Source organism: Parapusillimonas granuli (assembly GCF_013416525.1).
GTDB lineage: Bacteria > Pseudomonadota > Gammaproteobacteria > Burkholderiales > Burkholderiaceae_B > Parapusillimonas > Parapusillimonas granuli.
Genome location: NZ_JACCEM010000010.1, coordinates 110,709 through 204,507, shown reverse-complemented (window position 1 = coordinate 204,507; position 93,799 = coordinate 110,709). Strand labels below are relative to the sequence as shown.

The 93,799-nt window shown below is 60.5% G+C and carries 94 protein-coding genes and 3 pseudogenes (1 of these 97 running past the window's edge); 51 read left to right on the top strand and 46 right to left on the bottom strand.

All coding sequences use genetic code 11. From position 1 onward, the window contains the following. Positions 1–86: 86 nt before the first annotated feature. The 4 genes from H0A72_RS22530 to H0A72_RS18480 all read right to left on the bottom strand — a co-directional run bounded on the left by H0A72_RS22530 (position 87) and on the right by H0A72_RS18480 (position 3,665). The gene (locus H0A72_RS22530; RefSeq protein ID WP_425502560.1) at positions 87–473 is read right to left on the bottom strand and encodes an Arm DNA-binding domain-containing protein; all 387 of its coding nucleotides are present in this window, start codon (positions 471–473) and stop codon (positions 87–89) included. 519 nt (positions 474–992) lie between these two features. Beyond that, positions 993–1,754: a GIY-YIG nuclease family protein gene (locus tag H0A72_RS18490; RefSeq protein WP_180157962.1), complete on the bottom strand. Its 762-nt coding sequence runs from the start codon at positions 1,752–1,754 to the stop codon at positions 993–995. A 52-nt stretch (positions 1,755–1,806) separates the two neighbouring features. Then, the gene (locus tag H0A72_RS18485) at positions 1,807–2,457 is read right to left on the bottom strand and encodes an Eco29kI family restriction endonuclease (RefSeq protein WP_180157960.1); all 651 of its coding nucleotides are present in this window, start codon (positions 2,455–2,457) and stop codon (positions 1,807–1,809) included. Then, positions 2,454–3,665, bottom strand: coding sequence for a DNA cytosine methyltransferase (locus H0A72_RS18480; protein WP_180157958.1), 1,212 nt, complete (start codon positions 3,663–3,665; stop codon positions 2,454–2,456). Before H0A72_RS18480 ends, H0A72_RS18485 begins: the two co-directional genes overlap by 4 nt. Positions 3,666–3,842: 177 nt before the next feature. Here H0A72_RS18480 and H0A72_RS18475 point away from each other — a divergent pair. The 3 genes and pseudogenes from H0A72_RS18475 to H0A72_RS18465 all read left to right on the top strand — a co-directional run. Next, positions 3,843–3,983, top strand: a pseudogene (locus H0A72_RS18475) (S26 family signal peptidase); the annotation flags it as partial. Next, positions 3,980–4,276, top strand: a complete 297-nt coding sequence (locus H0A72_RS18470) for a hypothetical protein (protein WP_218953395.1) — start codon at positions 3,980–3,982, stop codon at positions 4,274–4,276. The pseudogene H0A72_RS18475 and the gene H0A72_RS18470, both read left to right, overlap by 4 nt. Continuing rightward, positions 4,273–4,505 (top strand): annotated as a pseudogene (locus H0A72_RS18465) (DUF2274 domain-containing protein). The gene H0A72_RS18470 and the pseudogene H0A72_RS18465 overlap by 4 nt, the downstream one beginning before the upstream one ends. A 273-nt stretch (positions 4,506–4,778) precedes the next feature. Here H0A72_RS18465 and H0A72_RS18460 read toward each other — a convergent pair. Both H0A72_RS18460 and H0A72_RS18455 read right to left on the bottom strand, forming a co-directional pair. After that, complete coding sequence (locus H0A72_RS18460; protein WP_180157956.1) at positions 4,779–6,809, bottom strand: DEAD/DEAH box helicase; 2,031 nt, start codon at positions 6,807–6,809, stop codon at positions 4,779–4,781. A gap of 508 nt (positions 6,810–7,317) precedes the next feature. Beyond that, positions 7,318–7,728 carry a hypothetical protein gene (locus H0A72_RS18455; RefSeq protein WP_180157954.1) on the bottom strand — a complete coding sequence of 137 codons (411 nt, stop codon included), beginning with the start codon at positions 7,726–7,728 and terminating at the stop codon, positions 7,318–7,320. A 532-nt stretch (positions 7,729–8,260) separates the two neighbouring features. Here H0A72_RS18455 and H0A72_RS18450 point away from each other — a divergent pair. Together H0A72_RS18450 and H0A72_RS18445 are read left to right on the top strand one after the other, a co-directional pair. Then, on the top strand, positions 8,261–9,085 hold the full coding sequence (locus H0A72_RS18450; RefSeq protein ID WP_180157988.1) for a DUF932 domain-containing protein: 825 nt from the start codon (positions 8,261–8,263) through the stop codon (positions 9,083–9,085). Positions 9,086–9,166: 81 nt separating this feature from the next. Further along, positions 9,167–11,194 (top strand): ParB/RepB/Spo0J family partition protein, encoded by a 2,028-nt coding sequence (locus tag H0A72_RS18445; protein WP_180157952.1) that lies wholly within the window; start codon positions 9,167–9,169, stop codon positions 11,192–11,194. Positions 11,195–11,765: 571 nt separating this feature from the next. On the opposite strand, the gene H0A72_RS22025 is transcribed toward H0A72_RS18445, so the two are convergent. Beyond that, positions 11,766–11,915: a hypothetical protein gene (locus tag H0A72_RS22025; protein WP_184157628.1), complete on the bottom strand. Its 150-nt coding sequence runs from the start codon at positions 11,913–11,915 to the stop codon at positions 11,766–11,768. On the opposite strand from H0A72_RS22025, the gene H0A72_RS18440 reads away from it, so the two are divergent. Together H0A72_RS18440 and H0A72_RS18435 are read left to right on the top strand one after the other, a co-directional pair. Then, a complete protein-coding gene (locus tag H0A72_RS18440; RefSeq protein ID WP_218953387.1) occupies positions 11,914–12,441 on the top strand; it encodes a JAB domain-containing protein in 528 nt (175 codons plus the stop codon). The genes H0A72_RS22025 and H0A72_RS18440 overlap by 2 nt on opposite strands. A gap of 639 nt (positions 12,442–13,080) precedes the next feature. Beyond that, positions 13,081–13,395 (top strand): DUF736 domain-containing protein, encoded by a 315-nt coding sequence (locus tag H0A72_RS18435; RefSeq protein WP_180157950.1) that lies wholly within the window; start codon positions 13,081–13,083, stop codon positions 13,393–13,395. A gap of 102 nt (positions 13,396–13,497) precedes the next feature. Here the strand turns inward: H0A72_RS18435 and H0A72_RS18430 are convergent, their stop codons facing one another. The 3 genes from H0A72_RS18430 to H0A72_RS18420 are packed head-to-tail and all read right to left on the bottom strand — an operon-like array spanning position 13,498 to position 15,229. Then, positions 13,498–14,334, bottom strand: coding sequence for a macro domain-containing protein (locus H0A72_RS18430; RefSeq protein ID WP_180157948.1), 837 nt, complete (start codon positions 14,332–14,334; stop codon positions 13,498–13,500). A gap of 32 nt (positions 14,335–14,366) precedes the next feature. Next, a complete protein-coding gene (locus H0A72_RS18425; protein ID WP_180157946.1) occupies positions 14,367–14,930 on the bottom strand; it encodes a TIR domain-containing protein in 564 nt (187 codons plus the stop codon). An 8-nt stretch (positions 14,931–14,938) separates the two neighbouring features. Further along, positions 14,939–15,229: a helix-turn-helix domain-containing protein gene (locus H0A72_RS18420; RefSeq protein WP_180157944.1), complete on the bottom strand. Its 291-nt coding sequence runs from the start codon at positions 15,227–15,229 to the stop codon at positions 14,939–14,941. A 315-nt stretch (positions 15,230–15,544) separates the two neighbouring features. Between H0A72_RS18420 and H0A72_RS18415 the strand changes: the two genes are divergently transcribed. The 4 genes from H0A72_RS18415 to H0A72_RS18400 all read left to right on the top strand — a co-directional run bounded on the left by H0A72_RS18415 (position 15,545) and on the right by H0A72_RS18400 (position 18,291). Continuing rightward, positions 15,545–15,895, top strand: coding sequence for a DUF2958 domain-containing protein (locus H0A72_RS18415; RefSeq protein WP_180157942.1), 351 nt, complete (start codon positions 15,545–15,547; stop codon positions 15,893–15,895). A gap of 358 nt (positions 15,896–16,253) precedes the next feature. Then, a complete protein-coding gene (locus H0A72_RS18410) occupies positions 16,254–17,048 on the top strand; it encodes a DUF7011 domain-containing protein (protein ID WP_180157940.1) in 795 nt (264 codons plus the stop codon). A gap of 83 nt (positions 17,049–17,131) precedes the next feature. Further along, positions 17,132–17,416, top strand: a complete 285-nt coding sequence (locus H0A72_RS18405) for a helix-turn-helix transcriptional regulator (RefSeq protein ID WP_180157938.1) — start codon at positions 17,132–17,134, stop codon at positions 17,414–17,416. A 26-nt stretch (positions 17,417–17,442) separates the two neighbouring features. After that, entirely contained in the window at positions 17,443–18,291 is an 849-nt protein-coding gene (locus H0A72_RS18400) for a replication initiator protein A (protein ID WP_180157936.1), read from the top strand. Between the two features lie 171 nt (positions 18,292–18,462). Here the strand turns inward: H0A72_RS18400 and H0A72_RS18395 are convergent, their stop codons facing one another. Beyond that, positions 18,463–18,606 carry a hypothetical protein gene (locus tag H0A72_RS18395; RefSeq protein WP_180157934.1) on the bottom strand — a complete coding sequence of 48 codons (144 nt, stop codon included), beginning with the start codon at positions 18,604–18,606 and terminating at the stop codon, positions 18,463–18,465. Between H0A72_RS18395 and parA the strand changes: the two genes are divergently transcribed. The 5 genes from parA (at position 18,605) to H0A72_RS18370 (ending at position 23,082) form a co-directional block, all read left to right on the top strand. Continuing rightward, positions 18,605–19,243, top strand: a complete 639-nt coding sequence (parA, locus tag H0A72_RS18390) for a ParA family partition ATPase (RefSeq protein WP_180157932.1) — start codon at positions 18,605–18,607, stop codon at positions 19,241–19,243. The genes H0A72_RS18395 and parA overlap by 2 nt on opposite strands. Further along, a complete protein-coding gene (locus H0A72_RS18385) occupies positions 19,240–19,500 on the top strand; it encodes a chromosome partitioning protein ParB (protein WP_180157930.1) in 261 nt (86 codons plus the stop codon). The genes parA and H0A72_RS18385 overlap by 4 nt, the downstream gene beginning before the upstream one ends. Further along, positions 19,497–20,042: a DUF2840 domain-containing protein gene (locus tag H0A72_RS18380; protein ID WP_180157928.1), complete on the top strand. Its 546-nt coding sequence runs from the start codon at positions 19,497–19,499 to the stop codon at positions 20,040–20,042. The genes H0A72_RS18385 and H0A72_RS18380 overlap by 4 nt, the downstream gene beginning before the upstream one ends. Then, positions 20,039–20,626, top strand: a complete 588-nt coding sequence (locus H0A72_RS18375; protein ID WP_180157926.1) for a S26 family signal peptidase — start codon at positions 20,039–20,041, stop codon at positions 20,624–20,626. The genes H0A72_RS18380 and H0A72_RS18375 overlap by 4 nt, the downstream gene beginning before the upstream one ends. A 473-nt stretch (positions 20,627–21,099) precedes the next feature. Continuing rightward, positions 21,100–23,082, top strand: coding sequence for a relaxase/mobilization nuclease and DUF3363 domain-containing protein (locus H0A72_RS18370; RefSeq protein ID WP_180157924.1), 1,983 nt, complete (start codon positions 21,100–21,102; stop codon positions 23,080–23,082). 107 nt (positions 23,083–23,189) lie between these two features. Here the strand turns inward: H0A72_RS18370 and pdxR are convergent, their stop codons facing one another. Then, a complete protein-coding gene (gene pdxR / locus H0A72_RS18365; RefSeq protein ID WP_180157922.1) occupies positions 23,190–24,686 on the bottom strand; it encodes a MocR-like pyridoxine biosynthesis transcription factor PdxR in 1,497 nt (498 codons plus the stop codon). Between the two features lie 111 nt (positions 24,687–24,797). Between pdxR and H0A72_RS18360 the strand changes: the two genes are divergently transcribed. From H0A72_RS18360 to H0A72_RS18315, 11 genes and pseudogenes are all read left to right on the top strand, one after another. Further along, positions 24,798–26,039 (top strand): benzoate/H(+) symporter BenE family transporter, encoded by a 1,242-nt coding sequence (locus tag H0A72_RS18360; protein WP_180157920.1) that lies wholly within the window; start codon positions 24,798–24,800, stop codon positions 26,037–26,039. Continuing rightward, a complete protein-coding gene (locus H0A72_RS18355) occupies positions 26,039–26,851 on the top strand; it encodes a YggS family pyridoxal phosphate-dependent enzyme (protein ID WP_180066096.1) in 813 nt (270 codons plus the stop codon). Before H0A72_RS18360 ends, H0A72_RS18355 begins: the two co-directional genes overlap by 1 nt. Further along, entirely contained in the window at positions 26,844–27,779 is a 936-nt protein-coding gene (gene pdxK / locus H0A72_RS18350) for a pyridoxine/pyridoxal/pyridoxamine kinase (RefSeq protein WP_180066095.1), read from the top strand. The genes H0A72_RS18355 and pdxK overlap by 8 nt, the downstream gene beginning before the upstream one ends. Then, positions 27,776–29,008 (top strand): aspartate aminotransferase family protein, encoded by a 1,233-nt coding sequence (locus H0A72_RS18345; RefSeq protein WP_180157918.1) that lies wholly within the window; start codon positions 27,776–27,778, stop codon positions 29,006–29,008. Before pdxK ends, H0A72_RS18345 begins: the two co-directional genes overlap by 4 nt. Further along, positions 29,005–30,240 (top strand): tryptophan synthase subunit beta, encoded by a 1,236-nt coding sequence (trpB, locus tag H0A72_RS18340; protein ID WP_180157916.1) that lies wholly within the window; start codon positions 29,005–29,007, stop codon positions 30,238–30,240. Before H0A72_RS18345 ends, trpB begins: the two co-directional genes overlap by 4 nt. Next, a complete protein-coding gene (gene trpA / locus H0A72_RS18335; RefSeq protein ID WP_180157914.1) occupies positions 30,237–31,094 on the top strand; it encodes a tryptophan synthase subunit alpha in 858 nt (285 codons plus the stop codon). The genes trpB and trpA overlap by 4 nt, the downstream gene beginning before the upstream one ends. A gap of 10 nt (positions 31,095–31,104) precedes the next feature. Then, positions 31,105–32,373 (top strand): serine hydroxymethyltransferase, encoded by a 1,269-nt coding sequence (gene glyA, locus H0A72_RS18330; protein ID WP_180157912.1) that lies wholly within the window; start codon positions 31,105–31,107, stop codon positions 32,371–32,373. 17 nt (positions 32,374–32,390) lie between these two features. Further along, the gene (locus tag H0A72_RS18325) at positions 32,391–33,335 is read left to right on the top strand and encodes a LysR family transcriptional regulator (RefSeq protein ID WP_180066085.1); all 945 of its coding nucleotides are present in this window, start codon (positions 32,391–32,393) and stop codon (positions 33,333–33,335) included. After that, positions 33,332–33,584, top strand: a pseudogene (locus tag H0A72_RS22265) (EexN family lipoprotein). Before H0A72_RS18325 ends, H0A72_RS22265 begins: the two are co-directional and overlap by 4 nt. Before the next feature lie 47 nt (positions 33,585–33,631). After that, positions 33,632–34,348, top strand: coding sequence for an aspartate/glutamate racemase family protein (locus H0A72_RS18320; protein ID WP_180066083.1), 717 nt, complete (start codon positions 33,632–33,634; stop codon positions 34,346–34,348). Positions 34,349–34,582: 234 nt separating this feature from the next. Next, complete coding sequence (locus H0A72_RS18315; RefSeq protein ID WP_180065351.1) at positions 34,583–34,816, top strand: hypothetical protein; 234 nt, start codon at positions 34,583–34,585, stop codon at positions 34,814–34,816. Positions 34,817–34,986: 170 nt separating this feature from the next. On the opposite strand, the gene H0A72_RS18310 is transcribed toward H0A72_RS18315, so the two are convergent. Continuing rightward, positions 34,987–36,015 carry a metal ABC transporter solute-binding protein, Zn/Mn family gene (locus H0A72_RS18310; RefSeq protein ID WP_180066081.1) on the bottom strand — a complete coding sequence of 343 codons (1,029 nt, stop codon included), beginning with the start codon at positions 36,013–36,015 and terminating at the stop codon, positions 34,987–34,989. Between the two features lie 179 nt (positions 36,016–36,194). Here H0A72_RS18310 and H0A72_RS18305 point away from each other — a divergent pair, with 179 nt between their 5' ends. The 8 genes from H0A72_RS18305 to H0A72_RS18270 all read left to right on the top strand — a co-directional run bounded on the left by H0A72_RS18305 (position 36,195) and on the right by H0A72_RS18270 (position 47,687). Further along, positions 36,195–38,336 carry a TonB-dependent receptor gene (locus H0A72_RS18305; RefSeq protein ID WP_180157910.1) on the top strand — a complete coding sequence of 714 codons (2,142 nt, stop codon included), beginning with the start codon at positions 36,195–36,197 and terminating at the stop codon, positions 38,334–38,336. Positions 38,337–38,338: 2 nt separating this feature from the next. Further along, the gene (locus tag H0A72_RS18300) at positions 38,339–38,893 is read left to right on the top strand and encodes a MotA/TolQ/ExbB proton channel family protein (protein ID WP_180066077.1); all 555 of its coding nucleotides are present in this window, start codon (positions 38,339–38,341) and stop codon (positions 38,891–38,893) included. Continuing rightward, positions 38,890–39,246, top strand: coding sequence for a DUF2149 domain-containing protein (locus H0A72_RS18295; protein WP_180157908.1), 357 nt, complete (start codon positions 38,890–38,892; stop codon positions 39,244–39,246). Before H0A72_RS18300 ends, H0A72_RS18295 begins: the two co-directional genes overlap by 4 nt. A 9-nt stretch (positions 39,247–39,255) precedes the next feature. Continuing rightward, positions 39,256–43,158 carry a cobaltochelatase subunit CobN gene (locus tag H0A72_RS18290; protein WP_180157906.1) on the top strand — a complete coding sequence of 1,301 codons (3,903 nt, stop codon included), beginning with the start codon at positions 39,256–39,258 and terminating at the stop codon, positions 43,156–43,158. A gap of 89 nt (positions 43,159–43,247) precedes the next feature. Then, positions 43,248–43,874 (top strand): DUF1007 family protein, encoded by a 627-nt coding sequence (locus H0A72_RS18285; protein ID WP_180066071.1) that lies wholly within the window; start codon positions 43,248–43,250, stop codon positions 43,872–43,874. Beyond that, on the top strand, positions 43,865–44,848 hold the full coding sequence (locus H0A72_RS18280; protein WP_180066069.1) for a nickel/cobalt transporter: 984 nt from the start codon (positions 43,865–43,867) through the stop codon (positions 44,846–44,848). The genes H0A72_RS18285 and H0A72_RS18280 overlap by 10 nt, the downstream gene beginning before the upstream one ends. A gap of 102 nt (positions 44,849–44,950) precedes the next feature. Then, a complete protein-coding gene (locus H0A72_RS18275) occupies positions 44,951–45,388 on the top strand; it encodes a hypothetical protein (protein ID WP_180066067.1) in 438 nt (145 codons plus the stop codon). 196 nt (positions 45,389–45,584) lie between these two features. Continuing rightward, complete coding sequence (locus tag H0A72_RS18270) at positions 45,585–47,687, top strand: TonB-dependent copper receptor (RefSeq protein ID WP_180066065.1); 2,103 nt, start codon at positions 45,585–45,587, stop codon at positions 47,685–47,687. Positions 47,688–47,852: 165 nt separating this feature from the next. On the opposite strand, the gene hisI is transcribed toward H0A72_RS18270, so the two are convergent. From hisI to H0A72_RS18210, 12 genes are all read right to left on the bottom strand, one after another. Continuing rightward, the gene (gene hisI / locus H0A72_RS18265; protein ID WP_180066063.1) at positions 47,853–48,359 is read right to left on the bottom strand and encodes a phosphoribosyl-AMP cyclohydrolase; all 507 of its coding nucleotides are present in this window, start codon (positions 48,357–48,359) and stop codon (positions 47,853–47,855) included. Further along, positions 48,352–48,843: a ferric iron uptake transcriptional regulator gene (gene fur / locus H0A72_RS18260; RefSeq protein WP_180066061.1), complete on the bottom strand. Its 492-nt coding sequence runs from the start codon at positions 48,841–48,843 to the stop codon at positions 48,352–48,354. The genes hisI and fur overlap by 8 nt, the downstream gene beginning before the upstream one ends. After that, positions 48,836–50,245 (bottom strand): dihydroorotase, encoded by a 1,410-nt coding sequence (locus H0A72_RS18255; protein ID WP_180066059.1) that lies wholly within the window; start codon positions 50,243–50,245, stop codon positions 48,836–48,838. Before H0A72_RS18255 ends, fur begins: the two co-directional genes overlap by 8 nt. Positions 50,246–50,250: 5 nt before the next feature. Continuing rightward, positions 50,251–50,811 (bottom strand): gamma carbonic anhydrase family protein, encoded by a 561-nt coding sequence (locus tag H0A72_RS18250; RefSeq protein ID WP_180157904.1) that lies wholly within the window; start codon positions 50,809–50,811, stop codon positions 50,251–50,253. 86 nt (positions 50,812–50,897) lie between these two features. Further along, positions 50,898–51,044 carry a type B 50S ribosomal protein L36 gene (gene ykgO / locus H0A72_RS18245; RefSeq protein ID WP_180157902.1) on the bottom strand — a complete coding sequence of 49 codons (147 nt, stop codon included), beginning with the start codon at positions 51,042–51,044 and terminating at the stop codon, positions 50,898–50,900. A 55-nt stretch (positions 51,045–51,099) separates the two neighbouring features. Then, entirely contained in the window at positions 51,100–51,375 is a 276-nt protein-coding gene (gene yidD, locus H0A72_RS18240; protein WP_180066053.1) for a membrane protein insertion efficiency factor YidD, read from the bottom strand. Then, a complete protein-coding gene (gene cysS / locus H0A72_RS18235) occupies positions 51,372–52,787 on the bottom strand; it encodes a cysteine--tRNA ligase (protein ID WP_180066050.1) in 1,416 nt (471 codons plus the stop codon). Before cysS ends, yidD begins: the two co-directional genes overlap by 4 nt. Continuing rightward, the gene (locus H0A72_RS18230) at positions 52,784–53,911 is read right to left on the bottom strand and encodes a CobW family GTP-binding protein (RefSeq protein ID WP_180066048.1); all 1,128 of its coding nucleotides are present in this window, start codon (positions 53,909–53,911) and stop codon (positions 52,784–52,786) included. Before H0A72_RS18230 ends, cysS begins: the two co-directional genes overlap by 4 nt. Continuing rightward, positions 53,908–54,834: a GTP cyclohydrolase FolE2 gene (gene folE2 / locus H0A72_RS18225; RefSeq protein WP_218953386.1), complete on the bottom strand. Its 927-nt coding sequence runs from the start codon at positions 54,832–54,834 to the stop codon at positions 53,908–53,910. Before folE2 ends, H0A72_RS18230 begins: the two co-directional genes overlap by 4 nt. A gap of 37 nt (positions 54,835–54,871) precedes the next feature. Continuing rightward, entirely contained in the window at positions 54,872–55,333 is a 462-nt protein-coding gene (locus H0A72_RS18220; protein ID WP_180157901.1) for a SufE family protein, read from the bottom strand. Positions 55,334–55,347: 14 nt separating this feature from the next. Further along, complete coding sequence (zigA, locus tag H0A72_RS18215; protein WP_180066044.1) at positions 55,348–56,577, bottom strand: zinc metallochaperone GTPase ZigA; 1,230 nt, start codon at positions 56,575–56,577, stop codon at positions 55,348–55,350. A gap of 139 nt (positions 56,578–56,716) precedes the next feature. Continuing rightward, positions 56,717–57,022 carry a Fur family transcriptional regulator gene (locus tag H0A72_RS18210; RefSeq protein ID WP_343060264.1) on the bottom strand — a complete coding sequence of 102 codons (306 nt, stop codon included), beginning with the start codon at positions 57,020–57,022 and terminating at the stop codon, positions 56,717–56,719. A 253-nt stretch (positions 57,023–57,275) separates the two neighbouring features. Here H0A72_RS18210 and H0A72_RS18205 point away from each other — a divergent pair, with 253 nt between their 5' ends. Both H0A72_RS18205 and H0A72_RS18200 read left to right on the top strand, forming a co-directional pair. Further along, positions 57,276–58,208, top strand: coding sequence for a LysR family transcriptional regulator (locus H0A72_RS18205; RefSeq protein ID WP_180066042.1), 933 nt, complete (start codon positions 57,276–57,278; stop codon positions 58,206–58,208). Beyond that, complete coding sequence (locus H0A72_RS18200) at positions 58,208–58,477, top strand: EexN family lipoprotein (protein ID WP_180157900.1); 270 nt, start codon at positions 58,208–58,210, stop codon at positions 58,475–58,477. Before H0A72_RS18205 ends, H0A72_RS18200 begins: the two co-directional genes overlap by 1 nt. A gap of 15 nt (positions 58,478–58,492) precedes the next feature. Here H0A72_RS18200 and H0A72_RS18195 read toward each other — a convergent pair whose 3' ends face one another. After that, complete coding sequence (locus H0A72_RS18195; protein ID WP_180151837.1) at positions 58,493–58,645, bottom strand: hypothetical protein; 153 nt, start codon at positions 58,643–58,645, stop codon at positions 58,493–58,495. A gap of 66 nt (positions 58,646–58,711) precedes the next feature. Between H0A72_RS18195 and H0A72_RS18190 the strand changes: the two genes are divergently transcribed. Genes H0A72_RS18190 through H0A72_RS18135 form a run of 12 tightly spaced genes read left to right on the top strand, consistent with a single transcriptional unit; the run spans position 58,712 to position 70,577 of the window. Further along, the gene (locus tag H0A72_RS18190) at positions 58,712–60,727 is read left to right on the top strand and encodes a conjugal transfer protein TraG (protein WP_180157899.1); all 2,016 of its coding nucleotides are present in this window, start codon (positions 58,712–58,714) and stop codon (positions 60,725–60,727) included. Further along, a complete protein-coding gene (locus H0A72_RS18185; RefSeq protein ID WP_180157898.1) occupies positions 60,724–61,188 on the top strand; it encodes a ribbon-helix-helix protein, CopG family in 465 nt (154 codons plus the stop codon). The genes H0A72_RS18190 and H0A72_RS18185 overlap by 4 nt, the downstream gene beginning before the upstream one ends. Next, positions 61,185–62,213, top strand: a complete 1,029-nt coding sequence (trbB, locus tag H0A72_RS18180) for a P-type conjugative transfer ATPase TrbB (RefSeq protein ID WP_180157897.1) — start codon at positions 61,185–61,187, stop codon at positions 62,211–62,213. The genes H0A72_RS18185 and trbB overlap by 4 nt, the downstream gene beginning before the upstream one ends. Next, entirely contained in the window at positions 62,210–62,587 is a 378-nt protein-coding gene (locus H0A72_RS18175) for a TrbC/VirB2 family type IV secretion system protein (protein WP_180157896.1), read from the top strand. Before trbB ends, H0A72_RS18175 begins: the two co-directional genes overlap by 4 nt. Beyond that, positions 62,584–62,868 (top strand): VirB3 family type IV secretion system protein, encoded by a 285-nt coding sequence (locus H0A72_RS18170; protein ID WP_180157895.1) that lies wholly within the window; start codon positions 62,584–62,586, stop codon positions 62,866–62,868. Before H0A72_RS18175 ends, H0A72_RS18170 begins: the two co-directional genes overlap by 4 nt. 12 nt (positions 62,869–62,880) lie before the next feature. Then, positions 62,881–65,340 carry a conjugal transfer protein TrbE gene (gene trbE / locus H0A72_RS18165; protein ID WP_180157893.1) on the top strand — a complete coding sequence of 820 codons (2,460 nt, stop codon included), beginning with the start codon at positions 62,881–62,883 and terminating at the stop codon, positions 65,338–65,340. Next, entirely contained in the window at positions 65,337–66,077 is a 741-nt protein-coding gene (gene trbJ / locus H0A72_RS18160) for a P-type conjugative transfer protein TrbJ (protein WP_113934557.1), read from the top strand. Before trbE ends, trbJ begins: the two co-directional genes overlap by 4 nt. Before the next feature lie 16 nt (positions 66,078–66,093). Further along, complete coding sequence (trbL, locus tag H0A72_RS18155) at positions 66,094–67,344, top strand: P-type conjugative transfer protein TrbL (protein ID WP_180157891.1); 1,251 nt, start codon at positions 66,094–66,096, stop codon at positions 67,342–67,344. 11 nt (positions 67,345–67,355) lie between these two features. Further along, positions 67,356–68,060, top strand: a complete 705-nt coding sequence (gene trbF, locus H0A72_RS18150) for a conjugal transfer protein TrbF (RefSeq protein WP_113934555.1) — start codon at positions 67,356–67,358, stop codon at positions 68,058–68,060. After that, a complete protein-coding gene (gene trbG / locus H0A72_RS18145) occupies positions 68,057–69,049 on the top strand; it encodes a P-type conjugative transfer protein TrbG (RefSeq protein ID WP_180157889.1) in 993 nt (330 codons plus the stop codon). Before trbF ends, trbG begins: the two co-directional genes overlap by 4 nt. Before the next feature lie 2 nt (positions 69,050–69,051). Beyond that, the gene (locus H0A72_RS18140; protein ID WP_180157888.1) at positions 69,052–70,365 is read left to right on the top strand and encodes a TraB/TrbI/VirB10 family type IV secretion system protein; all 1,314 of its coding nucleotides are present in this window, start codon (positions 69,052–69,054) and stop codon (positions 70,363–70,365) included. Beyond that, positions 70,362–70,577, top strand: coding sequence for a DUF2274 domain-containing protein (locus H0A72_RS18135; RefSeq protein ID WP_180157887.1), 216 nt, complete (start codon positions 70,362–70,364; stop codon positions 70,575–70,577). Before H0A72_RS18140 ends, H0A72_RS18135 begins: the two co-directional genes overlap by 4 nt. Before the next feature lie 81 nt (positions 70,578–70,658). On the opposite strand, the gene tnpC is transcribed toward H0A72_RS18135, so the two are convergent. The 3 genes from tnpC to H0A72_RS18120 form a co-directional block, all read right to left on the bottom strand. Then, complete coding sequence (gene tnpC, locus H0A72_RS18130; protein WP_180157886.1) at positions 70,659–72,224, bottom strand: IS66 family transposase; 1,566 nt, start codon at positions 72,222–72,224, stop codon at positions 70,659–70,661. 78 nt (positions 72,225–72,302) lie between these two features. After that, a complete protein-coding gene (gene tnpB, locus H0A72_RS18125; RefSeq protein ID WP_180157885.1) occupies positions 72,303–72,635 on the bottom strand; it encodes an IS66 family insertion sequence element accessory protein TnpB in 333 nt (110 codons plus the stop codon). Further along, on the bottom strand, positions 72,632–73,111 hold the full coding sequence (locus tag H0A72_RS18120) for a transposase (protein WP_180157884.1): 480 nt from the start codon (positions 73,109–73,111) through the stop codon (positions 72,632–72,634). The genes tnpB and H0A72_RS18120 overlap by 4 nt, the downstream gene beginning before the upstream one ends. A 242-nt stretch (positions 73,112–73,353) precedes the next feature. On the opposite strand from H0A72_RS18120, the gene H0A72_RS18115 reads away from it, so the two are divergent. After that, positions 73,354–75,507: an NERD domain-containing protein kinase family protein gene (locus H0A72_RS18115; RefSeq protein WP_180157883.1), complete on the top strand. Its 2,154-nt coding sequence runs from the start codon at positions 73,354–73,356 to the stop codon at positions 75,505–75,507. A gap of 10 nt (positions 75,508–75,517) precedes the next feature. Here H0A72_RS18115 and H0A72_RS18110 read toward each other — a convergent pair whose 3' ends face one another. The 9 genes from H0A72_RS18110 to H0A72_RS18070 form a co-directional block, all read right to left on the bottom strand. After that, positions 75,518–76,429: a LysR family transcriptional regulator gene (locus H0A72_RS18110; RefSeq protein WP_180157882.1), complete on the bottom strand. Its 912-nt coding sequence runs from the start codon at positions 76,427–76,429 to the stop codon at positions 75,518–75,520. Between the two features lie 264 nt (positions 76,430–76,693). Beyond that, on the bottom strand, positions 76,694–77,527 hold the full coding sequence (locus H0A72_RS18105) for a TlpA disulfide reductase family protein (protein ID WP_180157881.1): 834 nt from the start codon (positions 77,525–77,527) through the stop codon (positions 76,694–76,696). A gap of 116 nt (positions 77,528–77,643) precedes the next feature. Next, complete coding sequence (locus H0A72_RS18100; RefSeq protein ID WP_180157879.1) at positions 77,644–78,015, bottom strand: DsrE family protein; 372 nt, start codon at positions 78,013–78,015, stop codon at positions 77,644–77,646. Between the two features lie 79 nt (positions 78,016–78,094). Next, positions 78,095–79,480 carry a dihydrolipoyl dehydrogenase gene (locus H0A72_RS18095; RefSeq protein ID WP_180157878.1) on the bottom strand — a complete coding sequence of 462 codons (1,386 nt, stop codon included), beginning with the start codon at positions 79,478–79,480 and terminating at the stop codon, positions 78,095–78,097. Between the two features lies 1 nt (position 79,481). Beyond that, positions 79,482–79,898 carry a hypothetical protein gene (locus H0A72_RS18090; RefSeq protein ID WP_180157876.1) on the bottom strand — a complete coding sequence of 139 codons (417 nt, stop codon included), beginning with the start codon at positions 79,896–79,898 and terminating at the stop codon, positions 79,482–79,484. 9 nt (positions 79,899–79,907) lie between these two features. Continuing rightward, positions 79,908–80,285, bottom strand: a complete 378-nt coding sequence (locus H0A72_RS18085) for a carboxymuconolactone decarboxylase family protein (RefSeq protein ID WP_180157874.1) — start codon at positions 80,283–80,285, stop codon at positions 79,908–79,910. Between the two features lie 15 nt (positions 80,286–80,300). After that, positions 80,301–80,672 (bottom strand): DUF5368 domain-containing protein, encoded by a 372-nt coding sequence (locus H0A72_RS18080; protein WP_009521537.1) that lies wholly within the window; start codon positions 80,670–80,672, stop codon positions 80,301–80,303. Positions 80,673–80,684: 12 nt separating this feature from the next. Next, a complete protein-coding gene (locus H0A72_RS18075) occupies positions 80,685–82,040 on the bottom strand; it encodes an NAD(P)/FAD-dependent oxidoreductase (protein WP_180157872.1) in 1,356 nt (451 codons plus the stop codon). Between the two features lie 15 nt (positions 82,041–82,055). Then, positions 82,056–82,358, bottom strand: a complete 303-nt coding sequence (locus H0A72_RS18070) for an ArsR/SmtB family transcription factor (protein ID WP_180157986.1) — start codon at positions 82,356–82,358, stop codon at positions 82,056–82,058. A gap of 209 nt (positions 82,359–82,567) precedes the next feature. Here H0A72_RS18070 and H0A72_RS18065 point away from each other — a divergent pair, with 209 nt between their 5' ends. Beyond that, on the top strand, positions 82,568–84,268 hold the full coding sequence (locus H0A72_RS18065) for a SulP family inorganic anion transporter (protein WP_180157870.1): 1,701 nt from the start codon (positions 82,568–82,570) through the stop codon (positions 84,266–84,268). Positions 84,269–84,328: 60 nt separating this feature from the next. On the opposite strand, the gene H0A72_RS18060 is transcribed toward H0A72_RS18065, so the two are convergent. The 8 genes from H0A72_RS18060 to H0A72_RS18025 all read right to left on the bottom strand — a co-directional run. Next, positions 84,329–85,633 (bottom strand): DUF3422 family protein, encoded by a 1,305-nt coding sequence (locus tag H0A72_RS18060; protein ID WP_009521533.1) that lies wholly within the window; start codon positions 85,631–85,633, stop codon positions 84,329–84,331. Positions 85,634–85,708: 75 nt separating this feature from the next. Then, positions 85,709–86,947 (bottom strand): MFS transporter, encoded by a 1,239-nt coding sequence (locus H0A72_RS18055; protein WP_246436960.1) that lies wholly within the window; start codon positions 86,945–86,947, stop codon positions 85,709–85,711. Between the two features lie 33 nt (positions 86,948–86,980). Continuing rightward, positions 86,981–87,109 (bottom strand): cytochrome bd-I oxidase subunit CydX, encoded by a 129-nt coding sequence (gene cydX, locus H0A72_RS18050; protein WP_009521531.1) that lies wholly within the window; start codon positions 87,107–87,109, stop codon positions 86,981–86,983. A gap of 33 nt (positions 87,110–87,142) precedes the next feature. Next, the gene (cydB, locus tag H0A72_RS18045) at positions 87,143–88,297 is read right to left on the bottom strand and encodes a cytochrome d ubiquinol oxidase subunit II (RefSeq protein ID WP_180157868.1); all 1,155 of its coding nucleotides are present in this window, start codon (positions 88,295–88,297) and stop codon (positions 87,143–87,145) included. A gap of 20 nt (positions 88,298–88,317) precedes the next feature. Then, positions 88,318–89,904 carry a cytochrome ubiquinol oxidase subunit I gene (locus H0A72_RS18040; protein ID WP_180157866.1) on the bottom strand — a complete coding sequence of 529 codons (1,587 nt, stop codon included), beginning with the start codon at positions 89,902–89,904 and terminating at the stop codon, positions 88,318–88,320. A gap of 43 nt (positions 89,905–89,947) precedes the next feature. Beyond that, the gene (gene cydC / locus H0A72_RS18035) at positions 89,948–91,660 is read right to left on the bottom strand and encodes a thiol reductant ABC exporter subunit CydC (RefSeq protein ID WP_425502516.1); all 1,713 of its coding nucleotides are present in this window, start codon (positions 91,658–91,660) and stop codon (positions 89,948–89,950) included. Next, entirely contained in the window at positions 91,650–93,395 is a 1,746-nt protein-coding gene (cydD, locus tag H0A72_RS18030; protein WP_180157864.1) for a thiol reductant ABC exporter subunit CydD, read from the bottom strand. The genes cydC and cydD overlap by 11 nt, the downstream gene beginning before the upstream one ends. A gap of 44 nt (positions 93,396–93,439) precedes the next feature. Continuing rightward, on the bottom strand, positions 93,440–93,799 hold the final stretch of the coding sequence (locus H0A72_RS18025; RefSeq protein ID WP_180157863.1) for an MBL fold metallo-hydrolase. The gene runs 510 nt beyond the window's last position; the window shows 360 of its 870 coding nt (coding positions 511–870); the start codon falls outside the window, past its right edge; its stop codon occupies positions 93,440–93,442.

The following is a 93,799-nucleotide window of genomic DNA, read 5'->3' as shown; positions in this document are numbered from 1 at the left end:
GGCTTGGCATGAGCTGCCATGATGCGCTGGTTCCAATTCATCTGAGTATCCATCTGCTTTATCTCCGAAAAGCAGGTGGGGAATTTTCAATGATCCCAACTGGGGATTATTGGATGACCGATGACAACATGCAGTTCCAGCTGCCGGATGATCTTCTGGCCATAGCTGTCGCTCCACTCCTGGATGTTGGCGGTATGGGCGTGCCATTCGCGGCCGACGACTTCGAGGGTGGCCAGCGCGTGGCGCCGCGCTTCGTGCCGCGCCTCTCGTTTCATCTGCCGAGGGTCTTGGCCCAAGCTCAGATGAAGGCGGTGCTGCTCGGCCACGGTGCGGGCGGCAGCCAGTGACATAGTGGGGTAGGGGCCAAGGGTCAGTTTGACGCGGCGGCCAGCGACATCGTAGTAGAGAAATAACCAGCTTTTTGAGCCTCTTGGCTGGACGCGGAGATACAATTTACCCCCATCGGGCAGCATGTATTCCTTTTCTTGCGGCTTTGCCGTCTCCACGGCCTTTGCGGACAGTTTCATAGCCCACCCCCAATAGTTCCTCGGATTTGAGCCGATAGGTTAGGGTACTGCCGTAGGGAACAAAAAGCCCGGGATTCAGCGGAATCCGATGAGACAGTATGGGAGAGGTTTGTGACGCAAGTCCTTGATTTTGCGATGAAAATGGGACTTGGTGAGATCGTGCGAGACAGGCGGATGGTGGCCTGGGGCTCCATCCCAAAAGGGATGTAAACCAGCATAAACATTGAACCTTTTCAAAAGTGGTTGGTGTTCAGGGAACAGTTTAGGGAACAAGGCTGCCAAAGTCCAATCAGGAGTTTTGGGTGGCCAAGTTGGAAGGCAACAAGGAACGCGACGCTGCCAATCATCGAAGACTTCGCGAAATGGGTTGGGACGTGTTGGTGATCTGGGAGTGCGGGCTACGGGATCTGGAGGCGGTGCTACGGCGGATTACCTGTTTTCTGGGCGCGCCCGGCACGTCTCTGGCTACGCCTCTATAGCTTCGCCATGAGGGTAGCTCGCGCTTTCCTTATAGACTATGACATAGCCCGGCAAGACGGTGATTTGCCAGTCTGCTCCCAACGCGATTTTTGCCTGACGAAGCAGCTCGCGAACCGTGTTGGTGGTCGTGGCGAGCGTGATGACGGAAGTCTCTAAATCAGAATGCGGCCTGCGCGAGTTGCCTCCCGCATTCTGGAATCGAACGGTATAGGCGAGCTCATCCTTCATAAACCTCAGCAAGCTCGCAACGGTGACTGGAAATGATTCAAAGCGATGTGTTATCGGCAGTTCCAGGTCAATGGGATAAAGACTGTCAAAGTGATCGTCCTTGAGTCGCGATCTATCACGGTTTCGGCCGGGGTCGTTGGAGCCAAAACCACTCAGATTCCACGACAGGCGATGGTGATGCTCCCGATAGTGCTTGATAAGCAAATTTTCCAGATCCATGGCCGTGAATACATAGACTCTGACCGCCTTGAAGGCCACGGATGCGGGGGTGAGGTTGCAGCGCGATCGTATTTTGCGCACGTGGCGCAATAGCCGCCTTTTCAAACCGGCATCGGCATCCGTCTTGCCAACGTAGACCAGCTCATCCTGGAAAAATAGCTGATAAACACCCTGTGCCTCGGGCACACCTTCTACAGTTTCGTTATTCAGCGCGCCGGGCGTCATCTCCGAAAAGAGCGACACCAGCTGTTCCAGCAGCGCGGAGGGGAGATCGAACTCGAAGTCCTTGAAGTGGCTCACGGGGAATCGGGGCGGCGGCGCGGCGCCGAGTCCATAAAGACATGATCTCGCATCACCGTCCCTCGGCCTCGATGAACTGCCCTGACAGACAGGCGGGAGGTGTTCGCAAATAGGTGTCCGCGTCCTGCGCGATCTGGGCCTGGGTCTCGGGGCGCTCGGCCAGGTTCTGGGCCCAGGCGCGACCCGGATGCAGGACGTCCCAGCGCGGCCGCATGCCGGCGTGCCGACCTTTGCCGGGGTTGTGGTTGCCGAAGCCGTCGATCAGGGAGTTCCAGAGGGGAGTGAAGCGGGCGATGATGAGCGATTCGCCCAGGGGAATCCAGATATCGTCCACCACCAGAAAGCGGCAATGAAAATCCTTGATGTCCAGGTTTTCGGCGACCCTGACGCTGTCGGCGTGCTCCTTCAGGCGCTTGTGCAGCACCTTGCCGGCGGGCAGCTCCAGGCTGGCTCCCATGCGGGCGCCGGCCGGCACCGCCTTGCCGACGTAGATAGGCCAAAGGAATTTACTGTCCCGATTAAATCGCGCCAGGGATTCATAGGCCTCGAAGTCGCCTGTGTAGTAGATGGCGTAAATGCCCGCGCCCTCGAAGGGGGCGACCTCGCCTAGCGGATGCGTTTCCTTGGTGAGCAGCGCCTCGGCGACGCTCGCGCCGAGGTTCTTCTTGTCCAGCGGGTTGAATGGGATGACCTTGGCCGTCACGCACTTATCCTTCTATTGTTTTTCTGTGTTTTTCCGAGGGTTCGCAGCTCGGCCAGCGCCAGTTGTTCCGCCACGCTGGAGGCCACGCGCTGCGCGAGCAGAACCGGCACAGCGTTGCCCAATTGGCGCATGGTTTCCGTCCAGCTGCCATGAAAGCGGAAGCCGTCGGGGAAAGTCTGGATGCGGGCGCTTTCACGCACCGTGAAGTACCGCACGCTGCCATCGTCATTGACCATCATATTTTCGCCACCGGGCACGCCGTGGTCGCCGGCTTTCAGAGTCTTGGATGGTAGATCGAGCGGGCTGCCGGTATGGCCGGGGTAGCTGCGCGCGCCCGCCTGAAACACATGGTTTGGCACCGCCGCCGCCGCGTGCGAGCGCGGGTCGGGCAACCCATGGATGGCATCCCTGACGGTACGCCAGGCGATGGTGTCAAAAAGCGGTGTCTGGCGCAGCTTGGCGACGCGGTTCGCGAGTCGTTGCGGAACGGGTGGCATGCGCAGGCCGTGCCGCTTCCAGTATGAGCCGGTGATCCATTGATCGCGCAACAGCGAGTCATAACTGTGGGTGGGGTTGGGGAAGAACCATTCGATGCCCAGATCGTCCCGAAACCCAATGATGAAGACGCGTTCGCGCTTTTGGGGAACGCCGTAATCGGCCGCGTTGACCAGCGTGGGCACCACGTTGTAGGTGAGTCCCCGGCCTTTGCGCTTGCCGGACGTCTTCTCGCTTTGCAGGCGGGCAAGGTGTTCGGACCAGTCTTCGTCCTTCCGAGGCGGCACTTCGGGAAACTCCAGTTGGAGCTGGATGTAGCTGAAATAGTTGGCGAAGGACGAGCGCGTCAGTCCCTTCACGTTCTCGACGATGAAGGCCTTGGGCTTGAGCTGCCGGATGATCTCGACCGTCGCCGGGAACATGTCGCGGTTGTCGGCGTTGGCCTTGTGCTTGCCGCCGATGGAAAAGGGCTGGCATGGGGGGCCGCCGGCGAGCAGATCGATGCCTTGAGGGATGGAACTCCAATCGAACGTGCGCACATCGCCCTCGTGCAGCACCCAGTTGGCAAGCAGGGGATAGCCGCGACTTTGGTTTTCGCGCACGGTGTCGCAGGCCCATTTGTCCCATTCGACCACGGCAAGATGGTTGAAGCCCGCGATTTCACAACCCATGGCCAGCCCACCCGCGCCAGCGAATAGCTCCACCGATTTCATGCCATCTCTCCCGTTGTAAAAATACTGTTTATATGCACAGTATTCTACCAAAACATCCTAGGGCACGGGTCATTTTCACCACCTCCTATACATCGGCGCGCCTGTCCGAGCCATTAGTATAGCCATGCTTGTCCGGGGTCTCGCGACTCCCGGAAATGGGCCGGGCGCTGCCGTCCTTGCCGCCGCTTTGAATTGGGCGAACTGTCCCTGTTGAGCGTGATCAATCCGGCACCGTTCGACAGCCGGTATTTTGGCCCGGTTAGCGCATGCGCCGTGATCGGCGTTGCGCGCCCGATCTGGCTGGAGACACGCCCATGATGGCCGCCGATTCGCTGCGCTCCGGCGTGCCATCGGGCATGTCGTTCCGCCGTTTGCTGCCGTGTCGTCGCGCCTGCCGTGCCGGTGCATTCGCACCGCACGGCGCGCTGCCTTCGGCGCAGCCGTCCAACGGGCAGGCGTCTTGCCTCGAACGCGCCCGGCCTGCGGCCATCGCCGCGTTCGCCGGCGCGCTGACCAGCCGCCCCGGCTTGCCGGTGCGCATCATCGTCAACCGTGATCTGGTGCTGCGGCCATACCAGCCGCTGTTCTTCAACAAGAGGACTTCCAGGTGAGCACGACTGAGACGCTGCGGCTGGGGCCGCTGCCTAAGACTGAGAACGTCAAACTGACCTTAGCTTGCCAGGCCAGTTTGAAAGCCGACCTCGATCGCTACGCTGCGCTGCATGCGCAAACCTCTACGGAGAGGCGGTCGATGCGGCGACGCTGATCACGCACATGCTGGAGGAGTTCATGGCGGGAGATCGGGGGTTCAGACGAATGGGAAAGTCGATTTCATCTTGAAACAAGCGACTTAGTGCGGTAGCAGTAGATAAATATCCCGCTTAAAGATTCCCGATTTCAGCCAAGTCTTCCTCTGTTTTGCGCAGAATGAGCTGGAAGCATTCGTCGCATACTCGTCGGTCGGTTGAATAGGCCTGCCCTAGTTTTGGGATTTCGATGCAATTTGTTCCCATGGGCAGGTCGCAGTGGCAGCGGTAGCACTGGCTAAGCCGTTTAACGGTCGCCCGCTTAGGACGGCCGTTGGTCCCACCAATCAGAGAAGGCGTTGGCCCTCTAGGAGTCGATTTTTTCATACACAGCCTTCGCCTTACGCACGCGTCTCACGAGCACCTGCAACAGGTCATCCAGATTATCGAGGACGGAACGGAACTCTTCAGTTGTCGCCTGCTGCCTCTCTTTTCCGAGGCGTTTTTCCATTTCTTTGTTCACCATCATCAGCGCACAGACGTAGTTATTTCTTCCTGCGAGCTTCAACGTTTTGTATTTATAGACCATTTCGGTGCCGGTCTGCTTGAGTTCAACATGATTCAGCAGCACGTTCGCCAAACGCTTGGCCTGTTCTTGCATCCGCTTCCTGGCTTCTTCCCACTCCCGCTGCGGTTGAACCATGAAGGGTGCAGTGGGAGAGTTCTTGCGCACCGGAGATTGCTGTGCAAGCCGAACCATCTCCTCAGCCTTGCTATCGTCGAGACCGAGAAGCTTTAGACGTTCGCGGAGGTCAGCAATGATTTGCTCATCCTCAACCGACGTGAAGTCTTCTTCCCACAAGGAATCGACGACCTCGCCGTGGACAATGACCTGATCGCCTGCGCGGAGCCGCGTGGTACCGTCGAGCACTGCCTGCGGCACCTCAGGTTCATCGCCACCAATGACCTTATCCCAGAATGCCTGGTCATCATTCTCGAATTGCTTGAACTCCTTTAGTCGCGCATCGAGGTTCATACCCAGATGAGTGACTATATGGCCGATGTTGTCAGGATGTCCTGGATCGTTCTGAACCACGACTCGCATGACACGCCCCACAAATTGGATGTAGGGGGCTAGCGATCGAAACGGACGGAAAATCGCCGCTACGCTCAATTTCGGATGGTCGAATCCCTCGCCCAGCATCTGCACCTGGATGATGCAGTCGAGTGATCCGTTGCGCAGTGCTGCAAGAATGGCTTCCTGCTCATCCTCCGTTTGTTTGCTATGGATAACATCGGCATTGAAGCCCCGTTCCAGGTAAAGCGACCGGATTTCTCGCGCGTGGTTAATGGAGCATGCCACTGCAATCAACTGATGCTGCGTTCCGCTTTGGCGGAGTTCCTCCAGCTTCTGTAAGCTACTGTCAACGATATGCTTGTTGCACAGCCTGGCAAGCGCAACACCACGGCTGAACCATTCCTCTTCCTTCAGCTTCAGAACTTCTTCCAAGGTGTATGTCTTTCCACCGGCATCGGAGAAGCCAAGCTCAATGGTCGAGGGGGCGACGTAGCTCGCCTTAAGGCGCTTGATATACCCTTTCAGAGTGGCATTTCGGAAGGGGTACCGGAACACCAATTCGCCGTCGAGTTCCTGGCGATCACTCCGGAATGGAGTTGCCGTCAGCAACACAACCTTGGCTTTGGGGAAGCGCTCAATGACTTTCTGCCAACTGGCAGCAGCACTGTGGTGAGCTTCATCGACGATGATCATGTCGAAAAAATCATCAGGGAACTGGGTCAGCCATTTTTCCACGTTGGTCGCAAGCTGATGAACGTTCGTGATGACAATATGGGATTTCGTCGCGATTGAGAGGTTGCCACTGTCGAGCGTACAAGCGAGCGGTCCGGACAGCATCTGATCAGCGCTCAATACGCCAGATTTCCGCCAGAAGCACTTCTGACGGTTGGTGATGTCCATCGCCTCGTAGAGGCCATCCTTAATGGTGAGGTTTGGCGCGATGACGATGACCCTGCCTCCCGAAATTCCGAACGGAAGTAAAGACGCCAAGCCGGTCTTGCCGCAACCTACTGGAATCTGGAGGATTGCCTTGTTTTTGCCTGCGCGGAAGAACTCGTAGGTGCGCAAGTAACCCTCGCGTTGCGGATCGCGAAGATGGTCGTTCCCGTCGATCTTGAAATCAGCGTCGAGAAAGAAGGACTGAAGAGGGCGAGCGGTGCGCACCCATTGGTCGAGCCCACTTTTCTCGAAGATCCATTTCTTGCCGATCTTCCTTGCCGGAATCCGGCCCTCGCGCGCCATTGCATACAGCGCCGTTTTGCCCATTCCCAGGTAGGTCGCCGTCTCCTCAAGGGAGAGCCAGCCGTCTAATTCTGTCATATTTTCACCGTTTGATGCAAAACGATAGCAAACGATAGGTGGGTTGTCAATGCTGCGTCCGAGTAGCCCGCCGAGCCTTCGCCAGACGTGGCCCTTGCGCTCGGCGGCTCTGTGTCATGACACAGATCTCGTACATGTTCGAAGCCTTCATCGCAGAGGCGGTAGAAAGGCGAGGCGATAAACGCCGTGGCATCGAAGCCGACTGACGATGCTCAGTTCTATTCGGCGGTTATTTCCCGAGCGCGCGGCCCGATGCTTACTAGTCGTTTTAGAGGATGGTGACAGAGTGGACTATGATCGTACGGTAAGCTCGCCGTTTGCTGCTGATCGGCCCCGATGCCGCACGACTTAGCCCTCTACCGTGGCACTCCCATGTGGCTCCTAGCCCACGCAGCTGCGGCCCCATAAAGCGATCCAAAGTAGAGCTAACTTCCTGTCTTGTTAAGTCTTCCTGCCTCTTGGCAGTTTTCACCAAGGGCTTGATACCGGCTCTTTTTTGCGGCGCTCACTAAATATCTTTGCTTCGCTCGCGCTGACGAAACCGCTTTACATAGGCATCGTCTATCAACTCGTCCGGGCCAAGATCTAACGCACAATTCGCTAGTGAGGCATAAGTCCTGTCAGAGAGCTTGAATCCACTTGGCAGATGCCCATGGTTCGAGGCGCCATGGTCCTCGATAGATGCGAATAGTGCTTTGAAAAAATCCGCCTGAGATGATCGAACAGCTGAGGTGGCGGCGGCCGTTATCGGGTTTGTCGCTTGCGTCACGGCATTATTGGCATCGGAGGCCAACTCACTTACGAAATCACTCAACGAAGGCCAGTATTTCAAGTCGAATTGCCCACGCAGGCTATCTAGCTTTTCACGAACATAGACTTGAAATCGGTAATTGTTCTGAGAAGCTGCAGGTACTTGCACATACTTATTGACTATTGCGTGGGCGTCCCCGGCCAAAAAAGCGTGGCCGGTCGCGCTCTCGTGCTTCGCCTCGAACCCCCTATGGGGTTTCGCCCCTGACGGGCTTCTATCGTTCCCTCGCTGTGCTCGGCTGACGCCTCCGGCCCGGCTTCCCGCTTCGGGCCTGCGCGCTCGCGCTTGCGTGCAGTCTGCACACCAAAGACCTGGCTGTTGCCTGCTCAACCATCTTTCCTGACTTCATCACCTTGTCCGCGACTGTAGCCCGTGGCCGCGTGCCGTCAAGGCGCGCCAGGCCGTGTCCTCGGCTGCGCCTGCGGGCCGCACCAACCTGACGCTTTTCTCCTTGACGGCCCACGTTCGTGGGCTCCTGACCGTCGCGGGCGACGAACTCAGGAAAGACGGTGGCAACGAGGCCAACCGGGTTCTTCGTGCCGACCGCACATCAACAGCTCAAAACCCTTGGGCTTCCGAATCTTGGAATCCGGTGTGCGGTGAACAGCAAACTCATTTTTATTTGTCAGGAGAAAGACCCATGCTTGCATCCCGCTTCGCTTCCCGCTCCCCGGTACTTCGCAGCGACTATCCGCTATCGGACGATCAGATCAGGGCCGTGGTTCCGTCCATCTATGCCGAGGCACCACACGAAAGCCGTTCAGAACGCTACCGCTACATCCCCACGGCGGCGGTACTGACGGAACTACGGAAAGAGGGTTTCCAGCCCTTCATGGTGACGCAAACCCGCGTGCGTAATGAAGACCGGCGCGAACACACCAAACACATGATTTGCTTGCGTCATGCCAATCAGGTCAATGACAGCATCGCCAACGAAATCATTCTTTTGAACTCCCACGATGGAACGAGCAGTTACCAAATGCTGGCAGGTGCCTTTCGATTTGTTTGCGCTAATGGGCTGGTATGCGGCGACACCGTGGCCGATGTACGCATCCCGCATAAAGGTGACATCACCGGGCAGGTAATCGAAGGCGCTTATGAGGTGTTGGACGGCTTCGAGCGGGCGCAGGAATCCCGAGAGGCCATGCAGGCCATCACGCTGGACGAGGGCGAAGCGGAAGTTTTAGCCCGCGCCGCGCTGGCTTTGAAATACGACGACCCCAACAAGCCTGCGCCCATTACGGAAAGTCAGATTCTGATGCCGCGCCGGTTTGATGACCGCCGCCCCGATCTGTGGATGACCTTCAACCGTCTGCAAGAAAACCTGATTAAAGGCGGTTTGGGGGGCCGTAGCGCCAACGGTCGCCGCCAGAGCACCCGAGCGGTGCAAGGCATTGATTCCGACATTCGCCTGAATCGTTCCCTGTGGCTGCTGGCCGAGGGTATGCGCCAGTTGAAAGCCTGATTCCCCTACGCGGCAGGGGCAGGCAGCCACCTTTGCCGCGCTTTTCATGGCTGCACTGCAAAACCTCAAGGAGTTTTCACCATGAACGCGATCAACACAATCGAAACCCAAGCCATCGACACCACTACGCAGGAAGTTGCCGCCCCGGCGCACAACCTGATTGTCGTGCCACTGTCGCAGCTTCGCGCTTCCAAGCGCAATGTACGCAAGATCAAACAGTCTATTGATGCCCTGGCCGAGAGCATCGCCCGCGTGGGGCTGCTGCAAAACCTCACCGTCATTCTGGCCCGCGACGGCGAGCATTACGAAGTCGTGGCCGGTGGTCGCAGGCTCGACGCGCTCAAGCTGCTGGCAAAGACCCGCCGCATTCCGATGGATTGGGCGGTGCCGTGCCTGCTGGTGGCCGACGCCAGCGCCCGCACCGTCAGCTTGACGGAAAACGTGCAGCGCGAAGCCATGCACCCAGCAGACCAGTTTGAAGCGTTCGCCGCGCTGGTGGCCGAAGGTCGGCCCATTGAAGACATTGCGGCGGATTTCAGCGTGACCCCGCTGGTGGTGCAGCGCCGTTTGAAGCTGGCGAATGTATCGCGGCGTCTGCTGGCCGACTATCGTGCCGATGCCGTCACCCTTGAACAGTTGATGGCGCTTGCCATCACGGACGACCACGCGGCGCAGGAAGCCGCATTCTATGAAGCGCCCGAATGGCAGCGCCAGCCGCACGCTTTGCGTGACCGGCTGACCGAGCGGGAAATTGACGCAGGCCATGCGCTGGTGCGTTTCGTGGGGCTGGACGCCTACGAAGCCGCAGGCGGTGGTATTCGCCGTGATCTGTTCGCGCAGGATGATCGCGGCGTGTATGTCACCGACGCGGCGCTGTTGGAAACGCTGGTACGCCAAAAGCTGGACGAACACGCGGCCACCGTGAAGGCCGAGGGGTGGGCATGGGTGGATGCCACGCACGCCGCCACCTATGCCGACCTGCAAGCCTTCCAACGAGCCCCGCGTGAGCGGCGCAACCCTACCAAGCGGGAAAGCGACCGCATGGACAAGCTGGAAACGAAGATGCAGGCCATTGGTGAAGCGATTGATGCCGCATTGGAAGATGACGACGAAGAAAAGGCCGACGCGTTGCAGGAGGAAGGCGACAGCCTGGGCGACCAATTGCAGGTGCTGGAAGATCGCTTGCTGGACTACGCCCCGAACGTCAAAGCCGCCGCCGGTGTCATCATCACCCTTGACCGGCAGGGTGAAATCGTTGTGCATCGCGGCCTGATGCGTGAAGCTGAAGCGAAGGCGTTGCGCACCTTGGAGCGATTGCGGCAGGGATTCAGCGGCGAGGATGGAACGAGCGACAGTGCTGGCGAGGAAAACGATCAGCCCAAGGCCGCTTCAATGTCCGATCGGCTGGCGCAACGCTTGAGCGCCCACCGCACCGCCGCGCTGCAAATTGAGCTGGCGCGGAATCCGCACGCCGCCCTGACCGCTGTGGTGCATGGCATGGTGCAGACGGTCTTGCAAAAGGGCTATTACTATCGTGATAGTTTGCCGCTGGAAATACGGTTGACCGTGCAAGACCGGCTGGAAAGTATGGCCCCGGACTGGCCCGAATCCCCCGCCGCCGTTGCGCTGGTCGAACTGCAAAAAGCCTTAGGTGAGGCGTTGCCGATAGACAGCCCTGATCTGTTTGCCGTCTTGTTAGCAAAGCCGCAAGATGAACTGGCGCGGCTGCTGGCAGTATGCGCGGCGGTAACCGTAGATGTCACCACACCCCGCGCTACGGAGCAGCAACCGGGCGAGAAACTGGCACAGGTCGTAGGGTTGGACATGGCTGCATGGTGGCAGCCGACCGCCGAAAGCTATTTCCAGCACATTTCCAAGGCCATGATTCTGGATGCCGTGGGCGAGTTCGCACCTGACCATATTTCCCGGCTGGCGAAACTCAAGAAGATCGACCTTGCCAGCGAAGCCGAACGGCTGGTGGCCGGTACGGGATGGATGCCCACCATCTTCCGGGTGGAAGCCCCGCAGGACATGGCAGCAGAGGAGGACGGCGCAACCGCCGAGGATGGCGACATGCCCACTGAACCGGCTGATGCTGTAGCCGCATAGGCTTGACGATAGGCCAGCGCCCCGGTTTCAGCCGGCGCGCTGGCTGTTTCATGGATTCATTTCGCACCGGCCCCAACGCCGTTGCGCCATTGGGGCCGGTGGTCAAAAATCCGGGCGCTGCATCGCCGCGCCCGGGGCCAACAGCCAAAGCAGAAAGCCAAATCAGCCGGTCGCCGCCGATAAGGTAAGCGGCGAGCGGGCATGTGAGACAAGCGCCTGGGGGCGGACGGCCATCGTTGCGCTGGACAAATAGCAGCCCATCCAGGCGCAAAGCACGGAATGACAAGGGCTATCATAAAGTCTTCATCGCTTATGCACAGGCTTGCGCACAGAATCTGTGGATAAAGTTGAGCGTGTCGGCGCAAGCGCCGCCGGGCTGTCGGACTTCGCCCCATGCCGGCCTTGCCGTCACGTCCATTCGGCTTCCATCCCTCACGCCTTCGCGCCAGAGGCGCTGCGCACACCTGTTTGCGGATTGCGCGATGCGCAATGATTCAAGTCTTGCTGCGTTTCACGCAGAGGGTTCCAACGCAACACCCAGTGACACGGTGGGGGGCTGTTTTGCTTCCGGTCATTGTGCCATGTCGTTCTTATTTTCAAGGGCGGCGCGTCGCCGTGGACGCCGCTTGCGGCCGCTGGCCGTCTTCGACCCTTGAAACCTGCGCTGCGCCATGCCTTCCGGGTTCCGGGCAATCCCGCCCTGAACACTGGAGAGCATCATGAATAACACCATCGCTGCATTGAGCTATGACAACATGGATGCGACATGCGCCCTGTATGTACGCAGTCCCAGCGGCCGCTATAAGCTGGCCAGCGACGAGCAGATCCTGGCGGCGGGCCGTACGGCTGCGGAAAGCTTGGTTTCCCAATCCTCGCCGGTTGATCAACCGATCAAGGTGAAGCAGTTTTTCCAGGCCAAGCTGGCTGGGCTGGGCCACGAATGTGCCGCCTTCCTTTATTTGGATTCACGTTTCAAGCCGATTCGCTATATCGAGCAGGGGCCGGGCACGTTGAGCCAGGCCAGTGTCTATCCTCGCGAGATCGTGAAAACCGCCCTACGTCTGAATGCTGCCGCGCTCATCATGGCGCATAACCATCCGTCGGGTTCAACTGAGCCAAGCATGGCTGACCTGAATCTGACCAAACATCTGAAAAGCGCGCTGGCGCTGATAGATGTACGGTTTCTCGATCATGTCATCGTGACGGCGGCAAGTACGACCTCACTGGCAGAGCAGGGGCAGATGTAAGCCCCAACAACACAGCAGGGCGCGAAACCCTGCTGTGTTGTCAGATCGGCAGGGTTAAATGTTTTCGGCTTCTTTCTATATGGCGCCCCGCCAAAGGCGGCACGGGTAAGTGCTACGCCTTGGCACGCTGGCGCAGGTTGTGCGCAAGCGTGCCGTCCTCGATGCTGGCGGTTATCTGTCTGGACATCACGAGGGGCGGTTCACCGACACACCGCCAAGCCTGGTTTATGTAACTTCCACACCGCGTTTTCAAAGACAGCGCCGCTGCGGGCGGCGGGTGCATTTTTGCCCAATATTGGCAGCCTGACGCTTGCCTGCGTGATAGCGCTTGCGGGTCGAGCGTGTATGCGGCGAAACCGAGTCAGCCCTCTCTCTTTGCAGGACGGTCGGCCTGTACGTCCTTGTCTTGTCGTGAATCCTGGCGGGGGACGGCAAGCCTTGGGCTCATTGGCCGCAACCGTCCAGCACAAACAATTTCCCCGCCGCCTTGGGCGGCTTCCTCGCGAGACAAATTCTTTGTGCTTCCCGGCCCTCCACGTTGTTACGGCCGCTTGCGCGGTGCGACCAGCCCACCCCCACCGACCGGATCACAACAAGGACGCACTGGCGCGACCTTGAATTCCTGAAAGGAGTATTACCATGGCTAACATCGGAACCTTCACCGCAGACAAAGACGGCTACACCGGCACCCTGCGTACTCTGACGCTCAACGTCAAGGTCAAGCTGGTCGCCAACGATAAGGGCGAAAACGACAAAGCCCCTGATTTCCGCCTGCAGGCTGCAGGCAACGACATCGGAGCGGCGTGGAAGAAAACCAGCGAGGCAGGGCGGGACTATCTGTCAGTGACCCTGGATGACCCCTCGTTCCCGGCTACCGTCTATGCCCGCCTGATCGAAGGCGAGGACGGCACGCATGACCTGCTGTGGACGCGCAGCAAGCCGCAAGCGGCTTAAACCAACGCGCTCCGCCTTTTGGCGGGGCGCTATGTTGGCTGGTGTAGTAGTGCCAGTCAACATTCATGAGATGCATGCCTTGCCTTGAACTGTTATTGGAGATTACGCGCCGTTCCTGACGGATTTAATGTCGAGAAGATTGATCTGATCAATCTTGTCTTTGTGAATCACGATAGTCAGCTTCGCAGGATATTTGAACCGCATCTCGCTGATTCTAAACGTCCACAGCATTATCTTCAGGAGATCCTCATCAGAGATATTCTTGTGTCCTTTGATTCGCGTGATCCCCGAGCCGAAGATGGTGGTCGATACGCTTTGTTGGGCGTAGACGTTGTTTACCTTATCCCAGAAATTGATGAGAAATTCAAGGTATTCCGGCATCGTTAGCAGCGCTTTGTTGTTCTTGTCGAACTTGGAGAGCGCGGTCAGGAGGTAGTCTTTATACAGGCAGATCGTGCCTATCTGATACCTTTTTTTCTTCCCCTGTTTCCTGGCCTCGTTTTCATCTAGAACTTCGCTGTCATCAAAAGAGTATTCCTCAATGTGGCGATCTAGTTCCGAAAGAGGAGCGCCGAGATGCTTCTGGATGAAAATTCCATTGAGGGAGGTTTCGCTAATTATCCTGTTGTCCACCAAGGTGTCGAAATATTCATTGAAGGCGATGACCTTCAATCCCTGCTGCTGGAAAATATCGCCGGTCTTGATTGCAACATCGCTGCCTTCAATATTGATGTTGATACTGTTCAGGTTGTTCGACCGTAACCATGTTACTAGGTAGATGAGCGTCAGCAGTGCCAAGAAAGCCACGCCGGCCTTCAACTTCCACTCGGCAGGAATGTCAAAAAAAATAACTGCGAATGACAGCGTGCCGCTGATGACAGAGGTGGTCTCAAGGAATTTTCTGACAACTCGTTTGTCAAAAAAACTGACTTTCGCCATAATATTTTTCGCTTATATTAAAGATTCTTTGCTTACGGCTTGTACCAGTAAAAGTCAGGGTTCCCCTTGCTCCCAATCATGAATTCCTTGTTCTGCAACGCCTGTTTTATGAGGTCTTTGCCCATCGGTACGTGAAGCGTGGGAACTTTCCCCATTGAGTCCCTAAAAATAGGGAGGTTATCCCAGAGATTTTTCACTGCCTGATTTAGAGAGCCATTGGCCAACAGGCTCTCTTTAGTACTGTACTCAGGGTAAATGACAATGACTGGCAGACCCTGATTATTAATTCCGTAGTCGATTTCTTCCCGAAGTGCGCGAGAACTTAAAGTGACAGAACTCAAGAAGAGGACAATGTTTTTCGAGTTCCGAATACGCTCCCTGAGTCTCGGCTTTAGAGTGTATTCCCAATTGCTGCCATCACGGACACTGTATGTTTTGTCGTGTGCATCAACGAAGGGGAACGACGCATCAGCTCCTTTCCACATCCGTAGAGTGTTGTAATACTGAAAATCCTTCGTTGCGTTGGCGCCCAGGGAACTAGGATTGAATGGCTCTGCAACGTAAAAGGCAGTGTAGTTTCCGTTCCGATATGCCATTTCGTTTCTTACTCTCCATCTGAGTTCAGGACCTCATCAAGCTCTTGGCGCACTTGCATCAAGAGTTCGTCAGCCTTGCTTGTGTTACCGCCGGCATAGGCCAGCGTCAACAATGTGAGGGGGTGAATTTCCATGACCTCGCACAGCTCGGTCAGCTTGTTGAGCGTCGGGCTTTTTAGATTGCGCTCCAGCGAACTCATATAGGTACGGCTCGACACGTCAGAAAACGCTTCCTGGCTCAAGCCACGCGCTTTCCTGACAATTTTTAATGCCGTCGCCAATGAGTTTTTTGCTGTCATCCAGTGGTTTCCTTGAAACCATAGATGACATTCGATTGCGCTCTATAGGGCTACAATCTATAGTGTTCATTTTTGGCGGGTAGGCGGCTTTCGTGCTTTTACGGAAATCAGCTTGTGAAGATTCCACCAGAACCGGAGAGGCGCATTTATGCTTTTTCTGACTTCCACAAAGTCGTTTTTACGCTTTCGTTCTATTGCGGATGTGTGGGCGTACTTATCCGCGTATCTGCACGAAGGCACATACACGGTTCGGCGGTTCTACGTTTGACCGTATAAGTGCATCCCTGAATCGCCAGTTTCGTGGGGTTTCCGATTATGACCCAACCACTCATCACCGACGTCGAACGCGCACAATTGCTCGCCCACGGGCAGGCTCGTGCCGCAGGCCAGAACATTGACCCGCTGCCTGTGGTGCGGATTTTCACGCCAGACGCTCATGCGACCTGGCTGCTGGCCTGCCTTGACCCCCAAGACGGCGATACGGCCTATGGCCTGATCGACCTGGGAATAGGGATGCCCGAGCTGGGAACGGTACGGCTTTCCGCCTTGGCGTCTATCGTCGGCCCTCGAAAACAGACTGTGATGCGCGATCTTTATTTCCAGGCGGTACGCCCGTTATCGGAATATGTACGCCTGGCGCAAGAAAACGGTTCGATCACGGACTGAGCGTCGGGACTGCAAAACAGGCCCGCAGTCCATCTAATCAAGGCGCATTAAGACTATTTCAGTCATATTCAAGACCAGCAGCGTCTGAATCATGGGCCTTGCATAAATACGCGACGGCCCAGACTTAAAGAGTCATGATCTTTTGCAGGATATGGGGCAGGGTGATAGACGCTGATTGATGATTTTTCAGCGGAACCCTCGTCGCATTCTGATTGTCAGCGCAACGGTTAAGACGCAATCGGACTTGATATTTTCAGTTTCATTTGATGCGATTGGTAGTCAAATATTAACGCATTGAAACTGCGCTGTGTGCACTTTGCGATGAGGTGGCCCTGCTGAATGAAAGGGGGTTTGCCTTATGGTTGATTTGCGCCTCAAGCACTGGCATCCGACTGCTGCGTATCTCTACATCCTGCATTTGGATAGACCCGCCCTGGCCTGGGAATATCTGCGCCGTCATCCCGATTATCGGCACGACTGGTTGCGCCGTCTCCAGCGGCCAGGCGCGGCGCAAAATTGGGGCTTGCGTCTGCTGGAAGACCCCGCCTTGGATGCGCGGGATGCGCATCCCATCTGGTTCCCTGATTCTTATGGCGTTCATCTTTACCCGGATGCCGACCCCATGCCGGATGCCGTGCGGTTCACGCTGTGGCGAATCCCGGGCGACAAATACCTGATTCACGATGGCGTACGCCTGGTGCTGCAGGTGCGCTGGCCGGGTGGCTGCCTGCGGCTGGCGCTTGTTCCAGGTCTGGCCGATGGCATGGCTTATGTTTATGCCGTGCGCGCCGGCACCGACCTTCTTGCGCTTGAGCAAGCGCTCACGCTGGAAATGAACAAGCTGGCCCTGGCCAGCGACGCCATTCCCATTGCTGTCGTGAGGCCCCGGCCTGCTTTATCGGCCCTGCAGGAGATGCACACCTTGCAGGCGCTCGATGCCACCCTGGCGGGGGCATCCTTGCGCGACATCGCTGAAGGGTTATTTGGCACCAAGGTGGTGGCCCGAGATTGGCATGCCGATGGCGCTTTGCGCGCCCGCATGCGCCGCTTGGTGCGCCGGGGTGAAATGCTGATGCGCGGCGGCTACCGCCACTTGGCACAGCTTTCCGCGCCGGTACAGGGACGTTCTGCATCTCTCGCAAAACGTCCCTGAGCAGGTCGCCTGACTTTCTTGAGACTGTCTCCATCCGGCAGCGCTGGTGCCGCCGGTTCTACCGAACGATGGAGGTATATCTCATGCGACCCGCTCCCTTACGGCCCGCTGCCGCACCCGTTGCCATGCCCGCGCAGCCCCAGCGCTATCTGACCAACGACGAAGCCGCTCAGTACCTGCGCCTGTCACCACGCACGCTGGAAAAGCAGCGTGTGATCGGCGGCGGCCCGAAGTTTCGCAAATTCGGCCGACGTGTCATGTATGCAGTTGCCGACCTGGACACCTGGGCCGATGCACGCAGCTATGAGGCGACTTCAGACCCCGAGTATGCCGAACGCCATGCGGGTGACTGCCGTGACGGCCGCTGACCGTTCGTTCGCCGGCGGCCATCATCATGTCCCGTTTGCCCGCCGCGCAGCCACTGCAGCAGCAGGAGCAACTTGTGCTGTTCCGTGCCTTGCCCGGCGATATGGCGCCGCGCGACGCTCAGGACTTGATGGCGTATCCCTTTTTCTCGCTGGCGAAGTCGCGCCGCCTCAAGCCCATCGACTTTCGCAATGGGAATATCACCATCCGCGTGGAAGGCACGCAGGAGCATGGCATTGCCACGATCTGGGATGCAGACATTCTGATCTGGGCCGCATCGCAAATCGTGCAGGCACGCGATGCCGGCATTCCTCCTTCACGCTGGATACGCGCCACACCTTACGAAATCCTGCGTTTTATTGGACGTGGCACCTCCCTGCGCGACTACCAGCGCCTGAAAGCGGCACTCGACCGGCTGCAATCGACCAGCGTGGCAACGTCCATCCGCGAAACCACGGGGCGGCGGCTGCATCGGTTTTCGTGGATCAACGAATGGAAGGAGCTGGCCGATGCTCACGGCAAGCCGCTGGGCATCGAACTTATTTTGTCAGATTGGTTCTATGCGGGCGTGCTCGATGCCGCCCTGGTGCTGACCATCGACCCGGCGTATTTCCGCCTGACCGGCGGCATCGAACGCTGGCTGTACCGACTAGTGCGCAAGCATGGCGGCAAGCAGCCGGATGGCTGGCAATTCGACTTCAGGCATCTGCACCGCAAGTCCGGCAGCACCGCCAGATCCTACGACTTCGCCTGCGACCTGCGCGCCCTGGTAGCCAGGCAGTCGTTGCCCGGTTATGTGCTGGGCATCGAGTTGATTCCCGAAGATGGACGCGAGTTGCTGACCTTTCGGCCCGTGCCGGATACGGCACGGGGATAAGCCTGTGGATGAGCTGTGAATATCCTGTGGATAGTGTCGTGCTATCGGGCGTGTCCGGTATCGTGCTATCAGGCGTGGGGCTATCGTGCTATCAGGCGTGCAGAATGGCTGCAAAGCCGCGCCAATACTGTGTTTGCGCGTCCCTTAACTTATCTAACTTAACTACTCTAACTATTGATAAAGACCATCCACCACGATGGATAGGTTCTGAAAAGAAACACACCCGGTATCTTGAAGGGCAAAATCAGCCGAAAAACCCACTCGATCCGGCAAGGCAAAAACAGCCTGGTTTTCCAGATCGGAGGGCTGCGCCATGATCGTTGCCTTGCTCAACCAGAAAGGCGGGGTGGGCAAGACCACGCTTGCCACCCATATCGCGGGTGAGCTCGCGCTGCGCGGTCAGCAGGTGGTTTTGCTGGACGCCGACCCGCAGGGCTCATCCCTGGATTGGACGCAGCGCAGAAGTCAGCAAGGCTTACCACGGCTTTTCAGTGCTGTGGGTCTGGCCCGCGAAACACTGCATCAAGAAGCGCCAGAACTGGCCAGGCGGGCCGATCACGTCATCATCGACGGGCCGCCACGCATCGCCGCCCTGGCGCGCTCCGCGCTTCTGGCGGCTGAATACGTGCTGATTCCGGTACAGCCCAGCCCGTACGACATCTGGGCCAGTGCCGAGATGGTGGCGCTGATCCGCGAAGCGCAGATGTTCCGGCCCGTGTTGCGGGCTGCCTTTGTCATCAACCGGCGTGTTGGCACCACCATCATTGGCCGCGAAGCCCGGCAGTCGCTTGCTGAACAGCCGGTGCCGGCGCTGCGCGCCGAGGTTGGGCAGCGGATTGTCTTTGCCGATAGCGTCGCCGCCGGGCGGCTCGCCCGAGAGTCTGCACCCGACAGCGCGGCGGCGCGTGAAATCACCGAACTGGTTGATGAACTGCTGCGGTGGCCGACATGAGCACGAAACTCACACGGCCCAAGCGTGTCGGGATCGGCGCACGGCCGCCGGCGAATCCTCACGCTGAGGCGTGGATACGCCAGGGTGATGCCGCCACGGTGCAAAAAGCCGATCTCTACACCGCCCGCCTGACGCTCGACATCACGCCTGCATTGCGAGCGCGCATCAAAGTCTCGGCCTTCACGCAAGGCGTGACAGTGGCCGAACTGCTGCGCGGTATGCTGGAACGGGAGTTCCCGCCGGAGAACACGCCATGAACACACTCGTATCGTCTTCCAGGGTTCGCCTGGATAGCGTGGACAGGGTAGCGCCCGCAGTGCTTGCCGTTCCTCCGGCTCGTCAGCCGCTGACCCGCGTATCGCTCGCCTATATCGAAGCCCGTCTGAAGCTCTATTTGCGTTTCGGTGAACCGGCGCACACCGTTTCCCTTGATCATTGGCGGCGTTGCGCGGTGTTCCTACCCGCTTCTATGTTCTGCCGCATTCTCTGGCAGGCCAATGATTACGGCACCATTCGCTGGCAGTTGATGGTGATGCAGGCATGCACACCGCTGGACGCGTTGCAGCGCATCCCCGGCGTGCAGCCTGGGGCGCGTCTGCTTTTGAATGCCGAAGGGAAGCAGGCCGTGCAAAGCGTGCTGCATCGCATCGACGCCATTGAGGCGCTGGGGCTTGCGCCCGTCGCCGTCTCGCCCGCGTACTGGCGCACGCTCGCCAACCGGCTCGCCGCCCGTTTGCCCTTGCCTGATTACAACCTTGAGCGGCATGCGGCCTGGTTGGCTGGGAGGGGGCTGAAATGAGCCAGGTTCCGGCTTCCGACAGCGTGGCGGAGAAAGCCATTCATCCTCGTTTGGGCCTGTGCGCTCGCATCGCATGGGCTACGCTGTCTGCCCTCGGCCTAGCCGCGCTGGCCTGGGCGTCCTTTGTGCAGCCCGTGCCGCGTCTGGTTTACAACCCATCCGACAGCGTGCCAGTCGGCTGGTATCGCGTTGAACCGCTCCACCGCCATCTCGGTTATTTACCAGTGGGCAGCATTGTTCTGACCCAGCTACCCGCTGATGCGGCGGCACTTGCCGCCCGTCGCGGCTATCTCCCGGCCCGCGTTCCGCTGCTTAAACGTGTGGGCGCGGTCGCGCCGCAACACGTTTGCATCATAGGTGACCAGCTACGCATCGACGGCGTGCCGGTGGCCGCCGTATTGTCTGCGGATCGGTTGGGCCGGGCATTGTCGGTCTGGCAACCATGCCGACCGCTGGCCGATGGGGAGTTGTTTCTGCTGAGCGCCACCCATCCGGCATCGTTCGATAGCCGGTACTTCGGCCCGACCAGTGCGTCCGCCGTCATCGGCGTTGCGCATCCGGTCTTGCGTGGGAAACAGCCATGATGGGCGCTGATTCATTGCACGAATCTGTGCATGGGGTCGTGCTATCAGGCGTGTCGATCAGGCGTGTCGATCAGGCGGCCATCATCATGTCATTGCGCATGCAGTGTGGGTGGCGCTACGGCGTCCCTGACGCTGCATTTCATGTTCTCTCCGGCATGGCTATCCCGCATGCAATCGTTCCGCATTGCGCATGCTTGGCCTGCGGCTTTCGCCGTGCTCTGCGGTGTGCTGGCTGCCTACACCGCCGCGCTGCCATGCCGCCGGAGCCGGGAGCGTCAGCGACAGGCAAAGGCGGAAGGCAAGACAAAAGGGCGCGGCACCCAGCCGCCAGTAAAGCCAGTCTGCACGTGGGGGTGGCGCGGCACGATGCGGCTTCGCCGTCGTGCCGCTTGGGGCGCGTGGCCCGCGCCGATGCTGACATGTCCGCGTGCTTCGTACGCCAGGACACGCTATGACTTTCTGAGGGAACGGCAATGAGTGACCGCCGCGATGATGACTTCCGTACGCGCCCCAGCGCCCCGAAGAGCCGGGGCCAGGGCTTTGTGTCCAAGGTGCTCAAGCAGGTCGGCAAGGCGGGCGGGAAATCGGCGGTACGGCGGCCTGCGCTGACCAAAAGCCAAGGCCAGCGAGCGGGTCAACGTCCCGGTTCACGCCTGGGGCGCGGCCACACAGCGGCGCGTTTCGCGGGGGCATCACTCACACCATTTTCGCGGCGCGTCACCATCAAGACATTGTTGGTCAATCAGCGCCAGGCCAGCCCTCAGTCCTTGTCCCGACATTTACGATACGTTGAGCGTGATGGAGCGGGTCGAGATGGTGAGCCTGGTCGAGCTTACGGGCCGCAGGTAGATGAAGCCGATCTTGATGCCTTCAAGGAGCGCTGCGCCAATGACCGGCATCATTTCCGTTTCATCGTCTCGCCCGAGGATGGGGTCGAACTGGATGATTTACGCACCTATACCCGGCACCTGATGGGCCGCATGGAAGCAGACCTGGGTACACGGCTGGATTGGGCGGCGGTCGATCACTGGAATACCGATAACCCGCATACGCATGTCATCGTGCGCGGGCGCGATGACACAGGGCAAGACCTCATCATTGCGGGCGACTACATCGCCGACGGTTTCCGTCATCGTGCTTCAGAACTTGCAACGGAATGGCTGGGGCCGCGCACCGAACTGGAGATCCAGCAGACCATGCAGCGCGAGGTGGAGCAGGAACGCTGGACGAGCCTGGATCGCACCCTGCAACGGGAGATCAGCGACGATGGTCGGGTACATATCGCACGCTTCAATGAGCCAAAGCTGCAACGGCAGCGCCTGCTGTTGATCGGTCGCCTGCAACGCTTGCAGCGCATGGGGCTGGCCGATGAAATGCAGCCTGGCACCTGGGCCATTCATACCGATGCGGAAAAGACCCTGCGCGCCTTGGGCGAACGTGGCGACATCATCCGCACCATGCAGCGGGCCATGAGCGGACAGCAGCGTGACCTCGCGGTGTTCGAGCCGTCCGATGATGGCCGCACCATCGTCGGCCGCGTAGCTGCCAAAGGCTTGGCCGACGAATTGCGCGATAGGGGCTATCTGGTCATTGACGGCGTGGATGGCAAGGCCCACTATGTTGCACTCAATGCTCATGATGAACCAGCCAACTATCCCACGGGTGCCGTTGTAGAAGTGAAGGGTGCCGCCGACATTCGGGCCGCCGATCGTAAGATCATGACGCTGGCAAGCGATGGCTTGTACCGCACGGATCATCATCTGGCGATTGAGCAGGGTCAGACCAAGGCCGGGCGCGACCCTCGGGAAGTTGTCGCCTCTCATGTTCGACGCCTGGAAGCCCTGAGACGCGCCGGCATCGTGGAACGTGTGGCTGAAGGGCTTTGGAAAGTGCCGGGTGATCTGCCTGAACGTGGCCGCCAGTATGACGTGCAGCGCATGGGCGGTGTGGCAGTAGAGATGAAGTCGCACTTACCAATTGAGCGACAGGCCCACGTGATCGGTGCCACTTGGCTGGATCACCAATTGATTGGTGGCGGCAAGGGACTGGGCGACCTGGGCTTTGGCGGCGAAGCCAAGGACGCTTTGCAGCAGCGTGCCGACTTCCTGGCCGAACAGGGGCTGGCCGAGCGGCGCGGGCAGCGTGTGATCCTCGCCCGGAACCTGCTGGGCACGCTGCGCAATCGGGAACTGGCACAAGCCGCGAAGGACATTGCCGTCGATACTGGCCTGGAGCACCGCTCAGTGACGGACGGGCAGCGCGTGACCGGCATCTATCGGCGCTCGGTCATGCTGGCGAGCGGGCGCTACGCTATGCTTGATGACGGCATGGGGTTCAGCTTGGTGCCGTGGAAGCCGGTGATTGAGCAGCGGCTGGGGCAGCAGCTTGCCGCGACCATGCGCGGCAGCGGTGTGTCGTGGGAGATTGGGAGGCAGCGCGGGCCGTCGATGGGTTAGCCTGCCTATGCAGATTGCATTCGCAGATATCTTTCCTGTAGTTGAACGACAGCAGTGGTAGCCGCCATGATGTGTAGATAGCTGACCAGTAGCCCGCTTCATAGCGCTCAGCGACACAATGCGCGAAGCACGTTCGCGAGTTTCTTGACGGCAATTTCCATTTCGTGGGGGGCGTGAGCGGCGAACCCCATGAGGAAGCCAGCCTTGTGCCGACTCGACGCATGCAGCGCCGTCAGCCCCAGCAGGTCGATCCCAGCCCGGTGCGCTGATTCCACGGCCTCGCGCTCGGGGATGTCGCGGATGAATATGCAGGGCATCTGCATGCCCCCGGTCGGCACCCGTGGCTCCACGAATTCGGCCAGATGCTGGCGCACCAGCCGTGCCAGCACATCGCGCCGTTCGGCATAGACGGCACGCATAGTGCGCACATGCGCGCCGAAGTGGCCGCCTTCGATGAAACGCGCCAGCGTGAGTTGCGGAATCGGTGCGCTGTGTCCATCCAGCAGAGTACGGGCCACGGCCATGGGCGCCACCAGCGGTGACGGCAGCACCATGTAGCCGATGCGCAGGCCGGGGAACAGCGATTTGGTGAAGGTGCCGATGTAGATTGTCCGTTCGTGCGGGTCTAGCCCCTGCACGCAGGCGGTGGGTTTACCGTCGTAATGGAACTCACTGTCGTAGTCGTCTTCGATGATCCAGCTCTGATGTTGCCTGGCCCATTCAATGACGGCTAGCCGCCGGTCCAGCGCCAGTGTCGCCCCGGTTGGGAACTGATGCGACGGTGTCAGGAACACCGCCTTGGCCGAATCGCTGCTGTTCTTCGCCGCCTGATTCAGACGCTCCACCAGCATGCCATTGACATCGAGTGGCACGGGGATGCATTCCAGTCCGGCAGCGTCGAACGCTTTACGCGCCCCTTGATAGACCGGATCTTCAATAAAAATCTTATCACCAGAATCAAGCAGCACGTTGGCGCACAGCGTCATCGCCTGTTGCGAACTGGTCAGCACCAGTACGCGCTCGGGCGTGGCATGCGCTCCGCGTTCGAGACTGACGTAGTCGGCAATGGCGCGCCGTAATGGTTCCAGTCCTTGCGGATCGCTGTGCGTTAACGCCTGGGTTCCATACTCCTTGAGCACCTGTCGCCCGAGACGTTCCCAAGTCTGGAGGGGAAAGTTGCGCGTTTCCGGTACGCCTGGGGCGAATGGGCGTGGTGCAAGAAAGTCGCGCAGGCCGCCACCCTGGAACATAGTGCTGCCGCGCTGGCTGAGGCGCGGCGTTTCATTGCCGGTTCCCGTCTGCCGCGCCGTGCCACGCCCCGGCAGACGTTTCGCCTGTTCCGATACGAAGCTGCCGCTGCCAACACGCCGCTCGATGAAACCTTCCGCATGCAACTGGCTATAGGCCGACTCGACTGTATCGCGGGAAACGTTCAGCGACTTTGCCAGCGCACGCGAGGCGGGCAGCGGTTTGCCGACGTCCAGCGCGCCGTCGAGGATCAGTTGCCGGATGCCGCGCTGTATGCGTGCATACAGCGGCAAGGCGCTATGCGCAGGGTCGCCGATCCAGGCTTTGACGGACTCTAGTTGAGCGTGCCTAAACAATTGGTCTGTATTACCTTAAAAAAATGGTGGGGAATATCCATCCATTTTAAGGCTATAAATTTGTTTATCAACTGTGTCCATCCAATTGCTTTCAGGAGTAACTGTCAGGCCATGTCATCCGTCCCCTCATCTTCATCTGTTCGTTGGAGCGATCTCACCCATCCCGTTGTAGCCGGTTTGATCTCGGTCATCGTCAATTACGGCGGGACGTTCATCTTGGTATTCCAGGCCGCCAAGGTGGCCGGTCTTAGCCCAGATCTGACGGCCTCGTGGGTGTGGTCGATTTCCATCGGCGTGGGCGTTACGGGGATCATCCTGAGCTGGGTTTCCCGCGAACCAATCATCACGGCGTGGTCCACACCGGCCGCCGCTTTCCTCGTCACAGCGCTGGCGACCACGCCCTACGCGGAAGCAGTCGGCGCCTACCTGATCTCGGCTGCCGCCTTCGTGGTGCTTGGGCTGTCGGGTTGGTTCGAGCGGGTCATCCGCCTGATTCCGCCAGGCGTGGCAGCTGGGCTGCTGGCCGGCATCCTGCTCCAGTTCGGTATTGGTGCTTTTGGCAGCATGAGTATCGACCCGCTCCTGGCCGGGCTCTTGATTGTCTCCTATGTCGTGATCAAGCGCTTCACCGCGCGCTATGCAGTGGTGGGCATCCTGGTGCTGGGGCTGGCCTTCTTGCTTCTTCAGGATCGCGTCGATCTGTCGGGGCTGACCCTGAAACTGGCCGCGCCAGTCTTCACTATGCCTGCGTTTTCGCTCAACGCCTTGCTGAGCGTGGCGTTGCCGCTGTTTTTGATCACCCTGACCGGACAGTACATGCCCGGCATGCTGGTGCTGCGCAACGATGGCTTCAGAACCAGCGCCAACCCCATCGTGACCGTCACCGGGCTCGGTTCCCTGTTGATGGCGCCGTTCGGTTCGCACGCCTTCAACATCGCTGCGATCACAGCCGCCATCTGTACCGGCCGGGAGGCGCACGAAAACCCGGATAAACGTTGGATCGCTGGTATTGCCGCTGGCGTGTTCTACATCCTGGTCGGTGTGTTCGGGGTGACGCTGGCCGCTGTATTCATGGCTTTCCCTGCAACTTTCATCACCACGCTGGCGGGCCTGGCGCTGCTGGGCACCATCGGCGGCAGTCTCGCCAGCGCCATGGCCGATGCCAAAACCCGCGAAGCCTCATTGATTACCTTTTTGGCGGCAGCAGCCAACATTACCCTGCTGGGTATTGGCGGCGCATTCTGGGGGTTGGTGATCGGCTTGGTCGCTTATGCGGTGCTTAATGGCCGGTTGCCACAACGAGAATCAAAATCAGTCATGACTTCAATACCTGCCAATAAAGGGGTGAACTGATGCCAGTACCTTCCGACACACAGACTCATCACGACCAACACGGTCGGTATCCAGAAGCCGTTACTGTTGAAGACTTCCGGCGGAATCTGTTGGAAGTGCAAGCGCGTATCGAGGCGGCCTGCCATCGTGCTGGCCGTGATCCGGCAGCGGTGCGCTTGTTGCCCGTCAGCAAAACCAAGCCCGAGACCAGTCTGCGCATGGCTCATGCGGCGGGCTGCCGGATGCTGGGCGAGAATAAGGTGCAGGAAGCCTATCGCAAGTGGGAGTCCATGCAGGACTTGACCGACCTGCAATGGTCGGTCATCGGCCACCTGCAAACCAACAAGGCCAAACTCGTGGCGCGTTTCGCCGCTGAGTTCCAGGCGCTGGACAGCTTGCGTGTGGCCGAGGCGCTGGATCGTCGCCTGCAAGTCGAAGGACGTTCGCTGGAAGTGTTCGTGCAGGTCAACACCTCTGGCGAGGCAAGCAAATACGGCCTGGCTCCCGAGGGCGTGCCAGATTTTATCCAAGCACTGCCGTCGTTCTCGGCGCTGCGCGTGCGCGGTCTGATGACGCTTGCGCTGTTCTCCGGCGAGGTCGAGCGGGTGCGCCAGTGCTTCGTGTTGCTGCGTACCTTGCGTGATCGGCTGCGACAGAGTGCGCCCGTCGGTATTGGACTGGAAGAGTTGTCGATGGGCATGTCTGGCGATTTCGAGATCGCCATCGAGGAAGGTGCCACCGTGGTGCGCGTCGGACAGGCTATTTTCGGCGCCCGCGCTTTGCCGGACAGCCACTATTGGCCGAGTGAGGCACCAGGGAACAGCCATGACTGAAGAAGCCTCTTTATCGGCACTGCGTCCGCTGCGGCTGGAAGTGGTCTCGGTGCAGTCGCAAGTGGTCTATGGGCGGGTGGGAAACAATGTCGCGGTCCCGACCCTAGAGAGGTTGGGGTTGTCAGTGGCCGCTGTGCCCACAGTCGTGTTCAGCAACACGCCGCACTACCCGACGTTGCACGGCGGCGCGTTGCCCATCGAATGGTTCGATGGCTATTTGCGGGATCTTTTGGCGCGCGGAGCGCTGCATGCGCTTCGCGTCATCCTGGTTGGCTATCTCGGCAACCTCGCGCAGGCCCAAGCCTTGGCCCGTTGGGCGCGGGCTCTGCTGAAAGAACGTGCAGACCTGCGCATCGTGATCGACCCGGTGATGGGCGATCTCGACCACGGTATCTATGTCGATCCTAATCTGGTCGATGTCTACCGCCGAGACCTGTTGCCACTGGCCGATGGATTGACACCGAACGGCTTTGAGCTGGCACACCTGACCGGATTGGCGGTGAACGATGTCGAAAGCGTCGTCACCGCCGCCCGCACCTTACTGACGGGGCGCATCCAATGGGTCGCGGTGACCAGTGCCGTGCCCGATACCTGGGCGCAGGATGAGATGCAGGTGGTGCTTGTCACTCGTAAGCAAGCCGAGGTCATTACGCATCCGCGCATTCACGCCACGCCCAAGGGCACGGGCGATCTGTTCTGCGCCACCTTGACCGGACACTGGGTCAACGGGGTTGGCCTGCCAGAAGCCGTCGCCCAAGCGTGCCGCCAAGTCGTGCATGCGTTGCGTCATACAGAACAGGCGCAATGCGCCGAGCTGTTGCTGCCCTCGGGGGCGAACAGCTATGACAACGACGCAATATACGTGCGCGAATTTATATTCGCGTCCGCCAGTTCACATGCCGAATCAGATTTGAGGATTTTTCCATGAAGCCTGCCACTTCCCACCTGATGCGGGCCTATGCCCGTCAACCCGTTTCATTCGTTCGCGGCAGTGGCGCACTCTTGTGGGATGAACAGGGCGTGGAATACCTAGATGCCATCGCTGGTGTCGCGGTCACTAGCCTGGGCCATGCTCATCCCGAGATCGCCGCCGTCATCGCCGAGCAGGCTGGGATGCTGCTGCATACCTCCAACGTCTTTCGTATCGACTGGCAGGAACGGCTGGGCGAAAGTCTGTGTGCGTTGACAGGTATGAAAAGGGCTTTTTTCTGCAATTCGGGCGCCGAGGCCAACGAAGCCGCCCTCAAGCTGGCAAGACTGCACGCTCACCGCAAGCAGGTAGCACAGCCAATGATTCTCGTGATGGAGAATGGCTTTCATGGCCGCACCATCGCGACGCTTTCTGCCACCGGCAATCCCGCTAAGCAACAAGGCTTCGAGCCGCTGCTGCCCGGTTTCCTGCGGGTGCCCTACAACGACATCGAGGCGGTGCGCAGGGTAGCCGCGCAAGAGTCCGATATCGTGGCTGTACTGATCGAGCCGGTACAGGGTGAAGGCGGTATTCGGGTTGCCAGCGCCGACTACCTGCGCGAATTGCGTGCGCTTTGCGATCAGCACGGCTGGCTGCTGATGCTCGACGAGATTCAGGCGGGCATGGGCCGCACCGGTGCCTGGTTCGGACATCAGCACGCCGGTATCACTCCGGACGTAATGACCCTGGCGAAGGCGCTGGGCAATGGCTTTCCCATCGGCGCATGCTTGGCGCGTGGCGTGGCGGCCGACCTGTTCTCGCCCGGCCAGCATGGCTCGACCTTCGGTGGCAATCCGCTGGCCTGCCGGGTGGCTTGCACCGTGCTCGACATCATGGCGCGCGACCGGCTGCCGGAGCGGGCCGCCGTGTTGGGCGCCCGTTTGCTCGTGGGGTTACAGAACGCGCTGGGCGATCACCCGAACGTCACCGCCATCCGAGGGCAGGGTTTGATGGCGGGGATCGAGCTGGACAGACACTGCAAGGAATTAGTCGGGCGCGCCCTGGCCGAGCAGCGCCTGCTCATCACCGTGACCCGCGACACTACCATCCGGCTGTTGCCGCCTCTGGTCTGCGGCGAAGCGCAGATCGACGACATCGTAGTCCGCGTTGCCCGGCTGCTGTCACCGATCGTCTTGGATGGCGCAGCAACGGCGACCGAAGTTACGCGGCAGGAGCCAGTGCTATGACGCAGACACTGAAATACGACCAACCTGATGCTGAAGGCTTCTTTGGTTATTTCGGCGGAAGTTTCATTAGCGAGACTCTGGCACAGGCGGTCGAAGCATTGCACACGGCCTATCAGCGTTACCGTGCTGAACCCGCCTTCATTGCCGAATTCGAGGAGGAGCTGGCTGATTACGTCGGCCGTCCCTCGCCGGTTTACTACGCCCGACGCCTCAGCGAGGAAACGGGCGGCGCGCGCATTTTTCTCAAGCGCGAAGACCTCAATCACACCGGTGCTCACAAGATCAATAACGTAATCGGTCAGGCGATGCTGGCGCGGCGCATGGGTAAGCGACGCATCATCGCCGAGACCGGCGCGGGTCAGCACGGTGTTGCCACCGCGACGATCTGCGCCCGTTACGGCCTGGAATGCGTGGTCTATATGGGCAGCGAGGACATCGAGCGACAGCGCCCCAACGTCCAGCGCATGGTGCTGCTGGGCGCGACGGTGGTGCCGGTGACTTCCGGCTCGCGCACACTGAAGGACGCCATGAACGACGCGATCCGCGATTGGGTTACGAATGTCGATCACACCTTCTACCTGATTGGCTCGGTAGCCGGCATGCACCCCTACCCGACAATGGTGCGGGAATTTCATACCGTGATTGGTAAGGAGTGCATACTCCAGATCCCGGCGCTGTTCAAGCGCCTTGGCATGGCGAAACAACATCCCGATGCGGTAATCGCCTGCGTCGGTGGCGGTAGTAACGCTATTGGCATTTTCCACCCGTACATCGAACATGAGGCGGTGCGCCTGATCGGTGTCGAGGCGGCGGGGTTGGGGCTGGATACTGACCGACATGCCGCGTCGATCCAGTGTGGCAGTCCCGGCGTGCTGCACGGCAACCGCTCGCTCATCCTTCAGGACGACAACGGCCAAGTGCGGGAAACCCACAGCATTAGCGCCGGTCTGGACTACCCAGGTGTCGGGCCGGAACATGCCTGGCTGCATGAAATCGGTCGCGCCGAGTATGTTGGCGCCACCGACGACGAGGCATTGCACGCCTTTCATCTGCTGAGCCGTGTGGAAGGCATCATTCCCGCGCTGGAGGCCAGCCACGCCGTGGCCCATGCGGTCAAGCTGGCGGCTACGCTGCCCCAGGATCAAACCATTCTGGTCAACCTGTCCGGCCGGGGTGACAAGGATATGGAAACGGTAATGGCTCGGACGAACGCCATGGGAGGTCAGTCATGAGCCGACTTGATACGACCTTCCAGCGTCTGCGGCGGCAGGGGCGCAAAGCGCTGATCCCCTATGCCACCGCTGGCTACCCCAGCGTGGACATCACCCCGGCGCTGATGCATGTACTGGTCGAAGCCGGTGCCGACATCATTGAGCTGGGCGTGCCGTTCTCTGATCCCTCGGCTGATGGTCCGACCATTCAGGCCGCCAGTGAGTACGCCCTGCGTCAGGGCATCGGCCTGCCGCAGGTATTCGATCAGGTGCGACGCTTTCGCGAGTCGGACACCGACACGCCGGTGGTGCTGATGGGCTATGCCAACCCCATCGAACGCTACGACCTGCTGCGCCAGCCGGGAGCCTTCGCTGTGGACGCAGCCAGCGCGGGTGTAGATGGCGTGCTGGTGGTTGACTACCCGCCGGAAGTCTCCGGCGACCTCGCGGTGCAATTGCGCCGTCACGGCATTGACATGATTTTTCTGTTGGCCCCGACCTCCACCAAGCGGCGTATCCGGCAGGTCGCAATTCACGCCAGCGGCTACGTCTATTGCGTTTCCATTAAAGGCGTCACCGGCGCCAAGACGTTGGACATGACCCAGGTGCGTGACACGCTGGCGCGCGTTCGCCGCCATGTGCGCATTCCCGTCGGCGTCGGGTTCGGTATCCGCGACGCCTGCACGGCCAGAGAGGTCGCCCAGGTGGCCGATGCTGTCGTGATCGGCTCCTGGCTCATCGAAAGTTTGGCCAATAAGCCGGCTGCCGAGGCGCTGGCGGCGGCCAGCGACCTGATCCGCGATGTGCGTCGGCAACTGGACTTAGACGTGCCCGAGCCGGATCACGCCTTCAAACCTAAACATTCCAAAACATAGGACGAATACCATGTATGACACATACCTAACTCTCGCTGATTTTGACCCCGAGTTGGCCGAAGCCGTCCTGCGCGAAGAACGCCGTCAGGAAGATCACGTCGAACTGATCGCTTCCGAGAACTACGCCAGCCCGCTGGTGATGGCCATTCAGAACTCGGTGTTCACCAACAAGTACGCCGAGGGCTACCCCGGCAAGCGCTACTACAGCGGCTGCGAGCATGTGGACGTGGCCGAGCGCCTGGCCATTGAACGGGTCAAGGCGCTGTTCGACTGCGACTACGCCAACGTCCAGCCCCATGCCGGTGCTCAGGCCAATGCGGCGGTTTTTCTGGCGCTGATAAACCCCGGTGACACCGTGATGGGCATGAACTTAGCCCAGGGCGGCCACCTGACCCATGGAAATCCATCCAATTTCTCGGGACGGCACTACAAGATCGTGCCCTATGGCCTGGACCCTGAGACGGGGCTGATCGACTACGACGAGATGGAACGTATCGCGCTGGAAACTCGGCCCAAGATGCTGATCGGCGGCTTCTCGGCCTATTCGCGCCACAAGGACTGGGCGCGCATGCGCTCCATTGCCGACAAAGTGGGCGCCATTTTTTGGGTGGACATGGCCCACGTCGCCGGCTTGGTGGCAGCGAGCGAATACCCGGACCCGCTGCCTCACGCCCATGTGGTGACCAGTACCACCCACAAAACCTTGCGCGGTCCGCGCGGTGGCATCATCCTAGCCAAGGGGCAGGGCGAGGACTTCTACAAGAAGCTTAATTCTGCCGTGTTTCCCGGCATCCAGGGCGGCCCGCTGATGCACGTCATCGCCGCCAAGGCGGTGGCCTTCAAGGAAGCCCTGGCACCTGAGTTCAAGACCTACCAGCGCCGGGTGGTGACCAACGCTCGCGCGATGGCTTCAGTGCTACAGCAGCGTGGCTACAGGATCGTGTCCGGCGGCACCGACAACCACCTGATGCTGATCGACCTATCCACCAAGCCCTACACTGGCAAGGACGCGGACGCGGCCCTGAGCGACGCTTACATCACGGCGAATAAGAACTCGGTGCCCAACGACCCGCGCTCGCCCTTCGTGACCTCGGGGCTGCGCATCGGCACACCGGCTGTGACCACGCGTGGCTTCGGCGTGGCCGAGTGCGAACAACTGGCCGGCTGGCTGTGCGACGTGTTGGATGGGGTAGAAGCCGGTGGCAGTGCGTTGACGGCGGTTCGTGATCAGGTGCGGGAACACGTGGTGGACTTGTGCCGCCGTCATCCCGTCTACTGATAGCGGACGCCTGACCCATGGAACTGCGGCATCTGCGTTGCTTCCTGGCCGTGGCCGAAGAACTCCACTTCGCCCGCGCAGCGGAGAAGTTGCATATTGAGCAGTCGCCGCTGTCGCGAGCCATCAGAGAGTTGGAGGCGGAACTGGGTGTGTCGCTGTTTGCACGTACAACACGCAGTACCCGATTGACCCGTGCGGGCAAGCTGTTTCTTGAGCATGTGCCCCGGGTTTTCGCGGCACTTGAGCAAACGCGCGACAGCGTAAGGGCTGCGGCCAATGGCTTTCATGGTCAGTTACGCATTGCCCTGTCTGATGGTATTACACCGTCGCGCTTGCCCGCCTTGTTGGCGCAGTGCCGCCTAGACGAACCGGAGGTTGATATTCGTTTGTTCGAGGTGCCCCTGTCGCAGCAGATCAAGGGGCTGAATGATGATCTGTACGACGTGGGCTTTGCGCAGTCTGACGAAGTTGGTGATGGCATCCTCGCTGAACCCGTTTGGTCCGACCCACTGATGATCGCGGTGCCTGAACGGCACCCTATCCTGAGCCACAAGCGCATACCTCTGGACGAAGTGCTGCGCTATCCGTTGGTGATGTGTGACCCGGTCGTATGCGAAGGTCATGCGCGTCAGATCGCCCGTGTTTTACGCGCGGTGGATGCGGAGCCGCTGGTGGCTGAACAGGTTGCTTCTTTGGACTTGATGATGGCGCTGGTGTCGGCGGGCTTTGCGCTGGGGCTGGCGGGTGCTTCGCAAATCATCGCCAGCCGTGAGCCTGGTGTTGTAGCGCGGCCCCTCGCTGGGCGTTCGCCAGCTCACACAACCTATTTGCTGTGCCTGAATGCTGAACCTTCTCAAACACTATCCCGTTTTATCGAGCGGGTGAGTTCCATTGAGCTGGCGCGAGAAAGCACGCCTTCCGCTACGCCAAAACCTGATGCCTCGGAGGAAATCGAGCTATGAACAAGGTCATGCCGTTGTTGTTTGTTGCTGTGCTGGCGGGCTTGCGGCCTGTCCGAACCTGCCGCCATCGAAACGGTAGAGTGACTGGCAGCCGACCCCGTGCGGTTGAAGGAGTTACGGCAGCAGTGCAAGCTGGATCGTGCCAAGCTGGGTGATGCGCTGTGCAATCGAGTGTCCGAGGCGACACGCAAGCGGTTCTATGGGGATGGAAACGTTCCCTACACGCCGCAGAAGTCGCCAGAATTCTGACCTAGAATTTTTCAGATATATAGTTCACTCATAAAAAGGGAGTGAGCATGAGGACAATTGGTTTAATCGGGGGAATGAGCTGGGAGTCAACAATTCCGTATTACCGGCACATTAATGAGTCAATTAAACAAAGGCTGGGAGGATTGCATTCGGCCAAAATCATTCTCTATAGCGTCGATTTTCAAGAGATCGAACAGTTGCAGCATGCGGGGAAATGGGAGCAAGCGGGAGGCATATTGGCCAATGCGGCAAGAATTCTCCAGACTGCTGGCGCAGATGGATTGGTGCTATGTACTAACACCATGCACAAAGTTTTCCCTCAAATTGAGGCGGCGGTAAGCATTCCGCTCTTGCACATTGCCGATCCGACGGCGGAAGCCATCAAGGCTGCTGGATTTTTCACTGTGGGACTGCTGGGGACTCGCTTCACGATGGAGCAGGATTTTTATCGTGCGCGTCTTGAACAACAGTACGGGCTTCGAGTTTTAATTCCTGAGGAAGATGATCGGCAGGTCGTGCATCGAATAATTTACGAAGAGCTTTGTCTTGGCAGAGTTCTGGATGAATCGCGCCATGCCTATTTGAATGTCATTGCGCGACTGATTGATAACGGCGCAGAGGCTGTCATTCTTGGGTGTACCGAAATTTCATTGCTGGTGGAGCCGCATCATATTGACATCCCCATATTTGACACTACGCATCTTCACGCGCTTCATGCGGCGGATTGGATGTGCAATGCTCGTGCGAATGCTGGAGTTGCGTAAACTCTGACTATTTATTGAGTGTGACACTATAGATTTTGCCAAACACGCCGCAACGCGCCTTCGCTTGCGGCGTTTTTCCTCCTTTCGCCGCTGCGCGCATTCATGCCTTTTTCTCGATCTTTGTCCCGATAACGGTCTTTGACCGGCACTGACCCGGCACCGATCCTCGTGATTGCGGCACATTGTTGTGTCGCCTTCAGCGCAATGTTGCGCAGGAGTATCGGAGACCAGGCAATGCAAGGGACGAACGTGCTGTTCGGGCAGATCGCCGTGGTATTTGGCATCGTGATCGCCGGTGTGTGGAGCGCTACACAATGGACAGCCGCCGCCTTGGGTTATCAAGTACGCCTTGGCACGCCCTGGTTCGATTTCTTCGGTACGCCGGTCTATCACCCTTGGGCGAATCCATGTCGGTCTCAATCAAAGCGGGACGCGCAACATGGACGTTCGGCAGGCAAAAGGATGTGACATTGTAGTGTTGCGGTGACGCGGTCAGCAGTTCTTGAATGCGGTCGCTAAACACAGCCCTGAGGGAAACGAGTTGTCGCTGTTCCCAGCTAGCTTTATCTCGCCGTTCTATGCAATGGGTTAATGCGTGCAAAATCTTACGTCCCTACAGGGTGTGTTGATAACACTCTTTATTGATTGAGTATGGTGTCCCGTATCGTGCTGATGTTGTGTCGCATCATGTCGATATAGGTTGCTGCGTCACCGTCTTCTGTTGACAGTGCGTCGGAGTATAGTTTTCCACCAACTTTCATGCCCGTTTCGTTGGCCATTTGTTGGATCAATTGAGGGTTGCTGATGTTCTCCACGAACAGGGCGGACGCTTGCTGCTGCTTGATCTGCTGTATCAGCCTTGCAACGGTCTGTGCAGATGCTTCCGAGCCGGTGCTGGCACCCTGCGGCGCCAAGAATTGAAACCCATACTCCTGTGCCAGATAGCCGAAGGCATCATGAGATGTGATGACCGTGCGCTTATCTAAGGGGATTTCGCTGACCAGGGACTCAAGCTCTTTTTCCAGCGCAATGAGCTTGGCATCATACGATTTTGCATTCTCCCGATAGCTAGGGCAGCCCCCTGGATCAGCGCTGCAAAATGCCTCGGCGATATTGTTGACATAAATTCGAGCGTTTGGCACGGACTGCCATGCATGCGGGTCATATTCGCCGTGATTGTGATTGTGGCCGCCCGCATGCGAGTCATGGTGATGGTCTGTGTGCCCGCCATGCTTGTCATCATGCCTATGATTTTTATGGTGATGGTGGTCGTCATGGTGCTGATCGTTGGAGTGATCATGGTCATCATCATGCGTGTTGCGCAATAGCTGGATGCCCTCAGTAAGTTCGACGACGACTTCGGCGGTACTGCCGCTTGCCTGAACGAGGCGTCCCAGAAACCCTTCAAAATTTGCTCCATTGGCCAGTACCAGGTCGGCATTCTTGACGGCTGTTACATCAGTAGGCCGTGGTTCATACGTGTGTGCATCGTTGTTGGGTCCGACTAGGGTTGTCAAAGCGATGCGGTCACCGCCGACGTTCTCGACGAAATCACTGATGATAGAAAACGTTGAGACCACTTTGAGGCTATTCGCGACAGCCAAGGGCGACGCGAGCAGTGTCACAGCGACGCTGGTGAGTGTGACAAGTTTGTTGAATCGGAACATACCAATCTTCCTTTGATGAGGCTTTGCAAAAATGGTGCGGTAGCCACCAGAGGTTCGGATGCGATATCCGACCCGGCACTCCAGCAGCCAGTAGAGACCTATAGAACTCTGCTTTAAATGATATGTTATAACATCACGTTTAGTATGTTATAACATTACATATCGCAGCGGAGTGGAACATGGAAAAAAACACAGCCAGACCGTATCAAGATAGGTGGATCACAGTACAGTTGATGGTGTTGGCTGCGACACTCTGCACAGCCTTTGAGGCGCAGGCCGCCGAGACAGAAGCGACAGTGATGGGCGGCAGTCAGGCCACTGCGTCATCATCACGTGCCGCCGTTTCCGCCCAGACTCAACCGGTCGAATTGAACCCGATCGTGGTGACGGCAACGCGCAATGTGCAGCTTCGTGATGAGGTTGCATCTTCCATGGAGGTGGTCGAGGGCCATGTGCTGGAAGAGACGGTGGGCAATTCTTTCCTTGATCAGCTCAAGAAGAATGCCAGCGTTGATGTCATTCAATATCCGAACGGTTTGGCCGGCGTGGGCTTGCGCGGCATGCGCCCCAATTTCGAGTTCACCATCAACCCGCGCACCTTGGTGCTGATTGACGGGCGCCCTTCGGGTTCCAGCAGTTTCACCACGCTGTCGCCCGAAAGTATTGAGCGCGTTGAAGTGCTCAAAGGGCCGGCCTCATCGCTATATGGCGCGTCGGCCATGGGCGGGGTGGTCAATATCATCACGCGTCGTTCCACTGGCCCGATAGGGGGCAGCGTGAGTCTGGGTTATGGTTCTTTCGACACCCGTCAAGCCGATGTGGCGTTGGGCGGATCCTTGTCTGACCGAACCGACTTTGACCTGGCCGTCGGCTATGTGAACCAGAATGGCGAGTTTCGCACGGGCGGCGGTGACAAGCGACCTAACAGTGATTTCCGTCGGATATCGGGCAAGGCGCGGCTGGGCAGCGACTTGACCGACATGGTCAGGGTCGATGTGACACTGGACTGGGCCGATCTGAGCAACAATGCGCCTGGTCCGCTTAGTTTCGATCCGGCCAATGCGTCGGCGAACGAAACCAGCCGGTTCGGAGGGGATGTCAGATTGACGCTGACGCCGCGCGACCATGAAATCACCGCCGTGGCCTATGCGTCCCGTGAAAATTACAACTACTTCACGGTGCCAGCACAGGCGCCGCGCTATCGTTCCAGCCGTACTGAGTCGAGCTATGTGGGCCTGCAGCTGCAGGATGTCTGGAGCCTGAGCGACCGCATGACCCTGACTTATGGCTTGGACTGGCAGCGTGTCGAGGCAGACCGTTTTTCCTTCAACGCGGCGGGGCAGAGCCTGGCACCTTACAGCCCCAATGAACGGCGCGACAGCCGGGGTGTTTTCGCAGAATGGGGCAGCAAGTGGCTGGATGACAGACTGATCCTCACGCTGGGCGGCAGGGTCGATTGGATCGACGCCAGCACACGCACCACGCCTTACAAGGACTCCTTCACGCCTGGTTCGTCCAGCTTCACCAGCTTTAATCCTCGTGGTGGCGTGGTCTACAAGCTGACGGAGCAATGGCGGGTGCACGGCTCCGCCGGTACGGCTTTCGCGCCGCCGCAAGGCAGCGAACTGGCAGGCGAGAATGTGGAGTACGCGGGTATCCAGCGGCGGCTAAGCATCGGTAATGCCGGCCTGAATCCCGAGCGCAATAAAAGCTGGGATCTGGGTGTGGGCTACGTCAATGAGTACCTGGATGCCGATTTGACCTACTTCAATTCGCGCATCCGCGACCGTATCCGTTCAGTCATTGTCAGTGAAACGCCCACAGAACGTATCAGCAGCTATGAAAACGCTAATGAATCCCGTATGCGCGGCATTGAAGCGAGACTGGCGCTGGATGCAGGCAGGTTGTTTGGGCTGCCCCCCGGGCGGGTGGGAGTGTCCAGCAGTTTGACCCGCTTGATACAGGCTGAAGATTTCGATGCCAGCGGTCCGGTACCCATACGCAATGTGGCCAAGTGGAAGGGCAACGTGTCTCTGACTGTCAGTGATGGCCAGCAATGGTGGGCAACGTTGACAGCGCGCCATGTAGACGTGCGCTATGACAATGACAACAGTCAGGGTCGCATCTACACCAATGGCTGCGGCGGGTTGTTCGAGAACGAGCCTTTTACCGTGGTGGATTTCAGCGCCCGCTGGAAGATTACGCGCAACGACACGCTGCGCTTCGATGTCTCCAATCTGTTCGATCGCATTTACTACGAAAAGGCTGATTACACCATGCCGGGCCGTGCCTTCTACCTGCGTTATACAAGGGCGCTGTAATCATGTCTTTGAAATTGATATTGGAGCAACTTAGTCAATTCCTGTTTCAACCCGTGTTGGCCTTGCTGGTGGTGCTGGTGGTGTGGACGTTGGTGGCGCTGGGCATGTTTGTGCGCAGTCTGGTAAGCCGACGACGGGGACGCAAACCGGCTGTGGGCCGGTTCACAGCGCAGATCGATGCCGTCGCGGCGGGCGAGGCGAGCGATGCCGACCTGTGCATCGAGCGCGTGCTGGCCCAAGCCGAGCACGACAGTCTGCGCAGCCTGAACGCTGTGCGCTTCGCCGTGCGCGCCGGCCCTTCTCTGGGCCTGATGGGTACGCTGATTCCCATGGCAGCGGCGTTGAGCGGCTTGGCGCGTGGGGATTTGCCGGCCCTTTCCGAGCATATGGTGGTGGCGTTTTCCGCCACGATTGTCGGTATTGCCATCGGCGTTGTTGCGCATGTGATCGCCATGGTGCGCGAGGGTTGGCAGCGCCAGGATCTGGACGACATTCGCCTGCATGCCGAGCAGGTGTTGCGAGCGCACGAGACGACCGCACAAAAGGCGGTCGCATGAAATCCCGCCTGCGCTTTACCCGCCCACGGTCGGATATCAGCCGTCACGACGACCCCCTGTCAGGGGTAGCCAATCTCTTTGATGCCAGTCTGGCCTTCATCGTGGCCATGGCGCTCGCGCTGTTTTCCGTACTGGGTTCGACCGACATGCTCAGCGCTGACGCCAGTTGGACGCTGACACGCACGACGGCGGATGGCGAGCTTGAAGTCGTCACCAAAGATCAGCAGCAGATCAAGGTGGAACGTATCTCCGACCGCAAGTTGTCGGGACAGGGCGAGCGCCTGGGGACGGCGTATCGCCTGCCAGATGGGCAAGTGGTGTACGTGCCGGAACAAGACAACGGAAGGCCTTGAGGGAAACTTATGCTTTTACGCGACGCAAACCGCAGGGCCGCCCGGCGAGTTTCCTCATGGTTATGGATAAGCGTGTTTTGCTTGCTGTGCCTTTGGCCTGTAGCGCACGCGCACGCTGCAGGCCCGCGCATCGCCGTCATTTCCATTGAGCTGGCGCAGCAACCCACCCTGATGCGCGAGGCAGCGGCGCGCCAGGCGCCGCACATGCAAATCAATCTGTTCGGCTTGGGGGAAGGGCATTTGCCATCGATAGAGGGTGTCCAGTTGGAAGACTATGACCTTGTTGTGGTCGAAGGCATCGGCCCCAGATTGGCGCAGTATCGAGCCCGTCTGGATGAGGTCGCACGGCATACGAAAGTGCTGGTGTTGAATGGCGATGAATGGGTGAACGGCAACGTGGATCGTGCCACGGTGCCTGACGCCATCACGTATTGGCGCAACGCCACTGCGGACAATTACACCTATTTATTCGATTACTTGGGTGCGCGTCTGCTCGGGCTGGACAGATCCGTCGCCGCGCCGGTCGAATATGCCGACCAGGCTTATTACCATCCCGACCATGCGGATGGTTTTACCGACCTGCAAGCCTATCTGAACTGGATGGGGCATCGTCATGCCGATGCCGCCGAACGCTCGCGCGTGGGTATCGTGTTCTACCGCAGTCTGGCGTTGGCTGGGAACACGGCGGTGATCGATGCGCTGATCTCGGAGACCGAGAACCAGGGCGGCTTGCCGGTGGCGCTTTGGCGTAGCGGCAGTCGGGATTCTTTGCGCGGCTTGCGCGACCAGACGGGGCGCCCGGGGGTGGATGCCCTGATTCTGTGTGCAAGCCAGATTGATTACGCCGATCATCAAGCCGGGGTGAGAGAAGCCCAGGAGCTGGGCGTCGCGGTGTTGAACTGCACCACCGATTACAGCCGCACGCCCGATGAATGGCGCGCCGACTTGGGCGGGTTCGCACCCGACCGTAGCGGACAACTGGCCATGAGCGAAGTCAGCGGCATTGTCGAGCCCATGATGGTGGGCGCTCGCGTCGTGCATGGCGATGGCGCTGTGCGTCATGAGGTGCTACCCGGACAAGTGGCCTGGCGCGTGGCGCGGGCCATGTCCTGGGCGCGAGTGCATCGTCTTTCCAATGCCGACAAGCGTGTGGTGATTACCTACCACAGCGAAGCGGCGGATCGCGCCGATGTGGGCAGTGATCCCGATACGTATCTGGATGCACAGGCCAGTCTGGCTGCGTTGTTGCGGCGGCTTCGGGATGAAGGCTACGACGTGGGTGAAGACCCCCTGCCTGACGCGCAGACGCTGGCGCGTCGCATGGCGCATGAGGGCGGCAATGTCAGCGCGGGCTTGTGGGGCGCTGCGGGTCATCAGGGTGAACGGGATGCCCAGGCTTTGAAGGCGCAGGCGGAACTGGACAGGCGCCTGAAAGACGGCACGGCCGTCGCCATTCCTGAAGCGCAGTATCTGGAATGGTATGCGCAACTGCCGTTGGCCCTGCGTGAGCAAAGCGAGGCCTATTGGGGGCCGCCACCGGGTAGGCTGATGGTGCATACGGACGAGACCGGTGCGCGCGCTATTGTCATCCCCTTGCTGCGCTTCGGCAAGGTGGCACTGGCGCCGCACCCGGTCTGGGGCTATCTGCAGGATGCCGGCGCCTTGTCTTCCACTGGTGCCTTGCCGCCTCATCATCAATACATCGCTTTCTACCGGTGGATGGCGGAAGGCTGGCAGGCCGACGCCTATCTGCCGATCTTCACGCAGATTTCTCTGATGCCGGGTAAGCAGCAAGGCCCTGCGCACGACGACTGGATCGGGCGGTTGATCGGAAACCTGCCCCACATACAGCCCACGCCCTTGCAGGCCAACGGCGGCATTGGCAACAAGCGCCGGGCCAATGCCGTGACGCTGGGTTTCATGCCGCCGTTGATGCGCGGCGGCTTGCCGCCGATGCTGAAGGACTTGCGCGATGGTCTGGCGGTGGCGTCACGAGCGTCACGAGCGTCGGGTGCGGAGCAGCAGGCAGCCCGGCAGGCGCTGCGGATGGCGGCATCAGCGCATGAGCGGGCGCTGGGACTCGATACCGTATCGGCGGCATGGCCGGCACTGGAAGTCGCGTTGAACACCTATCTTGACGAAGTGGCCGCCGCCGTCATGCCGGTGGGCGGGCATGTGCTGGGCCAGGCGCCTGACGTGGCAATCACCGCCGGCATGGTGCATGCCATGCTGCAGGGCGATGGCTCTGACGCGCCCGATGAAGCAGCCGTGCGTGCGGCGTTGCAAGGCGACGTCGCCGGACTCGATGCGCAGCAGCTTGCGCGTATACAGGATTACGCGGCCCGCATCGCCACCGCCCCGCGCGAAATGGATGCTGTGCTGCAAGCCTTGTCAGGGGGCTATATCGAGCCTGGCCCAATGGCGGATGCCGTGCGTAATCCGGATGCCTTGCCGCCGGGACGCAACCCCTATACGCTGGCCACGCGTAGCTTGCCGACGCGGGAATCCTGGGAAATCGGCGTGCGGTTGGCCGACGAACTCATCGAGGCCTATCGCCAGGAACACGATAGCGTGCCACGCAAAGTGGCTTTTGTGCTGTGGTCGGGCGAATCCACACAGAACGAGGCTGCGATTGAAGCCCAGATTCTGCGCCTGCTTGGCGCACGTCCTGTCTGGAATCCACGTGGCGAAGTCATTGACGTGACGCTGGACGATCGTGCAAGCCTGGGGCGGCCGCGTGTGGATGTGCTGGTCACGACGTCCGGCACCTATCGAGATCACTTCAGGGACAAGATTGCCATGCTGGCCAAAGCGGCCCGGCTGGCGGCACAGGCGCGCGAAGAAGACAACGCCGTGTATTTGCACAGCCAGGCTCAGGCGCAGCGTTTGCGCGCAGAGGGCGTGGATGCGAAAATCGCCGCGCAACAGTCGATGCGGCGCATCTATTCCACGGCGCCAGGCGCCTACTCGCCTTCAACGCAATTCGCCATCCGCGCCGGCGCCCAATGGGACGACACCCGTTTGTCGCAGCTGTACACGGACAGGCTGGGCCATGCCTATGGCGAGAGCGAGCAGGGCGCAATGGATGCGGCTGGTTTTATTGATCAGCTTTCCAGTGTGGAAGCCGCTGTGTTCAGCCGCAGCTCGAACGCCTATGGTTTACTCGATACCAGCATGCCCGCCGCCTATCTGGGCGGCGTCAGCAACGCGGTACGCGAACATACCGGCCGTCAAATCAGCAACTACATTGCTGATTTGAAAGCCTCGCATACCGGCGAAGCGCATCTGGAACCCCTGGCGCGCACCTTCGGTCGGGAATTGCAATCGCGCTATTTCAACCCCGAATGGATACGCGCCATGCAGGACAGTGGTTACAACGGCGCGCGGTACATGGCCGACCTGCCTGCTCATATGCTGTTGTGGGATATCACCACGCCGCAACTCGTCGACGACGCCGATTGGGCTGAAGTGAAGGCCGTCTACGTCGATGACAAGCATGGCATGGACATGGAAGAGTATTTCGAGTGGCACAACCCGTATGCGCGCCAACATCTGCTGGAAACCCTGCTGGACGCCATTGAGCGCGGCGCTTGGCACGCGGACGACGTCGATCGCGTGCAACTGGAGCAGGCGCTTGCCCAGAGCGTCGACCAGCACGGCTCGGATTGCGCATTGCCGTCGTGTAGGGATGTGGGACTTGCAGAAATGGAGCAACCGGCCCCCGCCCTTGTACCGCCTGCCACGACGGCGGGACCCGCAGAGCCGCGGCAGGCAAGGGCGGATGTGGAAGGCTATGCGCTGGAGTCGCGAGCCGTCACACCGGTGCAACCCATGCAGAAGGGAATCTGGCTGTGGCTGCTGGCTGCCATCGTGCTTTTTGCAGTGGGTGGGTTACGGCGGCCTCGTTGGTGAAGAGTGTTGGCTTCAGGCGCAATGTCGCATTGGTAGCGGGTCCAGTATGATTTTGAAGCTCAAGTAAGCTTCAAAAAAGGCAGAACACGTTGACCACGCGATTTCCATTGTTGTTCCTGGCACTGCTACCTCTCGGTGTGCAGGCCCACCCGCACGCGTGGATCGATGTGCGCAGCACTATCGTCATGTCCGCTGAAGGGCTGATTTCGGCAATTGAGGAAGAATGGCTCTTTGACGATCTGTATAGCGCGGCAGTCGTGGGTGGTTTCAAGAACGACAGCCCAGGTAAAGCAGCGACCGTGCGGGACTTCGCACCCGAAGTCATCAAGAACCTGGAACCCTACGGCTATTTCATGCGCCTTACGGCGGATGATCGCCAGATCAAGCTGGACACCGTCACGGAATACAAAAGCGAAATGAAAGGGCAGCAACTTATGCTGTCCTTCACCGCGCCGTTGGCAAAGCCGGTCGACCCCAGTCGCTACGCAGTCAGTTTCGCGGTCTACGATCCCACCTACTACATTCACATGGCTCACCTCGTCGCGCAGCCGCCCACCATACGAAGCAGAAAGAAAACAGCTTGCCAGGCGCGCGTTGAGCCGGCGCGCCCCTCACATGAGGATTTAGCCCGCGCCTTCGCTCTGGACCAAGGGGCGTCGCCTCAATATGATCTGGGCCATTTGTTCGCGGAAAAGGTGCTGGTTCAATGCAAGTAGGAAGCAGGGCGGTCAGTCGTGCGATGCTGATCTGTGCGTTCATGGTGGCCTTCGTGCTCGCGGCATGGGTCATGTCGAGCCATTACGGCGTCTGGAACCGATTCACGGTCTGGGTCATGTCCACGCAAGGCGAGCTGCATCGGCAGCTTGCCGCCGCCATACGTCAGTTCGCGCAGGAAGGGTGGGCTGTCGCCTGCGGGCTGATCGGTATCAGCCTGCTCTATGGTATTTTCCACGCGGCGGGGCCGGGTCATGGCAAAGCGGTGATCACCACTTACCTGGGAACGACCCGCACCCGTTTGCGGCGCGGTCTGTTCCTGTCGCTGGTTTCAGCGCTGGCCCAGGGAATAGTGGCCGTGATACTGGTCGAAATCGTCGTCAACCTGCTGGGCTATTCCTTGCGGCGCACTCGGAGCACTGCCGGCCAACTGGAAAACCTGAGTTTTGCACTGGTGGCTTTGCTGGGGGCCGTGCTGGCCGTGCGCAGCGCAATGGGTTTGTATCGTCGATGGCGTGAATCGAAACGCAAGCCGGTTTCCCTTTTCTCGGGAGGAGGAACATTGCAGGCCTATTGCGCGGAGTGCGGCGGGCCGCACAGCGTTTCAAAGGAACACATCAGTCAAGCACTGACATGGCGCAGCGCGCTGCCCATCATCCTCGTCATTGGTCTGCGCCCCTGCACGGGGGCGATTCTGGTTCTGCTGGTCGCCTATTCGCTTGATCTTCGCTGGGTTGGCATTGCCGCCGTCCTGGCTATGTCGCTCGGAACGGCAGCCACCGTCGGCCTTCTGGCCACGCTGGCTGTTTCGTTCAGGCATGTGGCCTTGCGTTTCTTTCAACGCGGAGCCACATCCCCAATGCATACCGGCATGGTTTTTGACATGCTTGGCTTGTCGGGCGGTCTGCTGATTGGCTTGATGGGTTGGGGCTTGCTTCAGCAGGGGTTGAATGCCGCACAGCATCCTCTCTTATGAGTTTGTTACAGACGGCCTGGGTACTGTTCACCCTATGCGATTCATGTTTGTATTCTGAAATTTCTGTGTGATAGCTTTCTGGCTTTGGTAATATCTGGTCCTATGTTCAGCAATATCTTGCAACGATTCTGGCGCAAAAAGCACTCGGTGAGTGTGCTGTGTCTGCTGTTGCTTGCAATGGTGCTGCGCGGCATGGTTCCGGCGGGGTACATGCCGAACCTCGGCGAAAAGCAGCATGGCGATGCCCTGCTGACCTTCTGTTCTCATGATCCGCGTGGCGGCATCCCCGATGCATTGCTCGCTCTCTGGGCAGATGTTGATCTTGAGCCTGACCCGGGCGATAGCGATATGTCGCACAGCAGCGCTTTTTGCGTTCTGGGTCAGTTAACCATGGATCTCCCGGAAACCGGCAGCCTCGACGCTGTGGCGGTTTTCTTCCAGGCGCAGCCGGTACTGCCGGTAACGTTTTTTTCCCTGCCTCTACAGGGGCCACGCGGCCCGCCACTGGGCTCCAGAGCGCCGCCTTCCTTCATCGTCTGATTTCAGGCGAACCCACACTTCTTCGCATTGTTTTTGCCTGCCTCCGTGTCGCTGCCTGACCGGTGTTGCGCAATGGCGTGTCGTGAGCGTTCCGCCACATTTTTTCCTGTCGTCCGTGCCATGCATGCCGCTTCGGCTCATGTAGCGGCCTGTTTTCGTGCGGACGCCGATAATCATTTGATGAAGAAGAATTTCAATGAATACAGAAAACACTTCGTTCCCGGTTCTGCGCCTTGTCGCTGCCTTGAGTCTGCTGGGCAGCGCTTTTCCCGTTTGGTCACAGAGTCCGCCGGTGGCAGACGGGTTGCAGCCGCACAATCTTTCCAACGCTCCCGTCATCAGCCTGGAGCGTATTGTCGTCACAGGTGTCGGGCCCGTGACACCGCTGCTGTTCGTGACCGACCCCAAGAAGCCGCGCCAGCCAATTCCGGCCAGCGACGGGACGGATTATCTGAAAACCATTCCGGGGTTTTCTGCCATACGCAATGGTGGCAGTAATGGCGACCCGGTTCTGCGCGGCATGTTCGGATCTCGCCTGAACCTGCTGACCAATGGCACGTCCATGCCGGGCGCCTGCCCGGCGCGGATGGACGCACCGAGTTCCTATATTTCACCGGCAAATTTCGATGAGCTGACCATTATCAAGGGGCCGCAGACGGTACTGTGGGGGCCGGGTGCGTCCGCAGGAACGATTCGCTTCGACCGCAAGGCGCCCGGGTTCACTGAACCGGGCATACTGTTCGACGGCAGCCTGACCGGCGGTTCATGGGGCCGTCATGACCAGACGGCGGATCTTGCCGCCGGTAACGAGAAAGTCTATGTCAGGCTGACGGGCAACCATTCCCACTCCCAGGATTACGAGGACGGCGACGGCGAGCGAGTTCCGTCGAAATGGAATAAGTGGAATACTGATGTGACGTTTGGCGTGACGCCCGATGCCAATACCTTGATCGAACTGACGGCCGGTACGGGAGACGGCGAGGCCCGCTATGCGGGCCGTGGCATGGATGGCTCCAAGTTCAAGCGCGAGTCGTTCGGCCTGCGTTTCGAGAAGGACAATATGGGTTCGACACTCAGAAAAATCGAGGCGCAGGTGTACTACAACTACGCCGATCACGTCATGGACAATTATTCATTGCGGGACTTCAAGCCGGCCAACGGCATGAACATGCCCATGGCCTCGAATGTGGACAGAAAGACCTGGGGCGGTCGCTTCGCCGCCACGCTTGACCTGGCCGAAGACCTGGAACTGGTGAGCGGCTTTGATTTCCAGGACAGTCGACATAGCGCCCGCCGAGGGATGGGCATGATGTCGTATCGCGATCAGTCCAGGGTTGAAGACGCTCGTTTCCAGAACACGGGGGTGTTTGGCGAACTGACGTGGCGTGCCGGCGAGCGAGACCGCGTCATAGGAGGCGTGCGCGTGGACCACGCCTCGGCGCGCGACCGCCGCCAGACGGTGAGTGGCAGCCATAGCATGATGGCCATGCCCAATCCGACCGCCGGTGAAAAGCGGGACCGCCTTTTGCCTGGCGGCTTCCTGCGCTACGAGCATGATCTTGCCACGATGCCAGCCACTGTCTATGCAGGCGTCGGCCATGTACAGCGCTTTCCCGATTACTGGGAATTGTTCTCGCCCTCGCGAGGCCCGGCTGGCAGCGCGAATGCCTTCGATGGTGTGAAGCCCGAGAAAACCACGCAACTGGATTTCGGGGCGCAGTATAGAACGGAGCGGATCGATGCCTGGGCATCGGCCTATGTCGGCCAAGTTCGCGATTTTATTCTGTTCGATTACGGGCCGATGGGCATGACGTCCCAGGCGCGCAATATCGACGCCACCATTTTCGGTGGGGAACTGGGTGTGTCCTACAAGCTGTCGCCCGCCTGGACGCTCGACACCACGCTGGCCTACGCCTGGGGAAAAAACCGCAGCGATGGCATTGCCTTGCCGCAGATTCCACCCCTGGAAGGGCGTTTGTCGCTTGCCTATGAACAGGGGCCATGGTCGGCTGGCGTGCTATGGCGCCTGGTGGCGGCGCAGAACCGCTACGCCGTCAACCAAGGCAATGTCGTCAGCAAGGACTTCGACGGCAGCGGCGGCTTTGGCGTACTGTCTCTGAATGGCGGCTACCGCATCAGCAAACAAGTACAGCTTGCCTTCGGTGTGGATAATCTGTTCGATCGCACGTATAGCGAACATTTGAACCTGGCGGGCAATTCGGGTTTCGGCTATTCAGCGAATACACGGATCAATGAACCGGGCCGGACGGTTTGGGCCACCTTGAGCGTCAGATACTGAATATTGTTTCGGTTTTTTTGTTTCAGTATTTGAGTTTTGAAGAGTTGGTGTATGAACTGCACCCAAGCGTTGGACGCTCATCCAATCTTTGGGGTGCAGTTCAAATCTCACCTACCCGTTTTCAGGCTGAATACGCGTTGATCGGTGCTGCGGCGTTGTCCTTTTTCATAAGATGGTCGGGTTGGGCGCGTCGCCATAGAGCTGTTTAGGATCGAACACCTTGTCTGTTTCCGTGAAAACCAGTGTGTCCTCTTTCATACGTTTATTGCCGACCGGGACGCGTCGATAAAAGCAGGAGCGATAACCGACATGGCAGCTTGCGCCGGAGCCGGCCACCCGCACCCGCAGCCAAACCGCATCCTGGTCGTCGTCGATGCGCAGTTCTTCCACGACCTGCACCAGGCCGCTGGTGGCGCCCTTATGCCAGATTGTGTGGCGCGACCGGCTCCAGTAGTGCGCTTTGCCTGTTTCAATGGTGAGGCGCAGTGCCGTTTCGTTCATATAGCCGAGCATCAGCACTTCGCCGGTCTGGGCGTCAGTCGTGATGCAGGGGATCAGGCCGTTCTGGTCGAATTTGGGCGCCAATTCATGACTTTCCTCCACCTGCTCAATGGAATGGCGGTGTGCGAAGCGCACGGGCGGAGAGGTGGTGTCTTGATCGGGCTTATTCATGGGGCGGGGCGGGTCTTTGTCTAAAGGAGTCATCGTAGTGTCCAGGTTCGGGGGCTTTGTGGTGTCGACGCTCGCAGTCGGCTCTCGTGCAGCGTCCGTAGAGGACCAGCGTGTGCTCGCTGAGCTCGAAGCCCAGCCGTTGCGCCACGCGGTGTTGGAGTTGTTCAATCACTTCGTCGTGGAATTCCTGCACCCAACCGCAATCGATACAGACCAGATGGTCATGATGCAGTCTATCGTCCAGTTCATAGTGCGCCTTGCCGGCTTCAAATCGGGCAAGTTTGAGGAGACCGGCTTCCTGCAGCTGGGTCAGCACGCGATAAACCGTTGCCAGGCCAATGCCGATGTCGTTGTTCAGCAGGTGGCGATAGATGTCTTCCGGTGACAGATGCCGCCCGTTCGCCTCTTCCAAGACTTCCAGAATCCGCAGCCGTGGCAGCGTGGTTTTCAATCCCGCGCGTTTTAGCTCTTCAGATTCAATCATTCCGGTCTCCAGACGTGATGGACGGTGGGCGGACTTCCAGAAAATCGACCGGGCGGCCCATGGGCTGACCCACCAGTTCGCCGTCCCGTACAACGAGGCGGCCGCCCACCACGGTTACGGTGGGCCATCCGGTTACGAGCAAGCCGTCGTAAGGTGTCCAGCCCGATACGCTGGCGATCCAGCGGTTGGTGATTTCTCGGCGTGCGCGCAGGTCGACGAGGGTCAGGTCTGCGTCATAGCCCACGGAAATACGACCCTTGCCAGCAAGGCCGAACACGCGTGCCGGTCCAGCGCTGGTCAGATCGACCAATCGCTCCAAGCTGATCCGCCCCGTCTGCACATGGTCCAGCATCACCGGAAGCAGTGTCTGCACACCCGTCATGCCGCTGGGCGATTGCGGATAGGGTTGCGCTTTTTCCTGCAAGGTGTGGGGCGCATGGTCGCTGCCCAGCACGTCCACGACGCCATCGTTGATAGCCCGCCACAAGGCATCACGGTGGCGCGCTCCTCGCACGGGCGGGTTCATCTGGGCGAGACTTCCCAGGCGTTCATAGCACTGCGGTGCGACTAGCGTCAGGTGATGGGGCGTGACTTCCACGCTGACGCGGCGCTTATGGCGAGCCAGAAAGGCCATTTCCTCGGCTGAGGACACATGCAAGAGATGCAGCCGACGTCCCGTTTCCGTCGCCAGACTCACGATGCGTTGCGTGGCGATCAGGGCGCTATCCACATCGCGCCACAGCGGATGGTCGCAGACATTGCCGCTGGCCTGCGCCAGCGCTCGGCGTTCGTTCAGGCGCGCCTCATCCTCGGCATGAATCGCGATGCGGCGGTGACCATGGCTCATGATGCGGCGCAGCACGGTGTCGTCATCAGTCAGCAGATCGCCGAAGGAGCTACCCATGAAAATCTTGACACCGGCGCAGCCGGGTAGACGCTCCAGTGCGTCGAGCTGTTCGGCGTTCACTGCGGAGCCGCCCATGTAGAAGGCATAGTCGCACCAGGCGCGGCCATCGGCCAGATCAAGCTTGGCTTGCAGGTCGGCGGCGGTGAGCGTCAGTGGATTTGTGTTCGGCATGTCAAACACAGCAGTCACGCCGCCCAGCACCGCGCCGCGCGTGCCGGCCTCGAACGTTTCCTTGTGGGTCAGCCCCGGTTCGCGAAAGTGGACCTGGCTGTCGATGACGCCGGGCAGTACGTGCAGGCCTTTGGCGGACAGCATGGTTTCGGCGGTCCAGGCGCTGGCGTCCAGGGACACGATACGTCCGTCAAGACAGACGACATCGGTGCTGGCGCGACCATTGGGTGTCATGACCGTGCCGCCGATCACACACAGATCGGCATGGCGTCTGGCGAGCCGCTGGCAGAGGTCGCGATCTGGATTCCGGGTGGTCTGATTCATGCGTGTCAGAGCTCGTTTTGAATCGCTTTGTAGCCCAGTACCAGGCTGTTGTTGGTGCGGGCGACATCTTCGGAAAATTCGCTAGCGTCCGGTGTGATGCGGGGTAGGGCATCCAGGTCGGTGGTGGTGCCGATGCGCTCAGTGGACGGCACGTGAAAGCCGGGTGGCAGATGACAGCCGTCCACCACGGCGTTATAGCGGATCACGCAGCCATCTTCGATGGTGCAGTTGAACAGCACGCTGTTAAAGCCAATGAAAACGCCGTTGCCCACACGGCAAGGGCCATGCACGATGGCGCGGTGCGCGATGGAGGTGCGCTGACCAATGGTGACCGGCGAACCGGATTTGGCATGGATGACCACGCCGTCCTGGATGTTGGAGTGCGCGCCAATGACGATGGGCGCCAGATCGCCCTCAGCATTTACCTCGTCGGCGCGGATGACGGCATACGGGCCGATGAAGACGTTTTCTTCGATCACGACCTTGCCGCACAGAATAGCGGTGGGGTCGACAAAGGCACTGGGGTGGACTAGCGGCAGGTCGCCGCGAGGGTTCTTGCGGATCATGATGGGTCAGTTAATGAGAGGGGAGTGGCTGCCAGGACGCCGAACGTCAGCCCCGGCACCGACGATTGCGACATCCTGCGGGTGCATTACGCGTTCCGGTTCTTGGCGCCGCCCTGACGGGCCTTGAAGCGCGGGTTGGATTTGCAGATGACGTAGATGCGTCCCCGGCGGCGCACCACCTGGCAATCGCGGTGGCGGTTCTTGGTGTCTTTCAGGGAGGAGAGGACTTTCATGCAAAGCTCCTTTGTGAGCAAATGGGAAGAATCGACAGGAGGGTGTCATGGCTGTCTACGTCGGAGTGGATGACTTCTGGTTGGTTGAGGAAGAGGGCTCGTTTTCTGGGCTTGCAGGCGGCACGGGGTCGTAGCCGCCAGGGTGCCAGGGGTGGCAGCGCCCAAGCCTACGGATGGCCAACCATATGCCCCGTACTGCTCCATGGGAGCGCAAGGCTTCGATGGCGTATTGTGAGCACGACGGGTAGAAGCGGCAGTTCCTGCCAAGGAAGGGGCTGATGCATAGCTGATAGCCGCGAACGAGGACGATCAGAAGGCGGCTGGCTGTCATGTCATCATCTCACTCTGTATGTGCCATGTGCTGCCTTCGGGTGTATCTTCCACAGTGATTCCGGCGTTGCTCAATTCACGCCGGATCGTGTCTGCCAGGTCAAAATCGTGGCGCGCGCGGGTCTGAGTGCGTTCTGCCACTCGTTTTTCCACCCAGACCGGATCAACAGCATCCGAGACGGTAAGCGTCTCGCGCTGGGGCAGTTCAGTCAATGCCTGGGCGGCGGGGTGCTGCCACAACCCTAGCAACGAAGCCGATGCCAGCAAGCGCGCCTTGAGGTGCGCTTGCGCGTCATCTGTCCGGGCGTTTTCCAGTGCAATTGCCAGCCGGTGCAGATGGGCCAGCGCGGCCGGGGTGTTCAGGTCATTGGCCAGAGCCTTTAGAAACTCCGCATCTGGCCCCACGCAGGACGTGGCCTGTGTGGCATCGAACTTTTCCAGAATCAGGTAGAGACGGCGCAGGGTCTGGCAAGCGCTGACCAGGCGCTGGCGATTCCAATCCAGAGGGTGGCGGTAATGGGTGGACAACAGGGCAAGACGAATGGCTTCGCCGGGTGCCTGCCGCAACAGATCGCGCACCAGCAACACATTGCCCAGCGACTTGGACATCTTCTGTCCGTCCACGGTGACGAAGCTATTGTGTACCCAGGTGCGGCAGTAAAGAGTGTCGTGGATGCACGTGCCTTGAGCGATCTCGTTTTCGTGATGAGGAAAGATCAGGTCTTGGCCGCCCCCATGGATGTCCAGTGTCTGGCCCAGGTGCCGGCCAATCATGGCCGTGCATTCGATATGCCAGCCAGGTCGGCCTCGGCCCCAGGGGCTGTTCCACCTGGGCAGTTCCGGTGTGGAGGGCTTCCACAGCACGAAATCCAGGGGATTGCGTTTGTAGGGTGCTACTTCAACCCGTGCGCCCGCTAGCATGTTCTGCGGCTTGTGGCCAGACAACTGCCCGTATGCCGGAAAGGACGCCACATCGAACAACACGTGATGCTGCGCTTCGTAGGCATGGCCACGGGCAATCAGAGTCTGGATAAGTGTGACGATGTCCGGGATGTGCTCCGTGACCCGGGGTTCGAGGTCGGGCGTCAACACTCCCAGGGCGTGCATATCCTCATGATAAGCGTCGATATAGCGCATCGTGATGGTGCCGATGGGAACACCCGCAGTGAGCGCGGCTGCGTTGATCTTGTCGTCCACGTCGGTGAAGTTGCACGCATACATGACCTGAGGGTAGGTGTGGCGCAACAATCGCGCGAGCACATCGAAGACCACTGCGGGTCGCGCATTACCCAGGTGGGCATAGTTGTAGACGGTGGGGCCGCAGACGTACATCGTGACCCGGTCAGGCTGTTGCGGCTCCAGTGCCTCCTTGGTACGTGTCAAGGTGTTGTACAGGTGAATCTTCGGGCTCATGACATGTCCTTCGGCACTTGAGGCAAGACATCTCGAAAAGCGCGGAAAGTCTCTTCGATGGCGTGGCGGTTGACGTCCCGGGTGATGAAGACCAAGCGTGAGCGCCGGTCAGCATCAGGCCAGACAGGCAAGGTCGCGGGAGGATGGAAGATATGCTGCACACCATGAATCACCACGGGTTGATTCTTCCCTTCAATATTCAGGATGCCCTTGACACGCAATATATTTGTGCCGACAAAGCTTAGTAGCACCTCCAGCCAGGCGGCGAGTATTTCCTCGGGAATCGGTTCGTCCACCGTGAAGCAAAAGGCCCGGATGTGATCGTCGTGTCGATTGACGTCGTGGGCGTGATCGTGAGCATGATGCTCATGGCCGGGCGCGTGTCGCTCAGGGTTGTGTCCGTTTTGGTTGTCCGGGGTGGCGGCATGCCGATGGGTGTCAGCCCCATACGCCTCTTCGCGCAGCCATTGCGAGACATCGGGCGTTTTGCCCTCGGTTGAAAACAGACCGAGATCCAGTACCTTGTTTGCGGCAATTTCGCCATGATTGAGTACATGACGCGGTGCCGCTGGGTTGATGGCGTCCAGCCGCCGCAGAAGGGTATGGTGTTGGTCCGTGTCTGCTACATCGGCTTTGGTGAGGAGCAGGCAGTCGGCGATGGCGGCCTGTCGTACGGCCTCCGGGTGATGGTCGAGCGTGGAGTTGCCGGTGGCCAGATCCACTGTAGTCACAATGCCGTCCAAGCGGTAGCGGTTGGCCACCTGTGGGTGAGTCATCAAGGTATGGATGATGGGCGCGGGGTCGGCCAGACCCGTGGTTTCGATCAGCACGCGGCGGAACTGCCGCTGGCCATTGCGAGAGAAACGCCATGCGATATCGCGCAGGGTCTGGACAAGATCGCCGCGAATGGTGCAGCACAGGCAACCGCTGCTCATCTCCATGACGAGATTTTCGGTGCTGTGGGCCACCAGCATATGGTCCAGCGGCATGTCGCCGAACTCATTGATGATGACCAGGGCGTCCGCCAGTTCGGGCTGGCAAACGAGGTGATTCAGCACGGTGGTCTTGCCGCTGCCCAGAAAGCCGGTCAGCAGTGTGACGGGTATCAGACTTGCGGGGTTCATAGGCATTCCTCGCTCCATGGAGGGTGCGCCCAGGCAACGGCATCATGGGGATGAAGGCTTTCCAGATGCCGTACCTGGATGCGTGGGTGCTGGAAACGACCGAGCAGGCGGGATTGAATTTGGCGTGCGGCGTCTTCGACGAACATGAGATGCTGGCCGTTCAGGGCCGCAAAAGCTTGCTCATCGGCCCGCTTGACGGCTGTCTGGACAGGTGTGCCCACCGCTTTTTCGATCACGTCGATCAGGTCAATCAAACCCAGGGTCGGCGCCTGTGGTGCCAGCGTCACGGCTACGTGGGCCTCGCTGCGTTGACTGTGCGGCGTGGCCGAGGTGGCGTGCCGGCGCAGCCAGCTTGCGATGGCTTCGGGCGCGACGTCGTGCTGGCCAGCGAATGCATCCAGAAAGGCTTGTTCGACCAGTTGCCTGGATAATGCAGCCGAGCAGGGGCAGGTCGAGGAATACCCGACTGTGACGTGACCTTGCAAAGCATAGTGGCCTTGGCGCAAGATGGCGCGCAGCTCAACGGGATATGCCTTCCAGCCCGCCAGCCCTTCGGTCACCAGAGCCGGGCGACGTGCGAGCAGGTCGAATGACAAGCGCAGGCGGGCGTTGGTGGTCTTGCAATCCCGGTGGCTCTCTACCATGGCGCTCAGTGCCTGATGCAATGCGGCAGGGGTGAGGGGGCTCGCTTCGCCCAATTCATCCACCAGACGGTAGAGACGGGACATGTGTATACCTTTGATGCCGGGCGCAGGCAGATCCACCTGCACATCGGTGCGGGCATGCACGCTAGGTTGACAGTTGTCTTCCGCAATCAGGATGGGCAAATCCATGCCTTGCATCCCCACCCATTGCAAAGCGCCGGGGTGGGCCGAAGACTCGCTGATGGACACGTCGGGAAGATGAGGAAGAAGGATATCCAATAGGTACTCAATTTCGTGAATGAAGGGGACGGCTCTGCTAAGCGGGCTTGTCAATGCAAGAAGCCTGCGCACATTGCAGGGCGAGGTCGCGCATGCGGGCGACCATGCTGGATAAGCCGGTCGCCCGCTGGGCGGTTAAGTGGTGGTTCAGGCCCATGGCTTCAAAACACCAGGGCAGGGTTGTCCAAGCTTCGTCAAAGCGTTTGCCGGAGTAAATACGAAACAGCAGCGCCATCAAACCGGACACAATCATCGAATCGCTGGCTCCGGTGTAGTGGATGCGGCCCTGCCGGCATTCATGCTTGAGCCAGACACTGGCCTGGCAGCCGTGCAGACGGTTCGCTTCTGTGCGATCACGCTCGGGAAACGTCTGCACGGTTCTGCCCAGGTCGATCAGGTACTGGTAGCGCTGCGGCCAATCCGGCATGCAGGCGAAGACCTCGACCAGTTCGGTCTGGATGTCGTTCTGTTCAAGCGAGGTGTCGGGCGGCGCTATCATGCTTATAAAACCATTTAGATGGCGGGTTGACGTTCGGGCCAGCCAGAAAAGGGCATGGACCATTGTTGCCAGGCATCTGGGCCCAGGGTCATTTCCGCGTCGGTCAACAGACAATCATTGAAGCGGGCATGCAGAGCGCCTTCGTCCATATCCATGCCGATCAGCACAAGTTCTTGGCGGGCATCTCCCACGCGCTCATCCCATTTCGAGCGAATCAGCCCGACTGTTTCCGGATCCGTGGGCCAGCGCTCGGGCGGCACGGCCGCCCACCATAAGCCGGCTGGGCCGTGACGAACCATCGCACCGGCTTGCGACCACGAGCCGGCAAGCGTTGGGCGGTTGGCCAGCCAGTAGAAGCCTTTGGAGCGCACGACGCCGGGCCATTCACTTTGTAAGAAGGAATAGAAGCGCTGCGGATGAAAAGGGCGGCGCGCCCGGTACACAAAGCTGTGGATGCCGTACTCCTCCGTTTCCGGGGTATGGGTGCCACGCAGCTCTTGCAGCCAGCCCGGAGCTTTTGAAGCTTCCTGGAAGTCGAACAGACCGGTGTCTAGGACGCGTTCCAGCGGAACCCGGCCGAACTCGGCGACTTCGACCCGTGCCCTCGGATTGAGCTTGTGCAGGATGGCCATCAAGCGTTCGCGCTCTTGCGCATTGATGAGGTCCACCTTGTTGAGCACCAGAACATCGCAAAATTCGATCTGTTCAATCAGCAGGTCGACCACCGTGCGCTCGTCTTCATCGCCCAGGAACTCGCCCCGGTCCTGCAGCCTGTCGTGGGAGCTGTAGTCGCGCAGAAAGTTGTAGGCGTCGACCACGGTGACCATCGTGTCGAGACGCGCCATCTCGCCCAGGCTGCGGCCATCCTCACCCTCGAAGGTAAAGGTTTCCGCCACCGGCAGGGGTTCCGAAATTCCTGTCGATTCGATAACGAGCTGATCGAAGCGTCCTTCCAGAGCCAGCCGATTGACTTCTAAAAGCAGATCCTCGCGCAGGGTGCAGCAGATACAGCCGTTGCTCATTTCCACCAGCTTTTCGTCGGTGCGGGACAGCTCGGCACCGCCGTCGCGAACCAGCGCTGCGTCGATGTTGACTTCCGACATATCGTTGACGATCACCGCCACGCGCCGTCCTTCCCGATTATTCAGAATGTGGTTGAGCAGGGTGGTTTTGCCGGCGCCAAGAAAACCGGAGAGTACGGTGACTGGCAGGCGCGAATCGGATGAAGATGTGTGGGCGGTCATTGGTTGATATCCATGTCAAGAAAGGTTGCTGGTTTCCAGGCGCGCAGGTTGACGGCCACTAGTCCGTTGACGCGGCACGAGGAACATTTGCCATGGATTTCGATCACCGCGCGGCGAAACTCGAATTCATGGCCGCGAGTCAAGCGTTGGAGGCAATGCGCCAGCGAACCGTCGACCAAGTGGTCGATATGCCGCACTGGTCGCAAATCGCGAAGGCGGTGGGGTGCGATGCATCGTGTTCCGAAGACGGCACATAGGCGTTCAGGCTTTCCAGTCGCTGTACCAGACCCAGCGCTATCAGCCTGTCCAGCGCCCTGTAGACCTGCGTCAGCCCGCTGAAGTCCAGACGTTCAAGTAGCGCATAGGCTCCCAGTGGACCCGTGGCTTCAGAGAGCGCTTGCAGCACTCGCCGCTGGTTGTCGGTCAGGTTGCGTAGGCTGTTCATGTTGTGTTCGGAGGTAGTGTTTCCCATCAAAATCAATTATTGTTATGTTATAACATAACAATTAAGAAATGACGTATGAATGCCTAGAGATGGATCAGAGATGATGATCTACAAGCGTCGGTCGCTTAGCAGGAGGTTATGCAGTGAGAAAAAGAGCGGCTTTGCCGGTACGTGTCGCTCAGCTGTGAGGGTGTGCTGCGAGTCTGTTGACACTCATCTAATAGAGTGATTTGCATAGTGGAGGCACCAGACAATGGAATTTCGACACTTGAGATGCTTCTTGGCCGTCGCTGAGGAGTTACATTTCGCCCGTGCGGCTGAGCGATTGCACATCGAGCAATCGCCGCTGTCGCGGGCCATCAAGGAACTGGAGGAAGACCTTGGGGCGCAGCTCTTTGTGCGCACGACGCGCAGTACTCGCCTGACCCGCGCAGGACATGAATTTTTGCGTCATGTCCGACGGATTTTGCCGATGGTACAGCAGGCCAGGGACAGCACCTTGGCGGTGGCTAATGGTTATCAGCAGCAATTGCGCGTCGCCTTGTCTGATGCGTTGCCGTCTCCCTGCTTACCGGCCTTGTTGGCACGATGCCGGGAACAAGAGCCAGAAGTCGAGGTGCGCATGTTTGAAATGCCGTTCTCGGACCAGTTTCGGGGTTTGCACGATGATCTGTATGACGTTGGCTTCAATCAGGTGGGCAGTGTGGGCGATGGCCTATTGGCGCGGCCTGTCTGGCATGATCCATTGCGCGTTGTGGTGCCAGAGCGTCATCCACTGTTGACCCATCGCCATGTACCCTTGGAGGAAGTGCTGCGTTATCCGCTGGTGCTTGGACATCAGACGATATGTGAAGGTTTTACGCGGCAGATAGATCGGATGCTGCGTCAAACCAATGACGAGCCATTGATACTGGAGCGAGTTGGGTCATTCGAAATGATGGTCACCTTGGTGGCCGCAGGTTACGCCCTGGGACTGGCTGGAGCTTCGCATATGCTGGTGTGCGGAGAGCGTGGTGTCGTTGCGCGGCCTTTAGCTGGCGAGGAAATCAGGCTGACGACTTATTTGGTGCACCGCACTGAATATCTGTCCGAAACATTGGAGAGATTCATCGAACGGGCCGAAACTTTGGAATGGTCGGGTGTTGGCCTGACCGAATCCCACCAGCCTGATACATCGGAGGTGTAATGTACCGAGTATTGCTGTTATCGATTTTGTTGGGCCTGCTGGCCGGGTGCGGCCCATCTGAAACGCCCACCCCAAAGCCCGACATCGCTACTGTCGAGGAGCTGGCCGCCGACCCTGAACGGCTCAAAGCGTTGCGTTCGCAGTGCAAAACGGATCGCACCAACCTGGGCGACGTGTTGTGCGACCGGGTCGCCGAAGCTACGCGCATACGCTTCTACGGTGACGGTACCGTGCCTTACACCCCATCGGATACGCCACCCAAGTTCTGATTCGTCGGCATTTCCCTACAAATCCTGTTTTTCTTTATTGACACGCCGCAACGCGCCCGAGCCTGCGGCGTTTTCTTCGTGTGCGCCCCTCCATGAATTGATGTTTTTTTCATCAGCATTGTCCTGATAACGGTCTTTGACCGGCACTGACCTGGCACCGATGCTCATAGGCAGGCACATCCGTGTGCCGCTATTGAACGAGGAAATCAGGCAGAAGAAGTCGGAGGCTGGGCCATGCAAGGGACGAACGTACTGTTCGGGCAGATCGTCGTCGTATTCAGCATCGTGATCGCCGGAGTGTGGGGCGCTACACAATGGACAGCCGCCGCCTTGGGTTATCAGCTGCGCCTGGGTGCGCCCTGGTTCGATTTTCACGGTACGCCGGTCTATTACCCTTGGCGTCTCTTTGAGTGGTGGTTCTTTTTCGATGCCTACGCGCCGGAGGTCTTCAACATCGGGGGCATGATCGCTGGTGGCAGCGGCCTGGTTGCCGTGGTGGTCGCCATCGGCATGTCGATCTGGCGCTCGCGCCAGGCGCGGTTGGTCACCACCTACGGTTCGGCACGCTGGGCCGATAGTGGCGACATTCGTAAGGCCGGGTTGACCCAAGCCACTGGCATCCTCCTTGGTCTGCATGACGAACAATATCTGCGCCACGAAGGGCCGGAACACGTCTTGGCCTTTGCCCCCACCCGCTCTGGCAAGGGCGTGGGCCTAGTGGTGCCGACTTTGTTGTCCTGGCCAGCTTCAGCCGTCATCCACGACATTAAGGGCGAGAACTGGCAAATCACGGCGGGCTGGCGTTCGCGTTTCTCGCATTGCCTGCTGTTCAACCCTACGGACAGCCGCTCGGCCGGCTACAACCCGCTGCTGGAAGTGCGCCGGGGCGAGCACGAAGTGCGTGACGTGCAGAACATCGCCGATATTCTGGTTGATCCAGAAGGCGCGTTGGAAAAGCGCAATCATTGGGAAAAGACGTCACACGCGCTTTTGGTAGGCGCCATCCTGCATGTGCTTTATGCGGGCGAGGACAAGACCTTGCGCGGCGTGGCGAATTTTCTGTCCGACCCCGCCTGCCCATTCGAATTGACGTTGCATCGCATGATGACGACCGCCCACCTTGGTGCGGATGGGGAAGAAGGCAGGCCGCATCCCGTGGTGGCGTCCGCTGCGCGCGAAGTGCTGAACAAGTCGGACAATGAACGCTCCGGCGTGTTGTCCACAGCCATGTCGTTCCTCGGCCTATACCGCGACCCGACGGTGGCCGAAGTCACCTCGCGCTGCGACTGGCGTATCGCCGACCTGATTGCGTCTGAGCATCCGGTATCGCTGTATCTGGTGGTGCCGCCCTCGGATATTTCACGAACCAAACCGCTGATTCGCCTGATTCTCAATCAGATTGGGCGGCGGCTCACTGAATCGCTCGACGGTTCCGATGGCATTGAGCGTCGCCACAAGCTGCTGCTGATGCTTGATGAGTTCCCGGCGCTGGGCCGTCTGGACTTCTTCGAGACGGCGCTGGCCTTCATGGCGGGCTACGGTATTCGCAGCTTTCTGATCTCGCAGTCGCTCAATCAGATCGACAAAGCCTACGGACAGAACCATTCGATTCTGGATAACTGCCATGTCCGTGTGACCTTCGCCACCAATGACGAACGCACGGCCAAGCGTATTTCCGAAACTCTTGGAACCGCTACCGAGCTGCGCGCCCAGCGCAATTATGCCGGCCATCGCCTTGCGCCCTGGCTGGGACACCTCATGGTGTCGCGCCAGGAAACGGCGCGGCCACTGCTGACCCCCGGCGAAGTGATGCAGCTTCCACCGGATGAAGCCGTGGTGATGGTGTCCAGCGTGGCGCCGATCAAGGCGAAGAAACTGCGCTATTACGCCGACGCCAATTTCTCGCGGCGTGTGTTGCCTCCGCCTGCGCTCAAAACAGGGCGCTATGCCGACGCACCACCGGCGCGGCCTGACGATTGGAGCGAGTTGGCAATTCCGGCGGCTCCTGCTGCGTCCGACCCTATGGGTGGCGATGAAGTATCGGGCGTTGCCGATGACGGCGGCCCGCGTCGCCAGCCTGAACTTGCGGACATCATCGCCTATCACCCCGAACCCGAATACCCGGCCAGCGACTTGTCGCTGCTGGATGACGATGACCTGCCGCCCATGCTGCCCAGCCAGCTAGACCCGGCCATGCAGCGCGTGGCGCGCCTGGCCTCCCTCGACCCTGATGACGGAATCCAGTTATGAGCCGATATCGCTTGAATCTCTTCATTCATCCCGAACATGCCAAGCGCCTGGATGAACTGGCCGCCAAGAAAGGCGTATCCAAATCGTCCATCGTGGCGGCGGCGCTGGCTTCCTGGCTGTCGCCCGATGCCGGCGACCAGCGCGAAGCGGCGATGGCTAAGCGGCTGGATCGGCTCTCTCGCCAATTTGAGCGCCTGGAGCGTGACCAAAACATCCAGATCGAAACACTGGCGTTGTTCGTGCGTTACTACTTGACCGTCAGCACGCCGGTACCCGAGGCCCATCAGGATGTTGCCCGTGCTCAAGGTAAGGCGCGTTTTGAGCAATTCGTCGAACAGCTTGGTCGCCACCTGCTGCGTGGTCGCAGCCTAGTGCGCGACGTGGTGGAGGAACTGCATCCCGAGCCGGTGCGCTTAGATGACACAGCGCCCGCGTTTGAGCGGCAGGAGAGTGTCTCATGAGTGCCGTTCCCAAATCCTCAATTGCCGTCGCGCTGGATCGCCGCATCCAGATGCTGCGTACCGCCATGGGGCCGGTGATCGCCGTCGCGCTGGAAGACCCGGACGTGGTGGAAATCATGCTGAATCCCGACGGTTCGCTTTGGGTGGATCGTCTTTCCAGCGGTCGTGCGCCGCTGGGCCTTGAACTGTCTGAAGCGGATGGCGAGCGCATTATCCGCCTGGTCGCTGCCCATGTTGGCGCGGAAGTGCATCGCGGCCAGCCGCTTCTGACCGCCGAACTGCCCGAAACCGGCGAACGCTTCGAGGGTATCTTGCCGCCCGCCGCGCCCGGCCCGGCCTTCGCGCTGCGCAAGCGCGCCGTGGGCGTGATTCCGCTGGACCGCTACATCGCCGACGGCATGATGAGCACGGCGCAAGCCGACTTTCTGGTGAAGGCGCTCTATGCAAGGCAGAACATCCTGATTGCGGGCGGCACCAGTACCGGCAAGACCACACTTGCCAATGCTTTGCTGGCCGAAATCGCCGCCACGGGCGACCGCGTGCTGGTGCTCGAAGACACGGTCGAGCTGCAATGCGCGGCGAACGATCATGTGCCGCTGCGCACACGCATTGGTGTGGTCACGATGCAGGAACTCGTGCGCGCCACGATGCGGCTCCGTCCTGACCGTGTGGTGGTCGGTGAAGTGCGCGGCGGTGAAGCGCTGGATCTTATCAAGGTCTGGGGTACGGGCCACCCCGGCGGTATCGCCACCATCCACGCGGGCTCAGCAGTAGGGGCCTTGTTGCGCCTGGAACAACTGATTCTGGAAGTGGCGGTGAACCCGCCGCGCGCCCTGATCGCTGAGGCGGTCAATGTCGTCATCTACATCGCCGGTCGCGGACGCAAGCGCCGTATCGAAAGTATCGCCCGCGTGGCGGGCTTTGACGGCACCGGCTACCAACTGGTCGATGCGCTGGAAACGCCATTTCCTGAGTCAGCGCCTGCTTCTTTTCCATCTTCTGATCTGCCTGGAGACTCATCATGACGTCCGTTAATGCCTTCCGTATGTGCGTTGTTCCCCCGTTTACCGTAGCGTGGTCGCGTCGCCTTGCCCACCCTGTGGGGCAAGGGCTGCTGCTGGCCGTACTGCTGATGTCGGCGGCTGGTGCAGCGCAGGCTGCTGGTTCCTCCATGCCCTGGGAGGGGCCACTGCAATCCATTCTGGAGTCCATACAGGGGCCGGTGGCGCGCATCGTGGCTGTCATCATCATTATCGCCACGGGTCTGGCACTCGCCTTTGGTGACACCAGCGGCGGCTTTCGCAAGCTGATTCAAATCGTCTTCGGCCTGTCCATCGCGTTTGCCGCATCGTCGTTCTTTTTGTCGTTCTTTTCATTCTCCGGCGGGGCCGTCGTATGAATACGGACATCGAAGGCGCTCCCAGCTCCGCCGCTGGGTTTGAGGTGCCGCTGCATCGTTCGCTGACTGAACCGATTTTGATGGGCGGCGCACCGCGTACCGTGGCGATTGCCAACGGCACGCTGGCCGCTGCCGTGGGGCTGGGCTTGCAACTATGGATTCCAGGTGTGGTGCTCTGGATCGTTGGCCATTCCCTGGCGGTATGGGGCGCGCGTGTTGACCCGCAGTTCATGCAGGTTTTTGCCCGCCACATCAAACATAAAACGCTGTTGGATGTGTGAGGAGATGATGCCATGCTGAACCTTGCCGAATATCGTCAGCGCCCCGCATTGCTCGCCGACTGGCTGCCCTGGGCCGGATTGATCGCGCCCGGTGTGGTGCTGAACAAGGATGGATCATTTCAGCGCACGTCATGCTTTCGCGGGCCGGATCTGGATAGCGCCACCCAAGGTGAGCTGATCGCGACTTCTGCCCGCTTGAATAATGCGTTGCGCCGTCTGGGGTCGGGCTGGGCGCTTTTTATCGAGGCCGAGCGTCGTCCAGCGGCAGACTATCCCCATTCGGACTTTCCTGAAAGCCTGTCCTGGCTGGTCGATCAGGAGCGCCGTGCTGCCTTCGAAGAGGCTGGGCATCACTTCGAGAGCGCCTATCACCTGACGCTCGTGTTTCTCCCGCCCGAGGAATCCCGCGCCCGCGCAGCGGGAATGCTCTATGAGAATCGTCCGGCAGAAGGGGTGGACTGGCGCGAACGGCTGGCTGCCTTCGTAGCGGAAACGGATCGCGTCTTTGATCTGCTCGATGGTGTGATGCCGGAAATTTCCTGGCTGGGTGACGGCCAGACGCTGACCTACCTGCATTCCACCATCTCGACACGGCGTTACCGCATCGGCGTACCGGAAGTTCCGTTTCACCTTGATGCACTACTGACTGACTCCGCGTTGGTGGGTGGGTTGGCTCCGACGCTGGGTGATGCGCATCTGCGGGTGGTGTCGGTGCGAGGCTTTCCGACTTCCACCTGGCCGGGCATTTTGGATGACCTGAACCGGCTTGGCTTTGCTTATCGCTGGAGTACGCGCTTTATCTGTATGGACAAAGCCGAGGCGGAAAAGGAGCTGCGCCGCCTACGCCGTCAATGGTTCGCCAAGCGCAAGAACGTTGTGGCGCTGCTCCGGGAAACGATTTTCCAGCAGGAGTCACCGCTGGTTGATACCGATGCCAGCAACAAGGCCGCCGATGCGGACGCCGCCTTGCAGGAGTTGGGCAGCGACCAAGTTGCCTTCGGGTATGTCACTACCACCGTGGCGGTGCTGGACACCGACCCCGCCGTGGCCGATGAAAAACTGCGCATGATTGAGCGCGTCATTCAGGGCAGGGGCTTTGTGACGATTCCCGAGACCTTGAACGCTGTGGATGCCTGGTTGTCCTCCATTCCCGGCAATGCCTATGCCAACGTGCGGCAACCCATTGTGTCTACATTGAATCTGGCCCATATGATGCCAGTGTCCGCGGTGTGGGCCGGGCCACAGAAAAATGAGCATCTGGATGGGCCGCCGCTCATTGTCACGCGCACAGAAGGCGCGACGCCATTCCGGCTGGTGACGCATATTGGCGATGTGGGCCATACTCTGGTTGCCGGGCCGACTGGCATGGGCAAGTCGGTATTGCTGGCCGTCCTGGCCAAGCAATTTCGCCGGTATCCCGGTTCGCGCATCTTCGCTTTTGACATGGGCCGCTCGATGCGCGCCACCATTTTAGGTCTGGCGGGCGAGCACTATGACCTTGGCAATGATGGCGAGATCGCCTTTCAGCCGCTGGCACGCATCGACCATGAAGGCTACCGCACCTGGGCGGCGGAATGGATTGAGGGCCGCTTGCTGCACGAAGGTATGGCCGTCAGCCCCGACGACAAGGCTGCCATCTGGTCGGCGCTGGGGAGTCTGGCGGGTGCGCCGGTGGAGCAGCGCACGTTGACGGGCTTTTCCGTACTGCTGCAATCGAACACGCTGCGCCAGGCGCTTGCGCCCTATGTGCTGGGCGGTGCGCACGGCAAGTTGCTGGACGCTGACCATGACCGGCTGGGTATGGCTGACGTGCAGGGCTTCGAGATGGAAGAGCTGATGCACAGCCCCGCCGCCGTGCAGGCGGTGCTGCGCTATCTGTTCGCAAGGTTTGACGAACGCTTTGATGGCGCGCCAACCCTTCTGATTCTGGATGAGGCATGGCTGTTTTTGGATGAACCGTCTTTTGCCGCCCGTATCCGTCAGTGGTTGAAGACCCTGCGCAAGAAAAATGTCTCGGTGATCTTTGCCACGCAGTCGCTGGCCGACATCAAGGATTCCAGCATTGCGCCCGCGATTATCGAAAGCTGTGCGAGCCGCATTTTCCTGCCCAACCCGCAGGCGACCGAGCCGCAGATTCGCACAATCTATGAAGGCTTCGGCCTGAACAGCCGACAGATCGAGATTGTGGCAACTGCTCAACCCAAGCGCGATTACTACTACCAGTCGCGTTTGGGCAACCGTCTGTTCGATCTTGACCTCGGGCCGGCCACGCTGGCCTTTGCGGGGGCATCCACCCCGCAGGATCAGCGCGACATCGACCGCATCCTGCTGGACGCCGGCGTACCTGGCTTTGCGGATGCCTGGTTGCGCCATCGCGGTCTGGACTGGGCCGCCAACCTGTTGCCCGAGTTTCCCGGCTTCGCACCTTCAGTCACTGCCGTTGCTTCCCACCTACAGGAGAATCTGCTATGAAAACTCGCATGCTATCTGTATCGCTTGCTGCCGTTCTTTCGGCGTCATTACTCACCGCTTCGCCCGCTTGGGCCTGGAAAACGGTCTTTGACCCATCCAACTATACGCAGAACACGCTGACCGCCGTTCGTACACTGCAGCAGATCAACAACCAGATCAACCAGCTTCAGAACGAGGCCCAGATGTTGATGAATCAGGCCCGCAATCTGGCGAGCCTGGATTTCAATGTCGTCAACCGTCTGCGCACCACGCTTGCCGCCACCGAGCGCCTGATCGGCGAGGCGCAAGGGCTCAGTTACGAGGTGGCGAATATGGATCAGGAGTTTGCGCGCTTGTATCCCGACCAGTATGCCGCCACTGTGAGCGGCGACAGCATGGCTCAGGATGCCCGTGAGCGCTGGAAGAATACGTTGAATGGCCTGCATACCGCCATGCGGGTGCAGGCCCAAGCCTCGCAGAACCTGCGCGACGATGAAAGCACGCTGGCCGATCTGGTGAATCAAAGCCAGTCGGCGCAAGGCGCGTTGCAGGCTATGCAAGCGACCAACCAGCTTCTGGCCTTGCAGGCCAAGCAGGACATCCAGGCGCAACAGCTTCAGATCACCCAGGACCGCGCCGCCTCATTGGAGCTGGCACGCCAGGCGGCGGCGACCGAGCGCGCCCGTGAAGTGCGCCAGCGCTTTCAGGGCAGCGGCACGCCGTATACGCCGCAAGCCGTGAATTTCTACGGCAACTGATCGGAGCGCTTGAACCATGAATGACGTGGCGGTGATCGACCGTTTTCTCGCTACCTTTGCGCAGTACATCGACTCGGGGTTCGGGCTGCTGCAAGGCGATGTGGCGTTTCTCACTGCTACGCTCATCGTGATCGACATGACGCTGGCCGGCCTGTTCTGGGCGATGAATCATGCCAGTGGCCAGGGCGACGACGTGATCGCCAAGCTGCTGCGCAAGGTACTTTATGTCGGGGCATTTGCCTACATCATCGGCAACTTCAATGTGCTGGCTGGCATCCTGTTCCGTTCTTTTGCTGGGCTGGGCCTGATCGCTTCAGGCTCGTCGCTCACGATGGGCAACTTCTTGCAGCCGGGACGGCTGGCGAAAACTGGTATTGATGCCGCCGCGCCCATTTTGGAACAAATCGGCGACATGGCAGGATTTCCCGAGGTGTTCACCAATATCGACCCAATCGTGGTGATGTTTCTCGCCTGGATGGTGGTGGTGCTGAGTTTCTTCGTGCTGGCGATTCAGCTTTTCGTGACCTTGATCGAGTTCAAGCTGACCACGCTTGCCGGCTTCGTGCTGGTGCCTTTTGCACTCTGGAATAAGACCTCATTTCTTGCCGAGAAGGTACTGGGCAATGTGGTGTCCTCCGGCGTCAAGGTGCTGGTGCTGGCTGTGATTGTCGGTATTGGTAGCGGCTTGTTTTCTGAGTTCCAGGTACATCCCGAAGAGCCGTCCGTCGACTATGCGCTGGTCATCATGCTGGCGTCGCTCTCTTTGTTGGCGTTGGGGATCTTCGGGCCGGGCATCGCGACGGGGCTCGTTTCCGGCGGCCCACAGTTGGGCGCAGGCTCCATGGCCGGTGCCGCCGTGGGTGCGGTTGGAACTGCTGTTGCCATCGGTGCAGCCGCCACGGGAGTGGGTGGGGCGGTGGCGGCGGGGGCACGCATGGTTCCGGGCGCCGCCCGCATGGCTTCCGGCGCGGCTCGATCCATCGGTTCGAGCGCGGGCAGCATCCGGTCTGCTTTTCAGACGGGTGCAGCGGCGGGTGGTGGCCTTAAAGGAGCGGCGGGGGCAACCCCTGCTTCTGGTGCCGAGGCAAGCGCATCCGGTGGAGCGTCCACCGAGACAGCCAGCGCCACTGCCCAACCGGCATGGGCTAAGCGCCTGCACCGCCGACAACAACTGACGCAAGCCGCCACGACCACTGCCCACGCGCTGCGCGGTGGGGATGGCGGCGGCGCGGGCCAAGGCCCAAGCCTGCGTGATTCCGATTCATAAGGGGAACCCTCATGCGTTTCAAACGACCGCTGGTGCGTTATGCCGAATCTCCGCAACCCGCCACACCTTACCAATCCGCCGCCCAGGTCTGGGACGACCGTATCGGCTCGGCGCGGGTGCAGGCCAGGAACTGGCGGTTGATGGCCTTTGGCTGCCTGTTGTTGGCGCTGCTCATGGCCAGCGGTCTGGTGTGGCGCTCGATGCAGTCCATCGTCACGCCCTATGTCGTGGAGGTGGATAACGCCGGCCAGGTGCGGGCCGTTGGGGAGGCGGCTTCGCCGTACCGGCCCAACGATGCACAAACCGCCCACCATATTGCCCGCTTCATCACGTTGGTGCGCTCGCTCTCCATCGACCCCGTCGTGGTGCGCCAGAACTGGCTGGACGCCTACGACTACACCACGGACAAGGGGGCCGCTGTGCTGAATGACTACGCACGGGTGAATGATCCCTTTACCCGCATTGGCAAAGAGTCCGTGACGGTGCAGATCACGAGTGTCGTGCGGGCGAGCGACACGTCCTTCAACGTGCGCTGGACAGAACGCCGCTACGTCAATGGCGCATCCGCAGGTCTGGAGCGTTGGACAGCGGTGGTGTCCATCGTGCATCAGCCGCCGCGCACCGAAGCGCGTTTGCGCAAGAACCCCCTGGGGCTTTACGTCAATGGCCTGTCGTGGAGCCGTGAACTTGATTCTTCTGAAGGAGCACAGCGATGATGCCGTCTTTGCGCTTTTACGCTTTTCCGTTGGCCCTGCTTGCCCTGGCGGGCTGCGCCACACAGGGCAAGCCGCCACCGGCCATCTCGCTCGATGAGCCGGTACAGGCTGAACTGCTGCCCGAGCCGCCTAGCCCGGTCGAAGTGATCGCTGTGCCTGAACCCCTGGCACTGCCGGCGCAACTGAAACCCTTGCCCGGTACGGATGCTGGTAAAGTTACGCCCGAACCCGCCGATGAAACAGTGCGGGTGTCCCGTGCCAATGCCGAAGCACGGGTTGCGCCCACTCGCGAAGGTTACGTCAATGCCATTCAGGTCTGGCCCTATAGCGACGGCGCGCTATATCAGGTCTATACCGGCGTGGGCCGCGTGACGGTGATTGCGCTGCAGCCAGGCGAGGAACTGGTAACGGTCGCCGCCGGCGACACGGTGCGCTGGATAGTGGGTGATACCTCCAGCGGCAGCGGTGCGGATTTGCGCGTGAATGTGCTGGTTAAACCTATCCGCTCTGGCCTGAAAACGAATCTGGTTATCACCACCAGCCGCCGCACCTATCTGCTGGAACTGACTTCTACCGAAAAGACATGGATGGCGTCCGTGTCCTGGGAGTATCCGAAGGATCGGATGCTGGCTTTGCAGCGTCAGAATCAGGCAGCGCACGCCGGTGCGCCTGTTGATAGTGGGGTGGCGCTGGAACATCAGCGTTTCCGCTATGCCGTCAGCGGCAGTAATCCACCTTGGAAGCCGCTGCGGGCCTTTGATGATGGGCAGAAGGTCTATATCCAGTTTCCGGCTGGCATCGAGCAAGGAGAGTTGCCTCCGCTCTTTGTGATCGGCGCTGAAGGCGACGGCCAACTGGTGAATTACCGCTTCCGCTCACCGTACTACATCGTGGATCGGCTCTTTGGTGCGGCTGAACTGCGCCTGGGCGGTGATCGGGGTGACGTGGTGCGCATTGAACGCACTGATGGTGTGACGCGGAGGAACTGAACATGAGTGAGGAACGCGCACCCGATCCAGCCACGCCACAAGCGGCCGATAAAGTGGCACCTGAAGCCGTGGCGCTGCGCGCCCAGCCCCGGCCTGTGACGCGATTGAACCGGCGCACCTTAGCCCTGCTGGTGGGCGGGCTGTCGGTGGCCGTGCTGGGCGCCACGATCTGGTCGCTGCAACCCCAGCGGCGAGGTGCAGGTACACAGACCGAGCTTTACAACGTGGACCGGGTGTCAAAATCGGAAGGGCTTGATGCCTTGCCTGCAGACTACTCCATGCTGCTGACACCAGAAGTGCCACCCGATGTGCCGGAACTTGGCCCGCCGCTGCCCGGCGACTTGGGGCCGGCCATCGTGAATAGCCAGCAACCAGCGGTCGCCACCTATGCGCCGCCGGGCGTTGATGCTGAAGCTGCTGAACGGGAAGCGCGGCGCAAAGAAGCTGAAGCGGCGGCTGCTTCGTCGGTATTTTTCCGCACTGGCCAGGGGCAGTCTGGACAACCTGCGGCGGCGGCGACTGCACAGGCCATGCCCGTGGCTCCCGGTATAGATAATGCGATGGCCGCCTTCGATCCGCTGGCCGCAGGCCCAGCTTCTACAGCAGCACAGCCGACCGACCCCACCGCAGCACAGAACCGGCAAGACCAGAAAGAGGCATTCCTGCAATCCGGCTCTGCGGAAACCCGTAATTCCGGCAACCTGCAAATGCCCGTGTCGCCATATCAGGTCATGGCCGGTACGGTGATCGCGGCGGCCTTGGTGACAGGCATCAAATCCGATCTTCCGGGCGATGTCATCGGCACTGTGACAGAACCCGTCTATGACTCTGCGACCGGCAAGTATCTGTTGATTCCGCAAGGCTCGCGCATCCTGGGCCGCTACAACAGCCAGGTCAGCTACGGCCAAAGCCGGGTACAGGTTGTGTGGCATCGGGTCATCCTGCCTGACACGTCCTCGCTCACACTGGATAACCTGATCGGCACCGACCCGGCGGGCTATGCCGGCCTGGAAGATGAGGTGGACTGGCACTGGGGCCGCATCGTTGGCGGTGCGGTACTGACAACATTGCTGGGAGTGGGCGCCGAGCTGGCCGCCCCGGAAAACCGCCAAGACGGCGACCGCATCATCATCGCGGGACGCGACAGCGCCCAGGACAGCATCAATCAGGTCGGCCAGGAAATGACCCGGCGCAACATGAACATCCAGCCCACCTTGACCAGTCGCCCCGGCTTGCCGGTGCGGATCATCGTCAACAAAGATTTAGTGCTGCGACCGTACCAGCCATTGTTCTTCAACAAGGGAGCATCACAATGAGCACTACCCGAAAGCTGCGTTTGGGGCCGCTACCTACAACAACGACCGTTAAGCTGACCTTCACATGCCCGGTCAGCCTGAAAGCGGAGCTGGAGCGCTATGCTGCGCAGCATGCGCAGACGTATGGGGAAGCTGTCGATGCCGTGACGCTGATTCCACATATGCTGGAGCGGTTCATGGCTAGTGATCGAGGGTTTAAGAGGTTAAGATAAGGTAACCTAAAGTTTCCGAAACGTATCCATCCGGCGAACACACATTGACGCCTGCGTAAGCAAGCGTTCTTGTTTTTAAGTTCAGGCGGTGGCGGGCTGCCAGTTATGCGGAAGCAATTCTTCGATCCGGCTGTTCGGGTGCGTGGGCAACCGTGTCAAGACGTCTTTCAGATACGCATGCGGATCTAGGCCGTTCAGGTTGGCCGACTGTATCAGGCTCATGACGGCCGCGGCACGGCGTCCCGCGCGCAAGGATCCCGCAAACAGCCAACTACGTCGTCCCTGGGCGATCGGTCTGATCCGGTTTTCAAGGTAATTATTATCGATCGGCACCGCCCCGTCATCCAGGTAGCGCGTGAGCGCCACCCAGCGTTTTAGGCTGTAATCCAGGGCTTTGGCCGTACCGGACCCGTCGGGCACGCGGGATCGCTGCGCCAGCATCCAGGCGTGCAGCCTGTCGGCAATCGGTTTGGCACGTTCTTGTCGTAATCGCCAGCGCTCGGTCGCATCCAATGCCTTGGCCTCGCGCTCGATGGCGTAGAGCTCCCCAATGTAATCCAGCGCCTGAGCGGCCAACTGGCTTTGATGGGCGTCGTGCAGCTCGAAGAATTTACGTCGGGCGTGCGCCATGCAGCCGATTTCGGTGACGCCGTCCTGACTGACGGTTTTCTTGTAGCCCCCGTAATCGTCCACGACCAGCTTGCCACGCCAGTCGCCCAGAAACGCCCGGGCATGTTCTCCGGCACGGCTCGGGGCGAAGTCGTAGATGACGGCTTTCAGACTTTCAAACGCACCCGGCGCATAGGCCCAGATATACGCCCGATGGGTCTTGCGTCCTGTGTCAGGGCGCAGAATTTGGATTGGGGTCTCATCGGCGTGCAGCACATCGTGCGTCAGAATTGTTTCGCGCAGCGCATCAACCAGCGGTTGCAGGCGCACGCCGCACACACCGACCCAGTCGGCCATGGTGGAAACGGGTATTTTGACACCGGCCCGTTCGAAGATTTTCTGCTGGCGGTACAGCGGCAGATGATCCGCATACTTTGCGACCAACACATGCGCCAACAGGCCGGTACTGGCCAGGCCTTTATCGATCACGTGTGCGGGTGCCGGCGCCTGGGTCAGGGTTTCCCACTGGCGACAGGCCCATTTGCCACGGATATGACGTTCGACCTGGGCCACACCCGGGATGTAATCCAGCTTTTCGGCAACGTCTTCCCCGATGCGCTCCAACTGGCAGCCGCAGGCGCACGTGCTGGACTCGGGTTCGTGGTGAATCTCGATGCGGGGCAGCTCAGGCGGCAGGGCTTGGCGTTTTGGTTGTTCGCGCGGTGCGGCCTTCTTAGGATGGTCGGTCAGCTGATGCAGTTCCTCTTCGATGGCAGCGATGTCGGCCGCGACCGCTTCCTCTAGCAAGCTGCCCTGTACGCCGTTGATCTGTTCGCTTTTCTTGCCGAATCGGAAGCGGCGCAGCACGGCGATCTCGTGCGTCAGCTGCGCGATCGTGGTGTCTTTCAGATTGAGCAGCCGTTCTTTGCGCGTTATCAGCGCTTCTTTTTCAGCCAACACCTGTTCACGCTCACGTAACAACGCACGCAAGGCATCGGCATCCAAATTTTCAAGGGGGTCAGACAGCGGCAAACTCATGGAACAGAAGTTTGCCATAAGGCCGTGCGAGCGGCTATGGGCGCATGCCCGGATTGATTTCAGGCGGTGTTTTTGGGCCTAAATCACGTCAATAATGCCACCATCGCCAATGCGGTGCCAGGGCAACCCGATCACTAACGCCTTCAATTGCTCATCGGTCAGTTCAATACGGATTTGTCCTGCCCTGGGCCACACGAAGCGACCCTGATTTAAGCGCCGTGCCGCGAGCCACACGCCCAGCCCGTCGTGCACCAGAATCTTCATGCGGTTAGCCCGTTTGTTAGCAAACACATAGGCGTGGTGCGGGTGGGCGGCCCCGAAGTCCTTCACTACGCGCGCCAAGGCCGTATCGGGGCCGGCACGCATATCCATCGGTTCCACCGCCAGCCAGATTTGATCGACGCGAATCACGTCAATAGCTCACGCACGAATCCGGCCAAACCACGACGATCTTCACCCGGCCAGCGTAACGTCATCCGCAGGCCCTGTGCGGCCAGTTCCAGCGCAATCGTACTGCGGGCTTGAGGATCGGCATCCGTGCTAGGCGCCAGCGCGTCAATTATCTTGTCCGGTGCCTTCGCCACGACCGGACGATCGGTCGTGCCGGGTGAGGCGCTGAGCGGAATCCAATTGGCCGGACTCATGTCGCGTGGTTGCGCGACCAAGGCTCCCTCGCCATCGCCCGGCAAACTATGCTTGCCGTAGCGCTCGTGCTCCAGCACCCAGCGGTGCAAAACATTGGGGTTCATGCCGTGATCCACCGCCAGCGATGCCAGCGACACATCACCTTGCAGGCACTGCGCCACCATATCGGCCTTGAACTGCGCCGTGTAGGTCCGACGCCGACGTCCTGATTTACGAGAATCTGCGCTCAAGATAGTGTCCATTTAAATTTATCGTGGACGCTTATTTTCTAAAAGACGGCAGCGCGATTCAACGTGTCTTCACCGGAACAATACTCCGAAACCTTTTGATTTATTGCTGCATCTATTCACCGTCATAGTCAGAAGGTTTGCATTCGCCATATATAAGGAGTAAATGGCGCTGTGGTTAGGCTTCCCGATCACGGGGCTTCGAATGCCCAACGTAGTGCTGTTGCGGACATGACCTGTATCCCGAGAATTCAAGAATGAAGATAGACATCATTAGCAGTGATGGTATTCATGCGTCGGAGAAGGAGGCTCTAGAGCGCATGCGCACGGCCTTCAACGCATCCGAGTTCAGTCAGTCATGGCAGGGTTATGCCGGATTTATGATGATGGATACGACGTATCGAGATCGTGAAATCGACTTGGTATTACTGACCCATGACCGACTTTTGCTTATCGAGTTGAAAAAGTGGCGTGGCAAGATTGAGCCTATGCAGGATCATTGGCTACGTGACGGTGAAGACATGGGCCGCTCGCCTGTGAAGGTTCTGGCGGATAAGTGGAAGATTCTCTCTTCCAAGATACGTAATCGACTTAAGGAGCCTGCCCGCTCGGTTTTCATTGATTATCGCGTTGTAATGTGCGGCCCTGCGGATTTCTCGGAAATACCGGATGATGAGAAAGCGTTTGTTTGTACACTCGATCAGTTTCTGAAAATAGCTAAGCAAGGCGGCTACCGGAGGGAATTTAGTACGTCGTGTGCGGGAAAACCAAATCAACATCTGCAGGTCTTCACTCAGTTTTTCCGTGGTCGTGATTTCAAACCCTCTGGCTTTTCCTTCAATAATTTTCGGATTGCTGGCGAGGCGACCTTCCAACACCCAAAGGCGTTGTACAAGGAGTACAAGTCGGTAAAGAAGGATGATCAGCGTCATGAAGCATTGCTTCGGCGGTGGGATTTTTCGGTACTGTCTGGTATTGCCGATACCATTGATGAGCGCGCGCGCATTGCGTTGCGCGAACATAAGGTCATAGGCTTTATCCAGGAGCAATGCGAGTATTTAGATGGCGTAGTGCTTCAACCGCTGTCTCATCCAACGCGTGACGACATCGACGCTGATTTTTGCGAGCTGTATCGGCTACCTTCACGTCAACTCAGACTTAATGAGTTCGTCCAACGCCATGGTCCAGACATAAGCTTTAATGATCGCCTGGCCATTATTAAGGTTTTGCTGTCACATTTTGCTGATTTGCACGATGCTGGTGTGGCGCACCGTGATATTAGTGATCATAGCCTGTGGCTGGAACGTCCTTCGAAAGTCTCTATCTCGGGTTTACTGACTGCCTATTTTCCCGAAGTAGGAACAGTGGGACCTCTGCGTAACAGCCTGCGGGCGGGCCAGGCTGTGCTTCCCGAGGACTCTGAGCTAGGCCAAGGTGAGTCGAGTGATGCGTTTCAAGGTGACGTTTACCTATTGGGAGCCGCAGCGCATCATGTGCTGTTTTTGAGCCCGCCGCCTCAGGCGGAGGGAATTTTCCAATGGGAAGAGCCAACTGATATCACTTGCGATCCAGACCTGGCCGATTGGTTTGCTAAAGCTCTAGATCTGGTGCCATCAGCGCGTTTTCCTAATGCCCGCGTTATGCTCGATGCCCTGAACGGTTTGGCCATTGGCAGGCAGCCCAAAGGTGAGGTGGACATGCGCGCCTTTGAGCCTTATCGCAGTGAGATCATGCCTATTGTGACTTATCCCTTGGAGGAAAACCTCAAACAAGGGAACAGTCATCTTTATCGCTCAACGGTTGGAGGTCGACCGGTTTCTGTCAAAATCTGGTACGGTCGCCGTCCAGATCCAAAGCGTTCGGAAGAAACTCATGTGTTGAAGGCGTTTCTCGACAAAGCATGGTTGATAAAAACTCAGCCAAGTACGTCGTTAGCTCCAATAGTCGATTTTGGCATTTCAGATGCCGGCACTTTTCTAGTCCAGCATTGGGTGGATGGTCATGGCATATTTGAAGCTGGCGCAGCCTGTGAAACGGCGTCAGACATACTTGCGTTGTGCCATCAACTGGTCAAGGCTACTAGGCATCTTCATGCTTTGGATATTCAGCACGGTGATTTGCATCCTGGTAATGTCCTAGTTGAATCCGGTGAAGTACGCTTTATCGATGCCATTGACCTCCTGCAGGGAGGGGGAGTTGAGCCGCACAACATAGCCTATGCGCCTGGGGATTACGGCACAGTCTCACCGGAGCAGCGCGATTGCTACGCGGTAGCGAAAATTTGTGCGGAATTATTGGACTGCGTTTCGTCTTGGGGGGAAACGGATCCAGCACCTTTGCGTGAGGAGATTCGACGCTGTCTTGATCGTGAGTTGCGTGTGCACGCACTCGATCTAATTGATGCGCTCTGATTTTTTTACGTCACGTCGGACTTACATCGTCTCCTCGGGCACGTCCCACACGCTCCGCACAGTCGATGAACTGCCGTAGAGGCTCCATGATTTCGCCTTCTGGTCGCAGTAGATACGTTGTAAGGCAGGCACCTTGCTCTGCGAGCGGTCGAGTCACCACGTCCACCTGAGCGCAGCCCTCCAGATGCGCTGCGCTCGAAAAGCCCACGCCGTAGCCGGCAGCTACCAAGACCAGCATCAGCGAATGGGTGCTGACGTACTCGGCCACGGTCGGCTGCGCCTCCACCGAACGTAACAGGCGTTCGCCCTGCTGATGGCAGCCGGAGCAGGCCTGTTGATCGCACAGTACCAGGGGATAGTTCACCACTTCCTGCAGCGGCACGTCCTTGTATGCCAGCAGCGGATGTCGCGCCGGCATGGCCACCAAGAACGGGTCGTGCCACAGGGGCGCCGCCACAATCTCGGTGCCTACCTCATAGGCCATCGCGAGGCCTGCGTCGAAAAGGCCTATATGCAGACCTTTCAGGATCTGCGCCAGCGGCACTTCGGACAATCGGATGCTAATCTCTGGCGCTTCCTGTCGGCACAACGCGAGTAGCGCCGCCAGCCGCGTGCGCCCTACGTCGCCTGACAGCCCGATGCGCAGCGTGCCGTGATACCCCGCCGCTGCAGCCCGCGCGCGGGCCCGCGCTTGTTCACAGGCCAGTATTACGCGACGGGCATCTTCCAGGAATGCCTGGCCGGCCCAGGTCAGACGGACGGTGTGGGCAGTTCGGAGCAGCAGCGTCACACCCAAGTCCGCTTCCAGTTTGCGGATCGTGCGCGATAGCGGCGACTGTTCGATGTGCAAGCGCTTCGCGGCCCGGCTGAAGTGCAGTTCCTCGGCAACCGCGATGAAGGCCTGGATATGGCGCATGTTCATATTTTCTCCCTATCTGTGAAGCCACCGCCTATGGCCTTGGTCGCAGTTAAGGAGAAGAATGCAATCTTTGCAATCGCCCCTCGCAGCATGCGATGCCTAGCGGAGGTGTTGCTAAAAAGCGCCCGAACTCGATCACCTCTGATGGACTGCTGACATCATGGAACAACCAAATTGGTCAGACGCTAGGGGAATGACGGCAGTGAAGCATCGATTCCTCGCCGAGTGCGGTGACTGTTGCTCTACTGATTCCTATCCCACAGTGACTCACGTCTTTCTGCCAACTTCATGGCCGTCCTTGAGCGCATTGATGCGCTGGTTAAGAGTTGGATAAGAAAACTCACCGACGCGAACATCAACCAGGCGCCCCGCCGCGTTGAAAAACAGGGTCGTTGGTAGACCTCTGTGACCCAGTGAGCGGGCGACCTCGCCTGTGGAATCAAGCAGCACATTACGCAGCGACAGCTTGTTTCCTGTGAGGAACTGCTGAATTTTGGCAGGTGCTTCGCCTTGATTGAGAAAGACGATGTTGACCTCAAGATGCTCGTTCTGGACACGCTCGAAGACGGGCATTTCGCGACGGCAAGGCGGGCACCAAGTAGCCCATAGATTGATCACCGTGGGCTTTCCAACGTAGGACGACAGCGAGATCTGATCACCCTCCATAGAAAGCGTGTTGAAGTCAGGCAGGAGCTGGCTTTCACGAGACGGCAAGGTCAGGACTGCCGTTCCGACGACCCAAATCACACTTGCAGCAATCAAGCCCGACAGCAAGGGCTTCTTCATTGCCGGAAAACGTCGGACCACCATCGTGGCATAGAGCCATGCTGCCAGTAGACCAGCCCAGGGAGACCATCCTCCGTCACGAAGATCAAAAATGCTCCATGGTGTGCTGGAGTAGGCATCATGATGCTGGAGCAGGAACCCCAAGCGAGCGCAGATCGCGCTGACGAAAAGAACGCGGTAGATTCGACTCTCTACTTCGACGCCGGCTTTGCGCCCCAGGTAATTTCCGACCAACAAAGCAATGGCCAGGACGAGCGCAACGAGGACCAAACTCGGCGGCAGTGACACTGGTCCTATCTGAATGGCATGAATCAAGTTCTAGCTCCCGCCTTGAACGAGCGGGCCGAGACATCCGCTCGCCAGTTCTTGGGCAGGAGGCGCCTCTCGCCTGCTGGTGGATGGCCTGGCGTATCGCACGGCAGGTTGTACCCTCAGGTCACCTGCAAGGAGCCCTTTGCATTCATGAGAAGCTCGATGACATCCGGTGCCGTGATGACCTCGAAGCGCGGGTCCATTTGCTCGGCTGTCAAGCCGTTGTGGATCATGCAAGAGCCGCAGACGGCGATGCGGCCACCTTTCTCGATGTACTTGGCCAGCAGGTCTGCAACGGGCTCGAACGGCTTGCCGATCGCCATGCCTGCCGTAGCCCCGGGCTTGCCGAGTTCGACGGCTTCGACCATCAGGATGATTGTGGCCGTGTGGCCTTTGAGCAAGGCGTTGAGGGCCATAGTGAAGGTCACGGTGACCTTGTTCGGATTGCTGGTGCCGTCGAAGACGGTCGCGACGAAATCAGTGGTTTGCATGTTCAGCTCCTGGTCAGTGTATGAATAGAACGGTGGGACGGTCTACGGGGTGAGGTTGCGTGGATTTTGGCAAAGGTGCTCATGCCGAAGCCTTCAACTGCCGGCTTGCATCCTTGAGCGCGCTTTGCACCATTTCCTCGATGCTGGGGTGGTAGTACGGCATCGTCAGCAGACTCTCGACCGTCTCCCCGCGCTGGATGGCCCAGGCCAGCAAGTGGGCCAGATGTTCGCCGCGCGTGGCGAGCAGGCCGGCACCTAGCAGGCGCCCATTGCCGCGGTCCACATACAGGCGAACGAGGTTGCCTTCGGCATCCATCACGCGCGATCGACCATTGGCGTCGCCTTGCGCGGAGCCGATGACGGTCTGGTCGAGATTCAGCGTGTCGTAGGCTTGACCGACCGTCGCGATGTCGGGGTCGCTGAACACGATCGCCAGCGGCGTGCGGCGTGGCGGGAGTTCGGCAAGGGGGGAGCCACCAAGCGATTGCGCAGCGGCACGCGCTGCGATCAGTCCTTCATCGACGGCCTCATGCATCAGCGGCCGAATGGCACTCACATCACCGGCGAGAAACACGAGGGACGAGCCGGCACGCAGGGTCTTGGCATGCAGGACCGGCTGTCCGCGTGCATCAAGCGGCACGCCTGCCAGTTGCAGATCCAGACCTTCGACATTGGGACGGCGACCCAGTGCGGCCAGAACGACGTCCACTTGTTCGACGGCGTCGCCGCTGCGCAGCTCGATTGATTGCTGCCGGGCAGTGGCTTCGACGGGCCGCCCCAGCCACATGGTGATCTCGCCGCTGAAGTGCTCGATGGCACGCGCACCGATCTTGGGGTCGGTGATGCCTGCGGGCAAGGCCTTCATGTCACCGGCGACCAGTCGAACCCCGAGCCGCGACAGCGCCAACCCCATTTCCAGCCCGATGGCGCCCAGTCCCAACATTCCGACGCTCCTGGGAAGGGTGTCCAGGTCGAACAGACTATCCGTGGTGAGCAGCCGATCGCCCAGCGCCGCAAGAGCCTGCGGAACCACCGGCCGGGAGCCGGTGGCGACGATGAACGCCCGAGCGTGAATGGGCTGGCCGTTGACGTCCACGGTGTTGGGACCGGTGAAACGCGCCGTTCCCGTGAGAAGCCGATCTCCTGCGACCTCGCGGGTGCGCTTGGCGGTGTTACCAGCGAGCAGGTCGCGCGTCCTGCGGGCGTGGCTCCACAAGTCGTCAGGAGTGGCCGAGCCCGCAGGTGCGGCGGCCTCTTTCAGCAGCGCGCGCAGGTTGGCCCACTGGTGGCCGGCATGCAGTGCTGCCTTGGAAGGCATGCAGCCCACCCGGGCGCAGGTCGTGCCCAAAGGGCCATGGTCGATCAGAAGGGCGGACAGGCCGAGGCGACGCAATTCGCTGAAAGCCGTGAGACCGGCAGTGCCAGCTCCGATGATGGCAACGTCGGTGGTGATGGACGAGGGCATGCTAGGGGTTCTCCTTCGTTGTGTCTGCGACGTGGCAGCAGGTCTCGGCAGCCCAAGGGTTCGACGCAGAAATGGCCAGGTCGTTGGACGACGGCGCGTGGTACTTGAGCCAGAAGGCTTCGCGACAGGTCGAGTTGAAAGTCATTCGCGCAGGCGTGATCCGCTCGTCGGAATGCCCGTCTGAAACGACCTCGTAGGTGATCCAGCATTCCGGGCAGATATCGACATCCACCGGCACCGAGTCCTGCTCGGTCGTGCAGAAGATCATGGCGCCATCGGTGAACCGATAAGTGATGGTCTCCCGGGTTACGTCGAACCCATCCTCCTGCCAGCTCGACGCCTCACGCGTCATGCTCTCGATGCAGGTCAGGCTGCGGCGTTGGCGGATAGCTGCGATGTAGCTGGCCAAGTGCCGCATGGAAGCGCCCTATCGCTCTACCGGCAACGAGTTGGAAGGCGTTTCGGCCATGAACTCGTCGAAGGCGGCCACGGCGTTGGCTGCGTACATCGCAGAGGGGCCGCCCCCCATATAGACCGCCACGCCCAGGGTCTCGTGCACTTCGGCTTTCGTCGCCCCCAGACGGGCCAAGGCCTTGGCATGAAAGCCGATGCAACCGTCGCAGCGTGTGGCGACGCCAATCGCCAGTGCAATCAACTCTTTGGTCTTGGCGTCCAACGCCCCATCGGCGATGGCGGCTTTGCCCATTTCCGTGAAGCTCTTCATGACCTGTGGAACGCTGGCACGCAGCGGTGCCAGGTTGGAGGTGATCTGCTTCGTCACGTTCTTGTAGCTGGTCGTCGTCATGGAAGTTTCCCTGGCTCAATGGGCGTTTGCGGTGCCGGCCGGCTGCCGCCGAGCAGGCCACCAGCCAGCGATGGTGTAGGCCAATATGGTCGATCCGACCAGGCCGGCGCCGAACACCAGGGCGATCAAGAACCAGTCGGCCGGGCCGGCGGCATCGGTGAAGCCCGAGGAAGACACCTTGGCCATCAGGACCAAAGCCAGTGCTCCCCCGACGATGCCCAGCGCCTCCGAACGCACCAGGCGGCGTGACACGAGGCCTTTCTCGCGCACCAGCAGGGCGACGAAGGCGACCAGGCCCAGGACGACGACGGCCAGGAGAATCCACAGCAAGGGGCCGAGCATTTCCTGGAAAACAGCCAGCAGGATGAAGGGATCGAGTTCTTTCATGGCGGTGTCTCCTTAGGCGCGGCCGCGCAGCATGCTGATGTAGGTGGGCTTGAGCGCCATGGTCTTCATGACCCAACTGATCCACAGTTCCTCCAGCGGCGCGATCACGCCGGGGAAGGATGGCACCAGGTTGTTCTGGTAGTCGAACTCCACCAGCATGGCGCGGCCCAATCGCGTGATCAGTGGGCACGAGGTGTAGCCTGTGTAGAGCGCGTCCGAGGTCTTGCCCGCGATCTCGGCAACGATATGGTCGACCGCGACGGGGACCTGCCATTTCACGCTCGCTGCGGTCTTGCCCTTGGGCACCCCGGCGATGTCACCGACGCCGAAAACGTTACGGTAGCGCACATGACGCAGCGTGCCCTTGTCGACCTCCAGCCAGCCTTCGGCGGCCCACGCGCCGGTTTGCCAGGGCAGCGGGCTGTTGCGGATGGGCTCGGGCGCACGCATGGGGGGAATGACGTGGATGAAGTCGAAACCCTGTTCTTCGGTTCCCGCCGGCGTGTTGAAGGTGGCGATGCGCTTGCCCGGATCGATGGCCTTGAGAACGCGCTCGTAGTTCACCTGGATGCCGCGCTCCTGGAACAGCATGCGCACCTTCTCCGAGACGATGGGTACGCTGAACAGCGCCTTGTTGTTCGAGTTGTAGACGACCTCCGCCTTGCTGCGCTGGCCGCGCCGGCTCAGGTAGTCGTCCGTGATGAAGGTGTACTTCAGCGGCGCGCCCGCGCACTTCATCTCGGTGCCGGGGCGTAGAAAGACGCCACGACCGCCCTTGTCGGCGAAAGCCGACATGGCTTGCCACGTGGCTTCGGCCTTGGCCGGGCTGTGGTAGATGCTGCCGATGCCGTTCTTGCCGATCAGGTCCTCTTCCATGCCTTCGATCAGGCCGTACTCCAGCTTCATGCCGGTGGCGACGACGAGGAAGTCGTATGCATGGGCCTGGCCGCTTTCCGTGACGACCTTCTTGCCTTCCGGATCGAACTCGGCCACGCGTTCCTGCACCAGCTCGACGCCGGCGGGCACGTATTCGGCGGTGGTGGACACCACGTAGCCTGCGGGCTTGATGCCCGAGCCCACCAGCGTGAAGCCTGGTTGGTAGAAATGCTCCTTGCGCGCGTCGATCAGCGTGATCTTCGCGCCGTCCAGCGCTTCCGAGAGGCGCGATGCTGCCGCCAGGCCCGCGGCGCCGGCGCCTGCGATGACGATGCGGGCCGTGGTCTTGACCTTGTTCGCCGCGCTGGCGATGCCCGGCGTGAGCGCGATGCCTGCGGCACCGGCCGCTCCGAGCGTCAGCAAAGCCCGGCGGCGATTGAGTGGTTGGACAAGCGCGTTGTCTCGTTCGATAGGGTTGTTGTGGTGTTTCATGGTCTCGTAGTCCGTTCACTTCGGGGCGCAGTAGATGTCCCAGAGCATGCGCATGACGCGCACGACGTTGTCGTTGGCCAGCCGGTAGTAGACGTACTTCCCCTCCTTCTCGGTTTCGACCAGCCCTTCCTGACGCAGCACGGCCAACTGCTGCGACAAGGTGGGCTGGCGAATGCCGGTGATGGCTTCCAACTCGCCCACGTTGTGGCGTGCGGATGCGATCTGGCACAGCAGCATCAAGCGGTCTTCGTTGGCAAGAACCTTGAGCAAGGCGCACGCTTCTCCAGCGTGCTCACGCAGTTGCTCGGGCGCTTTCAGATCGCTCTTGTTGAACTACGGCATCGTGGATTTCTCTGTCAAACGCATGAGGAAATTATAATATGTAAAAGTATATATCATATCCAGAGGAGCCCCATGAATGTGAAGACTGCTGATTGCCCTGTCGACGTGCCGTTCTCGCTGGCTTCCGAGGCCTGCCGATGAGCGGGGCCTCCACCTCCCAACGGTCCTCTGCAGCGGAGCGGTGGATGCCGGTCTTGTCCTGGGGGAAAACCTATGACCGAGGCCAATGGTCCGCGGACATGCTTGCGGCCGGCATCGTCACGCTGATGCTGATTCCCCAGAGCCTGGCCTACGCCATGCTGGCTGGCCTGCCACCGCAGGCTGGCCTCTATGCGAGCATGCTTCCCCTGCTTGCCTATGCGGTGTTCGGCAGCAGCCGCACACTGGCTGTCGGGCCGGCGGCGGTGACGTCGTTGATGACCGCCGCAGCCATCGGACAGGTTGCGGCGGCGGGCTCCGCCGACTATTGGGCGGCCGCGCTTGTGCTGGCTTTGCTGTCTGGCCTGATGCTGACCCTCATGGGCGTGCTGCGGCTTGGCTGGTTGGCGAACTACCTCAGTCACCCGGTCATATCCGGCTTCATCTCGGCGTCCGGCGTGCTGATCGCCTTGAGCCAGGCCAAGCACGTGCTGGGGATTGCGGCATCGGGCGATACCCTGCCGGAACTGCTTCCCGCGCTATGGCGAGGTCTGCCCCAGACCAATGGCCCTACCGTGGCGCTGGGGCTGTCGGCGCTCTTGTTCCTGTGGTGGTCGCGCAGCGGGCTCAAGCCATGGCTGCGCCGCATCGGCATCGGGCAGCGCTGGGCAGATGCCCTCGCCAAGGCGGGACCCGTGGCAGCAATCGCGGCGACCACAGCCGCAGTCTGGGCCTGGGACTTGGCCGCGCACGGCGTGCGTGTGGTAGGGGTGGTGCCACAGGGACTTCCGCCGTTCACGCCTCCCACGTGGAACCCGGCCCTGTGGACGGAACTGGCCGTGCCAGCGCTGTTGCTCAGCGTGGTCGGCTTCGTTGAATCCATCTCGGTGGGGCAGACGCTCGCGGCCAAACGGCGCCAACGTGTCGAACCGGATCAGGAACTGGTCGCGCTGGGAGCGAGCAATGTGGCAGCGGCCTTCACGGGTGGTTTGCCGGTAACGGGTGGCTTTTCGCGTTCCGTGGTCAATTTCGACGCCGGCGCGCAGACGCCGGCGGCCGGGATCTACACCGCCATCGGCATTGCCGTTGCGACCTTGCTGCTCACGCCGCTGCTGCACCACCTGCCACAGGCCACCCTGGCAGCCACGATCGTGGTGGCGGTGCTCTCGCTGGTCGATCTGGGCATGCTCAAGCGCACCTGGCAATACTCACGCTTCGACTTCACCGTGGTGGGGGCCACGCTGGTCACGACCCTGCTGGCGGGCGTGGAGACTGGCCTGATCGCCGGGGTAGGCCTAGCGCTGATGCTGCATCTGTACCGCAGCAGCCGGCCGCACGTGGCTGTCATCGGGCTCGTGCCCGGGACCGAACACTTTCGCAACGTGCTTCGCCATCTCGTGCTCACGAGCCCGCAGGTGCTGGGGCTGCGCGTCGACGAAAGCCTGTATTTCGCCAACGCACGCTATCTGGAGGACCGTATCAACGAGGCTGTTGCGGATCACCCCGAACTCCAGCACGTGGTTCTTCAGTGCTCGGCCATCAACGACATCGACGCCAGCGCGCTCGAAAGTCTGGAAGCGATTGAGGCGCGGCTGAACGAGGCGGGCATTCGGCTTCACCTGTCGGAGGTGAAGGGTCCAGTGATGGACAAGCTCGCCGGTACACCGTTTCTGAAGCAGCTCAGCGGACGGGTCTACCTCACCCACTATCAAGCCGTCGCCGAATTGGCGCCTCACAGCCTGGCCTGAGGCAGCCAGGGCCGCGGCCAAGGTTGGCAGGGGGTCAAAGGCGCATCTGGGTGACATTCTTCAACGCACTTCGTTGAACATCCGGTGGTGCAAGCGCCGCAGTGACCACCATACGCTTGCGGCCACGAGTGGAATCGCTACCGCTGCCGTGCTCTCGGGCGAGAAGCCCCACCCGAGCTTCTGCGCTCCCTTCGCCAGGTAGCTCACGAGACCGACGATGTAGTAGGTGATGGCCGCTACCGACAATCCCTCCACCGTGGATTGGAGCCTGAGCTGCAAGTCCCCTCGACGGTTCATCGCGGCAAGCAGGGCCTGGTTGTTCTGCTGCTGCTCAATTTCTACACGCGTGCGCAGCAGGTTGCTCATGCGTGAAACACGCTCGGACAGTGCGTTCTGCCGCCGTGCAGCCCAGGCGCAGGTGCTGCGCGCAGGGCTCAGCCGCCGCTCCATGAACTCACCTATCGTCTGTAGGCCACCGAGCCGGGATTCGCCGATGTCCTGTATCCGCCGGTCCACCAGTTCGAAGTACGCGCTGCTGGCCGAGAAGCGCGAATGGGTGGCGGCGTACTGGCCCTCGACCTGGCCCGCCAGCCGCGTCAGGCGGTCAAGCAGCACAGGCTCGGCATCGCGGTTGGAGACACGGATGGCTTGGGCCAACTCTGCCAGTTCAAGCTCGGCACTGACCAAGGTTGCACTGGCATCACGCGCAGCGGGCAGGCCAAGCAGAGCAGCCATACGGTACGTTTCGATTTCCAGCAACTGCTGGACGATCCGACCCAGGCGCTGGGGCGAAAGTGCCTCGGCCACGAGCAGCATGCGCGAGAAGCCATCGGCATGGATGGCAAAGTCGGTATAGACCTCACCCTGGTCATTCGCGACGACGGAAGCGACGAGCGATTCCTCGCGCAACCAACTGCATAGCGCTGGATCGGCATTCCCATCCCGCTTGCCAGCCACCCACAGATGCAAGGCACACAGGCATTCGCCGGGCAGCGCGGCGAGCCAGTCACGCGGAACGGCCTCCAACGCCGTCATTGGGGCGCGCCCATCCTTGGACAAGGCATCGCCAGCCGGTATGACCGTGAAGGTCCAAGAGACGAACTCTGTGTGCAATTCCCAACGGATGCGGAACGCCCCTAGGTCTACGCGCAAGTGGGTGGTGTCCGCATCTGGCGGAGCTTGGTGATGGTCGCGCAGAAACGTGGCCAAGTGTGCGCGGCTCGCATCACGGCCCATCGCGTCGGTCAACATCACGATGTGCGTGATCGCCAGCGGCGCCACCAGGGCTTCGGGCGGGCGTGCATGGACTTCGTTATGCAGCAACACGCGCTGGGCATGCTGCGTGGGGTGCGAGGCGCGGGTCATGGACGATCAGAGTCCAGGCGGTTTGGTTGAGGACAACATCTCCCCCATGCCAGTGGTTGCCTTTGCACAGCCGCCTTATTGTGTGACGGTCGTCGAGGCTGTGGCGCGACGGCGGTGCAACGTCAGCCAGCCCAGCATCACCAGTACAACGGCGATGAGCGGCAGCATCAGGGTGTTGATGGTTTCCCATCCCGAAGTGTTCAGCAGGCGCCCCGAGCCGAACGACGCCACTGCCACGGTGCCGAACACCAGGAAGTCATTGAGCGCCTGCACCTTTGCTCGCTCTGCGGGCGTGTAGGTGTCGGTCACCATGGCCGTGGCGCCGATGAAGCCGAAGTTCCAGCCTACGCCTAGCAGGATCAGCGAGCCCCAGAAGTGCAACAGCTCCAGCCCGGCCAATGCCAGCAGGCCAGAGGCGGCGATCAACACCAGACCCAGCGCCGTGATGGCGATCTTGCCGAAGCGGGCGATCAAGTGGCCGGTGAAGAAGCTCGGGGCAAACATGGCCAGCACGTGCCACTGGATGCCCAGTGCGGCTTCGCCGACCGTGTGGCCGCATCCGACCATGGCCATCGGGGCAGCGGTCATGATGAAGGCCATCAGGCCATACGAGACGATGCCCGCAGTGACCGCCACGACAAAGCCAGGGCTGCGGGCAATGGTGCCAACCGGCCGTGCGGTGCCTTCCGCCACGGCAGCTTGAGGCGGCGGAGCACGCAGCAGCCACAGCAGAGGCAAGGCCAGCAAGGCCAGGCCGGCCTGGCCGAGAAAGCTGCCGGCGAACGGCGCCATGGGCCAGGCATCTCGCGTCCAGATGACGACCTGCGGGCCGATGACGGCGGCAACCAGGCCGCCAACCATGATGCGCGAGATGGCCTTCGCCCGTTGCGATGGCTCCACCGCGTCGGTGGCGGCGAAGCGGTAGCTCTGCACGCAAGCACCGTAGAAGCCCGCCATGGCGGCGCCCACGCAGAAGGTAGCGAAGTCGCCTTGCACTACACCGTAGGTGGCGATCAGTCCGGAGACGCTGCCCAGCAACGCGCCCAGCACGTAGGCCGCGCGCCGGCCCAGGCGGCGCATGAGCACCGCTGCGGGGATGGTCGAGAGTGCGAGCCCTAGGTTGTAGAGGCTGACAGGCAGCGTCGACAGCGATGGGTCGCTGGCCAGCATCTGCCCGACGATCCCCCCCAGTGAGATGATGATGGGCGGCGCAGCGCCGCCCAGGGATTGGGAAGCTACCAGCAACCACACATTGCGTTGGGCATCGGCGGTGTTGGCTGCACCTGTCGATGTCGCCATGATGGAACTTGTCATGGGCTCGCGTCGTAATGGGGCGCGCAGTCTGGTTCAGGGCTCCTTGGGATCGAGGCGGTCGCGCCGGACCGCTTCGTCCTCCATCAACTCGAACCACATTGCATTGAGAACGGCGAAGGCGGCTGCCAGGGGCAAGCCGAGAATCCAGGCGAAATACCACATGGTCAATGTCCTATGAATGATGGTGTGCGTGCGTCAGTACGCATGGCCCTTGCCGTCCTGGATGGCCTCGGGGTCGACCTTGCCGCGCAGGACCGAGAACACCCAACTGGTGTACGCCAGGATGATGGGCATGAAGATGACCGTTGAAACGAGCATGATGAACAGCGTCAGGTGACTCGACGACGAGTCCCACACAGTCAGGCTCGCCGACGGGTTGACCGACGAGGGCAGGATGAAGGGGAACATGGACACGCCCACGCTGGCGACGATGCCCGCGATGCCGACGCCGCCGGCGAGCAGCGCAGCCAGCGGCCGGCGCATGGCCAGACAGAGCGCCGCGATCACCGGCCCGGCCAGACCCAGCGCCGGCACCACCCACAGTGCTGGATGGGTGGCGTAGTTGGCGAACCACGCGCCGCCCTGCGGCACGGCGTTCTTGAGCAGAGGGTTCGAAGCGCCTGAAGTGTCGATGCTGCCGGTGATGGCATACCCCGTCACGAAGTAGGCCAGCAGCACGCCCGCCACGGCATACAGCACCGTTGTGAGAAGCGCCGCCACGATCCCGAAACGGCGCGCGCGTTCGGCCACGGTGCCCGAGGTCTTGAGCTGCAGCCAGGCGGCGCCGTGCATAACCAGCATCGCGACCGAAACCAGGCCGGCGAGCAAGGCATAAGGGTTGAGCAGCCCGAAGAACGAGCCGTCGTAGAAGATCTGCATGTCGTCCTCGATGCGAAACGGCACGCCCTGCAGCACGTTGCCCATCGCCACGCCGAAGATCAGTGCGGGCACGAAGCCGCCTACGAACAAGGCCCAGTCCCATCGGCTGCGCCATGCAGGTTCCTCGCGCTTGCTGCGGAACTTGAAGGCCACCGGCCGCAGGATCAGCGCGACGAGGATCGCGAACATCGCCAGGTAGAAGCCCGAGAACGACACCGCGTAGAGCTGCGGCCAGGCCGCGAAGATGGCCCCCCCGCCGAGGATCAGCCAGACCTGGTTGCCTTCCCAGACCGGGCCGATGGTGTTGATGACGACACGGCGCTCGACGTCGCTGTGTGCAACGAAAGGCAGCAGCGTTCCGGTGCCCAGATCGAAACCATCGGTGAGGGCAAAGCCGATCAGCAGCACCCCCAGCAGCGCCCACCAGATCAGGCGCAGGACATCGTAGGAGATCAGTTCGTGCAGGATCATGTTCGTTTCTCCTTGGGGTGTTACTGCGCAGGCGCCAGGTCGGCCGAAGCGGCGGGCCGACCTTCGACGCGGGCCGGCGCATGGTCATCGGGGCCTTTGCGGATCGCCTTGAGCATCAGCTTCATCTCGATGACGAGCAGGACGGTGTAGATCGCGACGAAGCCAGCGATCGTGAGCAGCACGGTCGATGCGCCCAAGTTCGAGACGGCCACGGCCGTCGGCAGAACGCCTTCGATGACCCAGGGCTGACGCCCCACTTCGGCCACGATCCAGCCGAGTTCAGCGGCGATCCAGGGCAAGGGGATGGACCACACGGCGACCTTGAGCAGCCATCGGTGCGCATCCAGTTTGCGCCGCGCCGACAACCAGAAGAACACGGCGGTCAGCAGGATGAAGAAGAAGCCCAGGCCGACCATCAGCCGGAACGCCCAGAACAGCGGCGCCACCCATGGAACGGTGTCCCATGCAGCCTGGGATATCTGTTGCGGCGTGGCCTGGCGGGGGTCGTCCACGTAGCGTTTGAGCAGCAGCGCGTAGCCCAGCGTATGCCCATGCTCCTCGAAAGCGGCCTGCACCTGCGGGGGGACGTCCGCGCCACCCTTCACGGCGCGGATCTGCTGCAGGGCGTCGTATGCCACGATGCCGTCCCGGATGTGCGTCTCGGCACGCGCGACCAGCTCGTCGATGCCGGGAATCTCGGTGGTCAGCGAACGTGTGCCGATCAGTCCCATGGCCCAGGGGATGTGCACCGCATAGTGTGTCTCGCGCGCCGCCTGATCGGGAAAGCCGAAGGCGGTGAACGCGGCCGGCGCGGGCTCGGTCTTCCACATCGCTTCGATGGCGGCCAGCTTCATCTTCTGGTGCTCGGTGGACAGGTAGCCGCTCTCGTCGCCCAGCACCACAACCGACAGCGCGGAGGCGAGGCCGAACGATGCCGCGACCGTCATGGAACGCTTGGCAAGCTGCAGGTGGCGCCCCTTGAGAACGTACCAGGCCGAAATCCCGAGCACGAAGATGGCGGCTGTCACATAGCCGGCCGAGACGGTGTGCACGAACTTGGCCTGCGCCACCGGGTTGGTCAGCACGGCGAAGAAGTCCGTCATCTCCATGCGCATGGTCTGCGGATTGAACTGGGCGCCGACCGGGTTCTGCATCCAGCCGTTGGCGATCAGTATCCACAGCGCCGAGAAGTTCGATCCCAGCGCCACACACCAGGTGACCACCAGATGCCCGACTTTGGAAAGGCGGTCCCAGCCGAAGAAGAACAGACCGACGAAGGTCGCTTCCAGGAAGAAGGCCATCAGCCCCTCCAAGGCGAGTGGCGCTCCGAAGATGTCGCCCACGTAGTGGCTGTAGTAGCTCCAGTTCATGCCGAACTGGAACTCCATCACGATGCCGGTGGCCACGCCCATGGCGAAGTTGATGCCGAACAGCACGCCCCAAAACTTGGTCATGTCGCGCCAGATGGTCCGGCCCGTCATCACGTAGACCGTTTCCATGATGGCGATCACTATGGACAGGCCCAGCGTCAGCGGTACGAAAAGAAAGTGGTAGAGCGCCGTGATCGCGAACTGCAATCGCGACAGGCTGACGATGTCAAAGTCCATGGCGGTTTCCTCTATCGATGTGAAATCATGTGTGCTTGAAAGATCAGTCGGGGCGCAAGGCGGCCAACGTCGTTTCGAAGCCGGCGCTGCCACGCGGAAATTCGGCGTCGATCCGGCCGCCGCGCAGTACCAGCAGGCGGTCGGCGAGCGCGGCCTCGCGCCGCAGGTGCGTGGCCATCAGCCACGCCCGCCCCGTGCCCAGCGCATGGAGCCGCGCCAGCACGTCGGCGGCCGTGATGGCATCCAGCCCTTCGGTGGGCTCATCGAGCAGCCACAAAGGGTGGGGTTGAAGCAGCAATCGCGCGAGCGCCAGGCGGCGTGCTTGTCCGCCTGACAGCCCCAGCCCACCTTCTCCGAGCCGGGTGTCCAGCCCGGCGTGCAGGGCTCGTACCTCGGAGGCGAGCCCTGCCGACCCGAGCGCGCGCCAGAGGGCGTCGTCGTCGGCATCGGCGTCGGCCAGCAGCAGGTTGTCGCGCAGGCTGTCCTGGAACAGATCGGTGCGCTGGCTCAGCCACGCATAAGGCAGTGTCCGGATGGTCCCCTGCCGCGGTGCCAGCTCGCCAGCGGCCAAGGCCATCAGCGTCGACTTGCCCGCACCGCTCGGTCCGACCACGGCGACCCGCTCTCCGGGTGCCAATGTCAAAGAAAACGACTGCAGCGCGTCCACGGGGCTGTCGGGGTAGCGCGCAGACACCTGCCTCAGACTGATCGCATAGCTCGGCTCGGGAGCGTCGGCAGGCAGGGATGCTTGTTGAGCCTGTTGGGACATGCCGCAATACGGTGACAGCCGTCGCGCCGCCAGCCACGTGCGCCCGGCCTCCAGCGCGCCTCGCCTGAGCGCGGCGAACGGCTCCATCGCGCTCAGCGCGATCAACAGGGCCAGCGTTGCGCCAGCGGTTCCGAGCCGGCCTTGGTCGACCAGCACGCCAACGCCGAGGAGCACGAGGGCCAAGGTGAGACTGCCGGCCACGCCATAGATCGCGCCAGCCGCCACGTCCAGGCGGTGCAAATGCCGGTCTGCACGTGCCAGACGACGGTCTGTGCGCTGCAGTGCGTCGCGATGGCTCGCCAGGCGGCCGGCCATGACCAGTTCGGTCTGGCCGGACACGAGGTCGACGGCCTGCGCGCGAAGGCGCTCGGTGATCAGCGCGCGGCGCACGGCGGGCAGACGCGAGCGAAGGAACAGTCCAGCAGCCACGGCGGCGCCGACGGCCAGCATCCACGCCCCCAGCGCGATGCCGAGCCAAGGGGCCATGGCGCCGAGCACCACGGTGCCGAGGATTGCGGCACCCAGCGCCGCGCTGGCCGGCACCAGCAGGCGAAGATAGAGGGATTCCAGGGCGTCGAGGTCGCTGGTCAGGCGGAACAGCGCCCGGGCCGGTCGGCGCAAGAGATCCCGGATGTTCCCCGCGCCCGCCCAACCCCGGAACAGGCGCTCGCGCAGATGTGCCAGCGCGGCGAGCGTGGCATCGTGCGTGATGAGCCGCTCGCCGTAGCGCGTAGCGGTGCGCCCCAGCGCCAGCAGGCGGATGCCGGCCGATGGTGCGAAGACGTCGAACACCAGGGCGCTGGCCACTTGCAATCCGGCGATCGCTGTGGCGGCGATGAACCAGCCCGACAGGCCCAGCAGGCCCATGCCCGTGAGGACGGTCAGCGCCGCCAGCGCGGCGCCCAAGGCCATGCGACGAGAAGACCCGGCGAGCATGGCCCGCAGCGCGGGCAGCAGGGCCAGTGCGGCGGCGGCTCTACGCGCCATGCCATCCTCCCGGGACGGGCTGCGCGGCATCGACAGGGGCGGCAAGGTGCACCACGCGGTCCATGCGTGCGGCGAGCACCGGATCGTGGGTGGCCACGATCAGGGTGCGCCCCTGGGCCAGGGCCACGAGGGATTCGATGACCTGTTCGGCGGTTTCGGTGTCCAGATGAGCGGTCGGCTCGTCCGCCAGCAGCAGATCGGCACGCGGTGCGGCGGCCAGGCGGGCAAGCGCCAGACGCGCGGCTTCGCCTCCCGACAGGCCCGTGCCGCCTTCCCCGAGTGAGGTTCCGGGGTGGGCCTGAGCCACCTGGTCGAGCTGCGCCCATTGGATTGCCCGGTGCACTTGCATGCTCCCCACGCCCGTTCGCCCGAGGGCGACGTTGTGCTGGACCGACCCTGAAAACACGTGCGGTCGCTGCCCCATCCAGGCCATGCGGTCGCGCAACCTGCGCGCCGTTTCGGCGGTCAACGCGATGCCGCCGATTTCGATGCGGCCCTCCGAAGGGGGCAGCAATCCGGCCAGCAGCGACATCAGGACGGTCTTTCCGGTTCCACTGCCGCCCACCAGGGCGACATGCTCACCGGGCTTAACATCCAGCGCAAAGTCTTGGAAAACGGGTGTCTCGCCAGGAAACGCGAACGCAAGGTCTTGGACCTTGACACGTGGCGGGCGAACTGGCGTGCCATCTTCTTGCGGTGGTACGGCCGAAGCCCCCTGCGTCGCCTGATCCGGCGATGCCTCGCCCGGCAATGGCAACCCGTCGGCGTTGAGCCGGTCCAGGGCATCCATTGCCGCCATGCCAGCAGCCCGGTCATGCCAGACCGAGGCCAATTCCCTCAAGGGCTCGAAAAAGGCGGGGGCCAGCAACAGGACGAACAAGCCTTGCGCAAGGCTGAGACGCCGACCCCAGGCACCGAAATCCAGGTGACCCAGCAGATGGAACCCGACGTAGGCGGCCACCATCGCGACACCCAGCGCCGCGAACAACTCCAGCACCGCCGAAGACAGGAATGCGATGCGCAGCACGTGCATGGTGCGCTGGCGCAGATCCTCGGCGCTGGCTCGCAGGCGGCGCGCCGTGGCATCGACGCTGCCCAATGCGCGCAGCGTCGGCAAGCCACGCAGGCGGTCTAGCAGGAACGCATTCATGTTGCCCATCTGCATCCACTGGGCCTCGCTGGCGGCTCTGGCCCGCCAGCCCACGATCACCATGAACATGGGGATCAGCGGCGCCGCCAGCACGAGCACGGCTGTGGCGGCCCAGGAGTACCAGGCAACGGGCAGCAGAATCAGCACCGGCATGATGCGCACGCGCCAGGTGGCGCCGCGGTAGCGCGTCTGCCATGGCAGCATCGCTTCGGCCTGTTCTGCCAGTGCACTCGCCGCGGCACCGGCGTGCACGCGAGCGCGGTCCAGCGGAGAACGCGCCGCCATCGCAGCGATGGAGCGGTCGCGCCAGCGGCTGAGGTGCTCGCGGGCCGTATCGAACATGCGTCCAGCGCTCCACGCCTCCAGCCAGGCGCGCAGCATGCCGGCCAGCACGATGCCCGCTGCGGGCCACAAGACACCGTTCAGCCCCGCGCCACTGTGCAGGCGTGACACGCCCAGCGCGAGCAACGCCGCCTGCGGCAGCCACAGCAGCGGGCTGACCGCATGGACCAGGCAGGCCACATCGAGCCGCAAGTCCGACGTCGGCCGAGAGCCGTTTGCGAGCGTCCTGTCTGGCGGTGCCATGGTTCAGCGGACCTTGCTTGGCGCTGTGTCGTCCATCGTGGATGTCACGCGGCGATCCGGATGGGGATCTTGAGGTAGTGCACGCCGTTGGATTCGGCGCGGGGGAGTTGGCCAGCCCGAATGTTGACCTGGATCGACGGCAGCAGCAGCGTGGGTGCCGCCAGGGTGGCGTCGCGCTGTTGGCGCATCGCGACGAACGCATCCTCTTCGATCCCTTCTCGCACGTGGACGTTGCGCGCACGCTCCTCGGCGACCGTCGTCTCCCAGGCATAGCTGTCCCGCCCTGGCGCCTTGTAGTCGTGGCACAGGAATATCCGTGTCTCCGGCGGGAGAGCGAGCAGCCGCTGTATGGAGCGGAACAAGGTCCGCGCGCTGCCTCCGGGGAAGTCGGCACGCGCCGTGCC

Coding starts and splice junctions, on each gene's coding strand:
- trbL (WP_180157891.1), top strand. CDS start 66,094: ATGAATGACGTGGCGGTGATCGACCGTTTTCTCGCTACCTTTGCGCAG.
- H0A72_RS18080 (WP_009521537.1), bottom strand. CDS start 80,672: ATGAAAGAACTCGATCCCTTCATCCTGCTGGCTGTTTTCCAGGAAATG.
- H0A72_RS18210 (WP_343060264.1), bottom strand. CDS start 57,022: ATGAACAGCCTACGCAACCTGACCGACAACCAGCGGCGAGTGCTGCAA.
- trbB (WP_180157897.1), top strand. CDS start 61,185: ATGAGTGCCGTTCCCAAATCCTCAATTGCCGTCGCGCTGGATCGCCGC.
- H0A72_RS18435 (WP_180157950.1), top strand. CDS start 13,081: ATGGCTAACATCGGAACCTTCACCGCAGACAAAGACGGCTACACCGGC.
- H0A72_RS18405 (WP_180157938.1), top strand. CDS start 17,132: ATGCGACCCGCTCCCTTACGGCCCGCTGCCGCACCCGTTGCCATGCCC.
- H0A72_RS22530 (WP_425502560.1), bottom strand. CDS start 473: ATGCTGCCCGATGGGGGTAAATTGTATCTCCGCGTCCAGCCAAGAGGC.
- H0A72_RS18270 (WP_180066065.1), top strand. CDS start 45,585: ATGAATACAGAAAACACTTCGTTCCCGGTTCTGCGCCTTGTCGCTGCC.
- H0A72_RS18470 (WP_218953395.1), top strand. CDS start 3,980: ATGATGGCCGCCGATTCGCTGCGCTCCGGCGTGCCATCGGGCATGTCG.
- H0A72_RS18445 (WP_180157952.1), top strand. CDS start 9,167: ATGAACGCGATCAACACAATCGAAACCCAAGCCATCGACACCACTACG.
- H0A72_RS18400 (WP_180157936.1), top strand. CDS start 17,443: ATGTCCCGTTTGCCCGCCGCGCAGCCACTGCAGCAGCAGGAGCAACTT.
- zigA (WP_180066044.1), bottom strand. CDS start 56,577: ATGACCGCCCACACATCTTCATCCGATTCGCGCCTGCCAGTCACCGTA.
- cysS (WP_180066050.1), bottom strand. CDS start 52,787: ATGAGCCCGAAGATTCACCTGTACAACACCTTGACACGTACCAAGGAG.
- H0A72_RS18410 (WP_180157940.1), top strand. CDS start 16,254: ATGGTTGATTTGCGCCTCAAGCACTGGCATCCGACTGCTGCGTATCTC.
- trbF (WP_113934555.1), top strand. CDS start 67,356: ATGCGTTTCAAACGACCGCTGGTGCGTTATGCCGAATCTCCGCAACCC.
- H0A72_RS18460 (WP_180157956.1), bottom strand. CDS start 6,809: ATGACAGAATTAGACGGCTGGCTCTCCCTTGAGGAGACGGCGACCTAC.
- trbG (WP_180157889.1), top strand. CDS start 68,057: ATGATGCCGTCTTTGCGCTTTTACGCTTTTCCGTTGGCCCTGCTTGCC.
- H0A72_RS18250 (WP_180157904.1), bottom strand. CDS start 50,811: ATGATCCGCAAGAACCCTCGCGGCGACCTGCCGCTAGTCCACCCCAGT.
- H0A72_RS18380 (WP_180157928.1), top strand. CDS start 19,497: ATGAACACACTCGTATCGTCTTCCAGGGTTCGCCTGGATAGCGTGGAC.
- H0A72_RS18310 (WP_180066081.1), bottom strand. CDS start 36,015: ATGTTCCGATTCAACAAACTTGTCACACTCACCAGCGTCGCTGTGACA.
- cydC (WP_425502516.1), bottom strand. CDS start 91,660: ATGGCGCGTAGAGCCGCCGCCGCACTGGCCCTGCTGCCCGCGCTGCGG.
- hisI (WP_180066063.1), bottom strand. CDS start 48,359: ATGAATAAGCCCGATCAAGACACCACCTCTCCGCCCGTGCGCTTCGCA.
- H0A72_RS18440 (WP_218953387.1), top strand. CDS start 11,914: ATGAATAACACCATCGCTGCATTGAGCTATGACAACATGGATGCGACA.
- H0A72_RS18320 (WP_180066083.1), top strand. CDS start 33,632: ATGAGGACAATTGGTTTAATCGGGGGAATGAGCTGGGAGTCAACAATT.
- H0A72_RS18430 (WP_180157948.1), bottom strand. CDS start 14,334: ATGGCGAAAGTCAGTTTTTTTGACAAACGAGTTGTCAGAAAATTCCTT.
- H0A72_RS18060 (WP_009521533.1), bottom strand. CDS start 85,633: ATGACCCGCGCCTCGCACCCCACGCAGCATGCCCAGCGCGTGTTGCTG.
- ykgO (WP_180157902.1), bottom strand. CDS start 51,044: ATGAAAGTCCTCTCCTCCCTGAAAGACACCAAGAACCGCCACCGCGAT.
- H0A72_RS18295 (WP_180157908.1), top strand. CDS start 38,890: ATGAAATCCCGCCTGCGCTTTACCCGCCCACGGTCGGATATCAGCCGT.
- trpA (WP_180157914.1), top strand. CDS start 30,237: ATGAGCCGACTTGATACGACCTTCCAGCGTCTGCGGCGGCAGGGGCGC.
- H0A72_RS18040 (WP_180157866.1), bottom strand. CDS start 89,904: ATGGACTTTGACATCGTCAGCCTGTCGCGATTGCAGTTCGCGATCACG.
- H0A72_RS18355 (WP_180066096.1), top strand. CDS start 26,039: ATGCCAGTACCTTCCGACACACAGACTCATCACGACCAACACGGTCGG.
- H0A72_RS18185 (WP_180157898.1), top strand. CDS start 60,724: ATGAGCCGATATCGCTTGAATCTCTTCATTCATCCCGAACATGCCAAG.
- H0A72_RS18120 (WP_180157884.1), bottom strand. CDS start 73,111: ATGGACACTATCTTGAGCGCAGATTCTCGTAAATCAGGACGTCGGCGT.
- cydB (WP_180157868.1), bottom strand. CDS start 88,297: ATGATCCTGCACGAACTGATCTCCTACGATGTCCTGCGCCTGATCTGG.
- H0A72_RS18075 (WP_180157872.1), bottom strand. CDS start 82,040: ATGAAACACCACAACAACCCTATCGAACGAGACAACGCGCTTGTCCAA.
- H0A72_RS18170 (WP_180157895.1), top strand. CDS start 62,584: ATGAATACGGACATCGAAGGCGCTCCCAGCTCCGCCGCTGGGTTTGAG.
- H0A72_RS18325 (WP_180066085.1), top strand. CDS start 32,391: ATGGAACTGCGGCATCTGCGTTGCTTCCTGGCCGTGGCCGAAGAACTC.
- cydD (WP_180157864.1), bottom strand. CDS start 93,395: ATGGCACCGCCAGACAGGACGCTCGCAAACGGCTCTCGGCCGACGTCG.
- yidD (WP_180066053.1), bottom strand. CDS start 51,375: ATGACAGCCAGCCGCCTTCTGATCGTCCTCGTTCGCGGCTATCAGCTA.
- H0A72_RS18205 (WP_180066042.1), top strand. CDS start 57,276: ATGGAATTTCGACACTTGAGATGCTTCTTGGCCGTCGCTGAGGAGTTA.
- H0A72_RS22025 (WP_184157628.1), bottom strand. CDS start 11,915: ATGATGCTCTCCAGTGTTCAGGGCGGGATTGCCCGGAACCCGGAAGGC.
- H0A72_RS18385 (WP_180157930.1), top strand. CDS start 19,240: ATGAGCACGAAACTCACACGGCCCAAGCGTGTCGGGATCGGCGCACGG.
- H0A72_RS18175 (WP_180157896.1), top strand. CDS start 62,210: ATGACGTCCGTTAATGCCTTCCGTATGTGCGTTGTTCCCCCGTTTACC.
- H0A72_RS18300 (WP_180066077.1), top strand. CDS start 38,339: ATGTCTTTGAAATTGATATTGGAGCAACTTAGTCAATTCCTGTTTCAA.
- fur (WP_180066061.1), bottom strand. CDS start 48,843: ATGATTGAATCTGAAGAGCTAAAACGCGCGGGATTGAAAACCACGCTG.
- H0A72_RS18420 (WP_180157944.1), bottom strand. CDS start 15,229: ATGACAGCAAAAAACTCATTGGCGACGGCATTAAAAATTGTCAGGAAA.
- H0A72_RS18480 (WP_180157958.1), bottom strand. CDS start 3,665: ATGAAATCGGTGGAGCTATTCGCTGGCGCGGGTGGGCTGGCCATGGGT.
- H0A72_RS18140 (WP_180157888.1), top strand. CDS start 69,052: ATGAGTGAGGAACGCGCACCCGATCCAGCCACGCCACAAGCGGCCGAT.
- H0A72_RS18220 (WP_180157901.1), bottom strand. CDS start 55,333: ATGATAGCGCCGCCCGACACCTCGCTTGAACAGAACGACATCCAGACC.
- H0A72_RS18200 (WP_180157900.1), top strand. CDS start 58,208: ATGTACCGAGTATTGCTGTTATCGATTTTGTTGGGCCTGCTGGCCGGG.
- cydX (WP_009521531.1), bottom strand. CDS start 87,109: ATGTGGTATTTCGCCTGGATTCTCGGCTTGCCCCTGGCAGCCGCCTTC.
- trbJ (WP_113934557.1), top strand. CDS start 65,337: ATGAAAACTCGCATGCTATCTGTATCGCTTGCTGCCGTTCTTTCGGCG.
- glyA (WP_180157912.1), top strand. CDS start 31,105: ATGTATGACACATACCTAACTCTCGCTGATTTTGACCCCGAGTTGGCC.
- H0A72_RS18190 (WP_180157899.1), top strand. CDS start 58,712: ATGCAAGGGACGAACGTACTGTTCGGGCAGATCGTCGTCGTATTCAGC.
- H0A72_RS18100 (WP_180157879.1), bottom strand. CDS start 78,015: ATGCAAACCACTGATTTCGTCGCGACCGTCTTCGACGGCACCAGCAAT.
- parA (WP_180157932.1), top strand. CDS start 18,605: ATGATCGTTGCCTTGCTCAACCAGAAAGGCGGGGTGGGCAAGACCACG.
- H0A72_RS18255 (WP_180066059.1), bottom strand. CDS start 50,245: ATGAATCAGACCACCCGGAATCCAGATCGCGACCTCTGCCAGCGGCTC.
- trpB (WP_180157916.1), top strand. CDS start 29,005: ATGACGCAGACACTGAAATACGACCAACCTGATGCTGAAGGCTTCTTT.
- H0A72_RS18360 (WP_180157920.1), top strand. CDS start 24,798: ATGTCATCCGTCCCCTCATCTTCATCTGTTCGTTGGAGCGATCTCACC.
- H0A72_RS18135 (WP_180157887.1), top strand. CDS start 70,362: ATGAGCACTACCCGAAAGCTGCGTTTGGGGCCGCTACCTACAACAACG.
- H0A72_RS18055 (WP_246436960.1), bottom strand. CDS start 86,947: ATGACAAGTTCCATCATGGCGACATCGACAGGTGCAGCCAACACCGCC.
- H0A72_RS18110 (WP_180157882.1), bottom strand. CDS start 76,429: ATGAACATGCGCCATATCCAGGCCTTCATCGCGGTTGCCGAGGAACTG.
- H0A72_RS18395 (WP_180157934.1), bottom strand. CDS start 18,606: ATGGCGCAGCCCTCCGATCTGGAAAACCAGGCTGTTTTTGCCTTGCCG.
- H0A72_RS18090 (WP_180157876.1), bottom strand. CDS start 79,898: ATGCGGCACTTGGCCAGCTACATCGCAGCTATCCGCCAACGCCGCAGC.
- H0A72_RS18370 (WP_180157924.1), top strand. CDS start 21,100: ATGAGTGACCGCCGCGATGATGACTTCCGTACGCGCCCCAGCGCCCCG.
- H0A72_RS18375 (WP_180157926.1), top strand. CDS start 20,039: ATGAGCCAGGTTCCGGCTTCCGACAGCGTGGCGGAGAAAGCCATTCAT.
- H0A72_RS18280 (WP_180066069.1), top strand. CDS start 43,865: ATGCAAGTAGGAAGCAGGGCGGTCAGTCGTGCGATGCTGATCTGTGCG.
- H0A72_RS18275 (WP_180066067.1), top strand. CDS start 44,951: ATGTTCAGCAATATCTTGCAACGATTCTGGCGCAAAAAGCACTCGGTG.
- trbE (WP_180157893.1), top strand. CDS start 62,881: ATGCTGAACCTTGCCGAATATCGTCAGCGCCCCGCATTGCTCGCCGAC.
- H0A72_RS18065 (WP_180157870.1), top strand. CDS start 82,568: ATGCCGGTCTTGTCCTGGGGGAAAACCTATGACCGAGGCCAATGGTCC.
- H0A72_RS18085 (WP_180157874.1), bottom strand. CDS start 80,285: ATGACGACGACCAGCTACAAGAACGTGACGAAGCAGATCACCTCCAAC.
- H0A72_RS18290 (WP_180157906.1), top strand. CDS start 39,256: ATGCTTTTACGCGACGCAAACCGCAGGGCCGCCCGGCGAGTTTCCTCA.
- H0A72_RS18450 (WP_180157988.1), top strand. CDS start 8,261: ATGCTTGCATCCCGCTTCGCTTCCCGCTCCCCGGTACTTCGCAGCGAC.
- H0A72_RS18115 (WP_180157883.1), top strand. CDS start 73,354: ATGAAGATAGACATCATTAGCAGTGATGGTATTCATGCGTCGGAGAAG.
- H0A72_RS18315 (WP_180065351.1), top strand. CDS start 34,583: ATGCAAGGGACGAACGTGCTGTTCGGGCAGATCGCCGTGGTATTTGGC.
- H0A72_RS18345 (WP_180157918.1), top strand. CDS start 27,776: ATGAAGCCTGCCACTTCCCACCTGATGCGGGCCTATGCCCGTCAACCC.
- H0A72_RS18095 (WP_180157878.1), bottom strand. CDS start 79,480: ATGCCCTCGTCCATCACCACCGACGTTGCCATCATCGGAGCTGGCACT.
- H0A72_RS18195 (WP_180151837.1), bottom strand. CDS start 58,645: ATGAGCATCGGTGCCAGGTCAGTGCCGGTCAAAGACCGTTATCAGGAC.
- tnpC (WP_180157886.1), bottom strand. CDS start 72,224: ATGAGTTTGCCGCTGTCTGACCCCCTTGAAAATTTGGATGCCGATGCC.
- H0A72_RS18415 (WP_180157942.1), top strand. CDS start 15,545: ATGACCCAACCACTCATCACCGACGTCGAACGCGCACAATTGCTCGCC.
- pdxK (WP_180066095.1), top strand. CDS start 26,844: ATGACTGAAGAAGCCTCTTTATCGGCACTGCGTCCGCTGCGGCTGGAA.
- H0A72_RS18305 (WP_180157910.1), top strand. CDS start 36,195: ATGGAAAAAAACACAGCCAGACCGTATCAAGATAGGTGGATCACAGTA.
- H0A72_RS18425 (WP_180157946.1), bottom strand. CDS start 14,930: ATGGCATATCGGAACGGAAACTACACTGCCTTTTACGTTGCAGAGCCA.
- H0A72_RS18230 (WP_180066048.1), bottom strand. CDS start 53,911: ATGAACCCCGCAAGTCTGATACCCGTCACACTGCTGACCGGCTTTCTG.